Annotated in this window: 96 protein-coding genes, 5 tRNA genes and 4 pseudogenes (2 of these 105 cut by a window edge); 45 read left to right on the top strand and 60 right to left on the bottom strand. The window is 43.5% G+C overall.

Translation table 11 applies throughout. The features are described from left to right. From rpoB to BUQ89_RS02995, 12 genes are all read right to left on the bottom strand, one after another. Positions 1 to 3,764: the 5' portion of a DNA-directed RNA polymerase subunit beta gene (gene rpoB, locus BUQ89_RS03050; RefSeq protein ID WP_028461885.1), read on the bottom strand. 310 nt of this gene lie to the left of the window's left edge; the window shows 3,764 of its 4,074 coding nt (coding positions 1-3,764); it begins with the start codon at positions 3,762 to 3,764; the stop codon falls past the left edge of the window. A 173-nt stretch (positions 3,765 to 3,937) separates the two neighbouring features. Beyond that, positions 3,938 to 4,309 (bottom strand): 50S ribosomal protein L7/L12, encoded by a 372-nt coding sequence (gene rplL / locus BUQ89_RS03045; protein ID WP_028461886.1) that lies wholly within the window; start codon positions 4,307 to 4,309, stop codon positions 3,938 to 3,940. Between the two features lie 63 nt (positions 4,310 to 4,372). Further along, positions 4,373 to 4,888 carry a 50S ribosomal protein L10 gene (gene rplJ / locus BUQ89_RS03040; protein WP_028461887.1) on the bottom strand — a complete coding sequence of 172 codons (516 nt, stop codon included), beginning with the start codon at positions 4,886 to 4,888 and terminating at the stop codon, positions 4,373 to 4,375. 345 nt (positions 4,889 to 5,233) lie between these two features. Further along, on the bottom strand, positions 5,234 to 5,932 hold the full coding sequence (gene rplA / locus BUQ89_RS03035; protein ID WP_028461888.1) for a 50S ribosomal protein L1: 699 nt from the start codon (positions 5,930 to 5,932) through the stop codon (positions 5,234 to 5,236). A gap of 1 nt (position 5,933) precedes the next feature. After that, positions 5,934 to 6,365, bottom strand: coding sequence for a 50S ribosomal protein L11 (gene rplK / locus BUQ89_RS03030; protein ID WP_028461889.1), 432 nt, complete (start codon positions 6,363 to 6,365; stop codon positions 5,934 to 5,936). Positions 6,366 to 6,478: 113 nt separating this feature from the next. Beyond that, a complete protein-coding gene (gene nusG / locus BUQ89_RS03025; protein WP_028461890.1) occupies positions 6,479 to 7,012 on the bottom strand; it encodes a transcription termination/antitermination protein NusG in 534 nt (177 codons plus the stop codon). A gap of 21 nt (positions 7,013 to 7,033) precedes the next feature. Further along, positions 7,034 to 7,378, bottom strand: a complete 345-nt coding sequence (gene secE, locus BUQ89_RS03020; protein WP_028461891.1) for a preprotein translocase subunit SecE — start codon at positions 7,376 to 7,378, stop codon at positions 7,034 to 7,036. A gap of 370 nt (positions 7,379 to 7,748) precedes the next feature. Further along, positions 7,749 to 7,824, bottom strand: a tRNA-Trp gene (locus BUQ89_RS03015). Positions 7,825 to 7,908: 84 nt separating this feature from the next. Beyond that, the gene (gene tuf, locus BUQ89_RS03010) at positions 7,909 to 9,099 is read right to left on the bottom strand and encodes an elongation factor Tu (RefSeq protein WP_028461892.1); all 1,191 of its coding nucleotides are present in this window, start codon (positions 9,097 to 9,099) and stop codon (positions 7,909 to 7,911) included. A gap of 47 nt (positions 9,100 to 9,146) precedes the next feature. After that, positions 9,147 to 9,221: transfer RNA gene (locus BUQ89_RS03005), tRNA-Thr, on the bottom strand. A 45-nt stretch (positions 9,222 to 9,266) separates the two neighbouring features. Further along, positions 9,267 to 9,340 (bottom strand) — tRNA-Gly (locus BUQ89_RS03000). A 160-nt stretch (positions 9,341 to 9,500) separates the two neighbouring features. Beyond that, positions 9,501 to 9,585 (bottom strand) — tRNA-Tyr (locus tag BUQ89_RS02995). Between the two features lie 1,122 nt (positions 9,586 to 10,707). On the opposite strand from BUQ89_RS02995, the gene carA reads away from it, so the two are divergent. The 3 genes from carA (at position 10,708) to greA (ending at position 15,650) form a co-directional block, all read left to right on the top strand. Continuing rightward, a complete protein-coding gene (carA, locus tag BUQ89_RS02990) occupies positions 10,708 to 11,850 on the top strand; it encodes a glutamine-hydrolyzing carbamoyl-phosphate synthase small subunit (protein ID WP_028461893.1) in 1,143 nt (380 codons plus the stop codon). A gap of 62 nt (positions 11,851 to 11,912) precedes the next feature. Continuing rightward, entirely contained in the window at positions 11,913 to 15,110 is a 3,198-nt protein-coding gene (gene carB / locus BUQ89_RS02985) for a carbamoyl-phosphate synthase large subunit (protein WP_028461894.1), read from the top strand. A 63-nt stretch (positions 15,111 to 15,173) separates the two neighbouring features. Further along, on the top strand, positions 15,174 to 15,650 hold the full coding sequence (gene greA, locus BUQ89_RS02980) for a transcription elongation factor GreA (protein WP_028461895.1): 477 nt from the start codon (positions 15,174 to 15,176) through the stop codon (positions 15,648 to 15,650). Between the two features lie 26 nt (positions 15,651 to 15,676). Here greA and BUQ89_RS02975 read toward each other — a convergent pair whose 3' ends face one another. Continuing rightward, the gene (locus BUQ89_RS02975; protein WP_036573372.1) at positions 15,677 to 16,030 is read right to left on the bottom strand and encodes a YhbY family RNA-binding protein; all 354 of its coding nucleotides are present in this window, start codon (positions 16,028 to 16,030) and stop codon (positions 15,677 to 15,679) included. 30 nt (positions 16,031 to 16,060) lie between these two features. On the opposite strand from BUQ89_RS02975, the gene BUQ89_RS02970 reads away from it, so the two are divergent. The 9 genes from BUQ89_RS02970 to BUQ89_RS02930 all read left to right on the top strand — a co-directional run bounded on the left by BUQ89_RS02970 (position 16,061) and on the right by BUQ89_RS02930 (position 26,282). Then, positions 16,061 to 16,696, top strand: a complete 636-nt coding sequence (locus BUQ89_RS02970; protein ID WP_028461896.1) for an RlmE family RNA methyltransferase — start codon at positions 16,061 to 16,063, stop codon at positions 16,694 to 16,696. A gap of 148 nt (positions 16,697 to 16,844) precedes the next feature. Then, positions 16,845 to 18,752: an ATP-dependent zinc metalloprotease FtsH gene (ftsH, locus tag BUQ89_RS02965; RefSeq protein ID WP_028461897.1), complete on the top strand. Its 1,908-nt coding sequence runs from the start codon at positions 16,845 to 16,847 to the stop codon at positions 18,750 to 18,752. A gap of 142 nt (positions 18,753 to 18,894) precedes the next feature. Next, a complete protein-coding gene (gene folP / locus BUQ89_RS02960; RefSeq protein ID WP_051537631.1) occupies positions 18,895 to 19,665 on the top strand; it encodes a dihydropteroate synthase in 771 nt (256 codons plus the stop codon). A gap of 75 nt (positions 19,666 to 19,740) precedes the next feature. After that, positions 19,741 to 21,105, top strand: a complete 1,365-nt coding sequence (gene glmM / locus BUQ89_RS02955; RefSeq protein ID WP_028461899.1) for a phosphoglucosamine mutase — start codon at positions 19,741 to 19,743, stop codon at positions 21,103 to 21,105. A 250-nt stretch (positions 21,106 to 21,355) separates the two neighbouring features. Further along, the gene (locus BUQ89_RS02950) at positions 21,356 to 22,360 is read left to right on the top strand and encodes a PstS family phosphate ABC transporter substrate-binding protein (protein ID WP_028461900.1); all 1,005 of its coding nucleotides are present in this window, start codon (positions 21,356 to 21,358) and stop codon (positions 22,358 to 22,360) included. Between the two features lie 137 nt (positions 22,361 to 22,497). After that, positions 22,498 to 23,919: a siroheme synthase CysG gene (gene cysG, locus BUQ89_RS02945; protein WP_028461901.1), complete on the top strand. Its 1,422-nt coding sequence runs from the start codon at positions 22,498 to 22,500 to the stop codon at positions 23,917 to 23,919. 447 nt (positions 23,920 to 24,366) lie between these two features. After that, on the top strand, positions 24,367 to 25,014 hold the full coding sequence (locus BUQ89_RS02940) for a MotA/TolQ/ExbB proton channel family protein (protein WP_036573378.1): 648 nt from the start codon (positions 24,367 to 24,369) through the stop codon (positions 25,012 to 25,014). After that, entirely contained in the window at positions 25,001 to 25,402 is a 402-nt protein-coding gene (locus BUQ89_RS02935; protein ID WP_028461903.1) for an ExbD/TolR family protein, read from the top strand. Before BUQ89_RS02940 ends, BUQ89_RS02935 begins: the two co-directional genes overlap by 14 nt. A gap of 10 nt (positions 25,403 to 25,412) precedes the next feature. Continuing rightward, positions 25,413 to 26,282 carry a hypothetical protein gene (locus tag BUQ89_RS02930; protein WP_028461904.1) on the top strand — a complete coding sequence of 290 codons (870 nt, stop codon included), beginning with the start codon at positions 25,413 to 25,415 and terminating at the stop codon, positions 26,280 to 26,282. A gap of 206 nt (positions 26,283 to 26,488) precedes the next feature. Here BUQ89_RS02930 and BUQ89_RS02925 read toward each other — a convergent pair whose 3' ends face one another. The 3 genes from BUQ89_RS02925 to BUQ89_RS02915 form a co-directional block, all read right to left on the bottom strand. Further along, positions 26,489 to 26,872 (bottom strand): surface-adhesin E family protein, encoded by a 384-nt coding sequence (locus BUQ89_RS02925; protein ID WP_028461905.1) that lies wholly within the window; start codon positions 26,870 to 26,872, stop codon positions 26,489 to 26,491. 147 nt (positions 26,873 to 27,019) lie between these two features. Beyond that, positions 27,020 to 27,673, bottom strand: a complete 654-nt coding sequence (locus BUQ89_RS02920) for a hypothetical protein (RefSeq protein ID WP_245812878.1) — start codon at positions 27,671 to 27,673, stop codon at positions 27,020 to 27,022. Positions 27,674 to 27,909: 236 nt separating this feature from the next. Beyond that, positions 27,910 to 29,154 (bottom strand): D-alanyl-D-alanine carboxypeptidase, encoded by a 1,245-nt coding sequence (locus tag BUQ89_RS02915; RefSeq protein ID WP_028461907.1) that lies wholly within the window; start codon positions 29,152 to 29,154, stop codon positions 27,910 to 27,912. A gap of 436 nt (positions 29,155 to 29,590) precedes the next feature. Here BUQ89_RS02915 and BUQ89_RS13430 point away from each other — a divergent pair. From BUQ89_RS13430 to BUQ89_RS14530, 4 genes and pseudogenes are all read left to right on the top strand, one after another. Continuing rightward, positions 29,591 to 29,743 (top strand): annotated as a pseudogene (locus BUQ89_RS13430) (IS5/IS1182 family transposase); the annotation flags it as partial. 65 nt (positions 29,744 to 29,808) lie between these two features. After that, on the top strand, positions 29,809 to 30,882 hold the full coding sequence (locus BUQ89_RS02910; RefSeq protein WP_083605146.1) for an IS5 family transposase: 1,074 nt from the start codon (positions 29,809 to 29,811) through the stop codon (positions 30,880 to 30,882). Between the two features lie 125 nt (positions 30,883 to 31,007). Beyond that, positions 31,008 to 31,123, top strand: a pseudogene (locus tag BUQ89_RS14535) (transposase); the annotation flags it as partial. Between the two features lie 102 nt (positions 31,124 to 31,225). After that, positions 31,226 to 31,374: pseudogene (locus tag BUQ89_RS14530) on the top strand (IS5/IS1182 family transposase); the annotation flags it as partial. A gap of 275 nt (positions 31,375 to 31,649) precedes the next feature. Here BUQ89_RS14530 and katG read toward each other — a convergent pair. The 5 genes from katG to BUQ89_RS13870 all read right to left on the bottom strand — a co-directional run bounded on the left by katG (position 31,650) and on the right by BUQ89_RS13870 (position 35,497). Then, on the bottom strand, positions 31,650 to 33,875 hold the full coding sequence (katG, locus tag BUQ89_RS02905; RefSeq protein WP_028462302.1) for a catalase/peroxidase HPI: 2,226 nt from the start codon (positions 33,873 to 33,875) through the stop codon (positions 31,650 to 31,652). A 176-nt stretch (positions 33,876 to 34,051) separates the two neighbouring features. Then, positions 34,052 to 34,300 carry a hypothetical protein gene (locus BUQ89_RS02900; protein WP_028462301.1) on the bottom strand — a complete coding sequence of 83 codons (249 nt, stop codon included), beginning with the start codon at positions 34,298 to 34,300 and terminating at the stop codon, positions 34,052 to 34,054. Between the two features lie 151 nt (positions 34,301 to 34,451). Next, on the bottom strand, positions 34,452 to 34,754 hold the full coding sequence (locus BUQ89_RS02895) for a sll1863 family stress response protein (RefSeq protein ID WP_028462300.1): 303 nt from the start codon (positions 34,752 to 34,754) through the stop codon (positions 34,452 to 34,454). 30 nt (positions 34,755 to 34,784) lie between these two features. Next, positions 34,785 to 35,027 (bottom strand): GlsB/YeaQ/YmgE family stress response membrane protein, encoded by a 243-nt coding sequence (locus BUQ89_RS02890; RefSeq protein ID WP_028462299.1) that lies wholly within the window; start codon positions 35,025 to 35,027, stop codon positions 34,785 to 34,787. Between the two features lie 212 nt (positions 35,028 to 35,239). Continuing rightward, complete coding sequence (locus BUQ89_RS13870; RefSeq protein ID WP_036573845.1) at positions 35,240 to 35,497, bottom strand: YtxH domain-containing protein; 258 nt, start codon at positions 35,495 to 35,497, stop codon at positions 35,240 to 35,242. A gap of 76 nt (positions 35,498 to 35,573) precedes the next feature. Here BUQ89_RS13870 and BUQ89_RS13670 point away from each other — a divergent pair, with 76 nt between their 5' ends. Next, positions 35,574 to 35,747, top strand: coding sequence for a hypothetical protein (locus BUQ89_RS13670; RefSeq protein WP_177183620.1), 174 nt, complete (start codon positions 35,574 to 35,576; stop codon positions 35,745 to 35,747). A 14-nt stretch (positions 35,748 to 35,761) separates the two neighbouring features. Here the strand turns inward: BUQ89_RS13670 and BUQ89_RS02880 are convergent, their stop codons facing one another. Together BUQ89_RS02880 and BUQ89_RS02875 are read right to left on the bottom strand one after the other, a co-directional pair. After that, positions 35,762 to 35,920, bottom strand: a complete 159-nt coding sequence (locus BUQ89_RS02880; RefSeq protein ID WP_036573842.1) for a DUF3309 family protein — start codon at positions 35,918 to 35,920, stop codon at positions 35,762 to 35,764. A gap of 21 nt (positions 35,921 to 35,941) precedes the next feature. After that, complete coding sequence (locus tag BUQ89_RS02875) at positions 35,942 to 37,132, bottom strand: DesA family fatty acid desaturase (protein WP_028462298.1); 1,191 nt, start codon at positions 37,130 to 37,132, stop codon at positions 35,942 to 35,944. A 337-nt stretch (positions 37,133 to 37,469) separates the two neighbouring features. Between BUQ89_RS02875 and BUQ89_RS02870 the strand changes: the two genes are divergently transcribed. The 4 genes from BUQ89_RS02870 (at position 37,470) to BUQ89_RS02850 (ending at position 39,261) form a co-directional block, all read left to right on the top strand. Then, the gene (locus BUQ89_RS02870; RefSeq protein ID WP_051537716.1) at positions 37,470 to 38,258 is read left to right on the top strand and encodes a Crp/Fnr family transcriptional regulator; all 789 of its coding nucleotides are present in this window, start codon (positions 37,470 to 37,472) and stop codon (positions 38,256 to 38,258) included. A 233-nt stretch (positions 38,259 to 38,491) separates the two neighbouring features. After that, positions 38,492 to 38,773: a hypothetical protein gene (locus tag BUQ89_RS02860; protein WP_028462296.1), complete on the top strand. Its 282-nt coding sequence runs from the start codon at positions 38,492 to 38,494 to the stop codon at positions 38,771 to 38,773. A gap of 124 nt (positions 38,774 to 38,897) precedes the next feature. Then, positions 38,898 to 39,053 carry a DUF1328 domain-containing protein gene (locus tag BUQ89_RS02855; RefSeq protein WP_028462295.1) on the top strand — a complete coding sequence of 52 codons (156 nt, stop codon included), beginning with the start codon at positions 38,898 to 38,900 and terminating at the stop codon, positions 39,051 to 39,053. A 100-nt stretch (positions 39,054 to 39,153) separates the two neighbouring features. After that, on the top strand, positions 39,154 to 39,261 hold the full coding sequence (locus tag BUQ89_RS02850) for an entericidin A/B family lipoprotein (RefSeq protein ID WP_425434876.1): 108 nt from the start codon (positions 39,154 to 39,156) through the stop codon (positions 39,259 to 39,261). 109 nt (positions 39,262 to 39,370) lie between these two features. On the opposite strand, the gene BUQ89_RS02845 is transcribed toward BUQ89_RS02850, so the two are convergent. Then, positions 39,371 to 39,559 (bottom strand): hypothetical protein, encoded by a 189-nt coding sequence (locus BUQ89_RS02845; RefSeq protein ID WP_143071285.1) that lies wholly within the window; start codon positions 39,557 to 39,559, stop codon positions 39,371 to 39,373. A 447-nt stretch (positions 39,560 to 40,006) separates the two neighbouring features. On the opposite strand from BUQ89_RS02845, the gene trhA reads away from it, so the two are divergent. From trhA to BUQ89_RS02820, 4 genes are all read left to right on the top strand, one after another. Beyond that, positions 40,007 to 40,663, top strand: a complete 657-nt coding sequence (trhA, locus tag BUQ89_RS02840; RefSeq protein WP_028462292.1) for a PAQR family membrane homeostasis protein TrhA — start codon at positions 40,007 to 40,009, stop codon at positions 40,661 to 40,663. 249 nt (positions 40,664 to 40,912) lie between these two features. Further along, positions 40,913 to 42,139 carry an endonuclease domain-containing protein gene (locus tag BUQ89_RS02830; RefSeq protein WP_028462291.1) on the top strand — a complete coding sequence of 409 codons (1,227 nt, stop codon included), beginning with the start codon at positions 40,913 to 40,915 and terminating at the stop codon, positions 42,137 to 42,139. A 90-nt stretch (positions 42,140 to 42,229) separates the two neighbouring features. Beyond that, a complete protein-coding gene (locus BUQ89_RS02825; protein WP_143071284.1) occupies positions 42,230 to 43,234 on the top strand; it encodes a hypothetical protein in 1,005 nt (334 codons plus the stop codon). After that, on the top strand, positions 43,224 to 46,409 hold the full coding sequence (locus tag BUQ89_RS02820) for an ATP-binding protein (protein ID WP_051537714.1): 3,186 nt from the start codon (positions 43,224 to 43,226) through the stop codon (positions 46,407 to 46,409). Before BUQ89_RS02825 ends, BUQ89_RS02820 begins: the two co-directional genes overlap by 11 nt. Positions 46,410 to 46,601: 192 nt before the next feature. Here the strand turns inward: BUQ89_RS02820 and ahr are convergent, their stop codons facing one another. Beyond that, positions 46,602 to 47,609, bottom strand: a complete 1,008-nt coding sequence (gene ahr / locus BUQ89_RS02815) for an NADPH-dependent aldehyde reductase Ahr (protein WP_028462289.1) — start codon at positions 47,607 to 47,609, stop codon at positions 46,602 to 46,604. Between the two features lie 68 nt (positions 47,610 to 47,677). Between ahr and BUQ89_RS13665 the strand changes: the two genes are divergently transcribed. Continuing rightward, positions 47,678 to 47,887: a hypothetical protein gene (locus tag BUQ89_RS13665; protein ID WP_074202486.1), complete on the top strand. Its 210-nt coding sequence runs from the start codon at positions 47,678 to 47,680 to the stop codon at positions 47,885 to 47,887. 99 nt (positions 47,888 to 47,986) lie between these two features. On the opposite strand, the gene BUQ89_RS02805 is transcribed toward BUQ89_RS13665, so the two are convergent. After that, entirely contained in the window at positions 47,987 to 49,219 is a 1,233-nt protein-coding gene (locus tag BUQ89_RS02805; RefSeq protein WP_074202485.1) for an RNA-guided endonuclease InsQ/TnpB family protein, read from the bottom strand. A 30-nt stretch (positions 49,220 to 49,249) separates the two neighbouring features. Here BUQ89_RS02805 and tnpA point away from each other — a divergent pair, with 30 nt between their 5' ends. Further along, a complete protein-coding gene (tnpA, locus tag BUQ89_RS02800) occupies positions 49,250 to 49,666 on the top strand; it encodes an IS200/IS605 family transposase (RefSeq protein WP_074202473.1) in 417 nt (138 codons plus the stop codon). A gap of 75 nt (positions 49,667 to 49,741) precedes the next feature. Here the strand turns inward: tnpA and BUQ89_RS02795 are convergent, their stop codons facing one another. From BUQ89_RS02795 to BUQ89_RS02780, 4 genes are all read right to left on the bottom strand, one after another. Then, the gene (locus tag BUQ89_RS02795) at positions 49,742 to 50,962 is read right to left on the bottom strand and encodes a hypothetical protein (protein WP_036573939.1); all 1,221 of its coding nucleotides are present in this window, start codon (positions 50,960 to 50,962) and stop codon (positions 49,742 to 49,744) included. A gap of 52 nt (positions 50,963 to 51,014) precedes the next feature. Beyond that, a complete protein-coding gene (locus tag BUQ89_RS02790; protein WP_083399566.1) occupies positions 51,015 to 51,842 on the bottom strand; it encodes an outer membrane lipoprotein-sorting protein in 828 nt (275 codons plus the stop codon). Next, entirely contained in the window at positions 51,811 to 54,195 is a 2,385-nt protein-coding gene (locus BUQ89_RS02785; protein ID WP_051537736.1) for an efflux RND transporter permease subunit, read from the bottom strand. The genes BUQ89_RS02790 and BUQ89_RS02785 overlap by 32 nt, the downstream gene beginning before the upstream one ends. A gap of 381 nt (positions 54,196 to 54,576) precedes the next feature. Beyond that, entirely contained in the window at positions 54,577 to 55,158 is a 582-nt protein-coding gene (locus tag BUQ89_RS02780; protein WP_051537734.1) for a TetR/AcrR family transcriptional regulator, read from the bottom strand. 642 nt (positions 55,159 to 55,800) lie between these two features. Between BUQ89_RS02780 and BUQ89_RS02775 the strand changes: the two genes are divergently transcribed. Further along, positions 55,801 to 56,451, top strand: a complete 651-nt coding sequence (locus tag BUQ89_RS02775) for a CopG family ribbon-helix-helix protein (RefSeq protein ID WP_051537732.1) — start codon at positions 55,801 to 55,803, stop codon at positions 56,449 to 56,451. 134 nt (positions 56,452 to 56,585) lie between these two features. Here the strand turns inward: BUQ89_RS02775 and BUQ89_RS02770 are convergent, their stop codons facing one another. From BUQ89_RS02770 to BUQ89_RS02760, 3 genes are read right to left on the bottom strand one after another with little or no spacing between them, the layout of a single operon-like run. After that, positions 56,586 to 59,555, bottom strand: a complete 2,970-nt coding sequence (locus BUQ89_RS02770; RefSeq protein ID WP_028462354.1) for a type I restriction endonuclease subunit R — start codon at positions 59,553 to 59,555, stop codon at positions 56,586 to 56,588. Between the two features lie 2 nt (positions 59,556 to 59,557). Further along, positions 59,558 to 60,700, bottom strand: a complete 1,143-nt coding sequence (locus BUQ89_RS02765) for a restriction endonuclease subunit S (RefSeq protein WP_051537730.1) — start codon at positions 60,698 to 60,700, stop codon at positions 59,558 to 59,560. Position 60,701: 1 nt separating this feature from the next. Continuing rightward, positions 60,702 to 62,174: a type I restriction-modification system subunit M gene (locus tag BUQ89_RS02760; protein ID WP_028462353.1), complete on the bottom strand. Its 1,473-nt coding sequence runs from the start codon at positions 62,172 to 62,174 to the stop codon at positions 60,702 to 60,704. Positions 62,175 to 62,780: 606 nt separating this feature from the next. On the opposite strand from BUQ89_RS02760, the gene BUQ89_RS02755 reads away from it, so the two are divergent. Beyond that, on the top strand, positions 62,781 to 63,176 hold the full coding sequence (locus tag BUQ89_RS02755) for a hypothetical protein (RefSeq protein WP_028462352.1): 396 nt from the start codon (positions 62,781 to 62,783) through the stop codon (positions 63,174 to 63,176). Between the two features lie 412 nt (positions 63,177 to 63,588). Here the strand turns inward: BUQ89_RS02755 and BUQ89_RS02750 are convergent, their stop codons facing one another. The 3 genes from BUQ89_RS02750 to tnpB all read right to left on the bottom strand — a co-directional run bounded on the left by BUQ89_RS02750 (position 63,589) and on the right by tnpB (position 66,067). Continuing rightward, positions 63,589 to 64,101, bottom strand: coding sequence for a DUF1993 domain-containing protein (locus tag BUQ89_RS02750; RefSeq protein WP_028462351.1), 513 nt, complete (start codon positions 64,099 to 64,101; stop codon positions 63,589 to 63,591). Positions 64,102 to 64,244: 143 nt separating this feature from the next. Next, on the bottom strand, positions 64,245 to 64,598 hold the full coding sequence (locus BUQ89_RS02745) for a DsrE family protein (protein ID WP_036573936.1): 354 nt from the start codon (positions 64,596 to 64,598) through the stop codon (positions 64,245 to 64,247). Positions 64,599 to 64,933: 335 nt separating this feature from the next. After that, a complete protein-coding gene (gene tnpB, locus BUQ89_RS02740) occupies positions 64,934 to 66,067 on the bottom strand; it encodes an IS200/IS605 family element RNA-guided endonuclease TnpB (protein WP_074202484.1) in 1,134 nt (377 codons plus the stop codon). Between the two features lie 188 nt (positions 66,068 to 66,255). Here tnpB and BUQ89_RS02735 point away from each other — a divergent pair, with 188 nt between their 5' ends. The 4 genes from BUQ89_RS02735 (at position 66,256) to BUQ89_RS02720 (ending at position 70,906) form a co-directional block, all read left to right on the top strand. Further along, entirely contained in the window at positions 66,256 to 66,465 is a 210-nt protein-coding gene (locus BUQ89_RS02735) for a TA system antitoxin ParD family protein (RefSeq protein ID WP_028462502.1), read from the top strand. Then, positions 66,465 to 66,743, top strand: a complete 279-nt coding sequence (locus tag BUQ89_RS02730) for a type II toxin-antitoxin system RelE/ParE family toxin (RefSeq protein WP_028462501.1) — start codon at positions 66,465 to 66,467, stop codon at positions 66,741 to 66,743. The genes BUQ89_RS02735 and BUQ89_RS02730 overlap by 1 nt, the downstream gene beginning before the upstream one ends. 181 nt (positions 66,744 to 66,924) lie before the next feature. Continuing rightward, positions 66,925 to 70,062 carry a DEAD/DEAH box helicase gene (locus tag BUQ89_RS02725; protein ID WP_028462500.1) on the top strand — a complete coding sequence of 1,046 codons (3,138 nt, stop codon included), beginning with the start codon at positions 66,925 to 66,927 and terminating at the stop codon, positions 70,060 to 70,062. A 1-nt stretch (position 70,063) separates the two neighbouring features. After that, the gene (locus tag BUQ89_RS02720) at positions 70,064 to 70,906 is read left to right on the top strand and encodes an SWIM zinc finger family protein (protein WP_036574149.1); all 843 of its coding nucleotides are present in this window, start codon (positions 70,064 to 70,066) and stop codon (positions 70,904 to 70,906) included. A gap of 87 nt (positions 70,907 to 70,993) precedes the next feature. Here BUQ89_RS02720 and BUQ89_RS02715 read toward each other — a convergent pair whose 3' ends face one another. Both BUQ89_RS02715 and BUQ89_RS02710 read right to left on the bottom strand, forming a co-directional pair. Continuing rightward, a complete protein-coding gene (locus BUQ89_RS02715) occupies positions 70,994 to 71,887 on the bottom strand; it encodes an IS3 family transposase (protein ID WP_281250618.1) in 894 nt (297 codons plus the stop codon). A 7-nt stretch (positions 71,888 to 71,894) separates the two neighbouring features. After that, entirely contained in the window at positions 71,895 to 72,122 is a 228-nt protein-coding gene (locus BUQ89_RS02710; protein ID WP_143772740.1) for a helix-turn-helix domain-containing protein, read from the bottom strand. 374 nt (positions 72,123 to 72,496) lie between these two features. Here BUQ89_RS02710 and BUQ89_RS02700 point away from each other — a divergent pair, with 374 nt between their 5' ends. After that, positions 72,497 to 73,486: a restriction endonuclease gene (locus BUQ89_RS02700; protein ID WP_028460948.1), complete on the top strand. Its 990-nt coding sequence runs from the start codon at positions 72,497 to 72,499 to the stop codon at positions 73,484 to 73,486. Between the two features lie 202 nt (positions 73,487 to 73,688). Here the strand turns inward: BUQ89_RS02700 and BUQ89_RS02695 are convergent, their stop codons facing one another. The 6 genes from BUQ89_RS02695 to BUQ89_RS02670 all read right to left on the bottom strand — a co-directional run bounded on the left by BUQ89_RS02695 (position 73,689) and on the right by BUQ89_RS02670 (position 88,205). Beyond that, positions 73,689 to 77,918 carry a hypothetical protein gene (locus tag BUQ89_RS02695; protein WP_028460947.1) on the bottom strand — a complete coding sequence of 1,410 codons (4,230 nt, stop codon included), beginning with the start codon at positions 77,916 to 77,918 and terminating at the stop codon, positions 73,689 to 73,691. A 160-nt stretch (positions 77,919 to 78,078) separates the two neighbouring features. Continuing rightward, complete coding sequence (locus BUQ89_RS02690) at positions 78,079 to 79,959, bottom strand: di-heme-cytochrome C peroxidase (protein ID WP_051537519.1); 1,881 nt, start codon at positions 79,957 to 79,959, stop codon at positions 78,079 to 78,081. 147 nt (positions 79,960 to 80,106) lie between these two features. Further along, the gene (locus BUQ89_RS02685) at positions 80,107 to 81,006 is read right to left on the bottom strand and encodes a lipase family protein (protein WP_051537518.1); all 900 of its coding nucleotides are present in this window, start codon (positions 81,004 to 81,006) and stop codon (positions 80,107 to 80,109) included. A gap of 145 nt (positions 81,007 to 81,151) precedes the next feature. Beyond that, complete coding sequence (locus BUQ89_RS02680) at positions 81,152 to 83,536, bottom strand: patatin-like phospholipase family protein (protein ID WP_036572664.1); 2,385 nt, start codon at positions 83,534 to 83,536, stop codon at positions 81,152 to 81,154. Positions 83,537 to 83,807: 271 nt separating this feature from the next. Then, positions 83,808 to 85,679, bottom strand: a complete 1,872-nt coding sequence (locus BUQ89_RS02675) for a GMC family oxidoreductase (protein ID WP_028460944.1) — start codon at positions 85,677 to 85,679, stop codon at positions 83,808 to 83,810. 18 nt (positions 85,680 to 85,697) lie between these two features. After that, positions 85,698 to 88,205 (bottom strand): hypothetical protein, encoded by a 2,508-nt coding sequence (locus BUQ89_RS02670; RefSeq protein ID WP_028460943.1) that lies wholly within the window; start codon positions 88,203 to 88,205, stop codon positions 85,698 to 85,700. Positions 88,206 to 89,293: 1,088 nt separating this feature from the next. Here BUQ89_RS02670 and BUQ89_RS14095 point away from each other — a divergent pair. Beyond that, the gene (locus BUQ89_RS14095) at positions 89,294 to 89,482 is read left to right on the top strand and encodes a hypothetical protein (protein WP_036572662.1); all 189 of its coding nucleotides are present in this window, start codon (positions 89,294 to 89,296) and stop codon (positions 89,480 to 89,482) included. 401 nt (positions 89,483 to 89,883) lie between these two features. Here the strand turns inward: BUQ89_RS14095 and BUQ89_RS02660 are convergent, their stop codons facing one another. Together BUQ89_RS02660 and BUQ89_RS02655 are read right to left on the bottom strand one after the other, a co-directional pair. Further along, positions 89,884 to 90,153: a hypothetical protein gene (locus tag BUQ89_RS02660; RefSeq protein ID WP_036572660.1), complete on the bottom strand. Its 270-nt coding sequence runs from the start codon at positions 90,151 to 90,153 to the stop codon at positions 89,884 to 89,886. Positions 90,154 to 90,411: 258 nt separating this feature from the next. Beyond that, positions 90,412 to 91,620, bottom strand: a complete 1,209-nt coding sequence (locus BUQ89_RS02655; RefSeq protein ID WP_028460941.1) for a hypothetical protein — start codon at positions 91,618 to 91,620, stop codon at positions 90,412 to 90,414. Between the two features lie 404 nt (positions 91,621 to 92,024). Here BUQ89_RS02655 and BUQ89_RS02650 point away from each other — a divergent pair. Then, a pseudogene (locus BUQ89_RS02650) lies at positions 92,025 to 92,372 on the top strand (IS5 family transposase); the annotation flags it as partial. 329 nt (positions 92,373 to 92,701) lie between these two features. Here BUQ89_RS02650 and BUQ89_RS02645 read toward each other — a convergent pair. The 5 genes from BUQ89_RS02645 to rpsU all read right to left on the bottom strand — a co-directional run bounded on the left by BUQ89_RS02645 (position 92,702) and on the right by rpsU (position 98,151). Further along, positions 92,702 to 92,778 (bottom strand) — tRNA-Ile (locus tag BUQ89_RS02645). 32 nt (positions 92,779 to 92,810) lie between these two features. Further along, on the bottom strand, positions 92,811 to 94,787 hold the full coding sequence (gene rpoD / locus BUQ89_RS02640) for an RNA polymerase sigma factor RpoD (protein WP_074202642.1): 1,977 nt from the start codon (positions 94,785 to 94,787) through the stop codon (positions 92,811 to 92,813). Between the two features lie 346 nt (positions 94,788 to 95,133). Then, positions 95,134 to 96,939 (bottom strand): DNA primase, encoded by a 1,806-nt coding sequence (gene dnaG, locus BUQ89_RS02635; protein WP_028460939.1) that lies wholly within the window; start codon positions 96,937 to 96,939, stop codon positions 95,134 to 95,136. A 304-nt stretch (positions 96,940 to 97,243) separates the two neighbouring features. Continuing rightward, the gene (locus tag BUQ89_RS02630; RefSeq protein ID WP_028460938.1) at positions 97,244 to 97,690 is read right to left on the bottom strand and encodes a GatB/YqeY domain-containing protein; all 447 of its coding nucleotides are present in this window, start codon (positions 97,688 to 97,690) and stop codon (positions 97,244 to 97,246) included. A gap of 248 nt (positions 97,691 to 97,938) precedes the next feature. Next, on the bottom strand, positions 97,939 to 98,151 hold the full coding sequence (gene rpsU / locus BUQ89_RS02625) for a 30S ribosomal protein S21 (RefSeq protein ID WP_028460937.1): 213 nt from the start codon (positions 98,149 to 98,151) through the stop codon (positions 97,939 to 97,941). A 147-nt stretch (positions 98,152 to 98,298) separates the two neighbouring features. Between rpsU and tsaD the strand changes: the two genes are divergently transcribed. Next, complete coding sequence (tsaD, locus tag BUQ89_RS02620; RefSeq protein ID WP_028460936.1) at positions 98,299 to 99,339, top strand: tRNA (adenosine(37)-N6)-threonylcarbamoyltransferase complex transferase subunit TsaD; 1,041 nt, start codon at positions 98,299 to 98,301, stop codon at positions 99,337 to 99,339. 2 nt (positions 99,340 to 99,341) lie between these two features. Here the strand turns inward: tsaD and plsY are convergent, their stop codons facing one another. Continuing rightward, on the bottom strand, positions 99,342 to 99,956 hold the full coding sequence (gene plsY, locus BUQ89_RS02615) for a glycerol-3-phosphate 1-O-acyltransferase PlsY (RefSeq protein WP_028460935.1): 615 nt from the start codon (positions 99,954 to 99,956) through the stop codon (positions 99,342 to 99,344). A 111-nt stretch (positions 99,957 to 100,067) separates the two neighbouring features. Between plsY and BUQ89_RS02610 the strand changes: the two genes are divergently transcribed. Next, positions 100,068 to 100,430 carry a dihydroneopterin aldolase gene (locus BUQ89_RS02610; protein WP_028460934.1) on the top strand — a complete coding sequence of 121 codons (363 nt, stop codon included), beginning with the start codon at positions 100,068 to 100,070 and terminating at the stop codon, positions 100,428 to 100,430. Between the two features lie 181 nt (positions 100,431 to 100,611). On the opposite strand, the gene BUQ89_RS02605 is transcribed toward BUQ89_RS02610, so the two are convergent. From BUQ89_RS02605 to BUQ89_RS02570, 8 genes are all read right to left on the bottom strand, one after another. After that, positions 100,612 to 102,792 carry an HAD-IIB family hydrolase gene (locus tag BUQ89_RS02605; protein WP_028460933.1) on the bottom strand — a complete coding sequence of 727 codons (2,181 nt, stop codon included), beginning with the start codon at positions 102,790 to 102,792 and terminating at the stop codon, positions 100,612 to 100,614. Between the two features lie 2 nt (positions 102,793 to 102,794). Beyond that, on the bottom strand, positions 102,795 to 103,745 hold the full coding sequence (locus BUQ89_RS02600; protein ID WP_083399500.1) for a carbohydrate kinase family protein: 951 nt from the start codon (positions 103,743 to 103,745) through the stop codon (positions 102,795 to 102,797). Between the two features lie 336 nt (positions 103,746 to 104,081). Then, positions 104,082 to 105,341, bottom strand: coding sequence for a glycosyltransferase (locus tag BUQ89_RS02595; protein WP_028460931.1), 1,260 nt, complete (start codon positions 105,339 to 105,341; stop codon positions 104,082 to 104,084). After that, positions 105,335 to 106,210 carry a hydrolase 1, exosortase A system-associated gene (locus BUQ89_RS02590; RefSeq protein WP_028460930.1) on the bottom strand — a complete coding sequence of 292 codons (876 nt, stop codon included), beginning with the start codon at positions 106,208 to 106,210 and terminating at the stop codon, positions 105,335 to 105,337. Before BUQ89_RS02590 ends, BUQ89_RS02595 begins: the two co-directional genes overlap by 7 nt. Next, complete coding sequence (locus BUQ89_RS02585) at positions 106,207 to 107,058, bottom strand: hydrolase 2, exosortase A system-associated (protein ID WP_028460929.1); 852 nt, start codon at positions 107,056 to 107,058, stop codon at positions 106,207 to 106,209. The genes BUQ89_RS02590 and BUQ89_RS02585 overlap by 4 nt, the downstream gene beginning before the upstream one ends. Beyond that, on the bottom strand, positions 107,055 to 107,306 hold the full coding sequence (locus BUQ89_RS02580; RefSeq protein ID WP_028460928.1) for an acyl carrier protein: 252 nt from the start codon (positions 107,304 to 107,306) through the stop codon (positions 107,055 to 107,057). Before BUQ89_RS02580 ends, BUQ89_RS02585 begins: the two co-directional genes overlap by 4 nt. Before the next feature lie 249 nt (positions 107,307 to 107,555). Next, positions 107,556 to 108,593, bottom strand: coding sequence for a GNAT family N-acetyltransferase (locus tag BUQ89_RS02575; protein WP_051537522.1), 1,038 nt, complete (start codon positions 108,591 to 108,593; stop codon positions 107,556 to 107,558). Positions 108,594 to 108,613: 20 nt separating this feature from the next. Further along, a complete protein-coding gene (locus BUQ89_RS02570; RefSeq protein ID WP_028460927.1) occupies positions 108,614 to 109,795 on the bottom strand; it encodes a DegT/DnrJ/EryC1/StrS family aminotransferase in 1,182 nt (393 codons plus the stop codon). Positions 109,796 to 110,551: 756 nt separating this feature from the next. On the opposite strand from BUQ89_RS02570, the gene ybgC reads away from it, so the two are divergent. The 7 genes in view from ybgC to ybgF are tightly spaced (at most 46 nt apart) and all read left to right on the top strand, a layout consistent with a single transcriptional unit that may run on beyond the window. Then, entirely contained in the window at positions 110,552 to 111,004 is a 453-nt protein-coding gene (ybgC, locus tag BUQ89_RS02565; RefSeq protein ID WP_051537516.1) for a tol-pal system-associated acyl-CoA thioesterase, read from the top strand. Then, entirely contained in the window at positions 111,001 to 111,684 is a 684-nt protein-coding gene (gene tolQ, locus BUQ89_RS02560) for a protein TolQ (RefSeq protein WP_028460925.1), read from the top strand. The genes ybgC and tolQ overlap by 4 nt, the downstream gene beginning before the upstream one ends. A 20-nt stretch (positions 111,685 to 111,704) precedes the next feature. Beyond that, a complete protein-coding gene (gene tolR / locus BUQ89_RS02555; protein WP_028460924.1) occupies positions 111,705 to 112,121 on the top strand; it encodes a protein TolR in 417 nt (138 codons plus the stop codon). A gap of 25 nt (positions 112,122 to 112,146) precedes the next feature. Further along, positions 112,147 to 113,271, top strand: coding sequence for a cell envelope integrity protein TolA (tolA, locus tag BUQ89_RS02550; RefSeq protein ID WP_036572652.1), 1,125 nt, complete (start codon positions 112,147 to 112,149; stop codon positions 113,269 to 113,271). Between the two features lie 46 nt (positions 113,272 to 113,317). Next, positions 113,318 to 114,616, top strand: coding sequence for a Tol-Pal system beta propeller repeat protein TolB (tolB, locus tag BUQ89_RS02545; protein WP_028460922.1), 1,299 nt, complete (start codon positions 113,318 to 113,320; stop codon positions 114,614 to 114,616). Positions 114,617 to 114,657: 41 nt separating this feature from the next. Next, entirely contained in the window at positions 114,658 to 115,179 is a 522-nt protein-coding gene (gene pal, locus BUQ89_RS02540) for a peptidoglycan-associated lipoprotein Pal (RefSeq protein ID WP_028460921.1), read from the top strand. Between the two features lie 46 nt (positions 115,180 to 115,225). Continuing rightward, positions 115,226 to 115,343 carry the 5' end (the start) of a tol-pal system protein YbgF gene (ybgF, locus tag BUQ89_RS02535; RefSeq protein WP_245812877.1) on the top strand. It continues 686 nt past the right edge of the window, so the window shows 118 of its 804 coding nt (coding positions 1-118); its start codon is at positions 115,226 to 115,228; its stop codon lies beyond the right edge, outside the window.

Raw genomic sequence — 115,343 nt, 5'->3', positions numbered from 1 at the left:
TCTACCAAATGATGTAATTTCAGCACATGCATATATCCAACCGTTACCGATCGATCGAATGCCTCCCCAGTTCTGCCATCATATAGTGTTATTTGACCAGATCTGGGTAATCCAGCCAGTTCCAGCATATCTTTGATTTCGTCCTCGGTAGCGCCATCAAATACGGGTGTCGCAAAAGGAACGCCTTCTGTTAAATTCTCAGCCAATATCATGACTTCATCATCGGAAAACGAAGAGATGGTCTCCTTCTTCCCACTACTATTATATATATTATCTAAATATCCCCTGAGCTCAGAAATATCGCGCTGAGCACGTAACATTTTATCAATCTGTTTACCCAGTCCTTTTGCCGCCCATCCCAAGTGAGCTTCTAGTATCTGTCCTACATTCATACGTGAAGGCACACCCAATGGATTCAGTACGACATCAACAGGTGTACCGTCATCCATATAGGGCATATCTTCTAATGGGACAATTTTTGAAATCACGCCTTTGTTACCGTGGCGACCCGCCATTTTATCGCCGGGCTGCAAACGCCGCTTAACCGCGATATAAACCTTCACCATTTTCTGTACGCCAGGTGCCAACTCATCGCCCTGCGTAAGCTTTTTCTTCTTCTCATCAAAAGCAACATCAAATGCTTTACGCTTCTGCGCCATACCCTCTCTGACTTTCTCTAGCTGCAAACTTGCCTCTTCATCGGATAAGCGAATATCAAACCAGTAATGAGGGTCAATACTCTTTAGATATTCCTTAGTGATAATGCTTCCTTTGGCTAATTTTTTAGGGCCACCCGTCACAATTTTATCCAACAATAGACGCTCAATACGCTCAAACGCATCAGCCTCCATAATTCTCATTTGATCAGCCAGATCCTTCTTATAACGATCTAACTCATCATCAATGATTTGCTGCGCTCGACTATCGCGCTCAATACCTTCACGAGTAAATACCTGTACATCTATTACTGTACCGGAGATACCTGACGGTACACGCAATGATGTATCCTTCACATCAGAAGCTTTCTCACCAAAAATTGCGCGTAACAATTTCTCTTCGGGCGTTAATTGTGTTTCGCCTTTTGGAGTGACTTTGCCAACCAGTACATCACCCGCTTCAACCTCTGCTCCGATGTAAACAATACCTGACTCATCTAATCGTCCAAGCTGTTGTTCTGATAAATTAGGAATATCAGCGGTAATCTCCTCTGTTCCAAGCTTAGTATCACGACTAACAACCGACAATTCCTCAATATGTATGGATGTAAAACGATCCTCAGCAACAACACGCTCCGAAATCAGGATTGAATCTTCAAAGTTATAGCCATTCCATGGCATAAATGCCACCAGCATATTCTGTCCCAGTGCAAGCTCGCCCATATCAGTAGAAGCACCATCTGCGATAACATCATCACGGTTAATTACATCTCCAATTTTTACCAGCGGCCGCTGATTAATATTTGTATTCTGATTAGAGCGTGTGTATTTAATGAGATTATATATATCCACACCTACTTCACCTGCCTGCGTTTCAGCATCATGCACACGAACTACAATACGGCCTGCATCGACATAATCGACTAAACCACCACGCACCGCCCGCACTGTCGTACCAGAGTGCAGTGCGACCACACGCTCAATCCCGGTTCCCACAAGTGGTTTCTCTGCCCGTAGACAAGGAACCGCTTGACGCTGCATATTTGATCCCATTAAGGCACGGTTAGCATCATCATGTTCCAAAAATGGAATCAAAGAAGCTGCCACTGAAACAATTTGTGCAGGCGCCACATCCACATACTCAATTCGATCTGGCGATGCTAATGTAAATTCATTTTTCTGGCGACAAGATACAATCTCACTTACAAATTTACCCTCGTGATCCAATTCTGCATTTGCCTGAGCAATCATATACTGACCTTCCTCAATAGCAGACAGGTAATCTATTTCATCAGCAACTTTGCAGTCTTTTACCCTGCTATATGGCGTTTCAATAAATCCATATTCATTTGTGCGGGCATATAAAGCGAGTGAATTAATGAGACCAATATTCGGACCTTCAGGTGTTTCGATTGGACAGACACGTCCATAATGCGTTGGATGCACATCTCGCACTTCAAAACCAGCGCGCTCCCGTGTTAGACCACCCGGCCCTAAAGCTGAGATGCGGCGTTTATGGGTAATTTCAGAAAGCGGATTTGTTTGATCCATAAATTGTGACAGCTGACTAGAGCCAAAAAATTCGCGCGCGGCAGCTGATACAGGTTTAGCATTAATCAAATCATGTGGCATCAGATTCTCTGATTCCGCCTGGCTTAAACGTTCTTTAACCGCACGTTCAACACGCACTAACCCAGACCGAAATTGATTCTCCGCAAGCTCACCTACAGAACGTACACGTCGATTCCCCAAATGATCAATATCATCAATCTCTCCGCGACCATTACGCAGTTCTACCAGAATCTTGATAACGGCAATAATATCTTCATTTGATAAAGTAGCAGAACCCGTCAATTCCGTTCTACCGACGCGACGATTAAATTTCATCCGTCCCACTACGGACAGATCGTAACGTTCGGGAGAATAGAATAATCCGCCAAACAACGCCTTTACCGCTTCTTCAGTAGGTGGCTCCCCAGGGCGCATCATGCGATAAATTGCAACCTGTGCAGTCATTTCATCAATCGTCTCATCGATTCTTAAAGTCTGAGAAATAAATGCGCCATGATTCAGGTCATTCACGTACAGTGTATTAATTTTCTTTATGCCCGCTTCGCGTAACTTGGCAAGTGTCAAATCAGTGATTTCATCATTAACTTGAGCAAGAATCTCACCGGTTTCTTTATCTATTACATTATGCGCAAGTATTCGACCCAATAAAAAGTCTTCCGGCACAATAAGCCGTTCAATCGCGGCTTGTTGTAATTCTCGAGTATGCTTAGCTGTAATACGCTTATCTTTCTGGACAATAATTTTTCCGCTTTTATTCGTGATATCAAAGCTCGCTACTTCCCCACGTAAGCGCTCTGGGATCAATTCAAACTGAATACCTTTATCCGAAAAATAAAAACAATCAAAAATAAAAAATTCGGAGAGAATTTGCTCTGAAGTAATGCCTATGGCTTTTAACAAGGTAGTCACCGGCATCTTTCTACGTCGATCAATTCGGAAAAAGAGACAGTCCTTCGCATCAAATTCAAAATCAAGCCATGAACCACGATAAGGTATAATCCTGGCTGAAAATAGCAATTTACCAGAGGAATGGGTTTTACCACGATCATGTTCAAAAAACACACCAGGAGAGCGATGTAACTGCGATACGATCACTCGCTCGGTGCCATTTATCACAAATGATCCAGCATCCGTCATGAGAGGAATTTCTCCCATATAGACTTCCTGTTCCTTCACTTCCTTCACCGCTGGCTTGGAAGTTTCTTTTTCCATAATGGTAAGTCTTACTTTGGCGCGCAACGGAGAAGCATAAGTCAGTCCCCGCTGTTGACATTCTTTAACATCAAATGCGGGTGTACCAAGCTCATAACTGATAAAATCCAGACGTGCGTTCTTAGAATGACTCTCAATTGGGAAGATTGAACTAAAAGCAGCTTGCAGGCCCTGATTTTTGCGCTTACTAGGTACTGTTTTTTCTTGTAAAAAAGCAGCATATGACTCGAGCTGAGTAGCGAGAAGAAAGGGAATTGGCAAAACGCTCGCGCGCTTTGCAAAACTTTTACGAATACGTTTTTTCTCGGTGAACGAATAGCTCATGAAATTTCTCCGGGAGAAGAAGACAGAGGATAGATGGATTGATGCAAAATATAATTGTTAAAACTGTGTGTCTGGTATCTTTAATAATTCAATAAACAACAGAAATACCATAGGACATCGAAGGCTGGTAGCTTTAAGTACGCTCACCAGCCTTCGATTCTATCAATAGCAGATTATTTAACTTCGCAAGTAGCGCCTGCTTCTGTTAATTGTTTTTGAATCGCTTCAGCATCCTCTTTCGCGATGCCTTCCTTCACGGCTTTAGGGGCACCGTCAACTAAATCTTTGGCTTCTTTTAACCCTAACCCTGTCACGGCTCTAACTACTTTAATGACATTAACCTTGCTTGCGCCTGCTGCAGTCAATACTACAGTAAACTCAGTCTGTTCAGCTGCTGCCGCTGCTGCTGGTGCAGCCACGGCAACTGCAGCAGTTGCTGCTGCTGACACACCAAACTTATCTTCCATTTCTTTAATTAACTGCGAAAGCTCTAATACAGTCATGTTTGCTATTGAATCTAGTATTTCATCTTTAGATACAGCCATTATTTTCTCCTGGTAAATTTCTTTTGGTTTTAGATACGAGCAATCAAATGTAAGCTATAGGAATTATTTCTTATCGCGCACAATGGCCAAACCTCGTACAAATCTGGTTGGCACCTCATTAAGAGTCTGAACGAATTTAGTAATCGGCGCTTGCATTGTACCCAACAATTTAGATAACAATTCATCTCGACTGGGTAATGCTGCTAACGTGGCCACGTCTTCACTAGACATAACCTTTCCACCCATCGCGCCTACCTTTATTACAAGTTTTTCGTTTGTTTTAGCAAACTCATGAAGTATTTTTGCTGCCGCCACGGGATCACTTCCGATACTATAAACAAGCGGCCCCACCATATGTTTTGTGAGCCCTGCAAATGGTGTATCCGTGACTGCGCGACGTACTAATGAGTTTTTCAGTACGCGAAAGTATATTCCTGACTGACGTGTTCTAGCTCTAAGTTGTGTCATCTGACCAACTTCTAACCCCCGATACTCAGCAATAATCATAGCTTCAGCTTTAGCCACCTGCGCGCCAACTTCTGCTACTATTGCTTTTTTCTCTTCAAGATTAAGACTCAAGGTTCATTCTCCATCAGTTAATATAGTACTTAACTACGAAACCAACAATTATTATCGTAACTCAGATACTACGAACCGGCGACCTTAAACCAGGAAATAAATCTATTCCCGTTCTGGGTACACCATCTACGCTGGGCGCTAACTGAAATTCATAGATAGTACTAATAAATTTCCTCGCTATTTTGCATCACAGTTCAGCGATTAAGTATTAATACCTAAACAATAGGCCAGCAAATAATTTTTGAATTCCCTCATCAATCATTTTGCAATGTTTATTTTTAATACCCCAGCGATCTTTGATAATCTGCCGAATTGTTTGTAAAGAATTCGGCAGCCCAAAGTCTTTTATTGCTGTATGAGACTAGCTTGATCTACCCGTACCCCTATCCCCATGGTGCTCGAAATAGATATTCGCCTAAGATAAACTCCTTTCGACGCGGCTGGCTTAGATTTATTAAGTGCATCTATCAGCGCTAGTATGTTTTGTTTTAATGCATCGACACTAAATGAAGCACGTCCAATAGTGCAATGAATGATACCCGCCTTATCCGCGCGATATTGCACTTGGCCCGCTTTTGCGTTTCTTACCGCGCCTGCAACATCGACAGTCACTGTACCTACTTTTGGATTTGGCATTAGACTACGTGGTCCTAATATTTGACCCAGCTGACCTACAACCCGCATTGCATCAGGACTTGCAATCGCTATATCGAAATTTATATTTCCAGCTTTAATTTGCTCTGCCAAATCCTCAAATCCAACAATATCCGCACCTGCCTCAAGCGCTTCTTTAGCTTTTTCGCCCTGTGCAAATACAGCAACGCGAACTGATTTCCCTGTACCTGCGGGCAATACAACTGAACCACGCACAGCTTGATCCGATTTTTTCGCATCAATACCTAGATTAACAGCGACATCAACTGACTCGTCAAATTTAGCTGTAGCTGTTTCCTTAATTCTTGCAAGCGCATCAGTTAGTAAATATACTTTATTACGATCGATATCTTTTGCGATTGTTTTGTATCGAGTTGATGAACGTGCCATGTTATATACCCTCTACTTCAATACCCATACTTCTCGCACTTCCGGCAATTGTACGTATCGCCGCATCCATATCTGCCGCTGTTAAATCCGGCATTTTCATTTTAGCAATCTCTTCCGCTTGACTTTTTGTCAATTTTCCAACCTTATCGACATGTGGCTTAGCACTACCTCGAGTCACTCCTACCGCTTTTTTGATCAGCACTGAGGCAGGTGTTGTTTTCATGACAAAAGTAAAACTTTTGTCTGCATAGGCAGTAATCACTACCGGTACCGGCAATCCAGCTTCCATTTTTTGAGTTGCCGCATTAAATGCCTTGCAAAACTCCATGATATTAAGCTGGCGCTGCCCTAACGCAGGACCTATCGGCGGACTCGGATTTGCCTTACCTGCCGGCACTTGCAATTTGATGTAACCAATTATTTTTTTTGCCACAACCAATCTCCTCTTGTTGGGTGCAAACGAAAACGTTAACGTTCTCTCCCCTATTAATAACTTAATAAATTTATTGAGTCAGATTTGTTAAATTAGATTGTTACTTCTTCTATTTATGATTTTTCTACCTGATTAAAGTCTAGCTCTACAGGAGTGGGACGACCAAAGATAGAAACAGATACCCTGATTTTACTTTTATCATAATTCACATCTTCAACATTGCCATGAAAGTCTGTGAATGGGCCTTCCTTAACTCGCACTGCCTCACCTGCTTCAAAAAGGACCTTAGGCTTCGGTTTTTCTACACCTTCTTGAATCTGACGCAATATATTTTCTACTTCTTTCTGGCTTATCGGCGTTGGTTTCATTACCGTGCCCCCGACAAACCCAGTCACCTTGTTAGTATTTTTTACTAAATGCCAAGTCTCATCCGACATTTCCATCTCAACCAACATATAACCAGGGTAAAATTTTCTTTCGCTAATACTTTTCTGACCACTCTTCATTTCAATTACTTCTTCTACCGGCACAAGTAATTGACCGAATTTTTCCTGCATTTCTGCTCGATTAATACGTTCTTGCAATGCACGTTGTACGCTTTTTTCAAAACCTGAATAAACGTGAACCACGAACCATTTCTTGCTCATGCTTTCCTCTGGGCCATCTGATCAGTACTCCTGATCCATCATTAACTTAACCGCTGATAATAGACCCGCATCTATTAACCACAAAAATAAGGCCATTGCCACAACAAAAGCAAATACAACACCAGAAGTTTGAATTGTCTCCTTACGACTAGGCCACACTACTTTCTTAGTTTCTTCAGATGATTCTTTACAAAACGCATAAAATTGCCTTCCCTGAGTAGTAAACAAAGCTATTGCTGCCGCCAATAAAAACCCCATTAACACAGAAATCACACGAATTACCATGGCACTATCGGCCAAGTAATAGAATCCGGCAACACCCGTTATCATTAATATAAATGCAAGCCCAAGCTTAAAATTGTTCACGTTACTACTCCACCTCAATACTTTCTAGTAAATTAGAAATTGTAAAACCTGATTTACACTCACATTCAATACTAAATCAATGCAATATGCGTATCCACAGATGACATACACACCTATTTTGCTCTACAAAACTCTTCTGCCTGTCAAATTAAATTCTCTGCATGTCGCATGCATTTTAAATCCGCAACACCGATTCAATGTGCCATTTATTGAATATAAAATTTCATATCACTGCATTCGCTCATACCGCTGTCCAAGGCACGAGTTATTTTCCTAATGTTAATGCTTGAAGCATTACACGTATTTTACAACCGCTAGCTGGTTTTATTTAATTCGTATAGTATGAGACAGCTCTAGTCTTGTAAATAAATGGCAGGCCAGGAGGGCATCGAACCCCCAACCTTCGGTTTTGGAGACCGACGCTCTGCCAATTGAGCTACTGGCCTTTATTACTAGAAAATTAGAACTCGGGGAAGCCTTTCGCTTATCACCCAAGAAACACATATCTCCAAGCTCTTTCATATAAAAAACTATTCAATAACTTTAGCAACTACGCCTGCGCCAACTGTTCTACCGCCTTCACGAATAGCAAAACGCAACCCATCTTCCATTGCAATTGGCGCTATCAGATTCACTGTTACCGAGACATTATCGCCCGGCATGACCATTTCAGTTCCAGACGGCAATTCTATCGCACCAGTTACATCCGTGGTACGAAAATAAAATTGAGGGCGATACCCTGGAAAAAATGGAGTATGCCGCCCCCCTTCTTCCTTACTAAGCACATAGATCTCAGCAGTAAATTTAGTATGTGGCGCAATACTTCCTGGTTTAGCCAGAACTTGCCCCCGCTCAACATCTTCACGCTTGGTTCCGCGCAATAATACTCCGACATTATCGCCCGCTTGGCCCTGATCCAATAACTTCCGGAACATTTCTACACCCGTACACACCGTCTTTAGTGTAGGTTTTAATCCAACAATCTCTATTTCCTCACCGACCTTAATAATACCACGCTCGACACGTCCTGTTACAACCGTTCCACGTCCAGAGATTGAGAAAACATCTTCCACTGGCATAATAAACGCGCCATCGATTGCACGCTCTGGATTTGGTATATAACTATCCAATGCCTCTGCCAGCTTCAATATAGACGGCTCGCCAATCTCACTTTGATCACCTTCAATGGCCTTTAATGCCGACCCTATAATAATCGGCGTATCGTCACCAGGAAAATCATATTTGGATAGCAGCTCACGTACCTCCATTTCCACCAGCTCTAATAGCTCGGCGTCATCGACCATGTCTGCCTTATTCATATAAACAATAATATAAGGCACCCCCACCTGGCGGGCTAACAATATATGTTCACGCGTTTGCGGCATCGGGCCATCAGCAGCCGACACCACTAATATCGCCCCATCCATCTGTGCCGCACCTGTAATCATATTCTTAACGTAATCAGCATGACCTGGGCAATCTACATGCGCATAATGACGATTATCTGTTTCATATTCCACATGCGAGGTATTGATAGTAATCCCGCGCGAACGCTCTTCAGGGGCCGAATCAATCTGCGCATAGCTTTTCGCTTCACCACCAAACTTCTTCGTCAATATTGTTGTAATCGCTGCTGTCAGCGTAGTTTTACCATGATCCACGTGACCTATCGTGCCCACGTTAACGTGCGGCTTTGATCGCTCAAACTTGCTTTTTGCCATGATCTACTCCCTTCTTAGAGTGCTTTTATCATTTTAGTTTTACCGATTGGAGCCCATGGCCAGAATTGAACTGGCGACCTCTCCCTTACCAAGGGAGTGCTCTACCACTGAGCTACATGGGCAAGTATCACTGCCACTCAAATCTTCAATTACCTATACAACTTACCTGGAGCGGGTGAAGGGAATCGAACCCTCATCGTAAGCTTGGAAGGCTTCTGCTCTACCATTGAGCTACACCCGCGTTTCTATGTGGCTTACAGAGCAGAGAAAAGCACCCGCATCTCAAGCGACTTCATCCCTAATCCAACGCGCCTTATTGCTTTATTATTTATCTTACCTTGTTGTTTTCTGTCGCTGCTATATTCTTTTTTTATTTACTGTTACTAACTCGCAAATTAGTTTGGTGGAGGGAGAAGGATTCGAACCTTCGAAGGCTAAGCCGTCAGATTTACAGTCTGATCCCTTTGACCGCTCGGGAACCCCTCCAAACGAGAAACCATCGATTATGAATATAATATATTCACAAGTCAATATAGATTTAAAATATGTTTATATATACTCATGACCTGAGCCTCAAATCTGGCAGCCTGCCACATATATATAATTAAACGCAACCAGCAGAAACAAAAAGCACCAAAATAAACATCGGACCACTTAAGTAGCCAGCATATGTTAGAAATTACCAACAATCACAGCTAACCACTTACTAAAACCTTATGACAGATTCAGCCTACCAGAAAGGAAGATGATCAGCTAAATAGGCATCAGCTTCTTATTTTACTGGAGATCTTTGCAAAACCCCAATGACTGAAAAATTAATTTTTTATAATCAATAATCGAAATTTCTGGCGAGGGTTTTTGCAAAAGCCTCTACTGGTATTCTATAACAACACACAAAGATCGCCACGCCACCATACCAGATATTTCCGGCTTTTAGATACGAAATGACTATTTAAAAACCCGTGCACTTTCGGATAAAGGTACTATTAGATTACAGCAAAAATAAAATATTTTCATTCACTTGGTAACAGAGCGCCCACCACACAGCCGCATAGTACACCTGTTCTGATTACATAATCCACAAAACAAATTCATTCCAGGCCATACGATTAATTCACTGACCAATATAAATATTCACTTCAAATAATAACCATAAGCACACAAGAATAAATCTCTAGCTGCCCTGTCTCTTATGGTTCACAGAAAAAGAAAGTAGCAGTCAGCTAAAATATCACTCAGAATCATGATTTAACCCAAATTTTCCATTAGGAGAATTTCCTAATGGAAGCCATTAGAAAAACCTATTGAATACATTTGGAATTCTCTAAATTATGGTTGCTTTAATTTGCAAGTTTTTCTTCCTGATTGTTTTGATGTAGGCTATTCATTCCATTAGTTTTTCGTTATTGGGAAATTCCTAATGGAAAATCTGGGTTTAATACCCCTTACCTTTTTTACCAAGCCTCACAAATAAATAAACTCCAGATCAAAACCACCCATAGAAATTTAATATTTTTTCAAGTATAATCTATAGCTGTTTCCACGTACGGGCACGATAAATTTCTTGCCCAATTAATCCGAATCTGCCCAGCATCCAAGGAGTCTCCTGTGCCACAACGCCCGAATGCCATCCTTGCACTTGCTGATGGCACCGTTTTTCGCGGCATATCCATCGGTATAGAAGGCACCAGTAAAGGGGAGATTGCGTTTAATACCGCAATGACTGGTTATCAAGAAATATTGACTGACCCCTCTTATTGCCAGCAAATTATTACTCTTACTTATCCTCATATTGGAAATACCGGTATTAATCTCGATGATTACGAATCTGGTAATATCAAAAAAGTATTTGCGGCGGGGTTAGTTATTCGCGACATACCTTTAGCTTCAAGTAATTGGCGCCAAACTCAAACATTACCCGAGTTCCTTAGAGAACAAAATGTCGTAGCAATAGCTGACATTGACACTCGCAAGCTCACCCGGATTCTACGAGAGAAAGGTGTTCAATCGGGCTGTATTATGGCAGGACAAATTGACGAAGCCGCAGCACTGCAACACGCCATGGAATTTCCAGGCCTCAATGGTATGGATCTTGCTCAGAACGTTAGTTGCGATCATTTTTATGAATGGAATAAAGGAGAATGGACGCTTGATCACGGCCATCAAATTCAGAAAAATTCGCGCTACCGAGTAGCGGCATTTGATTTCGGTATTAAACGTAATATTTTGCACAAGCTAGCACAACGGGGGTGTCAGGTAACCATATATCCCGCAAAAACTTCTGCTGATGACATCCTTGCTTCGCAGCCTGATGGAATATTTCTTTCCAATGGGCCTGGAGATCCCGAAGCATGTAATTATGCGATTTCCACGACCAGAAGACTGCTTGAAAAGGAGATACCTGTTTTTGGTATTTGCCTGGGACATCAGCTATTAGGATTAGCAGTCGGTGCGCGCACCCGTAAAATGAAATTTGGTCACCATGGCGCAAATCATCCGGTACAGGATGTGCGTAATGGACGCGTGATTATTACCAGCCAAAATCATGGTTTTTCCGTAGATGCGGATACACTACCAGATAATGCACGTATTACACATATATCGTTATTCGATGGCAGTCTGCAGGGATTTGAGTTACTTGACAAGCCGGCATTTTGTTTCCAAGGCCATCCTGAGGCTAGCCCGGGACCGCATGAAGCTGATTATTTATTTGATCGATTCATTGAAATGATGAATCAATCAAAAAGTTAAGCCATAAAAAATATACTCAAAAATTTCCAATACTCTCCTAAATCTCGTCCGGTTAGAAAATTATGCCTAAACGTACCGACATAAACTCCATTCTGATCATCGGTGCTGGACCGATTGTTATCGGTCAGGCGTGTGAATTTGATTATTCCGGCGTGCAGGCCTGCAAGGCATTGCGTGAGGAAGGCTATCGCATTATTCTAGTTAATTCCAATCCTGCCACTATCATGACTGACCCAGAAATGGCTGATGCAACCTATATCGAGCCAATCACCTGGAACATGGTAGAAAAGATTATTGCTATCGAACGCCCTGAAGCACTACTACCAACAATGGGTGGACAAACAGCACTTAACTGTGCCCTGGATCTTGCCAAACATGGCGTATTAAAAAAATATGGGGTTGAGCTGATTGGTGCATCACGTGAGGCGATAGATAAAGCTGAGGATCGTGAGAAATTTAAGCAAGCGATGTCTCGAATCGGACTTAATTCAGCCCGTTCCACGGTTGCACATAGCCTGGAAGAAGCTTTACAGGTTCAAGCCATGGTGGGCTATCCGGTGGTCATCCGTCCTTCGTTCACTATGGGTGGCAGCGGAGGAGGAATTGCCTACAATCGTGAGGAATTTCTAGACATATGTGAGCGTGGACTGGATGCATCGCCTACTAAAGAATTATTAATTGAAGAATCGGTTATCGGCTGGAAAGAATTTGAGATGGAGGTTGTCCGTGACAAGCAGGATAACTGCATCATTGTCTGCACCATCGAAAATCTTGATGCTATGGGGGTTCATACTGGTGACTCCATTACTGTTGCGCCAGCACAGACATTAACTGACAAAGAATTTCAACTGATGCGTAATGCCTCAATTGCAGTATTGCGCGAGATTGGCGTAGAAACCGGGGGAGCAAACGTCCAATTTGCCATCAATCCTGCGGATGGACGCATGCTGGTAATTGAGATGAATCCGCGTGTATCACGTTCTTCCGCATTGGCCTCTAAAGCAACCGGTTTTCCGATTGCCAAAATAGCCGCCAAGCTGGCCATTGGCTACACACTCAATGAGCTGGGGAACGATATTACTGGAGGCATCACACCCGCATCATTTGAACCAACCATAGATTATGTTGTTACAAAAATACCTCGCTTTGCTTTTGAGAAATTTCCACAAGCGAATGATCGCCTGACCACACAAATGAAATCAGTAGGTGAGGTTATGGCTATTGGACGAACTTTCCAAGAGTCATTTCAAAAAGCCTTAAGGGGATTAGAAACAGGCGTCGATGGCCTGGATGAAAAATCAGATAATATCGAGGTGATTAAGGCCGAATTAAGCAATCCTGGACCAGAACGTATCTGGTATGTAGCGGATGCTTTTCGTTGCAACATAGCAATAGATGAAGTTTATAGCCTCACCCGTATTGATCACTGGTTTCTTGCGCAAATTGAAGATCTCGTAAAGCAAGAGGCAGCATTAATTGGCCAAACCCTCCAGACACTTGGTCAACATACATTACGTAAATTAAAGCGCAGCGGTTTTTCTGACCGGCGATTAGCTACGCTATTAAACACAGGACAAACGGAGATTCGCACTAAGCGCCATCAGTTGAACCTACATCCCGTATACAAACGCGTCGATACCTGTGCAGCTGAATTTGCTACTCATACTGCCTACATGTATTCGACTTATGAAGACGAATGCGAAGCACTCCCTACTAACAAAAAGAAAATTATGGTGTTAGGTGGTGGCCCTAACCGTATTGGTCAAGGTATTGAGTTTGATTACTGCTGTGTTCATGCCGCACTCGCCTTGCGTGAAGACGGTTTCGAAACCATCATGGTTAATTGCAATCCAGAAACCGTTTCGACCGACTATGATACCTCTGACCGTTTATACTTTGAGCCATTGACTTTAGAGGATGTACTAGAAATCGTTACAGTAGAAAAACCATTTGGTGTTATCGTGCAATATGGGGGTCAGACTCCATTGAAACTTGCTCGCGACCTTGAGGCAAATGGTGTGCCTATTATTGGTACCAGTCCCGATATGATTGATTGCGCTGAAGACCGTGAGCGCTTTCAGAAAATGCTGCAGCGGCTCAAACTGAAGCAACCGCCTAATCGCACCGCACGTAATCCGGAAGCTGCCCTTGCCGCAGCCAATGAAATTGGCTACCCACTAGTAGTACGGCCTAGCTATGTACTCGGTGGTCGCGCCATGGAAATTGTGCATGAACAAAGTGATCTGGAGCGCTATATGCGCGAAGCTGTTAAAGTATCCAATGACTCGCCTGTACTCCTTGATCATTTTCTCAATAATGCCACAGAAGTTGATATTGATGCGATTTATGATGGCGAGACCGTGCTAATCGGCGGCATAATGGAACATATTGAACAAGCTGGCGTACACTCGGGTGACTCAGCCTGCTCGCTTCCCCCCTTTAATCTGTTACCTGCTATGCGAGATGAATTGCGCCGACAAACCAGGGAATTGGCGCGCGCATTAAAAGTAGTCGGATTAATGAACATACAATTTGCTATCCAGGATAATACCGTATACGTACTTGAGGTAAATCCCAGAGCATCACGTACGGTGCCCTTTGTATCTAAAGCCACGGGGCTACAATTAGCAAAGATTTCAGCACGCTGTATGGCTGGCATGACACTGGCAGATCAGGGTATAACGCAAGAGGTTTCCCCTTCTTATTATTCAGTAAAAGAGGCCGTGTTCCCCTTTATTAAACTAACGGGTGTTGATACGATACTAGGTCCCGAAATGAAATCCACTGGTGAAGTCATGGGGGTAGGACGCACTTTTGCTGAAGCATTTGTTAAATCACAATTAGCTACGGGTATTCGTTTACCTACTTCTGGAAAGATTTTCATTAGCGTTCGTGATACTGATAAATTGGAGGCCATAGAAATTGCCCGCAATCTTGCAGAGCTTGGTTTCACCCTTTATGCTACACGAGGCACGGCTGCATCTATGACACATGCGGGACTGGATGTAATTGCTATCAATAAGGTAGCAGAAGGACGTCCGCATATCGTGGACATGATTAAAAATGGTGAAATCAGCCTAATTATCAATACAGTAAACAATAAACGCAGCGCAATACGTGATTCTTATTCAATTCGCCATGCCGCATTGCAAGCAAGAGTAACTTACTATACAACATTGGCCGGTGCACGAGCCGCTTGTGTTGGTATGACTAATATGCAGGAATTGCAGGCTTATAATCTGCAAAAACTACATTCCTAGAAAACAGCAAAACTTTCTCCAAATATTACGAAATAAAATAAAGATGAAGAGTAAAAATATGCCATGAGTACAATTCCATTAACCGTAGCTGGCGCGGAAGATCTGCGCAATGAATTACACGAAATGAAAACGGTACATCGTCCTGCAGTAATTGCAGCGATAGCTGAAGCACGTGCACACGGGGATCTTTCTGAGAATGCCGAATATGATGCAGCTAAGGAAAAACAAGGGTTTATTGAAGGACGCATTGCTGAACTGGAAAGCAAGCTTTCCAGTGCGCAGATTATCAATCCTGCATTAATTAATGCGGATGGTGCTTGTGTATTTGGTGCGACCGTTGAGCTAGAAGACTTACAAAGTGGTGATACAGTCACCTACCAAATCGTAGGCGATGATGAGGCCAATATAAAGAAAGGAAAAGTTTCTATCAGCTCTCCCATTTCTCGTGCCTTGATTGGCAAGTATTCGGGTGACGTTGCAGAAGTCCATGCCCCGGGTGGCATTCGGGAGTATGAAATTCTGGATGTAAAATACATATAAGCTACTGTGTACATTAAAGGCAACAATCAGGTTTGAAAACTACGCTTTGTACGACGTAATTTGTTCTTTTTCCTATAAACAGGCACAATATCTGTTTTCTCTATTTCTTCTGGCCTGGGACGATAAATGACAAATACCTTACCTATATGCTGCACAGGTGCAGCATTAAGTTGCTGACAGATTGCTTCAAGCAATGTTTCCCTCGCACTTCGATCGCCGATCAGTGCTTTGACTTTAATTAACTCGTGACTTAATAACATTCGATCCAGCTCATCAATAACTGCGGTTGATAATCCAATCTTTCCTATCATAACAACCGGATTGATAGCATGGGCTAATGCAACAAGCTCGCGACGACGTGTAATGGTTAGCGTTAACATAAAATTTATTAAAAAATCTGATTCTACTCGATGAAGCCTGCCAAAACCAGTAAAGCATGGATGAAAGAGCATGTAAATGATTTTTTTGTTAAACAAGCAAAAAAAGAGGGCTATCGATCACGTGCCGCCTACAAACTACTTGACATTTCGGAACGTGATCATTTACTGAAATCCGGTATGACGGTAGTTGATCTCGGTGCTGCGCCCGGCAGTTGGTCTCAGGTAGTCACAAAAAAAATAGGTAATCGAGGCCAAGTGATTGCATTAGATATTTTAGATATGGTGCCGCTACCAGGTGTAGTTTTTATCCAGGGAGATTTCAGAGAAGAAAGTATTTTGATTGAATTGGAAAGAAATTTAAAAGAACGTCAACTTGATCTTGTAATTTCAGATATGTCCCCCAATTTAAGCGGTATCGTAATAAGTGATCAGGCACGTAGCATGCACTTAGCAGAGCTCGCCTTAGCATTTTCTATGCAGCATTTGAACTACGGCGGAAGTTTTCTTGTCAAAGTATTTCAAGGTCGTGGTTTTGAAGATTATTTAAGTAATATGCGAAAAGGATTCAACAAAGTACTGGTAAGAAAACCAAAGGCCTCTCGTGACCGTAGTAATGAATTATATTTATTGGGAACTGGCAAAAAAGATCTGATCACTGAATTTTAAAATATATGGCCTGTGGCATGGGAAAGTTTCAAACAGAATCATCCGTTTTAATGCAAGTATACATAACCCATTCTGTTATAAATTACAAAATGGGGTTAGAATGACGCATCAAGCAAGTTAAGGTGCAAACCAAGGACAAGGAGCTATTTTGAATAATCTAATTAAAAATATGGCCATTTGGCTAGTGATTGCACTAGTACTGATGACAGTATTTAATCAGTTCAGCGTACGTCAGCCCGCACAGGTACCAATGGAATATTCTCAATTCATTAATGAATTGAAGCAAGGTAGGATTGCGAAGGTGGTTATTGAAGGTCGTACATTACGAGGCACTAAGTCCGATGGTCGACGCTTTACTACCTACGCCCCTTCTGATCCCTGGATGGTAAGTGATTTACTTAAATCTGGCGTCGCTATTGAAGCAAAACCGGAAGAAGAGCCATCCATGCTGATGAGTATTTTCGTCTCATGGTTCCCCATGCTTCTACTGATTGGGGTATGGATTTTCTTTATGCGCCAAATGCAAGGTGGCGGACGTAGTGGTGGCGCATTTTCGTTTGGCAAAAGTAAAGCGCGTATGCTGGATAAAGCAGCCAACCCAGTCACATTTAATGACGTTGCAGGCTGCGAAGAAGCTAAGGAAGAGGTCTCGGAACTTGTAGAATTCTTGCGTGACCCAACCAAATTTCAGAAATTAGGTGGACGTATTCCGCGCGGGGTATTAATGGTTGGTAACCCTGGAACCGGAAAAACACTCTTAGCTCGTGCCATTGCTGGCGAAGCTCAAGTTCCATTTTTCAGTATTTCTGGATCTGATTTTGTCGAAATGTTTGTCGGTGTAGGTGCATCAAGAGTTCGAGACATGTTCGAACAAGCTAAAAAGCATGCACCTTGCATTATTTTTATTGATGAAATTGATGCAGTAGGTCGTCAGCGCGGTGCCGGATTAGGCGGTGGCAACGATGAGCGCGAACAAACGCTCAATCAGTTGCTGGTAGAAATGGATGGTTTTGAAGGTGCTGCCGGGGTAATTGTGATTGCAGCAACCAACCGTCCAGATGTCCTTGATCCTGCGTTGCTACGTCCTGGACGTTTTGACCGACAGGTAACAGTGCCACTTCCTGATATACGTGGGCGCGAACAGATACTCCATGTACATATGCGCAAGGTACCACTTTCACCTAATGTTAAAGCAGATATTCTGGCACGCGGAACACCTGGTATGTCGGGTGCTGATTTAGCCAACTTAGTCAACGAAGCCGCCTTATTCGCTGCACGTAGTGATAAGAGACTGGTGGATATGGACGACTTTGAACGTGCTAAGGATAAAATATTTATGGGTGCTGAACGACGTTCTGTTGTGATGCCGGAACGTGAGCGCCGTAATACTGCCTACCACGAATCAGGGCATGCCGTAGTAGCACAACTTCTACCCAGGACCGATCCGGTGCACAAAGTGACCATTATTCCACGTGGCCGGGCATTGGGTGTAACCATGCAATTGCCCACTGAAGATCGTTTCAGTATGGATCGTGAAGAAATCCTACAAAGCATTGCCGTAATGTTTGGTGGACGCATTGCTGAAGAGGTATTTATGAAGCAGATGACTACGGGAGCTTCTAACGACTTTGAACGCGCAACAGATATGGCGCGACGCATGGTTACTCAATGGGGAATGTCAGACTCTCTTGGTACCATGGTATATGGTGAAAATGAGGGCGAAGTTTTTCTGGGTCGCTCGGTGACTACTCATAAAAATGTCAGTGAAGCCACCATGCAAAAGGTTGATGCTGAGATTCGACGAATTGTCGATGAACAATATACCTTGGCGCGGAAATTAATTGAGGAAAATAAAGATAAAATAGAAGCAATGACTAAAGCTTTATTGGAATGGGAAACGATTAACAGCGATCAGATTAAAGACATCATGGAAGGTCGTCCTCCACGCCCACCTGAGCCCGTATCAACATCAACGCCACCTAAGGATGATGCTCCTCCTCCGGAGGCAGCAGCAACTGATGCGGCGCCGCAGGAAATAGCAAAAGAAACAGATTAATCAAGAAGTATAAAAACAGGATACGAGATAACTAAGTATATTCTTCGTATCCTGTTTTTTTTCCTCTTCCTCCAGCTTTCTCTTCTTTATCGTGTCTTTACTACGGCTAACTAAATTTTTCTCCTCTGGCCGCCCACTCATCATGGGAGTCATCAACATCACGCCCGACTCTTTCTCGGATGGGGGACGCTATGTTTCCACCAAACAAGCCATTATCCATGCAAAATGTTTAATTGAAGAAGGAGCAGATATACTCGACATCGGTGGCGAATCAACCCGTCCAGGTAGCCAATCCATCACCGTAGCAGAGGAACTCAGTCGTGTTATTCCTGTAATAGAGGCGCTTACTGGAACAGATATACCAATTTCGATCGATACCTCCAAACCCGAGGTAATGAAACATGCAATAGAATCCGGTGTTTCCATGATAAACGATATCAATGCGCTGCGTACACCGGGTGCAGTAGAAGCGATTGCCCAAACTAATGTATTCATTAGTCTCATGCACATGCAGGGTCAGCCTCACAGTATGCAAAAAGATCCTCAATATACACATGTTGTAACAGAAGTCATGAATTTTCTGCGACAACGCCTGAGCGTAGTACAAAACGCCGGCATCTCACGCGATCGGTTACTCATCGATCCAGGTTTTGGGTTTGGTAAATCACTACAACATAATCTTGAATTACTGCGCCATCTTGATGATTTTATGAGCATCGGAGTCCCTATTCTGGTTGGATTATCACGTAAATCTATGTTAGGCGCCATTACCGGCAATGAGGTAGGTCAGCGTATTCATGAAAGTGTTGCCGCCGCCTTGCTAGCCGTAATCAAAGGTGCCAAAATTGTGCGTGTACATGATGTCAAAGCAACTAGAGCGGCACTTGCTGTGTATACTGCATTGAATGATTGATATGTAAACAGCTGGTAGGTATGCTTCGTCTGTGTTTTTATTTATCTCCTATTCACTATTTATAGATTTCCCAAATTGGCTAAAAAATATTTTGGTACAGACGGTATACGAGGTCGCGTAGGGAAAGAACCTATAACGCCAGAATTTATCATGCATCTTGGCTATTCTGCGGGCAAAGTGTTGATCGCATCTGATTGGCATTTAATAAAAGGAGAGCGGCCCACTGTCCTGATCGGAAAAGACACCCGCGTATCCGGCTATCTGCTGGAATCAGCATTAGAGGCTGGACTATCTGCGGCTGGAGTGGATGTACTTTTGTCTGGGCCCATGCCTACTCCAGCAATCGCTTATCTTATCCGCGCACTACGGCTACAGGCAGGAATTGTAATTTCAGCTTCGCACAATCTATTCGAAGATAATGGTATCAAGTTCTTTTCTGCTGAAGGCAGCAAGCTACCTGATGCAATGGAACAAAAAATTGAAGCCGGACTAAGCGCGCCCATACAGATCGAATCCTCTGCACAGCTTGGTAAAGTACAGCGCCTTAAAGATGCGACAGGACGTTATATCGAATTCTGTAAAAGCTCTTTCCCTTACCATCTTGATCTGCGTGGCTTACGTATTGTGGTTGATTGCGCCAATGGAGCAGCATATCACATAGCAGGACATGTACTACACGAGTTAGGAGCAGACGTAATCACTATCGGAGCACAACCCGATGGTCTGAATATTAATCATGAATGTGGCGCTACATATAGCGCAACACTACAAAAAGCGGTCAAATCACATCATGCTGATCTCGGTATCGCACTTGATGGTGACGGCGATCGTGTAATCATGGTCGATAGTGAAGGTACGCCTTATGACGGTGATCAGCTAATCTATATTATTGCCAGACACCGACAGCAGAAAGATCTGCTCAAAGGTGGAATAGTCGGCACCCTAATGACTAACCTTGCCATAGAAAATAGTTTCAGAGAATTAGATATCCCCTTTCTCCGTAGCAATGTTGGCGACCGCTATGTATTAGAATTACTGCAAGAAAAAAACTGGCAATTAGGGGGTGAAAGCTCCGGGCACATTATCTGTATCGATAAGCATACCACAGGTGACGGTATTATTTCTGCTTTACAGGTCCTATATGCGCTACGTGATACCGGCAAGACATTGGCTGAATCAGTGCGTGACATTACACTTTATCCACAATGTCTCATCAATGTAAAAATTCCGGGGAAATTTAACTTTCGTATGAGTCAAGCCATCACTACCATCCAAAAAGAAGCCGAAAGTGATCTTAGTGTCAATGGGCGTGTACTGTTACGTGCATCAGGCACCGAGCCTCTGATACGCGTTATGGTAGAAGGGAAATTAAAACAGAAAGTTAACTATTGGGCAGAACAAATAGCCAATACCGTACAAAATGCCAGCGTAACAGAATAAAAACAAAGCAATTATATTCAATAAACATTAACAGGTTATATTGTTGCTATTTTCTTTATTTTATAACCTGATTAAAGCAGTAACTTAAGCGGGCTTTTTTACCACTACTCTCATCAGGCACTCTATAACTAATAATTCGATTGTCACAATTCTGTAATACTTTTGACTTACCATACCTATTTCAAAAAATGTACAAAGACACTTTTATACTAGATAGCTACTGCATCCTATAACAATTTGGAGAATAAAAATGTTAAATTTAATAAGCCCCAGAATATATGTTGTAGCAATCATCATACTTGGAATATGGTTTAGCATTAGTACTACGAATGCCAGCCCAATCATTAAAATTGATGGCTCCAGTACTGTCTATCCAATTACAGAAGCGGTCGCGGAAGACTTTCAAATAGCCAAGCGCGGCGCCATTAGGGTTACGGTTGGCATTTCTGGAACCGGTGGTGGTTTCAAGAAATTCTGCCGAGATGAAATAGATATTGTGAATGCTTCACGGGCAATTACAAAGTTAGAAATGGATACGTGCAAAGCTGCAGGCATACACTATATTGAAATGCCCATAGCATTTGATGCACTAACCATAGCAGTTAATCCTAAAAATTTGTGGAGTCAAAGCATTACTATTCAAGAATTAAAGAAAATCTGGGAGCCGGCTGCTCAGGGTAAAATTAGCCACTGGAACCAAGTAAATCAAGCGTGGCCTGATAAACGGATTAAACTCTTTGGCCCCGGTGCGGACTCTGGTACATTTGAATATTTCACTGAAGCGGTCGTCGGTAAACCTAAGTCCAGTCGTGGTGATTATACTGCCTCTGAAGATGACAACGTACTGGTGCAAGGCGTTGCAAGCGACATGTATGCTTTAGGTTTCTTTGGTTTTGCCTACTACATTGAAAACCAGAAAAAAATTCGCGCTGTCGCGGTAGACGGCGGTAAAGGTGGTGTCCTTCCTTCCGCTAAATCAGTAGAGGATGGCAGTTATCAGCCTTTATCCCGACCCATTTTTATCTATGTTAATGCCAAGTCTACAAAAAAACCGGAAATTAAAGAATTTATAAAATATTATATGGATAATGCGCCTGCACTCGTCACGGAAGTAAAATACTTTCCCCTGCCAACTGAGATATATCATCTCAATATTGAGCATCTTAACAAACAAAAAACAGGCACGGTATTTAATGGCCAATCTGAAATAGGCGTCCAGATTAATGAAGTGCTCAAACGAGAGAGTCGTTTCTAGAAAATTCTCCAGAATTAAAACTCGAACTGACTATCTTTTTACTATGAGCTAAATCTGACTAACGTGAATCAATATCTGCTTTTGGAGGACGACGTTCCTATACTGAAGCTTGTAGCAAAACTTTAATTTGGGGATAAATGGACTTCTTGCCTATTTTTATCAATATCAAGAACCAGAACTGCTTGGTCGTTGGTGGTGGAGAAGTTGCAGCTCGTAAAGTTACACTTTTGCTACAAGCAAATGCACACGTTATTGTTGTTTCACCTGAACTGGATGAAAAATTAAATGCACAATTAAACCAGGGTAATATTACGCATCGCGCAGAATATTTTCATCCAGAGCACCTTGCGAATGTTATCTTAGTCATCGCAGCCACCAATGATCGTGCGACCAATCAACTGGTTTCAGAATCTGCAAAAATACTACGTATCCCCGTAAATGTAGTCGATAATCCAGATTTGTGCTCATTTATCATGCCGTCAATTGTCGATCGTTCGCCATTGCTGATTGCTGTATCCAGTAGCGGCAAATCACCTGTACTAGCAAGATTGCTACGTGCACATCTGGAAACGATAATACCGGAAGCATATGGCCGCTTAGTCAACTATGCTGCTCAGTTTCGGGAACAGGTAAAACAACATTTTTCTCATCCACAAAAACGACGCTTATTCTGGGAGAAACATTTACAAGGGTCATTTTCTGAAATGGTACTCGCTGGAAAGGACCAAGCAGCCAAAAACTATCTCGCGAATGCATTGCAAGGCGAGATAGACGATATCCCACCAGGAGAAGTTTATCTGGTCGGTGCAGGACCTGGGAACCCGGATCTACTTACTTTTCGCGCCATGCGTTTAATGCAACAAGCAGATGTAGTCGTTTATGATCGTCTCGTTTCACCTGCGATCCTCAACATGGTACGTCGGGACGCATCCCGTATTTATGCGGGAAAAGAACGCAATAAGCATACGATACCTCAAGAATCCATTAATAACTTACTCGTACGGTTAGCCAAAGAAGGTAAGCGCGTATTAAGACTCAAAGGGGGCGATCCTTTTATTTTTGGTCGTGGTGGTGAAGAAATTGAAACTTTAACTGATCATCATATTCCATTCCAAGTCGTACCAGGCATTACAGCTGCCTCAGGTGTTGCTGCTTATGCCGGCATTCCACTCACCCACAGAGACTATGCACAATCATGCATCTTCGTAACCGGTCACCTAAAAAACGACAGTATCAATCTGGATTGGCCTACGCTGGCTCGGCCACAGCAGACGATCGTAATTTACATGGGATCACTCGGGTTGCCCGTTTTGTGTCAGCAATTGATATCCCATGGATTACCCGACACAATGCCTGCTGCTATTATTCAGCAAGGAACAACCCAAAAACAAAAGATCATCATTGGATCGCTCAAAACACTTCCCGACCTCACAGCCGCTGCTAACCTAACTCCCCCCACGCTTATAATCGTAGGTGAGGTCGTCAAATTGCACCCCAAACTTACCTGGTTCCAGCCAATAGAAAATACGTCTCAGTCAAGCACATCACCATCAAACTAATTCGTACTACACCATCAAATTGTTACCTAATATGTGATCGTTATAAAACCTGACCAGGCGATACTGACTCTCAGCACTCAGACGCTGTTACATCGCACCCGTTTAACTGATCGAGGCTTTTACAAAAGTCTCAAAGGGTTAATTTTTCAACTATTGGGGTTTTGCAAAGGCCTCTGATCGTCGAAATAGTGCTCTGAAATAGGTCACGAAATCCTAGTGAACGGAGCTAGGTTTCACAGTTAAGCACATAGGCGATATTTGCAAAAAACATTTAAGAAATACATCAATCCTGATCGAGCAAAGCAGCCTATCTTTATTAAATCTGAAACGATAGTAGAATTTGACTCGATATACCCCAGATTGAATCAAAGGTTCTAATTCTGGTATCAATAAATTTTCTAACTAGCTGAGAGCACCTGGGACAATACGTCCAATTTGGAGATCATTATGGAAGCATTCAATCAAGCCTGGCTCACACTCAAACTCGGTGGGGTAATTATTCTGCCGCTATCTTTACTGGCGATCATCGCTTTAACAATTATGCTTGAAAAAGCATTTCTTTATTGGCGCTTCGCTCGCCTGTCTCATGATTTATTGAATCTTGTTGAGACTTATGGCTTTAAATGGGAAGATCTGGAAAAAATACTGTCGGGACTGGATAAACGCCATTATTATAAGCGGTTCTTTGAGGTAGTCATCTCCAACCGACATCGACCATCATGGTGGACCGAATCTCGTGCCGCTGATGAAGCCCAGTTAATTGAAGCAGCACTCGCTCGGAGACTATGGGTACTAGAGACCATCGTCACAGCCGCACCCTTGCTCGGGCTAGTCGGGACGGTTCTTGGCATGATGCGTGCTTTCCAAATAATTGGCAGTGATGGCATTGTAAATCCTACGGTGGTAACCGGCGGCGTCGCTGAGGCACTCATTGCAACAGTAGTGGGCTTACTGATCGCATTGATTGCATTATTTGGCTTTAATTACTTTTCTCGTCTGGAATCACAAACAATGGATGAAATGGAGCGCTTGGGAACACGACTCATTGATCATATCCGTTTGGATCAGCAGGATGATAACCATGAAACTGCGTAAATCCAGAATGGCTCGCAAGGGCCGAATCGAAATTATTCCTATGATTGATGTCATGTTCTTCCTGCTGGCAACGTTTATTCTTGCTTCATTATCCATGCAGCATCTCGACTCATTACCGGTCAACCTGCCACAAGGAAAAGCTGAAAAACTCAGTACCGACACGCCGGTAACATTGACACTGACAAGCGATAGCAAAATATTTATTAACCGGACATCCGTCACATTAGAAACGCTGGCCGCCACGCTCAAGCCATTACTCCACGATTCACAACAGCAACTAATCGTATCCGCAGATAATGAAGCGCCACAAGGTATTGTAGTGCAGGCAATGTTACAAGCGCGAGCCGCCGGCGCCCAGCAATTCTTAATTGCGGTGCAACATAAATAATCTGAATAATATGCGCAGCTCTAGATCAGTAGAAATTCATTTCTGGTGGCCATTACCACTGGCTGTGCTTGTCTGGCTGACCATAATATGGGGATTTGGATTTTTTCTAACATCACCAAAGATAGAAATTGCAACTCCACCGCCAATCGAAGCGCGTTTTGTTGAATTACCGGAATCAAAGCTAGCAGAAAAGCCCGCATTACCTCCTCGCAAAAACCCTCAAATTCAACCCCAGGTTAAACCGGAAAGTATCAAAAAAATAAAACCAAAACAGCCTCTACTTAAACAAAATCAGGCAAAGATGGAAACCCCGCTCAACCCGCCACCCACCCCCAATCAGAAAAAAGCGAAAATTCAGGCCCCATCCAATCCACCATCCGAATCCAATTCGGCAACACCGCCTACAGATTTAACCGACTACATTAATCAGGCCCGGGCACGGCGCCGTACAGCCGGAATTTTTGATGATCCTGAAAAGACCAATCCTGTTGCCTCCAAGCCTTCACCTTCAGAAGATGAAATTAGAATGGCTAATATCAGGCGCAATCTCCAAACGCCTGGTACCAATGGCATATTTCATATTATTAGAATGGGGCCGCGGACTGCCGAATTTTCATTCCGCGCCTGGACGACAAGCATGAGCACCCCCCGGCTTGAGCTCATTCAAGTTGATGCGGGAGCAGGCGGCGACGTCGAACGCGCAATTATTCGCAGGATGATTCAGTTGATTCGCCAATATCACCAAGGTGATTTTAATTGGGAATCACAACGACTCAACAGCATCATTGTGCTATCTGCACGTGTAAAAGATAATTCAGGACTAGAAGACTTTCTAATGCGTGAATTTTTTGGCCGGCATACCATATCGCACGGCCGATAGATAATGAGACTGTCTCGTAATATAGGATTCACCCATTTTTTTACTATACAACTTATTGATTATTAACAATTGAAATTTTTGTAAATTCTATTGAGTCTTTTGCAAAGGTCTCCTATTACGAGACAGTCCCACAATATGCGATATCCTTTTATTTTCCTCTACGTAACGTCCGCACTTCGCGGCAGTCACTCAGCTTCATTGTTTATCTATATTGCGCACACAGTATCGGATATACGATTAAAGGTTGAGTCAGGTGGATAATAAAACCAGTCCTTGGTCTTATCATGGTGAGCGCCGATCACATCACCGGATGCTTTTATATCGGAATAAAGCAGCATGGTATATGCTCTCGCTCTCCCCTTCTTACAATCAAACTCATAAAATGTTTTTACCGAATGGTATCCGCCCACTTGCTCCTGGTCATAACTGGATAACACCCAGATTTTTCTAAAATCGCCCTTTTCCTCTGCACTCTCCGAATCAAAATAATGCGCCTCGCCAGGTCTTAATTCAGTTTCTAGCATAATCCACTCGGCCTGTGCCGACATGACAATAAACATTAGAAAAGCCAGACATAATAATCTTTTCATCAATGTGAATCCCTCTTAAACGACTTTATAATTAGAACGGGGGGAAACATATTCGGGCTTCTATGCACCCAATGAATTCTATCCCTATAATAGTCAACAAGCGTTACCAAACAAAATTCCGTTTGAATTCACTACTTTTACCTTCGGTTACTCCAGAATATATTCGATATTGGATACCGGAATGAGGACTCTCGGCTCATCTCGCGTTGAGTTATTAAAGAATGGTAATACCGTTTCAAAGAACGGAATTAATGAATTGGTTGAACCGCTCGTATGAACAAGCCCCCTATTATGTATCAATTTTTTCAATCTAAATGATGACCCCTGTGGATTATATTCCAGTATCAAAGTATTTGAGATTGGCAATATAAAACTGGTACTAAATGTTGAAAGCGCACCGCGGCCTGCACTCAGATCTGAATGAATTGAATTCACAGTAATCATGAGGTCTCGACCATCAAAATATGCGACCGCACTAATTGAACTCAATCGCCTGGGCAGACCATCCAGAGCCGGAATTCCAGAAAACCCGATTGCCGTATCACTATCAATACACACATTCTGATTATCATTAACAAATCTGGGTAAACCACCCGTCAAATTTAAGCGAAATATCCCATTGCCAACATCTTCCGTTACCTGAAATCTGCTTTGTATTGGAATCTCTGAAAAAGTAGGGTCATTGATATTGACAGCATCCCGGCATTTTAATCCATTATAAGTAATGGATGCGCCCAAGACATTATCTGAAAATAAAGCTACCAATAAAACGATGACTAGAATTTGTGTAATCCGCATCATAATACCTCGCTATAAGATTATCGGCAGCATACTTTCAGTTATATCAAGTTATCGCCTCGACGGCACCGGACACTTCCGGTTTGCTTGAAGTTCTACCATCGCACAGCAGCGAAGCGAAATATCGTTTTGCCACACCCCTCATAATGGCAGCTATACAGAGTTTTAACATTCTCGATAAAGCAACGTCCGATTACGCCGCCTTACTTGCCCTCCCGGCTCATGTCATACTAATAATATTAGCCGTGCGATCGGACTACCAGGCATTCTATCCCCTGTCGAGTCAAATTTCGACAGGCTTTGCGGGCTTGCTTTTCCTCAAAACCTACCAATCGGGCCCGGTATAATTTACGATTACTAATTTCTACCTCGGTCACCATGACTTCACCCGGCACCCAGCGAGTCGCCGCCTGAGCCCGTGCTTCGGCTCGATCCTGCACCAGGTAAGAACCTATCTGCACCGCCCAGTCGTTATTATCTTCCACGGCTCTATCCTGTGGTTCAATGCTAATCTCCGGCTGAACGATTCGCTCTATTATGACCGGCTCATCGGGTATGTTTTCCGATAAAAGGGTGGGTTTAGGTACAGGAGCCGGAGTATCGATCTTCATGGCTACGGCCGGCATCGTATTGGCACTGCCAGTATTCCTGGCCAGCTGAATCGCAGTTGATCGAGCAGTAAAGCTGCGGTCCAGCAATTCAGCCATGTGTTGATCACGAGAGGTACCGGTTTGTCCGCCCATTACCACTGCAATCACTCTTCGATTACCTCGCTTGGCGGAAGTCGCCATATTAAATCCCGAAGCTCGAATATAGCCAGTTTTCAGACCATCCACACCCGGCGTATTACGCACCATCCGATTGTGACTCTTATAGGTAGTGCCTTTGTAACTAAACGACTGGGTCGAAAAATAATGATAATGCTGAGGAAAATCTTTCATCAATCTGGCGGATAGCGTTGCCATGTCCCGAGCTGTGGTCTTTTGTTCGCCATTGGGCAGACCGGAAGCATTGCGGAAAGTGGTCGCATGCATACCTAGTTTACGGGCCTTATCAGTCATCATACGTGCGAAATTGGCTTCGGTATCACCCAGCGCCTCAGCCACCACCGCTGCAACATCGTTAGCAGAACGCACAATTAACGCCAGAATCGCCTCTCGCACGCTGATCGCATCACCTCGCCGCAGACTAATATTGGTTTGCGGCATGGATGCGGCATGAGTCGACACCTCCATCCGGCTATCCAGCGTCATTTTACCTTGCTTCATCGCCTCGAATAGCAGATAGAGCGTCATCATTTTGGTCAAAGAGGCCGGATAACGGCTCGCATCAGCCCGGAATTCGTGCAGCACTTGGTTTGTATTCTCATCGATTACGATAGAAGCATAGCGGGGATTTGCCTCTACCGGATTCACCAAAAGGAATAAAAAAAATACAGCCAGGACAAAAAAAATCTCTCTCCTTCTGCGTTCTAGAGCAAACATGGGGCATACCCTTTTTTGAGTTGTTGGTCAAAGCAGACAAAACTACATGATCAGCATACAGCTGTCCAACCCTGACTGATTCGTTTTTCGTTCTCAGGGGAACAACAAACGCCAATATGTTTTATGTTTTATGCTTTAAAAGATATCAAAGATAATACAAACTATGATGAAAACAAGTTCGGTTGACTGATGGAAACCGCCCTATTTCTTCCTTTAAGCGCTTATCCAATATTTCTCCCATCCCAAGCCAGCTACACAGCTGGCAGAAACTGCTGACTTAGCCAATGCCACACAATTAGCGCCACCTTTCCAAATTAGTAACTAAGAAAATCGCGCTAATTTCATTCATGTAAGCCATTCTCTCATTTCCAAATTAAATAGCGCAGTCACGAAAAGAAAAAATATGAGACGCTTATTAAAAGCGAAAGGATCTCATATGACACATTCACATCGCAGGCATGATATATCAGACAGGGTATCGGCGCTACTTGAGACTCATTCGTCTGGCCGTCAAGCTGTTTGGGGAGGCATAGCTAGAGATAGCCGCCAGTTCATTAATATATCGTTTTATGAATTAAAGACTACTGCACAACTCCCCCGTCAGCGCGATAACCGACTAAAATAGTGACAAGTAAAAGACATTTGGAACAAGAGATGCAGATAAGTTTTGGAACACTGGAATTGGCACAGCGATTGAGACGAGACAGTGTGCTAATGAAGATTGATGTCCTGATTGACTGGGAGGAGTTACGTTCGAAGCTTACAGGTTTATACAAGCGCGAGTTATCGCATGGTGGAGGACAGGAACCATTTGATAGGTTGATGATGTTCAAGGCGATCCTGCTGGGACAGTGGCATAGTTTGTCGGATGCTGCGTTGGAGCAAGCACTGTATGTTCGGATTGATTTTCTACAATTTTGTGGTTTGTCCTTGTCGGATGCGATACCGGACGAAACCACCTTGTGTCGGTTTCGCAACCGATTGGTGTCCGGCGATCGGTTAGATGATCTGCTAGCCTCGATCAATGAACAGCTTCAATCACACGGATTGATGATCAAGGGCGCAACGGGAGCGGTAATTGATGCCACGCTGATTGAGTCAGCGGCACGCCCCAAAAAGGCTATCCTGCTTGAAGTGGATACCGAAGGTAAGGCTGTTCAATTTGAGGATGGCAGCCGACCAGGAATCACCTGTATTGAAGAACAAAGCGCGGATCCAGATGCGGCCTGGCTAAAAAAAGGCAAGAAGTCGCAATTTGGCTATCGCAGTTACCTGATAGTGGACTCGCAAGACGGCTATGTGCGTGGAGTTCACACTGCCCCTGCCAACCAGAGCGAAATGATACATTTCGAAGCAGCTATCGAGGGTGCGCACCTTGAGGCAAATCGGGTATATGCCGACAAAGGATCAGCCAGCAACGCCAATCGGCAGTTTCTAAGAAATCACAAAATCAAGAGCGCAATCATGCATCGTGCGTACAAGAACAAGCCACTCTCGGCACGCCAGAAGCTGGCGAATAAATTGATCAGCAAAAAACGCTATATTGTTGAACAGTGTTTCGGCACGGCCAAACGCCTATTCGGGATGGGACGCGCCAGCTACTTCGGCACGGCAAAAGTCAACGCCCAAGTTATGCTGAAAAGTATCTGCATGAATCTAAAAAAAGCGGCCAACAAAATTTTCGTGGACAAGCCACCAAGGGGAGTAGTCCGTCCAAATGCTACATAAAGGGGGAAATTCCCTTTAAAAAGAGAAAAAACCTCATTTTTTTCCAAGATAACACGCATAAAAAATGTCATTTGGGCATTTTTTCCATTGTCACAGTAAATTTACGCAGTTGTGCAGAGGTCTTAATTATGCGTACGGACGTACTGTGGCGGGATTTGCCGCCGGATTATGGGGGATTGGAGCAATATGTACCGCCGTTTTATCCGCTGGCGCGACAAGGGCATCTGGGAAAAATTATTGGGAGAGACTTTTGCAAAAGCCCTCGCCAGAAGTTTTCTGCTATTGATTATAAAAGGTTAATTTTTTAATCATTGGGGCTTTGCAAGAGTCTCTGGGAGTCTTGATTGACGATCTGGATTACGAGTGGCTCATGATTAATGCCAGCCATTACAAGACTCATCCCCATGCCACCGGAGCCGGAGGCGGAAATCAAGACATGAGTCGCACAAAAGGAAGCTGAACACCAAGATACATCTGGCCGTGGATGCGCATGATTATGCCGGTCAGCGTTTTTATTACACAAAAGACCGCAACGGGTTTCACGCGGGATTCTGAACATCCTCCCGCAGCAGATTAAACACCGTTGTCTCATGCTTCCATGGGTCATGAAAAGATTTTGCTGTGTTTTTTAAATACTTAAGACCACTGCATAACCGGTTATCTCGGGCTGAGCAAGATTTTTAAGTGTTTGATTTATCAATGCTGTAAGTAATCAGAAAAGCTCAAAAACACAGTTATGCAGCAGTCTTTACTTTTTTCCATCAAGATCAATGCAGGTCAAAGCGATCGAGAGTCATCACCTTGATCCATGCAGCAACAAAATCACGCACAAACTTCTCTCGCGCGTCGTCAGCCGCATAGACTTCTGCGACAGCGCGTAGCTCGGAATTCGATCCAAAAATAAGATCAACGGGGGTGGCCGTCCATTTGAGCTCGCCCGTCACGCGATCACGCGCCTCGTAAATGCCCACAGATGTCGGTGACTTTGTCCAGTTCGTGGACATGTCGAGTAGATTCACGAAGAAGTCGTTGCTCAATGTTCCAGATCGGTTGGTGAATACACCATGTCCAGATTGCCCGGTATTTGCATTCAGGACCCGCATGCCACCGATCAGAGCGGTCATTTCGGGAACCGTCAGGGTCAACAAGTTCGCACGATCGATCAGCATTTCTGTCGGTGATCTACGGTGATCCTTACCGAAGTAGTTTCGAAATCCATCTGCGGTCGGTTCAAGCACGGCAAAAGCATTCACATCGGTATGCTCTTGCGATGCATCCGTGCGTCCCGGCGTGAAGGGAACCTGCACATTGTGTCCAGCTTTCTTTGCGGCCTGTTCAATGGCTGCAGAACCACCCAGAATAATCAGATCGGCGAGCGATATTTTCTTTCCGTCCGATTGCGCGCGATTAAAATCTTTTTGGATGCCTTCCAGGCGTTTCAACACCTTCGCCAATTCATTCGGATTATTAACAACCCAATCTTTTTGCGGCGCCAGGCGAATACGTGCCCCGTTCGCCCCACCGCGCCTGTCGGTGCCACGAAAAGTGGAAGCTGACGCCCAGGCGGTCCTGACAAGTTCGGAGGTGGTCAAGCCCGATGCAAGCACTTCTGACTTCAACCTGGCCATGTCTTCTGCGTTAATCAAGTCGTGATCGACCACGGGAACGGGATCTTGCCAAAGTAGTGCTTCAGCAGGGACTTCAGTGCCAAGATAGCGTGCACGCGGACCCATATCGCGGTGCGTCAACTTGTACCATGCTTTGGCGAAAGCCAGTTCGAATTCCCCCGGGTTCTCCTGGAAACGCTTCGCGATCTTCCGATAGCTCGGATCGAATTTTAACGAAAGGTCGGTGGTGAACATAATCGGTGCATGTCGTTTCGACGGATCGTGGGCATCCGGAACAAGATTTGATGCGCCCTCGCTATCAGGAACCCATTGAATCGCACCCACGGGACTCTTCGCCTGCACCCATTCAAAGCTGAATAAATAGGTTAGATATTGGGAGGTCCAGGCGGTTGGACTAGTAGTCCATGCGCCTTCCAGACCACTTGTGATCGTGTCGCCAGCATTGCCGTTACCGCACTTGTTTTTCCAGCCGAGACCTTGTTGTTCGATGTCTGCAGCTGCGGGCTCGGGACCCAGGCACTCAGACGGATCGACAGCGCCGTGGGCTTTGCCGAACGTATGCCCGCCGGCTATGAGTGCAACCGTCTCTTCGTCGTTCATCGCCATGCGGCTAAACGTTTCGCGAATCTCCCGCGCTGCCGCGAGCGGATCCGGGTTACCGTTCGGTCCTTCTGGATTCACGTAAATCAGGCCCATCTGAGTAGCGCCGAGTGGTCTTTCTAGCAGTCTGTCATCGCTGTGACGCTCATCCGCGAGGAACTCGGACTCAGGCCCCCAGTAGACCGGATCGGACTCCCAATCATCCTTACGTCCACCGGCAAAGCCGTAGGTCTTGAAGCCCATGGATTCCAGTGCGACATTCCCTGACAGTATCATCAAATCGGACCATGAAATACGCCGACCGTATTTCTGCTTGACAGGCCAGAGTAACCGCCGCGCCTTGTCGAGGTTAGTATTGTCAGGCCAGCTGTTAAGCGGTTCGAATCGTTGTTGACCGCCGTCGGCACCGCCGCGCCCGTCATCCATACGATATGTACCCGCATTGTGCCAGGCCATTCGAATAAAAAATGGTCCATAGTGCCCATAGTCCGCTGGCCACCAATCCTGCGACGTCTTCATCAACGTCGCTATATCTTTCTTCACGGCATTAAGATCGAGACTTTTAAACGCCTCAGCGTAGTTGAAGTCTCTACCCATGGGATCGGACTCAGCGGCGTGCTGACGAAGTGGACTGAGGTTCAGTCGTTCAGGCCACCAGGACTGGTTCAACTTCGGCTCACTCTGAGCAAAAACAGGGCTTGATAGCCCCAACGGTGATATGGTTAACGCAATAATAGCAAATAGAAATATCCTTTGTTTGAACATCGGAGCCCCTTCTTTCAGCGAAAAACAGAGTGCGGACAATAGGTGTATATATTAGCTATTCGGTGTTATTCGAGCCATTCTATTTTCAAAGAGAATGCCCCAATCAGGTGAAAAATCTGTAATGTTGATTCAAATCTTTTCTTGGCAATTTTTGTATGTTGATTAACATTTTAGATTCACCTCTCATTCTCGGGCACGATAATAATCGTTTCTTGGGCTCCAGATTCCCCTTGCGGACCTTGTGGACCGGGCTCGCTTGAACTAAACGATAAACAACCCGTCATTCCAGCCACCAGCAAGGCTACTGTAAACAGTTCTAAGTTTTTCATTGGATTTCCTTTTTCAGTTGATATAAAGACCGCCATATCCACAACATAATCTCTATGTGAGCCTACTGTGTTGTAAATAGTGGAATAAGCCCACATTAATCAACGCCCAGCTAATTCGCTTATTTTAAGCACCTTGCTGCCTCCAATTAAACTACTCACTGTTCTCTTTATAAACTACCTATCCTTGCTCATAATGAACGCGAATGATGGTAGTTACGCGGATTGACAGCTTCAGGCTAAGTTGCATTTAATCTTTAAACTTATTCTTCAACTTTTCGGAAGCCTCTCGAACAGCGCTACTTAGTTTATCCCAAGCATGTTCTGCACCTTCCTTAAGATGTTCCCACGCATCCTCGCTAGCTTCACCCAGTTCTTTCAGTTTTTCCTTCGTAGCATCAACCTTCTGCTCAAGTTCTCCAATTTGCTTATCATATTCGATACGGGTGTCAGCTGAAGCATTCTTCGCTTCCGCCTTTAATTCTGCCAGTTTGGCCTGCGCCAATTCAACCTCGGCTTCTATTTTTTGTTTGTATGCATCTTTTGTGCTCATAACGTATCTCCCTTTTTAATGAATTCAGGCTTAACTCCAAGACCTCGTGATAACCCAAGCCAAAAATAGCAATATTGCGGCTCCAGCTACAGCCGTCACTATTGAACCAATGAGTCCCAATAAACCAAACAAAAAACCGCCAGCAATGGCACCGATAATGCCAATAATTATGTTACCGGCCAGACCAAAGCCGCTTCCTTTCATCAATATTCCAGCCAAGTAACCAGCAGCGGCACCGAGCACGATAAAAATTAGCAATCCTGTATAGTCCAATTAGTTTCTCCTCTGGTTTATCGGCAATTAGGAATACCTTGTTTCAGACCTTTGCAAAGCCCCAATAATTGAATGATTAACTATTTGAGACCTTTGCAAAACCTCAATAGTCGAAAACTTCTGGCGAGGGCTTTTGCAAAAGTCTCTGTTTATATATGACGCGCCCTCTGCAATACCGAAGATCAGAGAAAAGACGGCGTGTCGTGCGCAGGCTAATTAGTGGCATCTTTAACGCTTTCTTTGATTTCCTCACCGGCATCTTTAGCGCTTTCTTTGATTTCATCACCCGCATCTTCGAGCTCATGACCAAGATCTTCGGTTGCATCCCGAGCTTTTTCGCCGGGTCGACGGTCAAGCGCGTCATCAACTTTATTCATCACCTTGTCGGTACCTGTTTGTGCTTGATCACAGGCAGGTAATACTAGAATCATTGCAACGATCATAAATATAAAAAAATAATAAGGTCTCATTTTCATTTCTCCATTTTTCGATTGGATTGTGTCCACCGAGCCATTCCCACTGAACACATGGTTTCCTAACCAATGATTGAATTCTAATGACCGCATCAAGCGCCGTCTGTACGATACCGCACTTTGTGAAAATTACCGTCCATTTTTAACATTGCACGGACTGGATAAGAATCAGTCCACGCGTGCGGCACGATCCTGGGTCTTGCCGATCTCGGCCGGTGAAGATAGCGCATCATTACGCACACACTGATCAGATCAAAGCGGCTATATTCGGCCCATCAGCATTAGAATGAGCAAAATCAGCAGCACTGCTCCGAGAATGCCGCTTGGGGTATAACCCCAACCCCTGCTATATGGCCACGTTGGAATCACACCCAGCAGCATCAGTATCAGAATGATTAGCAGTATTGTTCCTAGTGTCATTTTATTTCTCCTTTCCAACGGTTAGTCGTAACAACGTAATTTCCTTGAAAATTCTTGCAATGCATTAATTCCACTCCCCTCGGCACGCTGGCACCAGTTTTCCAGTTGATCTATCAACTCTTTCTTGGATATGGTGGAGCTGCTCCATAAAGCAGTTAGATCTTGGCGCATGGAATAGATAGTCCTCAGTACTTGGCTGGAATGAAGCGCCTGATTCAAAGCAACCCGTTCTTTTTCCCCCATATCACCTACATCATTTTGCAGACAATATTTAACAGTTTCAGGTACCTGGGCATCTTGCAAGCCTAGAGTAGTCCGGGCCCGCAAACTACGAATTTCCGTCACTATGGTTTTTTTTAGGTATTTGGCAAACTTGGCGAGCACGTCGTAACGATGGGTAATTACAGCCTGCAGAGTGGCTTCGTCACAGGGAGTTTTAGCCTGATTAAAGTGTACTTTAGGTGCCACCTTGCGAACTGTGGCTAAACCCAGCAATTCCAGAATGCGGATATACACCCACCCGATGTCGAATTCCCACCACTTGTTGGACAGCTTGGCAGAGCTCACGTAAGCATGGTGATTGTTGTGCAACTCCTCACCTCCGATCAGGATTCCCCACGGCACAATGTTGGTGGAGGTGTCATTCGGCGCAAAGTTACGATATCCATAATAGTGGCCAACACCGTTGATGACACCTGCGGCAAAGAAAGGGATCCACAACATCTGAACGCCCCACACAATGAACCCAATCGGGCCGAATAAAACAAAATCAATAACCAACATGATGCCGATACCAAGCACGACATGCTTCGAATAGAGATTACGTTCGCTCCAATCATCGGGGGTTCCGTGACCGTATTTCTCGAGCGTGGCCAGGTTATCGGCCTCATTGCAGTAGAGTTTGGCACCTTTAAACAACACTTTTCCTATGCCATGAACTCGTGGGCTGTGCGGATCATCGATGGTTTCACATTTGGCATGGTGTTTACGATGAATGGCCACCCATTCTTTGGTAACCATTCCAGTAGTAAGCCACAACCAAAAGCGGAAGCAGTGGCTCACAACAGGATGTAACTGCAACGCGTGGTGTGCCTGATGTCGATGTAAAAAAATTGTTACGGAAGCAATCGTCATGTGTGTCATGATCAATGTAACTATCACATAACCCCACCAAGGAAGATCAAGTAAACCAAATTGCAAAAACGATTGCATAATTTAAATCCTTTATTAAAATGTAATAGGCATCAGAAACACCTATTCCCCTTTATTACTTCGTAATTTCTTCCCTGTTAATCAATTGCGAAATAATTAGACAAAGAATATTGCTTCAAAGCAAAACGCTGAAAAATCACATCTCTGCATCTCCTCAACATTTTCTTATTCAAGTAATAAAAAGATAATAAAGAGATACGCCAAATCACCTATTTTCTCTGTGCGATATCGAACATAGCTATTTTTATGTATAATGAGCACCAGATTTCGCGCATTTATTCTGTCGTAACCAATTGATTAAATATAAAATAAATTTTTAAATTTAATGGGAGGATGGATGTCGACGACAATAAACACTTCTGTTCCTCATAGCCTAAGCCAGAATTACCTTTTCAAAGCGTTGCCGGTGCATGAACTGGAACAACTACGTCCCAATCTGGAATTGATGTCCTTGCCGCTTGGTACGGTTCTTTACGAGTCTGGCTGTAAGCTGAGTCACGTTTATTTTCCTACAACGGCGATTGTGTCACTGCTCTATATCACTGAGAATGGCTCCTCGACTGAAATCGCGATAGTGGGCAATGAGGGATTAATTGGGTTAGCCCTTTTTATGGGCGGAGAAACCATGCCGAATACAAGTGTGGTACAAAGCGGTGGGTTTGCTTATCGAATGAAAGGGGATTTACTGAAACGCGCATTTAATTCTTCCATAGCAATTCGACACCTGTTTCTCCGTTACACCCAGGCGCTAATCACGCAAATGACGCAGACAGCGGTATGCAATCGACATCACTCGATAGAACAGCAACTTTGCCGTTGGCTACTGCTAAGTTTTGACCGTTTATCCTCAAACGAACTGATCATGACGCAAGAATTGATCAGCAATATGCTCGGTGTGCGCCGCGAAGGCATCACCGAAGCAGCCCGTAAATTACAAAACGCGGGCCTGATCGAATACCACCGAGGCCACATCACCTTACTTGATCGGCTGGAATTAGAGCATGCCGTCTGCGAGTGCTATCAAGTGGTTAAGGAGGAATACGATCGCCTGCTTCCCGACAAGTCACCATTTAATCAGCCTCATCAAGAAATCAAAAAACCACTGACAAGAAGATCACTTATTTGATCCCTCTAAATAATTCTTCATCAAAATACGAGCTGAGGCTTAATACGCGCAGACCATTCTCCAATTGGCGATTAGCCTCATTGATACGATTTAACTGAACAGACCACTGATATTTCTCAATTACATCCGAATGTACGGCAGCGTACAGACCGGCATAAACCTTAGGAGGACTATTTCGGTTCCAGACCCAGTTTCGGGATCTGGCATTCGATTTAATCACAAGGAGTTTTATCATGATTCAAGTTAAAGGAACCGCAATGATCGCTTTTGTTATCAGCATGGTTTTTTTGGTAGCCAGTACATCCGCAATTGCTGAGTATTCTCAAACACAGAATAAAATAAATGACAGGCAAGATGCAGACAAGCAATCACAATCCAATACTGATTCTAAGAAAAAGAGCAATGAAGATAAAAGCGAAAAAAGTTTTTCTGATCAATCTGATCGTAATATAAACAAACCTGCTGGGATGGAGAGAGATACCCCGTCAGGAGCAGAAAAGAAGGGAAATTATTAATTAGTTTTTGAGGTTGCATCCAACAACTAAACAGAAGCTGGGTGTAACGTCATGGCAACAAGCATCCGTATATTTTTATTCGATTGCTTGTTAGGCTAAATATTAAAAAACAAGGAGAAAATATATGATTGGCTGGGCAGTTACATTCTTGATCATCGCACTTATTGCAGGTGTACTAGGTTTCTCTGGCATTGCTGGCACAGCAACCCAAATAGCCTGGATTGCATTTGTGATCGGCATTATTATGGCCGTCTTTTTCTTTTTAACGGGAAGACGCTAACTTTCATCCTGAAATAAGCATTCAGGTATCGTTGTTTAATTATTTTTCACTGAGTAATGCCATTAAATTTAAAAGAGGCCTTATGAAAATCTTAACCTTGATGATTGCCCTCATTGCCGTTACCCAATTGCTTGCATGCAACACTTTGAGTGGCGTAGGGAAGGACGTTCAAAAAGGAGGCGAAGCACTTGAGAGATCGGCAGACTAATTAGTCAGGAGAATTTATGCTCCTATAAGGCTATTGTATGACCTTGCGAAGTCAGCGTCTTTGCAGCATAAAATCCCCTTGATTAATGTCAGATACCAATCGGTTATCTTCAGGGTGATGCAGATTTCCCAACAAAGCTAATATCAGGCGATCGCTTACTTTGCTCGGTCAGTTTTATGGCCATCCATTCATCATGAATGTTTAATTCAGATTCTCCATTAGCCTCGATTTCTAATAGAAAGCCCATCGTTTTACTGTCCCCATCGACGGCGCGATAGAGATATTTCCAAATACCCAATACCTTTGACCCTAATATAGCTTTCGTCCATCCGTCGGCTTCCACCAACCAGGTGTTTATATTTCTTGAAAATTCTTTCCTCCAGTAGTGATAGAAACCGGATCGTCCAACGGCTCACTGTACATGATCCACAGATACCACAAACCTGGCATGGATCATTTTTGACTTCATGATCCAGCGCCATCGATTTACGCCATCACCAGTGCGCACGACCACATGCCGCTATTGCAATCAGCCAGCCCCACGGCGCGCAAAAAACTCCAATAATCCTTGCTTGCAACGCTTTCGATCAATCAGGCGCATTGACCGCATGATCATTTAAATCTTTTTTAGTAGTATGATATCAAACGAGTTAATGCATCCGAGAACTTCAAACCGGGTTGGCGCAATGCAAAAGCTTTTTTAAACTTTCGGCTATCGAGGTGCCAGGCCATAAAAAGAGGCTATATGCAGATATTCCCTAAAAATACCCACCGTTTGCAATCGCAACCGGAGGAAATTGCGAATAGCATTAGTCACGGGTTAGGGCTAGTCGCCGCACTCATAGGAATGCCTTTTCTCATCATTAACGCAACACGGCAAGGGGATGCCGGATTTATTGCTGGCGTGAGTATCTTCTGTGGCACCCTGATTTTTTTATACTTTGCTTCCACACTTTATCATGCCTTGCCAAGGGGCAAATCCAAGCGCGTTTTTAAGGTCATTGAACATTCGGCCATCTTCCTTCTTATCGCGGGCACGTATACGCCTTTCACGCTCGGCGTACTGCGGGGCGCGTGGGGTTGGACGCTTTTCGGCATTATTTGGGGCCTTGCTGTAGCGGGAGTAGCGCTAACCGTTTTAGAGAAAAAGGCCCATTCCATTCTTTCTGTCATTCTTTATCTGCTGATGGGATGGCTGATCGTGATTGCGGCCGACCCATTGCTTGCCAAAGTACCAACAGAAGGCTTGTTTTGGTTGGTCTTAGGCGGATTGTCTTACACCGTCGGAGTATGCTTTTTTGCAACTGATTCACGGCTGCTGTATGGCCACTTGATTTGGTATTTATTTGTTTTAATCGGCACCACATGTCATTACATCGCCGTATTCTGCTGTGCCGCCTGACAAAAAACGGGAGAGCATTGCTTTAGCCCATGATACGTTAATCAATTTCTTTATCATTGCGATCACATCGGCAAAAAACACTTTCCAGTCTAATCCTATCCAGAATCATCACCTCCCCACGTTGATAGCGGATAATATTTCGGCTGGATATTGTGAATCGGCCGCTTTGGTGGAAAGTATTCAAATTAGCTACAATTTGAATCTCAGCCAGAAAACATAAGTGAATATAAATGATAGAGGAAGGCACTATTGGAAAAAAACAATAATATTGACCACGATAAATTCCAAGGCTCTCCACGATCTTATCTTGACATTCATTCACACTGGCGCAATCAAGGCATTCCAACCCTGACAACCCTAAGCGGCACACCTGATGCTAATCAGGCACTTTGGTGCCAATGGATAAAAGAAGCCGGTAGAACGACAGCAATCTGGTCTCCAACCCAGTCCGCGTCATTATCCATTAGCTGGCTGGAAAGTTTACTGGCCGAACCCGATCTGACTCATCAATTCCTACAGTATCTCGCAGAGATTCAGCAGTGTCCTACAGATCGAATCTACTCTGGAGTCATGAATAAATCGAGCTATGAGTTGGAAATTTTTCAACAACAATTAACGGCGAGCATTTCCTCTCATGGCCGGTTGCTTTTACATTGGTTTCTGGCGCAGATTGCTTTATCCCGAAAATCAGTAGTCGGCTCGGCTGCGGATTTATTGCAGAATATAAAATTAGAGGATGAACAATTCTTACCTCATGGCATTTTAGTGTTCAAGGAAATATTGCCAGAAAATATTTTGCCGGGCCTATTAATAGAAGTCATTGACGTCGATTTAGCGAATTCAGCTTTAGCTGCCAAATTAATGAAAACAGCAGAACACCTGCCAGGCCTTCCAATCGCATTATCGATTCAGCCCGCAACGTTGAAAGCTTATTTCACAAATGCGCCGGAGTCACGATTTAAATCCATGCTGAAAAATGGATTAATAGCTGTACATCCAGATAAAAACACCCGCAACAGTTTGTCTGCTGAAATAAACCATGTTTTGTGTAAATATGATGCACCTGCCCTATTAATTGACGAAGCTCACTCTCTGGCACATCTTGCTGCTGAAAAGCAATATGATGATTCAATTTTCCGTAGCCAGGCTGAGTTGTTTCTATTCCATATTTTAGAGCTCGTCCCGGATACGCGGGGTGTTTTTAAATTAAATGTCAAAATGCCTTTTTCATTCGGCCATCAACCGATGGAAATTGATTTATTTGCAGTTACTGATCAAATTGCGGTTGAAATAGATGGTTATTATCATTTTCAAGCATCAGAGAATTGGCGCCGGGATCGTCGTAAGGATTTGATATTACAGATGCATAACGTGTTGATCTTACGTTTTCTGGCAGAAGAAGTTGTATCTGGATTAGAAGAGATTATTGAAACAATTCGCCATGTATTACAGTTTCGTCGTGAAAAAATAAAATAAGAGAATGCTCATATGAATAAAATGAAAAACCTAATACTCCGGGACCTTATTCTGGCTCGATTTCTATCTTCACCTCGCAATGGGTTGATCTTGAGTGAATTAAAAAAATCACTGAACCCTTTTTTCTTCAACCCACCGGCTAATAATGAATGGTCAGATGAAATTCAGCGATTAATCAATGAAAGCGCATTACAAATGATTGGCAGGGCTCGTTATCAACTAACACCTCAGGGAAGAGCCCCTGTGTTGCAGTTATTGGGTTTATCTTCGCCACCTTCCAATATACGGTGGCAAACATTGAAAAATGCCTACCTGATTGCATACGCGATGGGACTGCCTCCACTTGTAAATGATCGTGATCGCCAATACATTGCCAGCGCTGATGGGCTTAGAGCCAGCATTTTGGTCAACACCTACCCATTATCAGCAGGGGCTTACCCTACATTAACAAGAGCACGGGATAATTTACTCTGGCAGCAATTGACTAACACATCCGTAACGGCACGCTTGCAGAAAAAACTGTCCGCTCCCAATATTCAGCATTTCAAACCGTTTACGCAAGGTTCCGTGATGACTTTGCTGCTGAACGATCTGCTAGGTGCAGAACGTGCATTGCCTTGGGAATCCGCCCTGAAACAACTGGTAGCAAAAGCGGTCAATGCACGGCGCACAAGTCTGGAAGAGCTGCGGGTGGCTATTCTGAAAATCGCCACACAAAAGTCTGAGCCTGAATCTGAGTCTGAGCCTGTGTCTGTGTCTGAGACTGAGCCTGAGTCTGAGTCTGAACTCACATTGGAAACTTTTGCTGCGCAGGTAATAAAATCCGCGAATCGCTGCCAGACCGGCAGATTTGGTGATAACAAAATATTCATCTCACATGTCTGGCGACAGATGGGGCTTGATGGCAAACAGTTTGGACTGAACATTGACCAATTCAAACATCGTCTTTGCCTTGCCAATAATAAAGGGCTGGTCAGTCTGATCCATGCTGATCTAACTTACGCCATGAATTCGCAGGACGTTTCCGCATCAGAAACAGCCTGTCTGAATGCAGTATTCCATTTTATACGTTTGGAGTCATTCGATGTCAGATAAAGCAACAGACCCGCATTTAAAGATTTTTTGCACGCGGGTAAAGGAAGATGTATTTCATGCCATCACCCATCACAATCAGGTCTGGCAACCGGACCCTTATGATATAGAAAGCATACATCAAGACAGTCGTGATTGCTTTCAGCGCTTATTAAATCGTATCAACATGCCCGAATCTTCTAATGCAGGTCGGATCATGTTACTACTGGGTGAATCGGGCGCAGGCAAAACGCATCTTATGCGCGCATTTCGTAATTTTACGCATGAAAAAGCGTTAGGTTATTTCGCCTATATGCAAATGACCTCGTCTTTCTCAAATTATGCCCGTTATGCACTTCATTACACGATAGATTCGCTCGATAAGCCCTATTATGAATCGAACGGAAGCATGACAGGGTTAATGCGTTTGTCTAATGCATTAATCGAAAGCGGCAATACTGTTTCACAAGAAACCCGCAATTCACTCCGAAGTAATGCATTAAATCGAGATGAATTAACCAATTTAATCTACAAAATTGCTGATGATATCCTGTACAAAACAAAAGAAAAATTTCAAGGAATCGATCTGGATCTGGTTCGTGCGTTACTTTATTTACAAAATGATCACCCCGCTATTCACTCTAAGGTAAGCAAATATCTTCGCTGCGAAGATTTGCCTGAATATGATTGTGAAATACTGGGCGGTATCAAGCCCAGAATACAAGAAGAAGACCCACAACGCTTGTTGCAAGCACTGGCGCATTTGATCAGGGCAATCGATTCAGGTGCTCTGATTATTTGTCTCGATCAACTGGAAGATATCCATCCCGCACCTGAGGCAGGAATAAAATTCCGACGTGCCATGGAAACCGTGATCAAATTGGCACAAATACCCAACGTCATCGTTGTGATTGCCTGTCTGGACGACATATATCAAATGCTTAGGAAGGACTTACCGAAGCCTCAGGTTGACCGTATTGAACTGGATCCCGATAAGATCTATTTAAATGCAAAACGTGATGAAGCAGCAATACAAGATCTCATCACGATTCGTTTACAGGACCTTTATGAAAGCGAACGCATGGGTTTAAAAGATGGCCAGCCCATCTATCCTTTTCAAGACGGAACGTCTTCAGAATTAGCAAACATGAGCACCCGCCATGTACTTGATTGGTGTCGACAAGAACGCGAGCAATCAATACAAACCGGCCTACCGCCAAGGTTGCCTGGTTCGACGGACCTGGAACCAGACCCGGAACCAGACCCGAAACCAGACCCGGAACCAGACCCGCTGCTTAGTCAATTTTGGAATGACTTTCTTGCCGGTTCACATCTCGTACCCGAAACTGAAAGTGAGATGCTGCAATTGCTCGACCGTTCCATGACACATTGTATTATTGAATTAAACAGCACAGTTCAATTTCGATGCGTTCAACAGGGTCATTATCTGAATATCCACATTCAAAATGCGATCGATCATGCTGAAGAACGGCAATTCATCGCCGGATTATGCCAAAAAACGTCGCAAGGTGGCGCACTCGCTAATCAGATCGATCAGCTGCAAACAATTGCAGGGACGCACACAGCGATTGCTGTACGATCTACTGATTTTCCTTCTAATCCCAAAACTAAAATTGCCGTACGACTAGGTGAATTTATAGCAGCGGGGGGCAAACGCGTCGTCGCCTCGGATTCCGATTGGCGCGCTATGGTGGCAATGGACTCTTTTCGTAGGGAACATGAAGCAAATCCCGAGTTTCTGAACTGGTTACATATTGAGCAACCCTTACTCGGTTTACCTGCGTTTCAACAGATACTGGACATTATCAACGAACCTCGTCCGCCTAAACCACCGCCACCGCCGCCACCGCCACTTTCAAGAATTAAAATCGGTATCAACCAAGGTCATCAACAAGATCCATACAAGATCGCGACGGACAAATTGGTGTGCCACGCTGCTTTCCTCGGTGGCTCTGGCAGTGGAAAAACGACTCTGGCACTGAATATTATCGAACAACTACTGCTTCAGGGTATTCCGGCCATTTTATTGGATCGTAAAGGAGATCTCTGTAGTTATGCGCTAGAGGAAGCATGGCGAACCCCAATAACTGATCCAGAGCGCAAACAAATGCGTGACAAATTACGTGACAAAATAGAAACGGTTATTTACACGCCGGGCGCTATTGCAGGCCAAGGGCGGACATTAGGTATTCCTGTCGTGCCCAATGGATTAGGCAATTTGTCATCAGAAGCGCGTTCGCAACTGGCGAATCATGCTGCATTTTCACTGGGAAAGATCATGGGGTACAAAGATCAGAGCCGTCAAGACAAACAAAATGTCGCCGTTTTAGGACAGGCAATCTCGATCTTCAGTGAATTGCATCCAGATAAATCGCTAACACTCGGTGATTTGATGGATTTCATTGATAAAAAGGATCCATCATTACTGAATGCAATCGGGAAATTAGATGCTAAATTATTTAATCGATTAGTTGAGGATTTACAAACATTGAGCCTGGCAAATGGTAATCTTTTTGCTCAATCGGGTGAGTTATTAAATACAGAAAGTCTATTCGGGCGATCGTCTTCGTCTGATAACAAGACGGGCACACATAAAACCCGTTTGAGTATTATTAGCACGGAATTTCTGGGCAATAATGACAATATTCTGTTTTGGGTTTCGCAGCTTTTGCTGGACATAGGGCGTTTTGCTACAAAATCACCCAGTGACAAGTTGCAGGGAGTCATTTTATTTGACGAGGCTGACCTTTATTTACCCGCTCAATCCAAACCAGCCACAAAAGAACTGCTGGAAGGCTTGCTCAAACGTGCCCGCTCTGCCGGTATTGGATTGATGTTAGCGACACAGAGCCCCGGTGACATGGATTACAAATCCCGCGATCAGATTTCTTCCTGGTTCCTTGGACGCATTAAAGAAAAAACCGCACTGGATAAATTACGTCCGATGTTTAATGATTCGCAAGAAGACGCGGCGAATAAGTTACCTACTCAATCAACAGGCGAATTTCATGCCATACAAGATGGCAAAGTGAATCATATTAAAGCAGACGCTTCCCTGATACAGGCAAAACAGGTGCCGAGAGAAAAAATTCTGATATTGGCCAGCAAGAAACCAGGGGGGACAATTTCAGCCTTTGTTTCCAAAACCAAGGCTAAAGCTAAAGCTATTTTCAGCTAAGCAATTAAAAAGTAGCGCTTTTCACGGCTTCAAGAGAAGCGCTACTCCTCTAAATAGCATTTTGACGGTGTCAAGCCAGATGATGTACTCAACAACCTCCCAGCGCTCGTGAAACTGCTGCGGGAAGCGGGAAGCCGATTCAATTGAAAAAAATAATTGTGGCTCTATCAACCGCATTGAACATTGAATTGACTACCGATCCAGGATGATTCGATATCTCGCCTTACCAGAGCGAAGGTGCTCCATCGCATCGTTGACTTTATCCATTGGAAAATGCTCAGTCACGGGCGTTACATCATGACGCGCAGCAAATTCCAGCATTTTACGCATGGTTGCGGGACTGCCGACCGGTGATGAACTCACTGACAACTGGCTAAACATCATGGGGATAAGGTTTAAATCCAGAGGCGTTGTGACTGCACCCAACAGGTGTAATCGACCCCGCGGTTTGAGCAAACCAATATAGCTATTCCAATCAAGCTTGACGTTGACGGTCGAGAGCAACAAATCAAAGCGACCGGTGGCACCCTTGATGGCGTTCGGTGCACGCGAATTAATCACCTCGTGCGCTCCAAAGTCCAGCGCTGCTTGTTCTTTCCCCTCCCCAGACGTAAAGGCAGTGACATGGCAACCCCAAGCCCGCGCGAACTTTAAAGCCAGGTGTCCTAAGCCGCCAATCCCGATGACCCCAATCCTGCCTGTAGGCGAAATGCCAAACTGCACCAAAGGATCAAACACCGTCATGCCGCCACAGAACAATGGACCCGCCTTCTTGGCGTTAAGGTTATCAGGCAATTTGACAACACTGGCACTATGAGCGCGAACAGTATCAGCAAACCCACCGTGACGACCCGCAATCGTGGGCTGCGCATCTGAACACAAATTGTGATGCCCACCGAAGCACTGATCGCAAGTCATACAATATCCCGCATGCCAACCCAAACCAACGCGCTCTCCGACCGAAAGGTGCGACACTTGATCGCCAGCGGCTTTGACTTTGCCAACCACTTCATGGCCGGGAACCAGTGGAAATTGCGTCATTCCCCAAGCATTCTCGAGCATGCTGAGATCGCTATGACAAATGCCACAAAACTCCACGGCGATATCGACTTCTTGTGGGCCAATCGCCCCCAACTGATATTCAAATGGTTCTAAGACACCATTGGCTTTACTCGCTGCATACGCATGAACTGTACTCATTTTTCAGCTTCTCCTGTTTTTAACGCGGGTCTATTGGGCGTTAACCTCACCAGCCGGTTTGTGTTTGGATGTATTCAGCAATATATCGCAATTCTCTAAAAAGTGAAGTGACCACTCGCAACAAAAGTTTGACAGAAAGCAAACAGGCTGTCATCGGGTTAACCACCTTACGCCCCTGGCCATCCAATGTCGATCAGGATATTCGCCTGAAATACAGCATCAACCGCCACCTGGACAATGTAAATGGAGCGAGCGGCCAAATACCATCCACTCTATGAAAACAAAAAGAGTCAGTAATACAATCAACCACCCGCTATATACCAACCATATCGTTGACATCCTCCCCTTCCTAAACGAAGGGGATTCCTAGCGACTTATTAAGCCGTTAAGAGTAGGTTTGTATTGCTACTGCCTACTGGTTCCTGCTTCTTAGACGAAACTAACGTTTCAACTCCACAGGCTAACAAGCGATGTCCTCGCTCAAGTACATTCAAGGCACCTACCAAGTCGGCATTGGCTTTAAATCCACATTCTGTACATTCAAAAGCACTTTGGCTTTTGCGATTGTCACGACTAACATGTTGACATCTAGGGCAGGTTTGAGAGGTGTATTGAGGGTTTACCTTCAATACATCCCCGCCTGAACAAGCCTGTTTATACTCCAAGAACGAAACGAACATTCCCCATCCTTGGTCAAGAATGGATTTGTTTAGACCCGATTTCGCTTTGACGTTTTTACCATGCTTTTCAACACTGCCCTTGGCACTCTTAGACATGTTTCCTATCTTTAAATTCTCAACTACGACCATTGCGTGATTTTTGCTGATTTCGGTTGAGGTTTTGTGTAAGAAGTCTAAACGAGCATTGGCAATACGCTCATGCAGTCGGGTAATGATTTGTTTCTGCTTTTTCCAGTTAGCAGAGAAACGGACTTTTTTAGACAGCTTACGCTGTTCAAAAGCCAGTTTCTTTGATAACTTTCTGAAACTGTTTAAAGGTTCTACGTATGAGCCGTCTGACAAGGTTGCAAAGCGGGTAACGCCCATATCAACACCAATCATACTGGTTGAGCTATGACGCTTTAGCTCGGTCTCGTACTCAGTCTGAATCGACACGTACCAATAACCGCCTTTACGGGAAATCGTCATATTTTTAACGTCACCAATGACTTGGCGTGAATTACGATATTTCACCCAACCGATTTTAGGCAAGAACACTTTGCTAGACTCTTGCTCCAGCTTAAATCCTTGTGGATAACGAAAGCTGTCACTCAAACCTTTTTTCTTGAATTTTGGAATCCGTTTTAAAGGCTGTTTCTTATCAAAACCGTCTTTGAACGCTTTTTCTAAGTTTTTTAAGGCTTGTTGCAACGGTTGAGAATGAACGGTTTTTAGAAATCCATAATCTTCTGAGGATTTCCATAGCTTTAACCAAAATGACAACTCGTTGTACCAAAGCAATGGCTGTTTCTGCTCTAATCTGAACAGATTCATTGCTAAGGCTTTATTCCAAACAAACCGATTAGCACCCGCAAACTCAACCATCTTCTGTACTTGGTCAGAATTTGGATTGAGTCGAGATTTAAAGGCTTTGCGTATAATCTGCTTCATGGTTATAATTATACAAAAATGAATTGGTCTATGCAAGTTAATAACGATGTAAGAACAGGAAGACATTGCGTTTTTAATCTTCATGTTCATTTGGTCTTTGTAACAAAATACCGTAGAGATGTTTTCTCCGGAAGGGTATTAATTGATTTGGAAGAAATATTTAAAAACGTGTGTTTGGATTTTGAAGCAGAATTGGTGGAATTTAACGGTGAGCATGATCATATTCACCTTTTAGTTAACTATCCACCAAAAATTGCTATTTCTAACTTGGTAAATAGTTTGAAAGGCGTTTCAAGCCGACTTATTCGCAAAAAGAATTATCCCGAAATTAAAAATAAGCTTTGGGGTAATATGCTTTGGAGTCCAAGCTATTTTGCGGGTAGTTGTGGTGGAGCACCACTCTCGATTATTAAGCAATATATTGAACAACAGCAAAGACCGCATTAAACAGGCTTCGCTTGTGCGCTTATATCTCCGCCCTGAAGGACGAAGTTTTACGCGCTATTTGATAAATTGATTAAACTAAAAGAATTTAGACAACCTCAAGGTAACAAAATTATCCTGCCTGAAGAAAGACACCGGATTCTTAGGCGCTTCTTCAAAAAATGCCTGCCCAATAAGCTCGATTTTCAAGTCCTCACCGAGACGGCGTTCAGCTTCAACACGCAAGGTTGCTGGCCCATCTTCAATATCAGTTACAAAACCGACGAGAACAGATGAATCCTGAACGTCATTAAAGGCGAGGCGCGTACCCAGAAAAATATCCTTGTCATAAATTGTAGGAAAAATCTGTTTGTCCCGAATGTCATTAAAACTCAGTTTATCCCGGCCGTCATACAATCCCTCCACAATGAGACCAAGATCAATGTCACTTGCGGCAACCTGGAAGAAGGTATATTCCAATCCGGCTACCACCGCGGCAAAAGTATCACCTTGCCCTTCACGGACGATACCTTCAAACTTCCAAAGCCAGGCATCGTGAGTCAATTGAAGATCAATACCTGCTTGGGTAATTAAGGCGTAATGGGGTGTAAAACTTTGGTTATCAGCCGATAAAACAAGGGAAGGTTCACGATTGATGCCGCGAAAGACATGCAACCCCAGATCAAAATCACCAAAAAAATGGGAATAACGCAAGGCGACATCAGGGTGCCACTGTTCAGCGCTGTTACCATAAACAGCATCTCCTGTTTTAACCGGAAAGGGCGTCCTAAGTCGGCCATCGCGCCCGGGAAAGGTTCGTTCACGAAATCCGGTCATTAAGAAGACATCAAATCGGCCGAAATCTGACTGATGGCCCATCTGCACCATGGGTTGGCCAAGAAAATCTTCTTCATCGATGTCTTCAACCGCATCAATCTGATTGATAATATTAACCAGATGACGGGATTCTGTCACTCCCCAGAATATACGCGTGGCACCCACCAGAAATTCCCATTTGCCCGCAATTTTTCGCCAATTTGCCTCCCGGATATCAAAATGGGTGCGTTTATCATCTGCGGCATCTACGCGAATGAAGGGTGTAAATTTTAACAATGAATCGCGGTCTGCATTGCGCCAGCGAAATTCTGGTTCGAGCAAACTTGAGAACTGCACCCCTTCAACCTGACCAGGCCATAATGATGCTTCAGGAAACCCACGCAGCTCTAAAGCGGCCTGACCGCTAAAGTCGAATGATTGTGCCGAAACCACGGATAACTTGAAAAGAAACAAAACAGCAAGTGCCTTGATTAAAATAAGCATCGATACAATAACCTTTCGCAATTTTTCATGACACTTGCTAATCTAACGTTCTCTAACGCTGACGCGACAGCGCACCTCTGACAAAATCTCCGTCGCCGAGGCCTACATTAAATTCATATGCCTTGAAAAAAAGATCCGTACTTTTACCCGTTTGATGATTTTCCATGCGCCACACATGCGCCCGCCAGTATTTATCATCATAAAGTTGATAATCTTCAAACAGCTGGGTTTTCAGCAGGCTGCCTTTGCGATCGTAATATTCAATCTTGCGCGCTTGATAATCAGCCTGATCAACCCATCCAATTTGCCGTGTATAACCAGAATCTTTATAAAGTGGACGCCGTTCGACAACATCACAGGTCAGCTCTCCACAAGCTTCTTCGCGCAACCAGGTATATTCATATTTCTCAAGCTCCTGACCGGTAATATCTTCAAAAGCAAATTCTGAACCGACAAACGGGCCGGATTTGTTTTTTGATGAAATACGCTTCACGCGCTTTAGCGCTGGCAGATAAAGCCACTGATCGTCCGGGTCCAATATTTTGGCGTAAGAAAGTAACGCCGTACCTTCAATATCTGCGGGTGAGAAAAAAACAATCAGATTTTTATCGCCGACAGACTCGTCCGGAAGTTCCAGGGTTGATTGCTCAAGTACACGCCGGGATTCTGCACCTGAGGCATTTTTCAGCACCATTTCAAGCTCTACGCGGCTGTTATTAAAGCCTCGATCTGAACGGTCGGAACGCGCAGCAATATCAAACCCCTTTTGATCGAGATCTTCTGCAGAAACCGGCAGCGCAAAGCTTAGCAACATGAAAGCGCCCGTTAAAAGCCTATGGTTAAATAGATTAAATTGTTTGTGTTTTTTCAGTATTAGCATATGAAGCTCCTTTTGTTTTAGGTTGAGCGCGTAGCATAAGCAGCGCTGGTAACAACAACAGATCTACAATCAAGGCGATAAGAATGGCGAGTGCAGTCAGCGTTCCCATATCACCGGTAATCTTGAATGATGAAAACATGAGCACACTAAAGCCAAACGCCAGAATCAGCGCATTCGCCACAACGGCAGCCCCGACGGTATCAAAGGTGTAACGAATCGCGTCCTCAATGGAGAGTGCCAATTCTTCACGAGCACGCTGGTATTTCGTCAGGATATGGACCGTGTTGTCGACGATAATACCGAGAGAAGTAGCGGATACTGTCGCTGCAGCCATACCCACTTCTCCCACTAACAATGCCCATACGCCGAACGTCATAATGAGTGGTGCAATATTTGGAATCAAACTGAGAAGTCCAAAACTGAAGCTTCTCAACGCGATCATCATGACAATGGAAATCAAAATAACAGCGACGATGTTGCCGCCAATCATGTCCTGTATATTGCGCTCAGAGATAAAGGAAAACAGATAGGTTGCGCCAGTGCCATATACTTCATTCCCCGGTGAACGGGAATCCCACCAGGCATCAATATCTTTTAGGAATTGTCGCGTCTCTCCTGTCGTAATCTCATCCAGCGTAACTGAAACCCGGGTTGATGATTTATCAATGTCTATGCGGTCATTTAAGTCCAATCCGTATGGCAATGACAACTCATAGAGCAGCAGATATTGTGCAGCCAGCTCGCGTTCGCCGGGAATATGATAATAGGCCGGGTCATCGGCATTCATATTTTTGCTCAGCCGCTTGATGATGTCCGTATATGAATAAACATGGCGTACTTTTGAATATTCCCGTAGCCAGATCGCAAAGTCATCCAGGTCTTGCAGATATTTAGGCTCGCTGATGGCACCAGGTGCCCCAGCAGGTACTGAGTATTCCAGAATATAAAGCCCTGTCAGATGATTGATAGCAAACTTCGCATCACCACGAAATTCCACCCTATCATCAAAGTATTCAACCCATTGATCATTCAGGTTAATTGTCGGTATAGCGGCAGCCAAACCAATGAAAATAAGACCGACAACTACGAGCGTAGCACGTGCTCTAGCAATAACGAACTCGGCAAGTTTATTAATTGCTTCCTGAAGTGGTCCTCGAGATTTATCTGCATAGGTTTGTACATTAAATGGCAAAATCGTTAATAATGCCGGCAGAAATGTAAGCGAATAAAACCAGGCGGCTGTAATCCCGACGGCCGCAATATTTCCCAGCGCATTGAATGGTGGCGCATCGGAAAAATTAAGCGCTAAAAAGCCGATAACCGTCGTTAAACTGGTAATTGAAACAGCCAGAAAATTAACGCGCATACTTTCCTTAATGGCCGTAATTTTGTCATCGCCTACACGCATGCGCTGTGCCATCGTGATCAATATATGAATAGAGTCCACAATCGCCAGTGTTAGGATCACAACCGGCGCGCTGCCCGAGAATGGCGAAATGGTGATGCCTGCCCAGCCCGCAAAACCCATCGCAGCTATTGTTGCAAATGTAATAACGAGTACAGTTGAAATGACACCAGAAAAATTCCGTACGATTAACCATGTGATAAGAACCAGCACCAAAAACATGGGCCCATAGAGCGTCTCTGCATCATTGATTGTGGCCTCAAAAAAAGCAGCATTGAGCGCCGATATCCCCGTGAGTGCGATCTTCAGATCGGGGTAATCCTGCTCGAATTCGGTTACAAGTGCGCGGGCAAAATGAATGGCTTCTGGCAGCTCACCCTCACTGAGCCCCGGGTATTGCAACGTTACATTGATACCTGATGCGCCACGATCAAGCGCGACAAGACTGCCGGCAAGTAAGGGTTCTTTAAGCGCGATGTCAACCCGCTTGGCTATTTCTGCCTGTGAAAGATTGGCTGCATCTTCAATCAAGTCTTCTACAATTAAATCGTCATCTATTGCATAGGTGTGTTGAAAATTCGTGATTGAATCGACCCGTATCGCGAATGGAACCGTCCAGGCGCGTGCGGTAAATGCTTCAATGGCCTGGGCAACAAACGGTTGATCAATCGTGCCTGATTTCGGTTTAACAACAAAAAGAAAATTGTCGTTTTTTGTATAAGTCTCTTCAAACTTCTCAAATGTAAGCAGATCGGGATTTTTATCGCTAAAAAAGACGCGATAATTATGCGAAGTCTGAATGTGCATCAAGCCAGCGGCAAGAACCAAAAAGACGATAATTGCGAAAAAAATGGTCTTCAGACGATTTTTAATGACGAATTCTGCCCATTGAAGTGCAAAACGATCAGTTTTGTTTAATTGCTTGGTTTCGCTTCTAACTGCACTCACTATGCCTCCATTTAAGATCAATAGATCTTTTATTGTTAAATTTTTTTAAAATCTGCGTGCCAAACACAACCAAACACAACAAATAGCTACTTGAAACCAAAAGATTTTGATTAAACCCCGGTTTCCAACAAACGCATTCTTTAATGGAAACCGATAGATAAACTTATTGAATATATTATGATTTTTATAGATCATAATGACTAGACCTTGCCAGCTTTTCTTCCAAACAATATTGTTAGAAGTGGCTTATTTGATTGGTTTCTCGTCATTAGTAAATTGCTAATGGAAAGTCTGGATTAAAATTCCGGACCTATTTTTATCAATATCTGCACGGACTATATCACAAATTAAAGATCGTTCAATCTTGAATAGATAAATTTTTTAATCCAATTGTTCAAGCGCAGCCTGTACGGCTTCTTCTATTATAGAGAATGATATTCCGGCTCGAGACAGCGCGGCGAGGCCGTGGATAGTTGTTGCCATCGAAATGGCGATCCTTTTGACAGGGAGATCGGCTCGGACTTCTCCGGCTGCCACAGCATGCGTTAATGCCCTACTCAACCCCTCCTCCAGTCTGTTAAAGTTGCCCAATACCAGATCTTTAAGCTCTTCATCTGTTCCAGGAAACTCAACAGCCGTATTGAGCAACATACAACCGTTACGTAAGCGCCCATCTTTATTCATTTGCCGGATGAGCTCAAAAACATGCTCAACTTCAGCACGCCCGGCATGACTGCGATCAAGAGCACCGAACGTCTCATTGGCTATTTTGAGACAATATTTTCTAACGGCAGCCTTAAAGAGCCCCTCTTTATCCCCGAACGCAGAATACAGACCCGCATGGGCAACACCTGTACACTTAACCAGATCGCGCACTGAAGTCTCGACATAGCCCTTTTCCCAGAACAAATACATCGCTCTGTCCAGAATATCATTAACGTCAAACTCACGCGTTCTCGCCAAAGCGAACTCCTATCAAATATATCTAATTGGCTGTTAATTGAGGTATAAAAGATACAAACACCCTCTTTTGCCATGCTCTAAAATATATGTTAGGCCACACATTTAGTCAAGCTTGCTCTTGAGTGTGCTGGCTTAAGCCTGATCTAGCAATTGCCTATTCTTTAAATGCTCACCAGTTTAGATTTGAGCTCAAATCTTTTTCACCCAGACCGATTGTCCATCAAGGAGTGTTTCTCTCTCCGATTTTTCGGAGATTTTTTGTGTTGATTTGTGCTGGATCAAGCTGCACTGGCAGGCTTTGGCATGGATCGAAAAATAGAAAGATTAAGATGTATTGCAAAAAAAATATCCCTCACCCCTCATTTTCTATCAGTTTGAAATTTAGTTTGATATCCTTCCGATTACGAAGCACGTGATTAAATACATTTAAACTTAACAATCCGATAGTTAAAATATTCATCAGAGCTAAAAATAGTTCTAACATGCTCTAATCACTGTTATTTACGTCTTAATTTGGCACATTGGATTTGAGTATCGGCTCTGCAAAATATTATAATTATGATGTGTGTTTTGTCATACAATTGACGCATACAATAATATAGATTATATTTTGTATACACAAAACAACATACGGAGAAGAATATGTCATATGAAACTCAAATCAAAAACCTATTAAACAATCAATCAATGCCAGAAAGCCAATTACTATCAATACGCATGCCCCCTTCAACTGTAAATCAAATTGACGAGCTTGCGTCTGAACTCGACAGAACGCGTTCTGAACTAATTACTGTCTTTATCAATGGCGGCATAAGTGAATTAGTGAGGCAATTAGAAGAGAAAGATAACAACAATAAAGAAGAAGATATTATTGAAGCTAGGGATAATGAAGAATCTCCCAGATATTTCCTTTTAAATACAAATTACAACAACTCTGAATCTGACCACTTTACGATGTTAGAAAATGGCGAAGCCTCTGCATTTTATGGGAACTGGAAAAAAAATATCAAAAACCTAAAAGAAAATGACGTTGTTTTCCTATATCACAGCGGCCATGGTATTTGTGGATATGGGTATGCCGATAAAGAACTAATTATTAGGGATCACAACGGCAACAAAGAGCAGTGGTATGCGCGGAAGTTACATAATTTCGTTTCAGATTTTAAGGTAATAACAGCTAAAGTCTGCAAAGATATTACAAAATCCAATTTAATCTTTCGCAAAACGATGGTTCCTTTAACTAAAGAACAAGGCAAAGCGATTATCACAAAAATAAATGAATCAATTAAATAATTGATGGCTTCAAAGTTGCTCTATTGAGGGACGATTATGTCCCTCAATTTTTTCAATATCGACATCTGCTTTGGATTGTAAGTAAAGCCTTTAGCTAAACAAAAACTCCATAATATTAAAGCAATATATTTTCCTCAATAATATTCCTTAATATACGCATAGGCCCGATCAAACAGTATCTGATCCGTATGCAACTTATACTTCAACAACGCCTTACGCAGCGATTTTTGTACTTCACGCTCGCCACTGGTGGTATTTTGCCAGCCAAGGAAGCGAACCACACGAACAATAGCATCTATGTCGGTGACTATACGCTCTACCACTGCTGGTGTTTCGTCAGTTTTTAATTCTAAGAACAATTCGGTGAGTGCCGCTTGCGGTGTTTTTTCTTGAAATTCCGGCTCTAAATCTTTTTCAGCCTGAACCGTTTCTTTGGCAATTTTGCATAGTTCTTTGACGAATTCGATAGAACTTATTAATCCCTGTTCGGCTTTATCTCTCAACGCCTCCAAACGCTCACTTAGGGATTTAAACACAGACAAATCCCCATGTTTTTTAAAGCGAGCTATCATTACCTTTTCCAGCTGTTTAACTTTTTTTGGGTCTGGGTTATTGAAGATACCTTCAATCACATCCGCATCCAGCACAAACTCTTCCAAGGTATGTACAGCACCTACATGAATATTATCGTGAATCAGTTGCGTAGTTTGCGCGCCAAGGGTTAACCACAATAGCTTGCCGATATTGTCCGACGCAGGTTTTACTGATTCATACACCTGCGCCAACCACTTGTAATCCGGGTTATATAAATTCAGCATATTATCTGGAGAAAGCGATTCCCATAACTTGGCAAGGTATTTAAAATCACGGGCAAAGGCATCTTTCTTTTCGTTAGTATTTATTGCATTTTGTGCTGCTTCCAGGCCTTCGAAACCTTCTAGCGCTCTATCTACGCCAGAAAAGTGTGCCAATGCATCTTGCATGGCTTGTGGAAATATTTTGCGTAGTTCACTTAGATTGGTTATGACTTCTTTCACGCTCTCTTCATCAAACTCCAGTGCTTTAGCGGCATCGTCAAATACGCCAAAGTAATCCACTATGCGACCAAAGGTCTTGTGTGGGTACAAACGATTGGTGCGGCAAATCGCTTGTAGCAACGTGTGATCTTTTATAGATTTATCCAGATACATGGTTTGCAATATCGGCGCATCAAAACCGGTGAGCAGCTTGGCGGTTACGATCAGAAATTTAAGCTCTGATTGCGTATCGTTAAATTCATCAATGATTTTCTCTTGTTGGCCTTTATCAATCCCCCACTTCTTCTTAAAATTAAAACCGTCATTAGCGGTGGTGGATATCACCACCTTACTCGCTTCCTCGGGGAAGTGTTTATCCAGCTCTTCCTTATATTGCGCACAGGCCTGGCGATCAGGGGTCACGATCATTGCTTTAAAGCCTTGCGGAGCAATTTTCTCTTTAAAATGTGTGGCAATGTCCTGGACGATTTTCTCTACCCGCTCGGGCGCTTTTAAAAACGCGGCCATTTTGGCGGATCGTTGATTGAGCGCATCCGCTTCTTCATCACTTAATGCAGTGCTTTCTTTAAATTCGGCAAAGGCTTTATCAAGCGACTCTTTGTCGACATGAACATCCACCAAACGCGGCTCGAAGTGCAGTGGCAATGTCGCTTCATCACGAATGGAATCGTGGAAAGTGTAGCGGCTCATATAGCCGCCTGAGTCTTCTTCTGCGCCAAAAGCCCAAAAAGTATTTTTATCGGCTTTGTTAACGGGTGTGCCGGTTAAACCAAACAAGAAGGCATTGGGCAATGCCGCACGCATTTGGCGGCCTAAGTCACCTTCCTGGGTGCGGTGGGCCTCGTCGACCAGCACAATAATATTGTCGCGGGCATTCATATCGGGCTTGGCATCGCGAAACTTATGGATCATCGAGATAATGATCTTGCGGGTATCCCGCTCTAATAAAGTTTGCAATTCTTTGATGCTATCGGTGCTTTCCACATTGGGCACATCGGCGGCATTAAAAGTGCCGCTGATTTGAGTATCCAAATCGGTGCGGTCTACCAATACAATTATCGTAGGACTTTTCAGTTTCGGCTCACGGCGTAGCTTTTGAGCGGCAAATACCATCAATAGTGATTTACCCGAACCTTGAAAGTGCCAAATCAAACCTTTTTTAATCCTGCCTTCAATGACTCGTTCAACAATTTTATTGGCCCCTTCGTATTGTTGAAAACGGGGAATTACCTTCATGCGTTGTTTTTTATTATTAGTGGTAAACAAAGAAAAGTTGCGCATAATGTCGAGCAAGCGAGCAGGTTTGAGCAAATCGGTTAACTCTTTACCCACTTCACCTAAGCCGAGGCTTTTTGCTATGACATTCTCATCATCCTCAATACGCCAAGGCGCCCAAAACTCTAATGGGCATCGAATAGCCCCATAGAATAACTCTTTACCTTCGGTAGCAAAGGATAAAATATTCGGCACAAACAATTGCGGTACAACATTCTCGTAAATGTTGTGGACTTCATGTGCACCATCTAACCAGCTTACCGATGGGCGTATCGGCGTTTTGGCTTCACCCACCACCACAGGTATGCCGTTTATCATCAATACGACATCAGGTATTTTGGTTTCACGATGATGAATGCGGAACTGGTTGGTGATGATGTAATGGTTGTTGGTTAAATTATAAAAGTCGATTAAGCGCACCGGCACATGACGATTGTTCTCACCAAAAGGCATGGTTTTTTCGCCGGTAAGCCATTTAAAGAACTCTTCATTGGCTTTCACCAATCCAATTTGATTCACCGAAATTAAAATCGAGCGGAGCTTGTAGATCACTTCATCAGCCAATTCAGGTTTTTGGCTGATCTCAGGATTGAGGCGTAGCAAAGCGGCTTTAACTTCCGCTTCCACCATTACCTCATTCACACCACGGCCAAGCTGCTCTGATGATTGGTATTGCCACCCTGCGCCATAGGGTTTTTTAGGCGGCTCAGAAATTAGATTTTGGTTGAGGTTCACACCACTCACCTGATGAATGATGTAGTGCTCTACACTATTTAATTCGGTGAATGGCATATTTAAAATACCTGGTTTATTAAGCTAGTAATCAATATTTTTGTAGATTTAATCTTCTCTGAGAATGCTTTTTCTATATTTTCGTATTCAGTCATCTCATCAAGCAATGATTTTTCATCATCTAACACCTTCACTACATACTCACCAATAATTTTATGGCTAACCCTTGGCATTTTTGTACCAAATCCTTGCCCAGTCACAAAATTAATAAATGGTTTACTATGTAAGTGATAAAGAATGTACTTTTTTGAAGCTAACGTAGTTCCATAAACGAGTAACTCTGTTGTGGATACTGCATCAAAATCAGCAATAAATGCTTTATCTAAATAGGGCCGTAACTTGCTATAACAAAGATCCCCACTATCAACCAAGTTACACTGAGCTAATGCGTCTTTTGATTCGCCATATTCTGTACAACTAAAGGAACCCGACTCTATATGTTCTAAACCAATGTACTTTGACCTAGAATGAGGAGCCAAACTTTTACTCTTTTTGGGCATCAATATTTTGGACAAGACATACTCCTTACCACTAGAACTTGCAACTCCACTGTCGAAACAGACTTGTTTTGTTATTATCGCTTTCCGAAAAGCATTAATATTTTTTTGTAAAACATTGTCTACTGACCAAAACAATTTAGCCAATTGAGCTTGTTGATCTTTCGGCGGAAGAAGAAACTCATATCCAGATAAATCTTTCCAGTTTACATATGGGTTTACAGAGCCCTTAGAGTTACGAATCGAATGCTGAGCAAAGCCTTCAGACATCATCACAAACGGCAACAGACGTTTATCAATTTTCTTTTCATTGGCTTTGATCACAAAAGTGGTGTTGGATGTAATGCCATCAAATGGTGCAATGACTACTTTCCGCAGATAGGTACGGCGCGATCCATACAAAATATCGTCTTCCTCGAATTTCCTTATGAAGGCAGGCCCCAAGTATTCATCAGCAAGCTCACCCCATTCCCGAAGATGAAGATCTTCTGAATACATGTGCTCGCCTTTTACATAGCGAGTTAGTTCTGAATTTTCGCGGTCTACTGAGTCTTTTTGCTGTATTGCAACATCACCGAATTTAACCAGCTTCCACTCGCTGCGATCCAGCTTCAGCCCATCTATGATCTTTTCAATTAAGGCATTCATGTCAGCTCAACTCTCCCAATAAGTTTTGCATTGAAAGTTTCAGCTTATCGCCTGCCTCCTCCCAATTTTTTAGGGTCTCAGAGAAACTAGCCCCACTGTTCGAGTTATCTGGTTTAACATAAAAATTGATGTTCATATTGCCGTCAAAGGCCATGATCTCTTCAAGTGCAGCGACTTTGGCAAAGTGCGGTATATCGACGAAATCTTTGTAGGCTCGATATAGTTTTTCTATATGAGCTGGTGTCAAATAAGCCTGCCCTTTGTTTTCAATCACATCATCTTTGCCATTCACAAACAAAACCTTGCCCTTTCGCTTGGCGTGTTTGTTGGTGTTGCCAACCAGAATCATAGCTTCCATAGGTGAGTTGTAAAACAGGTTCGGCCCCAATCCTATTACAGCCTCTATTTCATCTGTTTCAACCATTTTTCTTCTCATGGCCGCTTCCATGTCACGGAATAAAATCCCGTGAGGCCACAGAATTGCGTAACGACCATTATCAGGATCTAGGCTTTTGTGAATATGCTGCTGAAAGGCATAATCAGCACATCCTTGCGGTGGTACGCCCCAGAGATTGCGGCCATACGGATCGCTTTCAAAGGCTTTTCTATCCCATGATTTAATTGAGTACGGCGGATTAGCGAGGATGATGTTGAATTTTTTCAGTTCGTCATTTTCGAGTAAACCGGGGTTGGCCAAGGTATTGCCACGCACGATGTCGAACTCTTCGATGCCGTGCATAAACATATTCATGCGGGCAATAGCGGAGGTGAGTAGATTTATTTCTTGGCCATAAAGTTTGAGTGTGCGGTATTCCTTACCTTCCTCTTTTAAGTGCAAGGCACAATTCAGTAGCAATCCTCCTGAACCGCAAGTGGGGTCGTATACAGATTCACCCGGTTGTGGGTCCATAATCATGGTCATGAGCTTAACCACGGTGCGGTTGGTGTAAAACTCCGCTGCGGTATGGCCGCTGTCGTCGGCAAATTCTTTTATTAAATATTCGTAGGCATTACCAAGTTTGTCGTCGGGCACGTTGCTTAAATTAAGCTTGTGCTGTGAGAAATGCTCGATAAGATTGGTGAGCATCTCATCAGAGAGCCGCTCTTTATTGGTCCAGCTAGCATCACCAAAGATGCCGTATAAGGTATCTGGGTTCGCTTGCTCTATAGCTCGCATCGCATTTTGTAATGCTTGGCCTATATTTACCGTGGTTTCGCGCACGTCATTCCAATGCGCTCTCTCAGGTATTTGAAAATGGTGGTTCTCGGCAAAGGTCGCATATTCAGTGTCGCCATCACTTTCTTTTAGTGCGCTTGCATATTCTTCGTCGTAAACATCAGATATACGCTTGAAGAACAATAGCGGAAAAATGTAGACCTTAAAGTCGGATGCGTCGACAGGACCTTTCAGTATCCATGCTGCTTTAGATAAATATTGTTCAAGCGCTGAGATTGTTAACTTACTATCCGTCATACGTTCTTTTTTTCACTTTTTATTATTATTTTCGTCAATCTAAAATCAGGATTCACTGTTTTTTTATTGGATACTTTCTACTCTTCCATAAAACATTCAATCGCATAGGCAGCACCAAGATCACTGCAATAAAAAAGCGGCCTTTAAGCAATGATACTTGCAAAAATATGTTCAAGGCCGGATTCATTATTGTCTCACCATTACACCTGTGGTCGTAAGCTGTTTAGTATCTGACGACAGTCATCTTATCCACTTTAAATAGTCTCAATAATTTTGCGCCTGAGAAAGGCCAAATAAAATCTTCTCCACGTGTTGTTTGAGGGAATAGAAACTTGTTATCGCTATTCGACAGGCTTTTTTCCTCCATTCCATCTCTTGATTTTATGAAGCTTTTTACGCCCTGAAAATCAGCATGCCTCACTAGCTCAAATTCAAACTAGCAGATACCTAAAAAAGCCAGCAACTATCCAATCAACTCTGGGTTAGTGCATCTATAAAAGAGACCGGACAACTTGCGACTATTCCAGAGTTGGTTGCAAGACGATATCTTTTATGCTTGCAAACTATCGATCGGAAAACATCTATTACCAATAAGAAGGAAAAACGATGAAGAGAATTACCTGTGTCGCATTAACCGCAATCACTTTATTGTCCGGTTGTGCTGCAATGATTAATGGAACTACGCAACAAGTATCCGTGAGGTCGAATGTGCAAGACGCAAAAATATATGCCAATGAAGAGTTTATCGGTACAGGAAATGGCGTAGCAGTCTTCAGGAAGAAGGATGATTATGTAATTACAGCGCGAAAAGACGGTTGTAATGATACCAGTATAGCCGCATCAAAATCATTTGATGCCACTACGCTATTGGGACTATTAATTGATTTTGGTCTAATATCGATTCTACTTGTTGATGGTGCCGTTACTGGTGCATGGAATCGATTTGATAGAACAAACTACATGATAGATATGCAATGCAATACGGCGAAACTGCAACTATGAAAATAACAGCCCACCGCCACCAGGACAACTAATCAGTAGAAAAAAGCGCTTAAACATTACTGTCTAAGCGCTTGATTTACTGGTGGGTCTGGCTGGACTCGAACCAGCGACCAAGGGATTATGAGTCCACTCTATAACATATTAATATCAATCAGTTACATCATTTTTCATTCCGCAAAAAGGGCAAAATTACCGTCTTAAGACCCAATGTTCATGCAGAATAGCTTTTATTTGCGGAACAGATTTATATGCATTTTGTGAGGTGTGAGGTATTAACAAAAAATGGATTCAGATAATTTTTCATGCAAAAAACACTTGATCCGCATTATAGCCTGTTAACGAAAACTAAAAACTTATCACCTCTGCAAGTTTGAAATTGACCAAGATAGTATACGTACTAGTGCGACAGGATCTAATAGGCACCCATAAAATCGCCTTTGCCGACTTCCAGACCATTGTGCCGCAAAATCGCATAGGCGGTGGTGACATGGAAGAAAAATTGCGGCAAACCGTAGTTGAACAGGTAGGTGTGACCAACCATTTTTTTCTCTTTCGGTGTGTCCGGGCGTAACACGATTTCACGCGTTTCGCTGCCTTCGAATTGCGCGGGCGTTAGGCTTTCGATAAACGACAATGTCTTGCCAATTCGTGCCTTCAAATCAGCAAAGGTTTGCTCGTTGTCGTCATACACCGGCACCTCAACACCTGCCAGCCGCGCTGACACGCTCTTGGCGAAATCGGTGGCGATTTGCACTTGGCGGATTAAGGGAAACATATCAGGGAAAAGCCGAGAGTCCAGCAGCACTGTTGGTTCAAATTTTTTCTCAGCGGCGAGTGCTTCAGCCTTGGTCAAAATGGCGCTTAGGCTGCTCAATAACTGTTTGAAAACGGGCACGGACGTTTTGTGCATATAAGTAGTAGTCATAAATTTTTCTTGGTTAATTGATACTTTTTACTCCGGAATTAACATCTGCGCTCTGAGATTCGCAGCCAATTTGGCTACTCGTTAGTAAAGATTCTAATACAAATTTCCCGGCAATATCAGCGTTACCATCGAAAGCCCCCTGGTTAGAAACTGATGAATTTCGCATCTGGCCGGGATGTATGCTGATGCAGGTCGTTCATGCCACCAAATGAGGCATTCTTCACCAGCATTTCTTCGCTGATGGAACGGATTTCAGCGCAAGGTTTGCACACGAGAACCTTGGCGTTGAGGTTTGAAAATATTTCTGCAAATTTTGAAGGTGGCCCGAAAGGAATCATTTTCTGATGGGTGCCGTCGAGTGCGACAGTTACCGCATCATGAAACAACATAATCATTACAGTATCGCCTGCTTGTAGGGCAGAGGCGGCAAAAACGAATGGTAGCGCAGCCCGAGTAACATCCGTTGGACCCCAAGTCGTGGAAATAACGCAATGCATCTAACCTCCTAATTTTATCGTGAGAAAAAGAATTGTTGGTGCAGTATATTATATAACCCCTTGAGCACCCGAAATCGGGGACAAGCTGCATGTTCTGGCTAGATCGATTACAGGGCAAAAAAACTAACACTCAAATAAAACAATAATTGCTGTTTTTACCTGAAATACTTGCAAATGTCACAATACCGCTTTGACTTAAACAGATTCAGGATCCCATAATAGCATTAACCTAGGTCATGTTCCTTCCAACAACGCCTGTCACATTGGTGAGTCTTGACTGCTCCCCTCCGTAAACGAAGGGGATTCCCAATTCAACGAATCCAACCCGGACGCACCTAAATGCAAACAGGACTTATAGATTCTCCAAGGGCTGACACCGCCAGTCCAGCGGTCAAAACATTACGCGCTGCGTTGATGTCTCGATCATGGATTGATCCGCATTCCGGACAAGTCCATTCACGCACATTCAAAGGCATCTTGTTTACGGTATGCCCACATCCCGAGCAGCGTTTGCTGCTTGGATACCATCGGTCAATACCTACAAGCTCTCGCCCGTACCACAGCGACTTGTATTCTAATTGCCGCACAAATTCACCCCATCCTGCATCGGAAATTGATTTTGCGAGGCAACGATTTTTCTTCATATTGCTAACAGCTAAAGACTCTACAGCTATCACTTGGTTTTCGTTCACTAGCCGTGTTGAGAGTTTATGTAGAAAGTCTTTACGAGCATCAGCAATTCCTGCATGTAGTCGCGCTACTTTCAGTCTGGCTTTTTGTCTATTGGCCGACCCTTTGCGCTTTTTAGATAGCTTGCGTTGCAGCTTAGCAAGCCTGGTTTCATTCTTTCGTAGCGTGTTAGGAGACGCAATCTTCTCGCCCGTAGAAAGAATAGCGAAGTGCGTTAATCCTAAGTCAATGCCGACTTTGCCGCTAACCCTTGGCTTTCGCGCAACAGAGTCGTCGCAAAGCATAGAAACATGGTATCGACCCGCTGAGTCTTTAGAGACTGTTGCAATCGTTAGTTTTGTTGCCTTAGGAAGGGTGCGCGACCATCTGATATTCAGTGGATCTTTCATCTTCGCCAGTTTCAGAGACTTACCGTCCCACTTGAAGGCGCTGGACGTGTATTCAGCCGATTGCTTCTCATGCTTGCTTTTGAATGACGGGTATTTGGCTCGTTTGGCAAAGAAATTACCAAATGCCGTTTGCAGGTGGCGGAGAGATTGCTGCACAGGAACACTGGAAACTTTGTTCAGCCATTCAAATTCAGGCTCTTTTTTTAACTCGGTCAACAAAGAGGAGGTAGCATGATACCCGATTCTTTTTTTCTCGGTATACCAAGCATCAGAACGAACGCGCAACATGCGATTATAGACAAACCGAGCACACCCGAATGTTTGAGCCAGAATAGTTTCTTGCTCAAAAGTTGGGTAAAACCTGAATTTGTATGCGCGCTTAATTTCCATTAACACACTGTAACAGAAATAGGTGAAAAAACAGGCTTTAGTATCAGCGAAGCTGACTCCCTATCCATCCCCGGCCTTAAGACCGGGGTTTTCCGGAAGTTGAGATGATAAAATTAATGATCAAATCCTCGCCAGGTTCCTTTAAGGAACTAATTGAGCTAAAATAAACCTTTGACTAGGAGATTGCCATGTCTGTAAACGTAAAACTATCAGAGAGCCTGGTGGCCGAGGCCAAGCGCTACGCGCAAACACAGCATCGCTCGCTACCCAAGCAGATCGAATACTGGTCGCAGATTGGCAAGATTGCAGAGGAGAATCCTGATTTGCCGTTTACCATGATCCGCGACATACTGATTGCCGATCAGGAAGAGTCAACGGGTGAGTACCAGTTCGGCTGATGCGGTTATATGTCACGCCCACATTTGAGCGCGCTGTAAAGAAGCTGCATCCACAGCAAAAACCTGATCTTGATGAAGCAGTGCGTGCCATTGCATCAAATCCTCAATGTGGTGAAGCAAAAGTAGGCGACCTGCTTGGCATCCGTGTCTATAAATTCCGTTTATCAAACCAATTGTGCATGCTGGCATATCGTATTCTCGATAAGGATAGCTTGAAACTACTGGTCTTCGGGCCCCACGAGAATTTTTATCGCGATCTCAAGCGGCATGAGAAGTAATTTTTTTTATTCAGCATTGAAATAGCTGAACTTTAAATTAGTTTTTGGGGTATTGCCAAGTTAAGTCAAATTGGACTGATTTTCCACCTCGAGTCAGTATTATGAATATTTAACAATCAATGAGTTAAAAATTCGTGCATTGACTAGTTTTTATGCAAATTTACTTAACTTGGCAATACCTATGTACATCTTTCATACTAGCTGGGTTCCCGATAACCCGGGATATTTCGATAATTCAGGCCGCTTTATATTTTGGGCTGAAACGGAATCTAAATCTAAAGACAAAACGCCTGCCAATACCCATGCTGGCACTGTTTTTCAAAAAAAACAGTTACAACAGTTCTTTATTGATGAATTCCCGCTAAAAACAGCACTTGTCAGTGTATTAAATCCACAGCCATCCCATTTCTACATAGCGCTTCCCAGTCAGGACGATATCCCACTGCCAAGCCCTGAAATGGCATTAATTACCGGTGAAATGATACCCGAAGAATTTGACTGGCAGAGCTGGAAGATCTTTGGCTTATCCTTGGAGAAGCCTTTATTATTCTTAAGGGAAATCCGTTTCTTAGCATTACATAAAACGGACCAATTTCGCCTGGGAAGTGATATGCAATTCTGGATAGATTATGCACGCAGTTTTGGGGAAATTGTGCGCAGACACCAATATATCCCATCATTACGATGCTACCTGGAAGCACCCGCTAAAAAAACAACGCAACCGAATCTTAAAATCTCGACTGGCTGGGAACCCGTGGCAACAACCTATGAGCAATTGATTGCTGATTTCTCCAGCATTATGCCCTTGGCTTGTGTCGCCGTTCAGGAACAAATGGGCGATAAGGAGAAAACTGACTCTCCGAGCTTACTGGATCGCGAGCAATTACTACGGCATTTCTCTGAACAAATGCTGGAAATGTTGATACAGAACGTCGACTTTACCAAGAAACTTCAAAATCAATTTGATGATAATTTTTTTGGTCGCCTGATAAACGCTTCTCAGAAATGGCCATTCATTACATCAGAGCAATGGCGTCAATGGCGAAGTTGGAAACAGGGATTATTGGGGCAGGAAAAGCAAAACGGTTTCAATCTGGGAATTCGATTGCAACAGGCGGAGCCCAGCTCACCCGATGCTTGGTTATTAAGATTCTTTGTTGAATCGCGACAAGATCCATCACTCAAACTGTCACTGACAGATTATTGGCATCCAGACTGTGATAAGAGTGCCTATAAACATTTTCTCGACCATGATTTTGAAAAGAACCTGCTGCTGGGACTCGGACAGGCTGCTCGCATTTGCCCTCTACTTTGGGACGGGCTGGAATCAAACCGACCCGTTGGGCTGACGCTCAATATGGAAGCAGCGTTTGCATTTCTTAAGAATGATGCGGGTGTATTGGAGGATGCAGGATTCAAGATTAGCCTGCCATCCTGGTGGACACCAAAAGGACGACGACGTGCACAAATTCGTACTAAAGCATCCGTACATTCCACACCAGGCCAGGAAAAGAGTGATGGGCAATTTAACCTAACTTCAATCTTGCAATATGACTATCAACTCTCGATTGGTGAGCAAGTCGTCACTGAAGATGAATGGGAGTTACTGGTAAATGCTAAATCGCCATTGATTCACTTTCGTGGGGAGTGGATGGAAATTGATAAAGAGCAGATGGAGAGCTTATTAGCTTTATGGAAGAAACAACAAAGTGCTGATGAGACAGTGACATTGACTGACATGCTCAGGCAAGCAGCTGAAGCAGATGAACAAACTCAAATCTATAGTTTTGACGACACACTCTCCGAGATTCTGTCACGTTTGCGTGATAACCAGCGACTACAGTTATTGGATACGCCACAAGCATTAAATGGAGACTTACGTGAGTATCAAAAGCGCGGATTGTCGTGGCTTGTTTATCTGGAGTCATTAGGCCTGCATCCTTGCTTAGCCGATGACATGGGGCTGGGAAAAACAATTCAGGTCATCGCCAGACTTGTTCAGGAACGAGCACAATCAACAGAATCACTTGCCCCCACATTATTAATTGCACCAACCTCTGTATTGGGAAATTGGCAGAAAGAAATTGAACGTTTTGCCGGACAACTGGCGACTGTACTCCATCATGGCGCAACCCGCACCCAAACACCTGCACAATTTAAACAGGACATTGCCGACAAAGATGTTGTGATCACATCTTTTTCACTGGTACGCAGGGATGCCAGTTTGTTTAATCCGATTGATTGGCATCGAGTTGTTATTGATGAGGCACAAAATATAAAGAACCCCCAGTCGGCACAGGCCAAAGCCATTTTCCGGCTCAACGCAAAACATCGATTAGCCATGACCGGAACCCCGATAGAAAATCGCTTAATGGATATGTGGTCCATCTTCCATTTTCTAAATCCAGGCTACCTGGGCACCTCAACCCAATTCAAAAAAACATATGAAACCCCGATTCAGCGCGATAGTGACACACTGCGTTCAACACAACTCAAGAAATTAATTACACCATTTATTCTACGTCGCTTGAAAACGGACAAATCAATTATCAAAGACCTGCCTGATAAAATCGAACAAAAAGTTTACTGCAATCTGACACAAGAACAAGCTTCCCTATATCAAGCAGTGGTTGATGATATCCAGGTGGAATTGGCGCAAGCTGAAGGCATTCAGCGCAAAGGCTTGATGCTTTCCACATTGATGAAGCTGAAGCAAATCTGCAACCACCCTGCACAGTTTTTACAGGATGACAGTGACTTTAGTACCCTTCGTTCACACAAACTGGCGCGTGTCAGTGAAATGGTTGAAGAAGCCATTACTGAGGGTGACAGCATGCTTATATTTACGCAATTCACTGAAATTGGTGCCGCAATGGAAAAACACTTGCGTGAAAACTATCACTACCCGGTTTATTATCTACATGGCGGCACAGCGCGTAAACGCCGCGCACAGATGATTGAACAATTCCAGGATGAAGATGCGCCCGCGTCGATTTTTGTTCTTTCATTGAAAGCCGGTGGCGTGGGCATTACCTTAACCCGTGCCAATCATGTCTTCCATTTTGACCGATGGTGGAATCCAGCGGTGGAAAATCAAGCAACAGATCGCGCATTTCGTATCGGGCAAACCAAGACCGTATTCGCACATAAAATGGTCGCGTTAGGCACACTGGAAGAACGTATTGATCAAATGCTGGAAGAGAAACAGAAGCTCTCAGAAAGCATTATCGGCAATGATGAATCCTGGCTCACCGAACTGGACAATGATGCATTCCGCGCATTAATACAACTGAATAAAAATACAATTTTGGAGGCCTAAAATGGCACGTAAAATTACACGTACCTGGTGGGGCGAACGATTTCTGGATGCTTTGCAACAACGTATTGACCCTGGCCGCCTCAGCCGAGGCCGCGCATATGCTGGCCCAAACAGAATGTTGGATTTTTGTATTGAAGGTAAGGAAATCAAAGCCAAGATACGTGGCAATATTAACGCTTATTTTGGCGTTCATAAAGAACCTAAATATAAGATATCTATAAAACTAAAAACGATTAGCCAGGAAAAATGGAAAGCAATTATTAAAGAAATTGCTGGCAACGCTGCTTGGTTATCACGCCTGATGATGAACGAAATGCCCGATAATATTCAGCAGGCATTTGCAAAACATGGCGTTGACTTGCTGCCCGGAAATCATGCTGGCGACCTTATAACGGATTGCTCTTGTCCCGATTGGTCAAATCCATGCAAACATATTGCCGGCACTTACTATAAAGTTGCCTCTATGCTTGATCGTGACCCATTTCTGATATTCGAACTTCGCGGAATGGACAAAGCAACACTGCACCAAGTGCTTGCTGATTCCCCTCTGGGCAAAGCACTGCTGGCGCAAATTACTCAGCCTGATGCAATCCCAATGGAATACGCACAACATCGTTACACCCAACCCTGTTATCAAAATTACCAGGACATTACCCTCAAACAATTCTGGCACATGTCCGCACCGCCATTACCGGAAACAAGTGCATCCAGTCCGCTCGTTTCAGCTGCATTAATTAGGAAACAAGGTGACTACCCGCCTTTCTGGGACCTGGATCATTCCTTTGTTGAAGTGATGGAAGAAGTTTATGAAAGAATTTCGGTAAAGAATAAAGCGATTTTATAAGGATTGCTATCGCTTATCCTGAAGTGGCCCCCATTAACTAGACAACCTGAAGATAAATTAAGCTCTAACATGGCTGGTTAATCAAGCTCAGGCAGCTTGAGGAATTGCATACTTCTGATAGTAAACTTCATCTGGTGTTAGATCATCAAGACTTTGATGAAAACGTTCCTGATTGTACCAATTGAACCAAATATTTAAACTTTTCCTTACCTCCTTTAGATTGTTGAATTCCCGAGTATATAGGTGTTCGTATTTGACTGTACGCCATAATCGTTCAACAAAAATATTGTCATAGTAGCAGCCCTTGCCATCCATGCTGATCTGTATACCATTGGTTTTTAGCATTGATGTAAATGCCTCGCTGGTAAACTGCACACCCTGATCACTATTCATGATTTTCGGACAGCCATGATCCTGAATGGCAGCTTCCAAAGCCTGGACACAGAAATCAGCGTCCAGTGTGTTGGATATGCGCCAGCTCAATACTTTACGCGAATGCCAGTCCATAATAGCAACAAGATAGCCAAAACCTTTTTCCATCGGCACGTAAGTGATATCGGTCGCCCAAACTTGGTTGGGACGACTAATGGTCCTACCTTTGAGCAGATAAGGATACTTCTTGTGCTGCTTGGCCGGAATACTGGTTTTGGGCTTTGGTGCTGTGCTAATAATGCCCAGTATCTTCATCATTGAAGTTGCTTTCTTGCGGCCTATCATCCTCCTCTGGCGCCTGAACCACGTGGCATAACTGCGTGAACCATACTGTGGTGTTTTCAAATACTGCTCATCCATTTGACGCAACAAGATTAACTCACTTCCATCTGTGGGTTGTGGCTGATAATAATACGACGAGCGTGCAACACCCAGTAAATGGCATTGACGCGATTGACTTAGTTTCTCGTGGTGCTCGATCATTGTTTTGCGCTCAGCAACACTTAATGATCGAGCTTTCTGGCTAAAAAATCGCGTTCCACCGTCAATTGCCCAATCACGCGATGTAAATCGTCGGCACTATGACCATTCTTATTATTGGCGTCACTATTCTTGCCAAACAAATCACTGGCTTTTCAATCAAATGACGTTTCCAGCTATTAATCTGCGTAGGATGGATATGATAACGAGCGGCTAGTTGTGGTACCGTTTCTTCTCCACGTATTGCTGCCAAGGCTATTTTGGCTTTGAATTCTGTTGAGTATTGCATGCGTTTCTTGCTCATGATTATGTCTCTCTATTTATCTCATATCAGAGCTTAACAACTTGTCCAGTTTTGCGGTACCACTTCACAATACACACCACCGTTTTATCCATTGGCACGACAAAGGTATCTGGTCTAAGGTGCTTTTCTTCATCTCAAGAGATGGCGCGGCATTGCCACAAAATATGCCAGAAATACGGCCTCATTCCTCGCCACTGTGAAAATCAGGTGTATCGCTCTCTGGGCAAGCAAGCGCCTCATGACTATACTACCTAGGCCAGGAGCTTTTTTAAGAACAAAGTCATGAAAATTTATGAGCTCCTCAATGTAGATCAAAATACTATAATTTTGAAAAAGATGCATATTATAAAACGCAATAAAGCTGGGGAAAAACAATGCAAGTGATAATGGTTAGAAGTCCTATGTCCGTTCTCAATAAGGATTACATAGGATATGGCTGGGCTAAGGTTAACTTTTCAGAATATGAAACTGCCCCCGAGGTCATTCAAAAAATTAATCAGGAATATCCTCAAGGTATTCGCAGACATACCAATAAAGTTAAAAGATTCTTTAATTTGGAATCTGGGGATATTGTTATTGTTCCATTATCAAAAGCTATAACTATTGGTGTAGTTAATGGAAAAAAATGTTTTGATATTAGTTTAGCTAAGGATCAAGCTTGTAATCTTATTTCTGTGAATTTGTTCAGAACGCATGATGGTCATATTCTTAGAATAGCAAGAAAAACATTAACTCAAGGTTTAGAGAGTCGACTAAAAATAAGAGCAGCTAATGCTAATTTAACAGAATTTAAAGATGAAATTGAAAGAATTATTCAGTCAATCGAGTCAAATGGTGCTTATAAGCAAGAAACTTATTTGTTAGAAAAAATCTCTGAAGCTGAGACCGTTTTTAAGGAAAATTTACTGAAGTCTATAATTTCTGGAACAACATGGCTATCTGCGGGTGGCAATGGTTTAGAGCAATTAGTTAAAGAGCTTCTAAAAATTGAAGGATATACGGCAAGCATTCAAGCAAAAAATCAATCCTCAGATATTGCAGATATCGATATTAAAGCGAGCAAAGTAGATAGATTTTCTGAGTCACATTTAGTAATACAGGTTAAACATCATTCAAATATATCAGGGGAACATGGGCTTAAGCAGCTAATTGCCTATGATGATATTGAAGAAAGGAACTATCAGAAATGGCTCATTACAACAGCCGATTTATCTGAATCATCAATTGAATTGGCTGAAGAACATAACATTAAAACGATGGTTGGAACTGAATTTGTAGATTGGATCTATGACAACATTACCGAGTTATCTTTCAAAACCAAACAATTATTAGGAATAATAGAAATCCCTATGTTGGCAACATAATTCTTTCAAATATACATTTGAATTAGATGATTTCTAAAAATACTCCTCATTTCTGAAGGTTCTAAAAGCTTATTGGCAAACAGATAACGTTCGGAGCCTCTTTTCTTTATTCCGAGGTATGATCGCAAAAGCTTATTCATGGCTTGCTTCCTTTTAGAATGATGTGTGTTGTCAATTATGGGGTCTTTCCCGCGATTCCTATCTATTCCTTAAACTGCCCTCTAAGCATGCTAGCACTGGTGGCGATACTGGCAATGGTACCTATGACACCGGCTACTGAGGCGGCAATAATATAAATAGATTCGCCAGAGGTCAGTGCGATGCCGCCGATAATTAAAATCACCAACAAGCCGAGTGGCAATTGGTAATCTTTCCAAAAACCGGCTTCACTTTGACTCACCAAACGGTTTACCGTGTCTATGGTTTCTGCATTGCGAATAAAGTACGCAAAGCTGTTATTAGCGATCTCCAAATGTCCTTGCTTAACCTTAATTAACCCATTCACAGCCAAATGTTCGATCATCTGAGTATTGGATGGATTGATCCTATGTTGCCTGTCGAGGCTAAGCAACGCTAGTTTTTCGGCATTTGAGCAGGACTCCCATTTAAAACGATAAAGAGCCTCAGCGCGCAATAATATATAGTTGATGGTCGTCCATTGAGCACCAATTCTCGAGTCTTCACCTTGATCCCATAGGCTTTTTTCTGTAGTTTCAGAGGATTCCAAGGCATCGGATGATAAGAAAAATAATTCTGGAAAATCAGAAATTTCCTGTTCCAGCAACCGCTTGTCTACTCCTCGCTCAAGGATATCCGTCACTTTCACATTAAAATCCATCAGACACTCTGCCCATGACAAATATTCCGCATGCTCAAGGATTGAACTCTCTTCTACTAATAGAGGATCTTTCATTTTGACTCTTTGCAAACTGTGATATCCGGTAAAAATGGTAAATGAATTTAGCTGATTCGCCAGGGTGAGTGATTTTATTTCCATAATCAAATCGAGCAGATGTTGCCTAAATTGAGCCTGTTCAAGGCAAGTTTCGATATCCCAGATTTGCACATCCAATTTTTTGCTATCGGCATCCTCTATGACGTTAAGCTTGAGATTGGGCAGGAAGCTATTGCTAGCACCAAGTCTTTGCAGACATGGGCTGAGCTGGTAGAGCGTGTCGAAGCCCACTAATAAATTATTAAGCTTAGGTTCTGTAGATTTACTTTCGTGCATCACGGTGGTTCTAAGTAGCAAGGCCAGGCCGATGCCATTGAGTTTTACCCGATCGCATTCGATGATTAGCTTTGTATGATGCGAGCCCTGTTTCAGGGTGGATTTTGATTTGGTTAATCTTTCAATATGCTGCAAAAAGCCATCTGAATAATACAAACGTGTCCATAACATGCGGCGGTTAAATCCTAACCAAATCCAAATAATGATCCCTATTAAAATGCTATAGCCTGCTACTGGCCATAAGATTTTTAAATCCTCTTGTATTGTGGGTGGCGCAGCAGTGGGAAAACCAGTGGTGAAATAAGCATTTATCCATTGCCATAAATAAGTGGCGCCCACCAGAGAACTGAGGTTAAGGTAGTCGTCGGGCTCGACTTGGGATGAGTGCATTTGACAAGTAATTTTATCCTTCAAATTATTTTCTAATTGGGAAGTCAAGGGTAATAGTGTGATCGGATCTATGCGTTGCTGGGTAATAGAATTCGGATAGCGGCTAAGCGCCATTTTGATCATTTCTTGACGCTCGTAATTGAGCCAATTGCAATGAACCTGTTGATAATGAAAGCCCAGTGCTTTTAGCGGCATCTGCGCTGCAGCATGCAAATAATAAAGGTGCGTCATTGACAACAGGATAGCCACTGCAAACAGTGCTTTGAGACTTTTATTTGTTGACATATGGCTGCTTGAACCTGCAGCGGAAAGACGTTTATTGCAGATACGGAATAGGTAGAATAATAATATCAATACCCCGGCACTGGGCAGTATCCAGGAAAACATACGTACTGACTGTTGCCAAAATTCGGCCAAATCAAATAATAGCCCAATATAATAGAGGCTATAAATAGCGCTGAACATTATTGAACCGGCCATGATGATTATCCGACCATTGATTCCTGCACGTATAAATAATTCGTTTTTTAGAATGTTGGTGTATGAAAATTTGCGACAAACAGTGAGCAAACCGACCAATACCAGTAGTGCAAAAGCAAAGCTCACGCTGATTAACAAAAACTGGTTAGCCATTAAAGCGTCGAGACTATCGTTTGGATAAAAAATCACAATTGCCCAGGCATCAATAGGGGCAGGAATTAACACAAACCGGCCAGACTGCCCATGGTAATGTCCCTCAATTATCTCCTCGCTCAATTCCGGGTAATAATCTAACCTGGCTTTGATCCATTGGCTTAAATTGGATTTATTGTTACCTGAATAGAACAAGTTCTCAACTAAGGCCCGGCTTTCGTTACTATGGAACAGCACGCCACCACTATCACGGTCAATCACCATGTAGGTGAAATCATAGGGGGCGGGTGCCGCCAGGCTTAATGAAGGCAAAATTACATCGGCACCTAATATATAGGCGGTTAACCCGCTTCCTGGCAAGACAGAGTCTTTTGGATCATACATCGGCATCGAAATGGTAGTGCCACGGGTGCCATCACTTATGTTTAACAAGCGTTGGAGATAAACGTTATTGAACTCAACACATTGATCACTATTGTTTTTCTCAGCGGCGAGGCACAGCTGCCAACCTTGGTAATCCCTGATTTTCTTGTAATAGTCTCGTTCAATTAGATTTACGACCTGTGGTGGAGCATTACTTTCTTGATAATATATTGGTGGTAGTGTGGTATTACCTTCATCATTGATGGCAAATACAGTAAGTATATTAGCGGGCAGGTAGCCTTGCTTCCCTTGGCCAATATGGGATTCAACCATTCCGTTAGATTCCACCTTGAGATCCAGGTTGCTTGCCATAAAACTCAAAACGGCTTCACCGCTGACGTTTTTTTGTTGCGCCTGAAGCAATATCTGTTCTGCAGATTGATCCAGCTTTGCGGTTACTTGCCAATTCTCTTCTCCATTGGTATCAACTAAGCAATTAGAAGTAATTAGATAGGCTTTACGAGGCGTAAATGCATAGCCTGGTAACTTTTTTTCGGATAGAGGCTTACAGGATGGCGAAGTTAACGAGACTAGAGAATTTTCGATCATCTGTGAAAAACGGTCAGTTGCTGACACATTGTTATTGGATTCAGTTCCATTTGGTGCATTAAGGGTTGCGAAGTCATCTAGCTCAGCTAACAAATTGTGATAGAAAGGCCGATAGTTGTCTAAACCTTGAAACACCTTAATGAGATCACCATTTAGCTGTGTATATAGTTTCTTGGCATACGCGACTGCTTCTCTATCTTTACTCATCTGCAAGGTAGTTTTTTGCATGAACGCCAGCACGAGAGCGATAAGCACAATGAAAAAACCATAGCTCGAGAGCATGGTAAAGTTCCGATACAATGGCGTAATAGATTGGCTTTTAGGCAACAGGTATAGACGCAGTAGGGTCCAAATAAACAATAAACTGACTAGCGTTACCAACAATAATGATAAGCTCCAGTAACCTGAATCCTCAATGTGTAGTTTGTGTTTTGGTAACAGACCGACTAAGTAGAGGGTATTTATCGTGCCGGTTGGGGAAGCGTTATTTGAACTCTCTTGTTTTTGATTATTAGGCTTTGTACTTAACGCGGTATCCAGAGAAAAAGGGAAGATAAAAATACGAAATTCCCCATAAGATAATTTCATATCTACATGGCTACTATAGCTCGGCAAATGTTGCCTACCATCGTCGCCATCACTACTTTCTGGCTCTTTCAAATTAAATTGATAACGATGTTTACTCTTCTCTATTTCTTTGTTGATACTTGTTAAATTGTCAATTGATATGGTCTTCTCACCACCGATGGTGGCTAATACTTTGCCTTCACTGTTCGCAAAAAGATATTGACTAAAACCTTGCTTTGGAGAGGGTAAAATATCAGCAACTCGAACTTCAGCATCAAAATTCCCGTTCTTAATTAAAATATTATGCCCGGAGAGAGAATAGTTAAAGCTCTTATTAATATTTTGGGCATCGTTTGTTTGTTTTCGCTGATAGCTGGGTAACTGGGCGCGGATAGAGTTAATACTCTCTTCATTCACATGCATTTTGTCCAATTGACTCAAGTTTTCATTAAACTTGTTCGAGGCTTCGTATAAGACTCGATAAAAGTCACTATTGGCAAAATTGCCTCGACTATTAATAAAGCTTAAATAGCCAAAAGAAATGAGCGCCAGCACCACAATAAATGCACAAATCCATATCCGACGGCGTGGCACTGAGGCCTTGGATGATGTCGTCTTAGCGCTTGTATCGGTTGACATCAGCATTCCCCTGTAAGCAAACAGCTAAGTAAACAAGTGTCAAAAATACACTCAGGTGCCAAACGCGCTTATTTATTCATGCTTCGATCCCTCAATGCGTTAGAAAATGTGTATTTTCTCTCATTCACATCAAATCAGTTTTTTCACGCCGCTTACTACATTACAGGGTCTTTAAAAACTCAATCAGCGCCTCACGTTCTGCCACATTCAACAACGGCCCAATCACACCTTTATTTTGTGTATTGTTAAATTCATGGCCGTGATTGGAATTTCCATTTTTTGTCGTATCAAACAAGAATAATCCGCTACGTTTCCCTGTTTCATATCCAACTAATATAGGATCAAACTCCAAATTGCCCACATAAAATTGCTTTGGCCTTTCGCTCACAGGCGATAACAGTGTAAATAAGTTTGGTACACTGCCATTATGTAGAAATGGCGCAGTTGCCCAAACTCCATTAAGTGGCCGTGCTTTATAACCTCTGGTTGCACGTAAACAATTAGGCAGATATCCGTTCATTTCCTGCTGCTGTTCACTGGGTATTCCATTTTTACTATACCAAAGATCAACTGTTTCCTGCACAACGGCTCCTAACGATAATGCAAAGTTGGCTTTTGCATCATCAGTAACATTCAATGCAGCACATTCTGCATCTGCAAAAACACCTGTCGCCAGGCCCATACCAATGGTATTGATTGTACGATCAGCCAACACTGCTGCTTGATTAGGGTCGGTGCCAATGAGCTCGGTTGAGAATAACTTTAAGTCCAATAATCGTGTACCAATTGCATTTTTTACGGACCAATATTGTTCATTCCAGAACTCTGAGCTGCCTACCGGTGGCAAATGACATTCCTGACAATATTGTTTATATAGATGCTCACCTACCGCCGCTTTTTGTTGATCGATATCTCCCAAAATATTTTGTGGCCATTGTGGGGAACGCAATCCACTAAATTGCCGATGCTCAAACGGTGCAGCTTCGCCTGCCAATGATTTTTCAATCGCATACAAATTCATAACATGCACAGAAGAAGCAAAATTATTCGACTTGTCTTTATTTAAATTTAACAAAGCGCCAACGCCTAATGCCTCCCCCGCATTACGAATCATCGGTTGCATAATCGATGCATCATATTGCACCCAAGCAAACCAGGAACTCGTCCAGATAAATGGAAAACTCACAGGAGCATTGGGAATTACAAAATTTTCTGGCCGCTCAGCATCCAGTGCAAACACTTGGTTACCAATTCTATTTAACGCATCTGTGCGCCCATAGCCCTCGGTCTGCGCGAGATTGGCCTTCACATTTTTTACAATATCTACCAGTACTTTACTTTCACGGCCTTGCTCAATGTCTTTATTGATAATTCCTTGATTTTGTATGCTAATAGATTGAAATAACTGATTAACTAAAAACATAAATGCTTTCGTATATTCTTTACGTAACTCCTTGAAGCCTTCATCTGAGTATTGATCGGCTAATACACGCTCAGCAAAACGTTTAAATTGACGCTGACCAATATAAGTTTCAAGCATAGAAACCAGGATAGTGCTCATTAGCTTATTTGCACTTATCATCGAGGGGCCACCATCGTAACGCACTCCTGTGCCTTTATAATTCAACTGTCCCGTATGACATGCCGCACATGTTAAGCCAATAGCACGATAAGGTTTACCTTCCAGATCAGTTGCTGCATGATCGACTGCGAAACCCACAGGTAGATTCGCGCTATTATATAAACCCAATGAACCGGCAATAAATCCCAAACGCTCTAAAAAATCACCATCAACGATTAATTTTTTGCTAAACAAACTTAACCCTGGTTGTTCTAGCGCAATAAACCACTCATACGGAACAAAAAAGCTGGATGTGCCTTGTGACACATAATGGAACCATTGCCGTTGATCATCATCCCAATTTTGATCCAGCCAAACTACTTTTTGCACAGCTTGCAACTCTGGCAATTCTTTATCTGCGCATGAGGAAAGTCCAACAAGGCTCAACAACAATAACAATCCAAAGTGATTAAATTTCATCAGACAAACCCTCTTTAAAAGTACGCTAAGAATCGAGAAAATCAAAAGAGAGAAGAAAAAATAAACATTCTTTCTGATCACAACCCTTAAATATCATGAGCCAATAAATTCCTAGCGTAGGTTTTATACTGGTAATCCTTTTAAAACTCACGAAAGAGCAGTTTTCTGCTTAACCTCCAAGCCTTCCACATATTTCCTCATGGCTTGCATATAGTTATTCATAGCGTGATCTTTTAAGGCATCGAGGCCAAATTTACCGAAATCACTACGTAGGCCATTTATCCCATCGAGAATTCGTCTGTAAGTAGCAATACCCGGATGCAGCTTCCCGTCCGCATCGATATACATCAATTGATCAATATGCCAATATTTCAACAAAAGGCCCATCGGTGGTACTTCGGCCACAATATCGTTATTATTTGCAACCCTAAAAGATCGTCCTTCAAACCGCTGATCGAAGGCTGTCACAAAGCTTCTGTCCCCGGTACGTGGTTGTCCGAATGTGTAAAGGCCTCGGACATCAAACTGTTGATTCCTTATTCCATCTCCGAGACTCAGACGTGCTGCGGTCAGTGTGGCTAAAGCTGCACCTAGGCTGTGACCAGTTACCCAGATAGCCTGATCATGGGTTCGTAGATCTGTGATCGCGGTTTCTAATTGCGGCCATGCCAAATCCAGTGCTTCGTAAAAACCACGATGAACCTTATTCTCTACATTTTTTATCGGTCCATCGACAAACCTGAACCGCACATTGGTCAGCCAGTCCATTAGATCTCTCTGCTGAGTGCCTCGAAACACGATCATTAGAACATTGAGATCGGCGCAAACAAATGCCTGAGTACCGACGAACGGCTTCTTATTGATATTAATAGTTTTAAACTTGCTGAACCCCCATTTTTTTACCTCTTGTGCTCGTAGCGAGTCGGATTCCTCATAGGCTAAATTCGAGGCTGCAGCGAGGCACAATGCATTATTCGGCATAAATCCGGTCGCCAAAGGCTCAAATGGATTCTTTAAACGATCATAGCGATAATCTCTTTGGCTCATTTATTGCTCTCCTTCAGTTGCTAGTCGAACAATTCTTTAAATGAAGTATCCGAGGAGTATTTCAAATGAAATATCCAATTTTCGCTGACGGATACAACCCTATATCTTCCAGACTCCATTTTTGATAGCACATCTCACTTTTAACTCAGGGTAATTTTTTCATAGCCTGTTCATTTTTGAAAAGCTGACTGGTTAATTGATAGCCCAATTCCCGATAAGATTCAAACTGCCGTTCGTCAAAAAATTGATCTGCAGTCGGCTCATTCGGATAACTGGGGTGGCTGGCTCTATAAGCATATAAATCACCAGGCAAATTACGAGTGAGTGTTGCCTTGATATATATGAACAAGCCAACAAAGGCTTTTTCTGTTACATCTTCTGTTGAAATATCGGGATAAATAATGTCACCAATAGCGTATCCCCGTTCCGACAAGTTATATTTTTCATCGTAAATCTCAGCGCCTCTCGTACTGGCAGAAGCCTGGCTACCGGGCAATAGCCCAGAGAGATCAAAAGCTTCATCAAGAAAACGAATCGATACGCCAAAATCTACCCGTATGCGTTCAATAGCACTGCCAAGATCATCAAAAGTAAAATTAGAATCTGTTGAACCGTCCGCTAGTATAATCACGGGCGTTCTACGACGTACCAATTCATAAATGCCCGTATTATCAAAGTGCCCACCATCAGACAGTTCAATAAACATGCTTTTTTCAGAGTGACCAAAATTAAGCAAGCTACCAAGCCCGGGAACAATATAATTGGGGCGTATAATTGAATTTAATATTCTTAAAGAAATGGCGGGACTAAAAGTCCAATATCCTAAGCGCAAGCCTAGAAAAGTCATTAAAAACGCTACAAACGGATTAATGGATTCACCTTCACCAGAAACTCCCGAATGAGGATTTGCAGCCCCTCCGGAAATAGACATCGCTGTTGCCAAAGTCATTTGGCCACCAGAAAAACGATCAGTGGCAATATAATTCGTAGCAGCGCTGCCACAAAATAACGGCGAAAGCAAAAAACTGTCTCCCACCCGACCACGGTAATGGGGCGTTATCGCATTGTTGAGAATGACATTACAATTAATCAATTGATAAGGCGACCAATTGCCATGGGCTGCCATGTCGGACAATAGCGTTTTGTCAGCTTCATTTCCTCGCTCACAGATTGGCGCAGTCGGTGACGTTTGAGGAGCTTTTAAAAATGTTTCCATCAATCGGTCCCGATACATTTTATGGGGAGACATTTGGTTAATGTTAACAATGATAGAAATGATGAAGGCAGCAATCAATATGGGCCAGAATGAATCTTGGCTTGTATATATCATCTCGCCAATCAGATAAGAAAATAATAAAATAAAAAATATAAAAACTAAAATACTTAGCGCTGTTATCAACTTACCGATGACCCTCTCTTTACCGTCACTTCTCTCGGCTTCCTGTCGAAAATTCCTTATAGCCAAAGTTATACTAACAAGGCCTGATATCATGGAACCCCAGACACCCGGTTGATTAATAGACAGCTCTTCACGAAAAACAAGCAAAACAGCTAATGGCAGCGCAGCAAAAAATAATGAAGCAATGATTAGTTTCAACAGCACACCCAGTATTTCCTGAATCTTTACTCGATAACAATATGATATTGAAAAATAATATCCTATAAAACTCCTGAATCCATAAAAAAATACAATGGCAGAAAATGCTATCGTCAGAATGAAACTGATTGACAGGAAAAAAATTACAAAATCAATTCTCCCCCCATTGATAACAGTACCATCTATGGCAGATGGCGCCATTCCCAAAAGAGATTGGCGGAAGTTAGCTGCGTCAACAATATTGTTAGCATTAAGAATGCTGGTGATAATCTCTGAAGATGCAATAACCTGCAGCAGAAACATTACCAGGCTAAATAACAATGTATAAGCGACAATTGAGTACAAAACACTCATCAGAATTACGCCAATAAGAGAAGTGAATCCTAACGGTTTGGGAATTAAATATTTTCCATGCTGACGAATATAGCTCAGCACCTGGTCTTCTGGTTCGCGACTATTCTGACTACCGGAAAATGTGTTGATATCGCCAAAAGGGAATGTCTTATGAACCTTCTGATACCAACTTAGAGCTGAACCAGCGTAACCCCCGCCAGACACGGTTGACAGGTAAGTAACTTTGTCCATGGTTGTTGGTTTTTTATCAGAAAGTCGCTTATTTAATCCCTGGATAACGCCGATGGAAAATGATGCTGAACGAATTCCTCCTCCAGATAGAGCTAGACCATACCAGGGTCTCTTGGGGTGGGGGTAAGCTCCATGATCTATTTCAGGGTGATGCTTACGTACGTATTCTGAGTAGGTTTTTTTAACAAAAGTCTTGTAATCGTTATTAAGATAATCTTTGAAATTGCTGTCAAACTGATCGGCAAATTCTTCCTCGATATGCCGCCTTTCTTTAACTATAACTTCATCTGCTTTGGCTGTTCCATCAAAACCAATCTTTTTTATGAGTGCTTTCACTTTTTGGAACATGTGATCCGCCTTTCAATAAGATTTATCATAAAGTATCGTTAAAAAGCACAACAATTTGACTAAATTTTGCGTTGTATTATTCCTTAATCGACCAAAGACCTATATTGACAGCAAGTAAAAACCGGCACATTCATATACGGTAATTCAAAAACGTTTCGTACGACTTGCGCCTATAAATGAGGCTAACTTCAGTCTGCACACCTATCTATCGAAGAACTGTAAGAGGAAGTTGCTAAAACCTCATGTTAGAGAAAAACATACTGTTAACTATTTAGCCTTCCTTCAAAATAACATCTGCTGCTTTTTCGGCGATGATATAGATGGCACTGACAATAAAGAAACCAGGAATCTTGGGAAAAACAGAGGCATCAACCACCCGTAAATTTTTCGTGCCTCGAACGCGAAATTTACTATCTAACACTGCCATCTTATCGCTCTCGGCTCCTATTGAGCAGGTGCAGGAGGCATGATGACCCCAAGCCTGATTCTTAACAAACTCACTTAAATCCTCATCCGATTGAATCGATTCTCCAGGTAATTCCTCTTCAGCGATTAAGCCCTGTGCTTTTAATGGCTTCGTAATCTCTCGAATGAATTTTATTCCCTCCACTACCGATTTCAGATCCTCACCAGCGTTATCATTTCCTTCTTCAAAGTAGCGAAAATTGATGTAAGGCGTATCTTGAGGATCTATCGATTTCAAACTAACAAAGCCAGCGGTGTTGTTAGTGTGCGCTTTAAGAATTGCCCAAGTGAGATAATTAAGGTGTTCAGCGGTCAAGCGAGAATACGTAGGAAAGTAACCGCGGAATAGCGCTAGTAATGCAAAGCAAAATAGATCAGGTGACTGTCTTTCCTTCATAGAATGTTTGATCACAGCAAGTACTGCACCATTTGAGGTGTAAACACCTTCGCGCTTCTCCGCCCATTGTTTATACTGAGGGTCGCCTTTAGCATATTTCGCCCCTTCCAGTACCTCCCAGCTTTCGAAATTCATACGATTAACGACACCTACTTCATAGCGGTCCTGTAAATTGCGCCCAACTCCAGGCAACTCAACTCTAACCTCTATTCCGTGTTTCTCTAGCTCCTCTCTCGGTCCAATACCTGACAGCATGAGCAATTGTGGCGTATTGAAAGCGCCTCCTGATAAAATAACTTCCTTACTGGCTTTTACAACACACCGCTCACCAGCTTCATTCCTGGGCTGACTGCAAGCACGGTAAAGACGCGAGCCTTTTATATATTCCACGCCAATAGCGCGATTCTCTTCATCAAAAAGAATCCTGGTCACCAACGCATTTAATTCAATGGTAAGGTTTTTTGGATACGCCTTTTGAGCTTCCAGTAATCTTTCACGAGTTCCCATGCGCTGATGATTTCTAGTAGCAAGTGGTGGATAACGCAACCCAGTGGAACTATCCTCCACTAACCGCCAATCATTGGGATCCCCGACTCCTTCCAGTTGCCACCCTATGCGTTTGAGTGGTTCGCTGAGTTCTTTAAAAGCTTCTTTTACTGATAACGCAAGACTTGCTACCAATGACTTGTCACCTAAAGCGGTTTTGGGGATCGCCTTTTCCGTATGCAACCATCCATCCCAACCGTGTTTAGAAGGGTTAATGCCTAATTTGGAGAGAAGCCGAAGAAAAGGACGATGATTGCAATTCTCCAATTTCTGGAAATAGCTTCTCATTTTCCGAGCACTCCAGGAAGAATCCCCTGTCAAGTTTGCAATATAATTCCAGTCATCATTATGCGGATAAACTGTAATCATTGCATTGTGAGCGGTACAGCCTCCCAGGCAACCAGCCCTGGGATATAACACGCCATCCACTCGCTCGCCTTGATAAGTAGAGGTATATTTAGGATCTTTTTTTTGCTGCTCATCATTCTCATAATGACGCACAAAATAATCCCACCTCATTGCCTCATTTTCGGTAGAAATCGCGTGAAAAACAGGTACTTCATAATCCTCCGGTAGGCGATTGTCTGAAGATACGGCATCGCCACCTTGCAGCACAACTGGATCACCACCGGATTCAAGCACCAGTACCTTCTGACCATTCTCTGCCAAACGGGCAGCTACTGTACCGCCACCCGCACCAGATCCGACAACAATATATTCAAATTCAGATTGCATGTTACTGACTCCTTACAATCAGAAGGTTTTCAGAAATTCAATCAATGCGAACTTATCTTCATCGTTCAATCCTGGTTCTACTCCCAAGTAGTCTGTACCGAAATAGTGACCCTTATTCACCACATAATCAGGACACTTGCTAACTTTAATTAGCGGATCTAACAAATTAGCAAATACTTGCCTAGCTTGCTCATCAGTCGCATTTTCCGGGAGAGCTTTTAGATCTTTTTTCAATTTCAACAACACTTTAAATACTTTGTCTCGTTGCTCCATATCTATATTAGAAATCAAGCTTACAGGGGTCCCCTTTGGAATAGGACCAATCTGTATTCCATCATCACTAAATATCCAAGGAAGCCAACGGCTGAGTATTCCTGTCAAAGGTTGTAGAAAATCAGGTAAGTAGCCTGAGTCTATTTTTACGAAACTTGTGACCGTAGTCCCATCAATCTCACCTGGATGAGTCTTACCAGATTTGGTAATCACCGTAAAATTGCCATTACGTTTTTCAGGCCATAAAAGCTGTTCGATAGAATTATTGAAAGAGGCCATCCGATCATCCACCGAGCCTGACCACTTGAACTCGCCCAATGTGTTGTTGAGTAGAAACGGGGCTGAAGACCACACACTGATCAATGACGCAGGTCGAGTGTATCCCACACCGCCGGCAGGTAGCGTGTATTGCGATGCTTCCCCTGTATAGGGATTCTGCACAATCATGGCACCGACAGAAGGTAGATTTTTATAGGAAGCCGAGGAAAAGTTGTCCCAGATGTTTCCTTTCACAGCATTGGTTGCCAATGGACTGCAAGCATTTGTTTCCAAATGGGTTACGGGAATTCGAATTTCTGTCGAAAGAAAATTATTTTCTAAGAAATTATCAGCTTTAACAATTTCTTGCATTTTCTCCTTGAATTCATCGGATTTAGTCCAATCCCAGTAATTACTCCAGCATTTTAGATAATTACCATTTATGCAACCATTATCAGGGAAAAAATCAAATGCTTTATCGGGTAACTTACTTGAATGACAACGCGCACAAGTCTCAGCGAATACTTGCTTGCCTCGATCCAACACAGCAACATCATCAGTCAGGTGGACAGAACCCCCAGCTGCATCTTTTAAATAATCCGGACGCGCCGAGGCAAGTAAGAATAATGCAAGATCAGGTGTTTGCATTTCATTCGCATTCCAATAACTGGAGTTTTCTCTCGCCACTTCAATTTCAAAGGGAGTAATTTTCTTACCTCCCACCAAAGGTCGGAAGTGCTGTAGCCATTCTTGGCTAAATAAACCAATATTGATATAGACTCGATTAAGAGCACCCAATGCGCCTACAGAGTCAGCGCCATCTTTCAAAACTCTTGGTGTAAAAACAGTTTCTGGTTCTTTATAGAATTGATTAAGGGCACTATTTTCAGGTATACCATCCAATTGATTGAATTGCTTGTTATTCAGACTACCATCCCTTAGTATTTCTTTACCCAGTTTTGTCGCAATTTCAAGTCGCGCTCCTAGATTATATATTGCGTTCATAGTTCGAGGATTATTAATATAATCTGAGGAAATGAAAGAAGTATCCAAGGCACCTGGTCGCGAGGTATGGAATAGTTGAAATGCGAAATTACTCACTTCCGCATTCCACATAAAGATACGATCAATCCAGAAATATTGGGCACCAGGATTGGAGTTTAAGTTAGCCCACGTAGGATTTTCTGGATCCTTTGGCGGGTTGGTAGGATTGGGGCCCACATGACAAAAACCACAGGACATACCCACACGATATGGCTTTACCAAATCCTTTCTATTATAGTAACTCGGATCGTTGTAGTATTTCTCAGCATCCCATTCGGCTTCAGCCTTTTCATCAAAATCTGGATTGGGAAACAATCGTAAACCGACAATACCTGTGCCATAACCGTAGTAGGAGCCTACGGCTATATTTTTTCCCCTGGCTCCAATTTCGATTCCAGGATATTTTTCAGCATTTTCAAATGGATCCAACTCACAACTTGAATCACGTTGATCCAAATATAAACCGTAACGATCTTCTCGCGGCTTATCACCTTTGGTATAACATGGCTCATTAACCAGGCCTAAATATTGCCACCGGTTATCGCGACTGAACTTTAAGTTAGGATGATTTGAAAGGGTTTTCAGAAAATCGAGGTTTCCAAAGCTAGCCCTGGAAAGCTCATCCCAAAGCGCGTCATTACCAGCAGTCCAAACTATCCAATTATTGCGACCTCGAATAATTGCATTAGCGGCATCTTCTTCTGAGACGCCAGGAATAAATGGAGTAAGGCGTTTTACAATTTCTGCTGGATCTTTACTAATTCCATAATCCATATCCACAAAATAGTCTTCAGTAGCACTCTGTAAAGTATCAGCAGTTCTCCCTACACAAAGCGCTTCATCGAGAATTTCTCCTGATTTATCTCCACATATACTTGAATTTGTGCAAGCTTGCAGCATTAGTGCAAGCAAAGAAAGCAAAGTCAATAACCACAAACGTGTACTTTTCATCGTCAGCCCCCTGTTATCCCTATCCCGTATGAAGAGCAATTACATCTACTTATATTTATTTACTTACACCTATTTATGCTCACTTTTCGTATAGCATTCATAATAGGGTGCCTCTAAAAATTAATTATCGTTGCGCAATCCCTTTACCCCAACTCGATCAAACTTCCTATGAACTTTATTGGGGAAAACAAACGACAGAAACAAAATAAGTGTCAGAGTCCTATATATATTTCTGAGGTAATACAATAATATGCCCCTAGGAGAAAAATAATATAAGCAAAATACCTATTTTAGTCTAAAGGGCATTTCTAAAAATCCAAGTAACAAAATTAGACAACTCGGTGAGGCATGCTGTTATTTTTAGCCAAAGCACGATAACGCATTGTATTAAATATATAATACATGGGATATGTTTTCCGATATGAGACTTAATCATGCAAGCCAGTCTTTTTGACCTTGAGAATCGATACGATCAGTTAAACAAGCTAAAAGACTCGTTTGCGAAACTAAATCATGTAATGGGGCTGTCTCGTAATAACATTTTCCAAAATTTCAGGTGTTAATAATCAATAAGTTGTATAGTAAAAAACGGGTAAACCCTACATTACGAGACAGTCCCGTAATCGATTGGAGCCTATTCGCAGATCTTCTCGCCGAAGCAACCAAGAAGCACGGCCGGGCACAAACCCTTTGATGATCGAGTGATGCTATTTAAGATTCTGGTATGCAAAGAATGAACAATCTGTCGGGCGATCGTTTGAAGTATCCAGTTTGGAATCACTTGAGTTTCATGTGGTTTTTGGAATTTGATTTGACAGAGATAGGGCCCGATACAAAGACTATGTGGGTGTGGGAATTTCGAGAAGAGCTGAAAAAAAACCATCTGCTTGAGCGCCTGTTTGTAAGATTTGATGCGTGTTTACGGGCGTTAGATGTAGAATTGAAGTCAGATCAGATCATTGGCGCGGCCTTTGTTGCCGTACTCAGACAGCGCAATACGTGCGATAAAAACAAGATTATCAGAGAAGGGCCGTTCCGATTAAATGGGGGCATAACCTCCACAAACGTGTGCAGAAAGATACCGAAACATGTTGAACAAGGAAGAGCAGAGTCCTTATGGCTACAAAGATCACGCCAATGTCGATCAAGACACCAAGCTGATAACCGCGTGGAAAATTACTTCAGCAAAAAAACCAGTGCGTGCGCGGGGCGAACATGTGTTTGGGTCGATTACGAATGAACTGGGCGGGATTACTATTCGCACCAAGGTGATATGAGAACAGAAGTGCAAGTAGCGTTGCTCGATCTAGTTTATAACATCAAACGAGACCTTTGCAAAAATCCCCAAACGTGGACGGCGCTGATTCGTAGAGGATAATTTCAGCTTCGATAGAGTCATTGCGCCTGAAATAGCCTAAAAATGACAGAACCGAAAGAGTAACAGCTAAATATTATCTTGATTTAAAGAAAGCCTCTAATTAGCCGACAAAAGAAATCGATTGAAATCGCTTCCCGGGCTGGGTTGATTTGCTCTTTTTAGGTGTCTTTAGAGGCGCCCTTAAGCGCCTGCGTCCGAGAGAGTTTCGATCGATAGCTTACAGTTAGAGCGTCGAATCGTATCTTTAAAGATCGGGAGAACGACAACGCCCGATTCACAGCTTCGACCATTGGCCTCCGCTCAGAGGGCCCGTATCTCGCCTGTAATCTCACCAACCACGGGGAAGCCGCCGACTGTTGCCGGTAGCTGGGAAAGCACACGCTGGTCCACAACGTAGACCACGATTCCATCCTTCCCATCCGCTGTTTTCATCATTCCCACGCCCTTTACACCATCGCGATGCATCAACTGACGCTCAGCTTCGACGAAGGCGTTTTGGATTCCATCGGACCCAGCCTGCCTGTGCTCGCCTGGGTTGTAAGATAACGCTGCATTCTCATCTTGGTTCATGCAAAACTCCATTTGTGTTTTTTCGCGCGCTTCCTAAGAAATAGTGTCTTGCACAGATCAAACGATTGGTTGCGTTAAGCGAATCTCAGAGAAAATCGGGTAACTGCACATTTACATTTCGATGAATAATACTGCGAAACCTACAAAAAATCAATTTACCGAGCACGTTGTGCGCATGTCACCGCTAAGCACATCGAATCTACATGCAAGGTTACACGAGTACTGTTGGATTGCAGCACGTGATCGTCAGTGCAAATCTCAGCTTTCCTCAAGCAACGTAATGTCAAGCGCCGCGACCACACGAGACATTCGGTTGCAGAACGTGGTACCGCCACCGCCGGCAAAAAGCAAACCAACGGGTGACAAGCGGGCGTTCCATTCCCAGACAAATGAACCGGAGTCGCCGCCCGCGGAAAAGTCTTCAGAGGTCACCGACCGAACCGAGAACTGATCGCGGAAGTGCGCTATCTTCGGTACACTAGGTGTGCCGTAATTAACGTTGACCGCCACGCCTGTACCCCGAATAGTGCCTTTTCTTAGATCGGTTGTGCGGCCCGTCTTACCTACTACCATATCGGCGCGCGGGTCGATAACGGTGTTTCCGATCTTAAAAAATCGCGGAGTCGAACCTCCCCCGTGGTAAACGTGATCGCGCCTAACGAGGTGAGGCCAGCACCAGCCGGTGGCACAGTCGATAAAGTTCGCCGCGTTGGCGCTAAAATCAATAGTTACAAATCGCTCAAGAATTGCGATACGATCAGCCGAGTTCACGCCACCGTCAACCCGGCCGGACTGGATGATCGAGTCACCGAAACGGGCGTTGTTTGAGTTGGCGAGTACGTGATTGTTTGAGATCATCAGCAGGCGCCGAACGCGATCGCCGCGACCGCGGGCCCAACCACCAATTGTGCCGGCCGTAATACTGAAATGTCCGACCGAGACGCCGGCCGGCGCCGACCGAAATTTCGATCGATTTGTCGTATACGCCTCGATTGGCCCCGTGACCTCAACCTCGACCGGCAGGTCATCGTTGGACGCCGCCCAGACACCCATCGTGTCGACGATCTCACGTCGCACCTGCTCTTCATTTGCTTCGTTCTCAACATAAACAATCAGGCTCGCTTGCCCGGGGATACCACTGGAAAGACCAACGCCAAGCACGCCGGCACTGTCAATGTGCCGGGCACCCGCCAGCGACATCGCATTGGACGAAGCAGCCTCGGCCAGCCTCTGCTCGATCATTTCCTTGACACTGTTCATCCTTTGAACGGCAGCACTCGATTCAATGTCGCCGCCGTTACCGCCACGGTCACCTCCGCCGAGGGTGGGCGGATCAAATACCGAATATGATCCGCTTGCCTGATCTTTCGGCATCGGAGGCGTATCAAACTGGCCGCCGCCCTGTTGTGGAGAAGAAGACGATCCGATTTCTGCGTTTTCACCATTGTTGCTCTCATTGCTGTTCATGATTTCCTCCTAAGTGATGGATTAGTTACTGAAACCGGCCTGGCGACCCAAGTTCGTCCCTATAAAGTGGGCCGCCACAAGCTTTTTAGCCTTAAGGGTGCCTCTAAAAATTAATATCCGCCGCGCAATCTCTTCACCCAACCCAATCAAACCTCCTATGAACTTTATTGGACAAAACAAACGACAGAAACAAAATAAGTGTCGGAAGTCTTACATATTATATTTTTGAGGCAATACAATAATATGCTTCCAGAAGAAAAATAATATAAGCAAAGCGCCTATTTCAGTGTAAATAATGTAATCACGAAATAAAAAAATTTCATATGGCAGGCATAATGAAACTTTTATAAAAGCCCTCGTTAGTAGTTTTAGACTATTGATTATAAATAGTGAATTTTTCAACTATTGGGGTTTTTCAAAAGCCTCATAATGTATTGGATGAAGTATGGGCACTGCTTAAGACTCATTTGCCTGTTTGCCAAGGCGTTGGGGGAGGAGCAGCTAAAGATAACTACCGGTTTATTAATGCTATTTTCTGGATCATACGCACGGGCACACCGTGGCGGGGTCTGCCGCCAGGTTATGGGGGTTGGAGCGACACGCACCGCCGTTTTATCCGTTGGTGCGACAAAGGCATCTGGGAAAAATTACTAGAAATCTTGATTGACGATCCGGATTACGAATGGCTTATGATTGATGCCAATCACTGCAAGGTTCATCCCCATGCCGCCGGGGCCAGGGGCGAAAATCAGATGTATCGCTCCCTCCGAACAAATATCTTGAGACTTTTCCAAAAATCCCCACCAGAAGTTTAAGACCGCTGCATAACTGGTTATCTCGGGCTGGGCAAGGTTTTAAGTGTTTGATTTATCAATGCTGCAAGTAATCAGAACAGCTTAAAAACACAGTTATGCAGCGGTCTTAGTTTTATGCTATTGATTATAAATGGTTAATTTTTCAACTATTGGGGTTTTTCGAAGGCTTCGACTGGATTATTTGGTTTCTAACGTCTTTGATGGCGCAATTTTGTCACATCAATTAAAAAAAGAGGCTAGAGAAACTCTCTAACCTCTTGTTTATTTGGTGGGTCTGGCTGGACTCGAACCAGCGACCAAGGGATTATGAGTCCCCTGCTCTAACCAACTGAGCTACAGACCCTATTTGGCTTTAATCTTTAGAACCGGATTATATCAGCTTCCGGTGTCCAGGAAACTACGTAATCGTTCGGAACGTGCCGGATGACGTAATTTACGCAATGCTTTTGCTTCAATCTGACGAATACGTTCACGCGTAACATCAAATTGTTTACCGACTTCCTCCAGTGTATGGTCTGTATTCATCTCAATGCCAAAACGCATACGCAGTACTTTTGCTTCACGCGGAGTAAGTGAATCCAGTATATCTTTAGTTACGCCTCTTAAGCTCGCATATACTGCCGCATCTGCCGGAGCCATAGTTGCAGCATCTTCAATGAAATCACCAAGATGTGAATCTTCATCATCACCAATCGGAGTTTCCATAGAAATAGGTTCTTTAGAAATCTTGAGAATTTTACGGATTTTCTCCTCTGGCATTTCCATTTTCTCCGCCAATACTGCTGGTTCCGGTTCCTGCCCCGTTTCTTGCAGAATTTGACGAGAAATACGGTTCATCTTATTAATGGTTTCGATCATGTGTACCGGAATACGGATAGTACGCGCCTGATCTGCAATCGAGCGCGTAATAGCCTGACGTATCCACCAAGTTGCATACGTCGAGAATTTATAACCACGGCGATATTCAAATTTATCCACCGCTTTCATCAAACCAATATTTCCTTCCTGAATCAAATCCAAGAATTGCAATCCGCGGTTAGTATACTTCTTAGCAATAGAGATCACCAGTCGTAAATTAGCTTCTGTCATCTCGCGCTTAGCTCTGCGTGCTTTTGCCTCACCCGTTGACATCTTGCGGTTAATTTCTCTCAAATCTTTGATTGAAATACCAATTTGTTCTTTTAATGCCAATAAATTCTGCTGTTGCTCCATAATCGCAGGTCGATAATGCTCCAGTGCCTGACTATATGACTTAGCCGATGCAATCTCTTGCGTGATCCAATCCAGATTGGTTTCATTACCAGGGAACGTTTTAATAAAATAATTGCGCGGCATTTTTGCCTTAGATACACAAAGCTCCATTATTTTACGTTCATAATCCCGCACATCACTGACTAATGCACGCTGTGTATTACACAGTTTCTCGACCATTTTCGCAGAAAAGCGAATGGCCATTAACTCAGACGAAAGCTTCTCCTGCAGTTCTTTATAGGCCTCATTATAAGGACCTTCTTTTTCCAGAATCGCTTGCATGGCATGATAGACTTCACGAATGGCCACAAAACGTTCCAGAACATCACTCTTCAATTTCAGTAAATTCGCATTGGCTACGGCGGCGCCATCCTCATCTTCCATATCACCGGAGTCTAATTCCTGCTCCAATGACTCATCAAAAACTTCATCATTAATAATATCTTGCGCATTCGCATCAAGCAATCCATCTACTAACTCATCAACACGTAAGGTATCTTCCTCAACTTCTGTTGCCAGATCAAGAATGCCAGAGATAATAGTGGGGCATGCCGAAATAGCTTGAATCATATGCCTCAGGCCGCCTTCAATCCGTTTGGCAATTTCAATCTCGCTCTCACGAGTCAGCAAGCCGACTGAGCCCATCTCCCGCATGTACATACGTACCGGATCAGTTGTTCGACCAAACTCAGAATCCACGGTGGAAAGCGCTGCTTCCGCTTCTTCAGCCACATCCTCGTCCGCGACCGTCGTTGCCGCATCAGACATTAATAATGTTTCTGCATCGGGCGCTTCATCATGTACAGAAATGCCCATGTCATTAATCATACTGATGATGCCTTCAATCTGCTCGGCATCCAACATATCATCCGGAAGATGATCATTAATTTCAGCATAAGTTAAATAGCCACGCTCCTTTCCCTGCACAATCAATCTCTTCAGGCGCATACGCCGTTCTTCAATATCCTGTGGTTTCGCATCCGCACCTGGTGGCGTATTTGAAACAGACTCCAGATTATCCACTTGCTCTTTAGTAACCGAAGATTTCGCCTTTTTTGGTAACTTGGCTTTTGTCTTTTTTATTAGGGTATCAGGTTCCATATCCTTGACTGTAATCACTGCTTTAGCAATTTCTGTGACACTGACGCGACTCGATGTTTTGCGCGTTGTTCCACTCGTAGCCGTAGAAACTTTAGTCACTGTTTTCTTTGCAATAGCCTTGATTGTCGTTTCCTCGACTTTAGCTGTTGATTTCTTATTTCCTTTCTTTGCCACTAATCTACCAGCATTTTTTATTTTTTCTTCAGTTGCCGCCTTACCTTCTGTTTGCCCTGCATCGACCACTTTAATCTTTGACATTTTGAGTTCCAAGTAGTATGGATAAATGAATACCTGAAAATTTCCGGATTATATCAAAATTTGATATAACTGACATCTCGTTATTAATTCAGGACACCGCCAATCTCTGAAGTTCTTTCCGTTCCTCGACGGTCAGCATATTCAGAGGCTTACTGTGTAATTCTGTCATACGTTGTTTACGCTGCACCTCTCGCAGCTTCATCTGCGCACCAAAAAATTCGGCTTCCAAATCAATCGTCTCTTTCCATCCCAGCATCTCACTCTCCATTTTCTCTAGTAAGGCTCTGTGAGGGCTGTCACAGAAATAGGTTGCGATTGAAAATGCGGGCAGGTCTCCCACATTCTTGAAATGGACATCAAGAAACGCAATAAGTGCCCGCAATGCATTTATTTCCTCATTATCCTCTTCAAATTTCACAAACAGGTTTCTGTCCAGTTTTTGAATATAAGCTGGACTGTACAACAGTATTAAAATCAGCCAATAATAAGGTGTGACCGGCTGCTGACGTAACACACTGGGTCGAACACGAGCAGACGACTCAGATCCACGTTTTATTTGCAATAATATTTCTAACTCATTCTGACTGGCACCCGTCAACTCGGCCAGGCGCTTTATCAGCATTAATGCCAGCGTAGGTGCCGCAATCTTCTCAATTAATGGTTTGGCATCCCGCACTAACTTTGCACGACCCTCGCTCGTTTTTAGATCATTCCCTTTCAGTAAAGTTTGAAATAAAAATTCAGATAAGGGCAGTGCACTCCTGATTAATGCTTCAAAAGCTTCTTTCCCGGATTTATGAATATAGCTATCCGGATCTTCGCCTTCTGGCAGAAATAGAAAACGAATCACCTTGCCATCTACCAGCTGCAATAAACTATTTTCCAATGCCCGCCATGCCGCTTTTTTACCAGCTTTGTCACCATCAAAACAAAAAATCACGTTATCAGTCTGACGCAAAAGCTTTTGTACATGATAATCTGTAATCGCCGTACCCAGCGCAGCTACTACATAATTAACACCATGCTGGGAAAGCGCTATTACATCCATATATCCTTCTACAACGACAATGCGTCCTGCTTCACGAATGGCTTTACCTGCAGAGAAGAGATTGTAAAGCTCGCGGCCTTTCTCAAATAATGAGGTCTCAGGCGTATTGAGATATTTAGGCTCACCCTGTTCTAATATGCGCCCGCCAAAACCGATGATCCGAGCTTTCTGGTTAAGAATCGGAAACATAATACGATTACGAAAACGATCATAATCCTTGCCATTATCACCTTTGACCATTAATCCCGCCTGAACGAGCAATTTTTTTGTGGCTTCTGACTGGTAATCAGGGAATGCTGCCGACAGGTTTTGCCAGCCAGCAGGCGCATAACCGATCGCAAAGCGAGCAGCTATTTCACCTGTCAGGCCGCGTTTCTTTAGATAAGCAATCGCTTCGTTAGAAGTCTTGAGTTGTTCTCGATAAAACCGGGTTGCAACAATGATCGTTTCATACAAGCGTTGTGAAAACGCTTCCGGACTATTTTCCTCATCCGTCATCCCTGGCGAGAGAAAACCAGATTCAAGCACCCTCCTTTCCGAATATGAATCAGCCTGCTCCGCCGGCACTTCCATACCAGCCTGTGCAGCCAAATCGCCCACCGCTTCAACAAAAGCCCGGCCATTATATTCCATCAAAAAACTGATCACATTTCCATGCGCGCCACAGCCGAAACAATGGTAAAACTGTTTAGCCGGACTCACTGTAAATGAAGGCGTTTTTTCGCTATGAAAAGGGCAGCAAGCAATATAATTGGCACCAGCTTTCTTGAGCGGAATCACTCGATCAATGACATCAATAATATCCGAGCGACCCAGTAAATCATGAATAAAAGACTGAGGAATCATTTATCGAAAATCAACCAATAATGTTCGATCAGGACTAAATTGATATATTCCCTCTGCCTAAAGTCAGGTGTTTTCTATCGCGCTCAAGCCATGAACCCGATTTACCTCGGTGGATTCTCGCTTCATCAGGCAAGCCTGGCTTAGACCATTCCATCACAGGCTTTAATTTTCGCATACTTTACGGTACTGCATGCTGCCATTGCGCTGCTCTGATAAACTGAATTCTACGATACAGCGAGTGAATAAGCTTAAACTATATATCTAGGTAAGCGCTCAAAACGAAAGAAAGACTCAGGAATTAAATTCAGATAGCAATCCTTGTTTTGACAAGTGCAGATACTCTAGCCATATCCGCTCGCCCTGCCAGTTTTGGCTTTAATATTGCCATCACCTGCCCCATATCCTTCATTGTCTTAACACCCGTAACAGCAATAGCCTCATCAACCATACACTCAATCTCTACATCGCTTAATGGTTGCGGCATATACGCCTGCAGTATGGAAACTTCATCGCGCTCTATTGTAGCCAGATCCATACGTTCTGCAGCTTCATACTGAGTAATAGAATCTTTCCTTTGCTTAAGCATTTTTTCAAGCACAGCCACAATGGCACCATCATCTAGTTCAATACGCTCATCGACCTCACGCTGCTTAATAGCAGCCTGCAATAACCGGATAGTATCACGCCGCTTAGTATCCCCAGCGCGCATGGCAATTTTCAAGTCTTCAGTAATTCTTTGCCTTAGATTCATAATAAAAGTTATTGATTCAGACTACCAAAATGCTACCGTTTAATTACCCCATCTATTTTCATTGAGCATCAACTCCAGTGCCGTTGGCATGAATGTCGACAACAAATTCAAGCTAATATCTGATCATCAAGAATATTAAGGATAAAAAAGACTGCTATCTAATCCAGGAGTAGTTTACCTAAACCCAAGATACCATAATCTGTTGCAAAAACAGAGCGGCTACATCTTGTTGCGAGTACCTATTCGGATTAATAAAGCTTAGGTGGTAGCAACTGACTGCGCAGACGTTTATAATTGCGCTTCACTGCGGCGGCAAGCTTGCGCTTACGTTCGGCAGTTGGTTTTTCATAGAATTCACGAGCACGCAACTCTGTCAGCAATCCCGTTTTTTCTATGGAACGCTTAAAACGGCGCATGGCAACTTCAAACGGTTCGTTTTCCTTGACTTTAATAGTAGTCATAAATGTATCAATTCCTCCGGTTCTAGATATTTAGATAAGATATCGTGAAAATTCACTCGTTACACCAAATTAACGGACGCAACAAAAAGCCTGCTATTATAGCATTATGGACTTCGTTATAAAAGAGTCACTACTCTACTATTTCCAATGATCGTACTGGGCATCGAAACATCCTGCGATGAAACAGGTATCGCTCTCTACCACACAGAATACGGCCTGCTAGGTCATACGCTTTATTCGCAAATTGAGATGCACAATGAATATGGTGGTGTCGTACCAGAGCTTGCATCGCGCGATCATATTCGACGAGTGTTGCCGCTCATAAAGCAAACTCTGCTCAAAGCAGAACGGCATTTACACGACATTAATGCCATTGCCTACACTCAAGGTCCCGGCCTGGCCGGTGCGCTGTTAGTTGGAGCAAGTATTGGTACTGCACTCGGCTTCGCATTAAATATTCCGGTACTGGGCATACATCATCTTGAAGGCCACCTTTTGTCGCCCCTGCTATCCAAACCTTCTCCTTCATTTCCATTCGTAGCACTACTGGTTTCTGGAGGTCACACTCAATTAATGCAGGTAAATGGTATTGGGTTATATAAATTATTGGGCGAAACCGTGGATGATGCAGCAGGCGAAGCTTTTGACAAGACAGCAAAACTATTGGGGCTAGGTTATCCGGGCGGTCCTGCATTATCAAAACTTGCGATGCAAGGCCAATCAGGACGCTTTAAACTTCCCCGCCCAATGCTCAATAGCGGCAATTTAAATTTTAGTTTCAGCGGCCTAAAAACAGCCGTACTCACGCTCGTCAGCAAACATGACTGCTTGACACAACAAATGCGGGCCGATATTGCATTGGCTTTTCAAGAAGCAGCCGTAGCGGTATTAACAGAGAAAGCACTGGCAGCGTTATCACAAACTGGCTTAACACAACTGGTCGTAGCCGGAGGAGTCGGCGCCAACAGCCAATTGCGCCGCAGTCTCACAAATCGGGCAGCGGCGATAGGTGCAACCGTTTTCTATCCGGAACTTGAATTCTGTACAGATAACGGCGCTATGATTGCATTTGCTGGCGCAATGCGATTACAAACAGCCGATAATGGGAGCCAGCAGCCCAGCAGCAGTTTTACCGTGAAACCTCGATGGGATTTAGAAATGCTGACAGCACCAACCCCTAAACAATAAAGCTACGCGAGCTTATTCTCGCCAATTCTACCTTCTTTACCTGCAATCAGATTAGCAATATTCGATTTATGGCGCCAAATAAGCAGCAGTGACATCACCAAGACTGCCACCGTACTTACCTCAAAGCCAAGTATCATCAGTGCGTAAAAAGGAACAAGCATTCCTGCAACCAATGCCGATAAAGAAGAAATACGCCAGATTACCGCAACTAAAGCCCAGGTCACAATTGCCAACAAGCCCACCCATAGATTTAATCCCAACAAGACGCCTACTGCCGTTGCGACGCCTTTACCCCCCTGGAAACGTAGAAATATGGGAAAAACATGACCCAGAAAAACGGCCAACGCCACTATGGCAGTCACTTCGTGACCCAGCCCCCACAAAGGTCCAAAATGTTGTGCCAGACCTACTGCCAGCCAGCCTTTTCCCGCATCACCCAATAGCGTTAATACCGCCGCCGCTTTCTTCCCACTACGCAACACATTAGTTGCGCCTGGGTTTCCTGAACCATAAGTTCGGGGGTCCGGCAATTTAAAAACCCAGCTCGATATTACCGCAAAGGAAATAGATCCCAGCAAATATGCCAATAACATGGAAATCAGAATTAATACGATCATTAGGGTTAGCACCACTTTTACAAATAGAATAGAATCTCGGTTGATTTACACACAAAACTTCTTTCAACATACATTAAAAATAATTTACCTACATTAAATTCATCCCAAATAATGGACATCATTTTTCTTCACGACTTTAAAGCTAAAACCTTAATTGGGATTTATCCCTGGGAAAAAAAGGTTGCGCAAACCATTCAGCTCGATCTGGAAATCGCGCTTCCTGAGAACCATGCCTGCCAAACAGATAACTTTGACGATGCACTGGATTATGCAGTCATTGTCGAACGGATCCATCATATCCTGGCAGAGAAACACTTTTCTCTACTAGAAGCATTAGCCGAGCACATTGCACAAACCATTTTGACAGAATTCAAATCGCCATGGGTTAAAGTCAGTGTAGCAAAACTCGGTATTATACGTGGCGTAAAGAAACTGGGCGTCTGTATTGAACGAAAGTCGACACTGACCATCTAGGTTTATCTAACCAGGTTCATCCACTTGTCTTGCCTATTATAGAAGGCTACTACACACACGAAAATTTCCAAAGTTACTCAAAGCTACTTATGGCCAGCCCTCGAATCTCCAGGTAAAACATCGATTCGTTCATCAACCCGTCTTTAGAATAAGCCAGTTATTCACAAAACAGTGCATTATGCTACGTAGAGGGGACTGCCTGTTTTGCCGGGATTTCATCGAAACCATAATGATTGAGACCTTCCATGATTCCACTGGCATAATTATTACGAGCGAAATAAACATGCTCCATATCTCGTAATGACTCAAGCTCGGTACTGTAATTACCCACCACAATCGCCTTCGTATCACCTATTAGCATTTCCTTATCATTGCCAGAATCACCCGCTACGAGAAAATTACATAGCGGAAGCCCCCATTTATAAGCTAGATAACGAATAGCCAACCCTTTTGAAGCGCGTATCGGGAGCACATCAATAAACTGCTGGTGTGAATAGACAAACTTAGCATGCAATTTTCGTTCGCGCAGATGACGATAAAGACTTTCTAAAGACGGCACCCGGTCTGATTTTACGTTATAGCTTAATTTAAATTCGCGTTGATTATCCAATGTTTGCAACTCAAGCTCCGGAATCTCATGCAACGCCTCTGCCAAAGCTGCTCGTCGCCACAGGTGGCATATGTGACGAGCCCAGCCTTGATCCGCGCGAAGTTGTGATCCGTAATGAATCTCGCTACCAACCGAAGTTATTAGTACATTCGGTATTGGAATATCCGCTTTTTTAAGTAATGCTATTGTGCTTTCCAGAGAACGACCCGTCGCAACACCAAAAGCAACTGAGCCAGTACGTTGATACAACCAGGAAATGAGTGCCTCCAAACCAGCTTTACAGCCGATCAAAGTATTATCAATATCGCTGATCAGCACGCGTTGCACAAGCGGCAGAGGAGATTTTCCATCATTCAGAGAAAATGCATGCTGCCGACGCAATCGTTTACGCTCACGATGCAAAAGATGAGAAGCCAGCTTGATATACTTGGCCACATGCGCTTCCCAGCTATAGTGGTACTTTAACCCCGCTATACCATTCCTGGCCCACTGACGCCACTGTGTTTTATCTTCTAATGCCCTGTTTAATGCCGATGCAATTGCACTAGAATCCAGCGTATTCACCAATAATCCATTACGGCAATTGCCCAGAATATCCTGGGGGCCACCATCATCTGGCGCAATCACCGGCAGGCCACTTGCCGCAGCTTCTATCAATGTCAGCCCAAAAGGTTCAGTCAGTGCTGGATTTACAAATAGGCCATAACGGCTGGCTGCTAATCGATATAAATCCGACACGTCATCTGAAGACAAATGCTTTGGAATGGCTATTTTTCCCCATAAATCATAACGATCGATATCCAGCAAAAGATCACAGAGAATTTTCCGTTGCGCTTCTTCCAGATCACGAATATCATCGCGATTCCCTGCTACAATAACAAGATTCGCACTTGCTTGAAGTCGCTTATCTTCACCATAGGCTTTTAACAACCCTTTCAGATTTTTACGTGCATCAGGACGACATATGGTTAGAATCAAAGGCTTTCCGGGGTTCGACAAAAAGCGATCTATTTCTCCTTCGAGCCTGGCATCCGGCTTCCTGCGGCTCACCATTGAGAAACGGGAGGTATCGATTCCTGGTGGTATAACGGCATAATGTCGCGATCGATCATTATCATACATACCATATTGATCCGTCACTTCCTGTTGCGTACTGGTTACTATCAGTGAAGCATGGGACAATATCGCTTCCTCTGTGGCGATACGCCGGGACAGATGAAATTGCCTCTCTATGGCCGCTTCTTTACGACCACTGGCTAACAATCGCTCACGCTTCGAACGTCCTAACGAATGGCCCGTATGAATCAGGGGAATGCCCAGTAAAAGTGAAAGTTGCTGTCCTACGTAACCTGCATCAGCATAATGTGTGTGAATCAGATCAGGCAAAAGACCTTGATGACGCAAAAAATGCAGACAGCGATCAACCATTTGATCCAGATGTGGCCATAACAGCTCTTTGCGCAGATAACGTTTGGGTCCACAAGGTAACCGTAAAATACGCGCGCCATAGCCAAGATCTTCCTCCGATTGCGCATAATCAACAGATACCTGTGGATCCTGAATTTGGCGCGTCAACAAATCTACTTTAGCCACGCCACGATGGCGAGATAGTGCGCGAACCAACTCAACCACATAGGTTGTTTGCCCGCCCGTATCGGCATCTCGTCCCAACTCCAGGTCATGACCACGAATCAAACCATGCACACTCAGCATTAAAATATACAATGACTTTTGACTTCTGGGTAATTCCATACTTATTCTCCCCACTCATCAAGAAATGAATGATAGAACGCCTGATTCGCCGGAACTGCACCACGTATTCCGCACAAAGCCGCAGCAAACGCATTGGCTCTCGACAAGGTCAGTGTCTTTGACCAACCACGTAACGTGCCTGTAATAAAAACAGCTGTAAAACCATCACCGGCTCCTACGCTATCAACGACCTTAGTATTTGCAGCACCTTGCTGATGGCATTTCTCACCCACAGCATCAAGTTGCCAGGCACCTTCTGCGCCACAAGTAACAAGCAATCGCTCTAATGAGAACAGCTGGATTATCGATGTGGCCTGCTCGTGCGCACTATTCCCCGATACGTGCAGTAATCTCGCTATCGTTTCCAGCTCACCTTCACTCATTTTAACGATATCTGCATGATGCAGAGAATCCTCGATTATTTGCTTGGTATACCACGGTTCACGTAAATTAATATCTAACACGCGGGGTGTCCTGGTATTCCGCAGCATCTCGTTTAACGCCTGGCGCGAAACCCGATGACGTTGCGCCAAGGTACCAAAATAAATTAATCCTGGATTGGCTGACAGAACAAGCTGACAGGCTTCCTCCGATTGAATAAAATCGTAAGCCTGGTCTGAAGGAATATGGAAAGTATGCTCCCCTGCTTCGATTTGCACCATCACTTGCCCGGTTTGATGCACCGAGTCCTGTTGCACACCTGAAGTTGCCATGCCCATACGTACCATGCAGGCAAGCAATTCCTCTCCCAGTTTATCGTTACCAACTCTCGTAATCAGCAACGGAAATAAGCCAAATGCCTGCAAATGTCTCGCAACATTAAACGGAGCACCCCCTAAAACTGTTCGATCAGGAAAAACATCTGCCAATATCTCTCCTACCAGAACGACAACATCTCTCTGGGGTAATCCAGAAAATGAGTCCGATATCGTTAAGTCTTTATTTTTAACCATAGGTTATAAAAATCCTACTCTTGTTGCATCAGTAAAGCAACAATCTGAACGCGTGTATCCAAGATCCAAGGAGTACCGCGCGAAACAGAGGAACTTTAGATATCTGCGATCATCAGAAAAGGGGACACGATTCTGATCGGATGGCTGATTTATCAGATAAAACAATAAATTCAGAATCAGTCAGCTATCATTTTATTTACAAAATTCAGGAATGCGCCTGATCAAATAATGATACAGCGTTATCAGCCATAACAACTTGATTATTTCCAACCCATAAACCAGAGCATAATTTTTATGGCTGATTAAATTGCACTAAAAGATAGCTTGCATGAACGATTAACCCATTCTTTTTTCTGTCATCACTTCATCAAGAAGCTTCGCAAGCGCCTGAGTTCTCGCTTTCCTGGAATTGGAGTGGACTTTTTCTGCTAATGCAACCGGAGCTTGATTGCTTTTCACTAAGGCGATAAAACGGGGCAGGATTCGTTTAATAAGTACCACTGAATCCAGCGGTGCAATTGTATCAATGCCGATACTGGTCAATGCCGCTGCAGTATCTCCATCGGGATCAGTCAAAGCTAGAATCGGACGGTTCGCACGCAGATACTCATACAGTTTTGCGGGAATTTGGTTGTTACAGTTTGACGCCTGAAGAATTAATAATCCGTCAGCAGTCAACATTTCAGATAGGGCCTCCTGGTAAGCAACAGGAGGTTCAAGTGAGACAATAGCATCAATATGATATTGAGCAATCAACTGAATCAGGTATGCATCATTACATGTAGCACGTAAGGTTAGCCTGAAGTTATCCGCAGCAATAATGCCTTCTTGCAGCAGTTCCGACAGGGCTGTAAATAACGGAATAGGATCTCGTTCAGAAGAATAAACAATACCACTATGCAATAGCCGAAATGGCTCGTTTTTCGATACTTCCTTAGCAACAATTCGATCAACCTGAGTAAAATCTTCCTCATCATAGCCATTTTCAATAAGACGAAATCGTGATGAGGGCACTTTCGGGAACCTGGTTTGATAATCCTGACGAGTGCCAGGCGTTGTAAAGACAGCTCGGGCACAGTGAGCGATTGCTTTTTGTTCAACCCACTGGTAAGTTTTATAAGTGAGTGGGTCAGACGGATATCCAATTTGAACCATCGGGTCTCTGAAATCTGAAATCCATGGAATACCCGTCAAACGATGGAGGCTCAGACCAATCAAATGAGCAGTCGCAATGGGATAGGTAGACCAAATTACCTCGGGTCGATATTTTCGTATCAGATACAATCCCAATGGAACGGCCCCAAGCCACCATGTAATCCATCGATCAGGTTGGGCCAGGATGCCAGGGTAACGCCTCATAAAAGATAAATGCCTGGCCGTATCTAAAGCAAAAGCACGATGTACAATCGTTTGTTTCGAGATTTTTTCGAGCAAATCACTACTGGTATCTGAATAGGCCTGTGTTTGAGCCGTCAGCACAATAGGCTCCCAGTTAAAATCGGACAGGTATTGAGAAAATTTTAATGTACGCTGAATACCGCTACTGCCGCGCAAAGGAGGATAATGGTAAGCGATCATTAAAACACGCTTCACCATGACTTAATCCAGTCTCGCGTCCAGCTAGCTACCTGATCACGCCATTCGCGACGAGAAAAAGTATGGTTCGCCTCCGCCAGGTTAAACTGTTTAACATGAGAACTACTTAAATATTTTTGCCAGCTTGAGGACCCTTTAACCAGATCCAGAAACTCTTGTGCTGTCAGGTCGTTGCCACTGGTAATAACCAGTATTCTTCCCTTGAATCGACTCAAACCATGAAGCATGCGATCAGGTAATGGCATCCGCATATCGGATGCATTACCCACACCATTTTCTGTTGTCATTGCCAATTCTTTATTTTTTGACAAACTATTCCTGGTTAATTTAAGAAAAGATCGGATGGTGGCAATATAGTTGAATCGACCACGCCCTATTTTCTTCCAGAATTCGAGAGTAAACAGACGAGTGAGATAGTAGTGTTTCAAATAAGCCCGGGCCATTCCCTGCTCTGTTCTTACCCAAGGATTCAGCAACACTAATCCCGTAATACGTTGATCCTGATGCGCGTAAAAGAGCGCCGCTGAAGCAGCATCGCACAATCCCCATATAACCACTTCCTTTAGGGAGGCCACCTCCTTAAAAAACTGTTCGACCGCATAATGGATGTCTTCTTCTACAGCCTCAAAGGTTCTCATTTCACCCTCGCTATCTCCCATTCCGCGGAAGTCAAAACGCATAACCGGTATGCCTTGAGCAGCGAGGTAACGAGCAAGTAAGGTGAACTGACGATGGCTGCCCACTCGATACTGCGGCCCCCCTACTACCAGCAGCACACCTTTGGAAGCAGCCTGTTCAGGCAAGCTCAGAATGCCATACAGCCAAGAATCATGATGACTGAAACGGAGTGCACGCTCTTTGAAACTCATACAGCTACAACAGCACAGTGTGTGAGCGTGGCAGATATCAATTCAGGACATTCTGTAATCTCCTGCGCAGCCCAGAAGGGCAAACAAACCACATGATGTACCTGTAAATTATTACCTGTATTTTTCCAGGCACTCGCTATTCTGGCACTAGCCGGTGCCATCGGGCGCCCTGCCTCCGCCGCTATTTCAAACCAATAAACAACCCCATTTGTTATCATTAGCTCAGTCAACGATAAATTATCAATGGCCACAACCAAGTCTGACGCAAGCTCATACCCCGCCACTTCAAGTAAATGACCTGCCGAAGCAGACTCACGCATAGTCTGCACGCTTATCTTCTTTTCAGTATCACCGCTCAATATTTTACTGGCCAGCTGTAATCGCAAGAATTGTGTTAAAAACAATTTACCATTGATTACTGGCTGCCATAAAACAATCTTATCTATTGCTTTCTCTGAATCTTTAGCAAAATCCAGCGCAAGGAGCGCACCTAAACGGAGCCCCCATAAGCTAATGGGCCCAGCCGTACGCTGTTCAATCCACTCCCTTGCTGCTGCCAGGTTCTGTTTCCATATAGCCCAGCGCGCATCCTTGAACTCACCACTGCTATCCCCGCAACCAAACAGGTCTATTTGCAGGACACCATAGCCCATCGCAGCGAATTTTCTAGCCTGCAATGCAGCCATCCGCCTTGATTTATTCATTTCATCCGCAAAAGGATGAATATAAATAAAGACGCCATAACAGGGCCTGTCGAAATGAGGCGCATGGTAAAGACAAAAACATTCTCCAGACTCTGTTTTTAAAAAAAACGGTTCAGCGGGGGGGCTTTCTGACAAATCATTCATTCAGCCAATTTTTGCTCGATAAAGCGGGTGAGACTACCCAAGGTTTCAAAAATCCTAGCGCTAATTTCATCATCATCAATAGCAATCCCATAATATTCTTCCAAAGTAGTGATGACATTAACAACCGCCATCGAATCCAGCTCCGGGATATTACCCAGCAATATCGAATCTTCTTCCAGGTCATTTCTTCGTTCACCAAGACAAAGCACATCAGCCAGGATATTTTTCACTTCTTCAAGATGCTGCATGATTACTCCAGAGTTAATTTGTTTGGCGGAGTGGGAGAAATATTTTTACATTCCTGCATATTATAACGGGCTCCTTTAAATAATCCTGTTTGTAAGATTATCCGGCAGAAAGACTCGGTTACGCTAATCCTCACAGCGCATTACACTTGATCTCAACATAAAAAACGCAGAATGATACTTATGTTATACAAAATAATAAATCATTCTCTTGCGCCTATGGCAATCTTTTTTTACACAAAAGATACGCTGTTACTTGATTTTCCTGAATACAGTTGTAACTGTACGTATGAAGTGACGCAGAAATAATAAAATTGTCCAGCGAAAATAATTAACATGATACATCGTACGGATTTCTTTACTCCATTTAGTATGCCAATCCATGAGTTTGCCGTAGAACTCAATTTTCTCTAATTTTTTCTCATCAAACAACTGCCTGAATTCTTCTTCGCGCATTAACAAGGCCGGCGAAGTGGTATCGCCAAGCTTTTCGTCATACGTGGTTTTCAATATGATGATGCTTGCGTTGTCCTCAATACACAAATCCATCGCAACAATTTGGTCGTTATACCAGTAACGATAAATACGCCCCTTGCCTTGACTGCAAAAAGCTTCCAGCATAGCCTGATAAAACTTTCCTTGATCATTAGCTGGATGAATCGCAGTTCCATATTTGGCTTTCCAGCCGGCACTTTCAATTTTTCCGTAGTCTATAATCACCCGCGAAACCTCATCCGGGTTGATGCTTACCTGAAGAAATGTATCTAAATGATTCTTCTCCAGTTTATTTCTCTGTTTCTTGATATTCTGTCGTAAATTCTTGCCACGCGCACGCCAGTAATCTTCAAAGTTCCCCTCAATCGTAATACTGGCTGTCTGTATATAATCAAGTGTTCTTAACTTTCCATCATCCAATGGCCGGGATATCAAATCAGGATCCTGCTGGGTTACACCCAGCACTAAGGGGAACCCGGGCAGCACTTTCATTAGCTCAGAGAGACACTGCAACCAGTCGTTGCCCGCCTTGCTAATCCACATACCGAGCGGCGCTTGGGAAGGCTGAAAAGTAGTCCATACCCAACGACTTTTCTGAATCAGAATCGCCATCGCCTGTACTTCACCTTCAATTTCACAACAAGCCAGAACTTCCTTACCGCTACTAAATGTTTCAATTAGCGGCATAACAAAACCAAGACTCAATAGTGGTGAAGCGGTCGTATTCTGATTCAGGCGCTCCCACTCATGTTGATGGTCCCTAAATTCACTAATAGGATATAGTTTCCACTTCATATTTAATGAGGTAATGAGATTTAAATTGATAAAAACACTTTTCTGATCTGGGCGATCATCCACGCCTGTTCTTCTGCCCGCAACTCTTGGTGGCAAGGAAACTGTAGCAAGTGCCGCGATAAATCTACGCTGGCTGAACACACTGTTGCATCAACCCCATCCCATAAAAACTCTCCAAAGCGAATAATAGGCACACCTGCATTCTTCAAAATCGGAAAGATCTTTTCTGGTTCATTTACGATCAGTGGAAATACTTGCGGAATAACGTCTTCAGGCAATCCTGAAAATAAAGGCCTACATCCCGGTAACCCGCTCAACGCCTCCTGCAAAATGATATAATTTTTACGTCGCTCTGAAACAATACGTGCTCTCGAAACATGCTTAATCAGATAACGAGAGAAAAAAGCGGATTGTTTACCAAGCCATTTAGCCTCGAACCCGAAGCCTCCATCAGACGCGCCTGGTCCGATCGACACTTTACCCAATGATGCTTTGCGTTTCACCGACTTCCATATAAAATCTTTAAGCCACATTGGCGCGAACAGGATTTTCTGCAACCATTTCATTCTTCCATATTCAAAACTTTTTTCCAGTGTGTTTAAAGTCGCTTTTACTTCAAACCCCAGTCCAGCTGAATTAAGCGGTGACAGGTTAATATGATGACGATCAGAAACCAGGCACCCCCCCTCATAAACAGGAAAAAACTTCATGGTGCTTGCGATGGCATAATCACCATAAGTCCCCAGTGGTTTATTCTTATATTTCCCAAAAAAACAGTGCGCGCAATCTTCCAGCAAGTAAAGTGCATGTTGATTACAAAAGTCACTTATTTTCAACAAATCCTGCGGAAAACCAAAATAATGCGCCACTATCAGCAATTTTACTGATGCATCCAGTTTACCTTGAACATCATTCAGATCTACTGACGTATCGGGATGTATTTTGTAAAAGATGGGGGTTGCGCCCGACCAAATGACTGGTTCAACCATAGCCGGACAATGGTAGGCCGGTAACATGACTGTGTCACCTTTCCCAATTCCCATCTGTTGCAGCGCCATCGCAATGGCTATCCTACCACTCGTGACAAATTTAGCATGACGTGCATGCAAGACAGATGGTACATCACCATCATCGCGATTTAGGTTAAAAGATTCCAGCGACAAGACTGGTTGTATCGGAATTTTCGGTTTAGGGTAAGCCATCTAAGATTAAGAGTACAGCCTAAGAATATGGAAATAGAAATTTTAACAGCAACTATAGTTCACAAAGCTTGTAAAAAACACATTTATTATGGCGCTTATTATTTTCTTAATGGTATTCGTTGTTTTTTGAATCCATGCAATCACTGACCCCTCAATATTTCAAGACCAATCCCGACATTTCTGAATTAATCCTGCGCAAACCGATTCTTTAAAAAAACAGGACCCAGCCTATCCCGACTTGCGCATAGATTACGCTCATTGCGATACACTGCATGATTCTAAATCGCATGACGGCTGAGTAAATCTCTTACCTTCCCAGTTTGAAGATCGAATCCCCGGGGATCTGGGTGAAACGACCACACATATGTTACCCATCATCTTTCCACGCACATACAATAACATGGCTATCATTCAAGGAGCGTTCAGAAAGTTTATACGGCACACGCGGACTTCATGAAATACACCCGCAGTATCGGCAAATAAATAGATGACGCAACAGCCTTCATCACTTTATCATTGCGCTTCACAACTTCGGTTTTCAAAAATATAAAGTACTTTCAGAAACAGCAATCAAACCCCACGAAAACACATATAGCACAGTTCAAATTTATGTCAGAATACACGCTTTTGCTAATACTGAGTCTTATATAAATTTTCAAACGAGGATGCATTTGGTCATGCTTGAAATTAGCATCGTATCGTAGCGAAAATATACTTTTTAAAATGCAGCCTTTATACATAAAAAATCTGAGTTAAATGAGCATTAAGATTAATAAACAAATAGATAGAAATCAGAAAATATCACAAGATATTTTTACGCTACCCATTCGCGTCTATTATCAGGATACTGACGCAGCGGGTGTCGTTTATCACGCAACACATCTAAATTTCATGGAGCGCGCGCGCTATGAATGGCTAAGAGAACTGGGATTCGACGTGCATTCACTAAGCCAAACTCACAAGATGTTTTTTATGCTTCGTTCGCTTGAAATTGAATATTTCAAACCCGCGGTCTTGGATAATTTATTACAAGTTACGGTACAGCCAGTGGAGATGGGTAGGAGTCGCATTACAATATCGCAACAGATATTCTGTCATGATGTCATGCTAGTTAGCGCTATGATTCATGCAGTCTGTGTGGGCACTGAAAGTCTTAAACCAGTAAGCGTGCCTGCACCATTGCGTCACAAATTTGGAAATCTATCATGAGCGCTATAACAGTTAATCAGGATTTATCACTTCTTAACCTTATTAGTAGTGCGAGTTTACCGGTACAGCTGATCATGGTAGTTTTATTGCTCACTTCTTTCCTGTCCTGGTGGTTTATCTTTCGCAAAATGTTTGTTATCCGATATACGATAAAACAAAGTGATGAATTTGAAGATATTTTCTGGCGAGGCGCTGACTTGCATACCCTTTATCAGCGTGCCGCTAATGCGCGCTATTCTTCAGGGAGCATGGAACGTATCTTTGAAGCAGGCTATCGCGAATTTGCCAAGCATGCACCAGGCACCGATGTCAGCACTGTCATGGACGGTACTCGTAGAGCCATGCGGGCTACCTATCAGCGAGAAATGGATAAACTCGAATTACACCTATCTTTCCTGGCAACAGCAGGATCAGTAAGCCCTTATATCGGCTTGTTGGGCACTGTATGGGGAATTATGAATTCTTTCCGGAGTCTATCCAATATGACCCAGGCAACTATTGCGCATGTGGCACCAGGGATTGCTGAAGCTTTGATAGCAACGGCAATGGGGTTGTTCGCAGCAATTCCCGCAGTGATTGCTTATAATCGCTATGCCAGTGATATCGACCAGTTGGCAACGCGTTATGAAAGCTTTATGGAAGAACTGTCCAATGTGTTACAACGGCGGGTAGCAGAATAAATAGATCGAATGAGGATTGCATGACCGAACGCCGTAGTAAGCGCCGTTTAAAGCATGACATTAATGTTGTACCCTACATTGATGTCATGCTGGTTCTGTTAATTATTTTTATGATTACAGCACCACTGATTAGTCCGGGTCAGATTGAATTACCACAGATTGGTCAATCTCTGACCCCACCGGTTGCACCACTTGAAGTCAATATCAAAGCAGACGGCAGCCTCACCTTGCGTGATCGCGCCAAAACGGGTATTGAACAAAAAGTAGATCATAAGCAATTGATTGAAGCAATCAAACAAAAACAGGCACAGAATATCGATCAACCCGTCGTCATTGCTGCTGATAAAAATATACGCTATGAAGCCATAATTAATGTAATGGATATTCTGCAGCAACACCAGGTGCAAAAAGTGGGCCTCTTGGCCAGGCAAAAATGAAAAACTCAGGGATACAATAAGTGCAATGGCATTACGGGATTCATCACGCTCTGAACCGGGCTTGTTATTAGCGAGTATCCTAACGCTACTGATACATATCATTTTTGCAATTGTTATGGTTTTTGGCTTGCAATGGAATGATCCGCCACTTGAAGGGATGGTCGTCGATTTGTGGCATGAACTGCCTCAACCAGTGCAATCATCTCAAAAGGAAGCCTCTTTAAAACCGAGAGTGACTCAACCACCGGTTAAGATAGCCCCTTCACCGCCCAAACCTATGCAGCCATCGGCTAAAGCAGAACCACTACAATCCAAACAACCGGTTCAGCAACCGGTTAAGGTCGCATCTTTGCCGCCCAAACCCATACAACAACCGGCTAAAGCAGAGCCATCACCAGCCAAGCCGGTTCAACAAGCCATTCAGGCGGAACCACTGCCATCAAAGACAGCGGCACCAGCACCGATAAAAAAACCGGATATAGCGCTCAAGGATAAAACTAAAGACTTGAAGCCAATAGAAGAAAAAAAGCCGACACCAGAAGATCAAGACAAAAAAAATCTGGAAAAGCAAAAAAACGCAATGCAAGCACAACTACAGCATAAGCAGGAACAGGAGCGGTTGCGTGAACAGGAACGGCTGCGTGATGAACAAAAACGACAGGCGGCACAAAAAGCTGAGGCACAACGACTCGAACGTGAACAGGAACGACTACGTGATGAACAAAAACGACAGGCGGCACAAAGAGCTGAGGCACAACGACTCGAACAAGAGACACAACGAAAAATACAGCTAGCCGCAGAACAGGCTGAGGCGCAACGACTTCAGCGCGAACAGGCGCAGCAAGCAGCTGCACGCGCCCGCTTAATGGGCGAAGTAGACAAATACAAAGCCATGATTGTCGCTAAAATCAGAAGCCGGGTTATCACGCCACCCAATCTACCGGGCAATCCCGTAGCCGAGTTTAGCGTTACACTCCTTCCGGGTGGCGATATTCTGGCCGTAAAATTACGCAAAAGCAGTGGCCATCCTGCTTTTGACAACGCCGTTGAGCGGGCTATTTTCATATCCGCACCATTACCCTTACCACCCGATCCAACACTGTTTACCGAGTTTCGAAACTTAAATATCAAGGTGTATTATCATGAATGATTTATATAATCAGAAACATCATTCTACCTTTCTAACAGTCTCTGCCATGTTAACGCGTTTTTATCAATACGCGAGCGGGCTGTTTATTTTATTGTTCTGCCTGATTAGTCAGCCAGTACATGCGGAACTGGATATTGAAATTTTTGGCGGTGGCACAATGCGCATTCCAATTGCGATTATTCCCTTTTCCGCCGAAGAAAGACTACAACAAAGCATTACGGCAGTGGTGGCAGCTGATTTACAGCGCAGCGGCCTATTCAAATTAATTGACCCGGCAGGCCTCAGACCACATGAACCGTCAGAAATTGCTTATGCTGAATGGGCCAATCGAGGTACCAGTGCACTGGTCATCGGTCATACGACCTTGTTGCCGGAAGGGCAAGTAGATATACGATTCCGTTTGATGGATGTAGCTAAACAAACTCAACTGGCCGGTTTAGCTACCACTGTTCCTGTAACACAGTTACGTGCAGCCGCGCACCGTATCGCTGACATAATTTATGAGGCACTTACCGGCGATGCCGGTGTATTCAGTACCCGCATTGCCTACGTAATGAAACAGGGGCAAAAATACGCATTACAGGTAGCAGATGCTGATGGACATAATGCCCAATCTGTCATCGAATACACTGAACCGATTATTTCACCAGCCTGGTCACCCGATGGCAACCAGCTTGCATATGTGTCATTTGAAAACAAAAAGCCTGTTATTTATATACAAACACTGACAAGCCGGCAACGGAGGGTACTCGCCAACTTTGAAGGTAGTAACAGTGCTCCGAGCTGGTCACCGGACGGGAAAAAACTGGCGATCGTCTTAACGGCACAAGGAGGCTCCCAAATATTTCTAATCAATGCTGACGGCAGCGGCCTGCGAAGATTGAGTAAGAGTACCGGTATTGATACCGAGCCAAGCTTTTCTCCCGATGGCCGCTCGATCATTTTTACTTCCGATCGGGGAGGTAGCCCACAGATATACCGTATGTCAATCACCGATACTGCAAACAGCACCGCCGAACGCCTGACTTTTGAAGGAAACTATAATGTTAGCGCGCACTTTAGCCAGGATGGAAGAAGCTTTACTTTCATCCATCGCAACAATAACAAATACAATGTAGCCGTGCAGGATATGACGACACGTCAGATGCAACTACTAACAAATTCTCAATTAGACGAATCCCCTAGTTTTGCTCCTAACGATAAGATGATCTTGTATGCCACAGAAATCAGGGGGCGTGGTATATTATCGGCCGTCTCAAGGGACGGTCAGACTAGGCAACAGCTTTCGATGCAAGCAGGTGATATCAGAGAGCCTGCATGGGGACCTTTACCGAGATTAAAGTAAACCTAGATTCACCATTCTACTAGATTTAACAGGAGCAACAAATGAGAAGGGCGTTGAGTATTTTAATGTTGGGTTTGTTATCCGCATGTGCCAGTCAGACCACCACCCCTGTTTCTGAGGTCGAAGATCGATCCTTCGGAACAAGCGATAGTAGCGGTATAGGAGAAAGAAACGGAATAGGTTCCGACAGAATGGATTTCCATCCGCTACAAGATCCCAATAGCATCTTGTCAAAACGTAGCGTGTATTATGATTATGATAGCTATACAGTTAAAAATGAATATCGGGAACTGGTATTGGCTCACGCCAGGTATCTACGGGATAATACAAATGCCAGATTATTGTTACAAGGCAATACTGATGAACGCGGCAGCCGAGAATATAATCTTGCACTAGGCCAACGTCGTGCCGATAGCGTAAAAAACATGATGACATTATCGGGTGCGCGAAATACGCAAATCGAATCGGTCAGCCTGGGAGAAGAAAAACCACGTTCCACTGGCCATGACGAAGCATCACAGAGAGAGAATCGCCGTACGGATATTATTTATCGGGGTGAGTAACATGTTTTTGCGCGCTTCCTTATTATTTTTTTTGATTAGCAGTAGTATGAGTTACGCAGGCCTATTTGGCGATGACCAGGCACGCGAACAAATTAGTATGTTGCGCAGCCAAATGGAAGAAATGGAAGCGCGTATTACTAAAATAGAAGAAATACTTAAAAACC

This window comes from Nitrosomonas cryotolerans ATCC 49181, assembly GCF_900143275.1.
GTDB classification, from domain to species: domain Bacteria; phylum Pseudomonadota; class Gammaproteobacteria; order Burkholderiales; family Nitrosomonadaceae; genus Nitrosomonas; species Nitrosomonas cryotolerans.
Note: the sequence above shows the minus strand (reverse complement) of the source record. Positions and strands in the feature narration are given on the sequence as shown.

Excerpts from the sequence above, each read along its gene's own strand:
- rplL (WP_028461886.1), bottom strand. The coding sequence starts at position 4,309 with ATGGCTGTATCTAAAGATGAAATACTAGATTCAATAGCAAACATGACT.
- rplA (WP_028461888.1), bottom strand. The coding sequence starts at position 5,932 with ATGGCACGTTCATCAACTCGATACAAAACAATCGCAAAAGATATCGAT.
- nusG (WP_028461890.1), bottom strand. The coding sequence starts at position 7,012 with ATGAGCAAGAAATGGTTCGTGGTTCACGTTTATTCAGGTTTTGAAAAA.
- tuf (WP_028461892.1), bottom strand. The coding sequence starts at position 9,099 with ATGGCAAAAAGCAAGTTTGAGCGATCAAAGCCGCACGTTAACGTGGGC.
- carB (WP_028461894.1), top strand. The coding sequence starts at position 11,913 with ATGCCTAAACGTACCGACATAAACTCCATTCTGATCATCGGTGCTGGA.
- greA (WP_028461895.1), top strand. The coding sequence starts at position 15,174 with ATGAGTACAATTCCATTAACCGTAGCTGGCGCGGAAGATCTGCGCAAT.
- BUQ89_RS02975 (WP_036573372.1), bottom strand. The coding sequence starts at position 16,030 with ATGTTAACGCTAACCATTACACGTCGTCGCGAGCTTGTTGCATTAGCC.
- BUQ89_RS02970 (WP_028461896.1), top strand. The coding sequence starts at position 16,061 with ATGAAGCCTGCCAAAACCAGTAAAGCATGGATGAAAGAGCATGTAAAT.
- folP (WP_051537631.1), top strand. The coding sequence starts at position 18,895 with ATGGGAGTCATCAACATCACGCCCGACTCTTTCTCGGATGGGGGACGC.
- BUQ89_RS02950 (WP_028461900.1), top strand. The coding sequence starts at position 21,356 with ATGTTAAATTTAATAAGCCCCAGAATATATGTTGTAGCAATCATCATA.
- cysG (WP_028461901.1), top strand. The coding sequence starts at position 22,498 with ATGGACTTCTTGCCTATTTTTATCAATATCAAGAACCAGAACTGCTTG.
- BUQ89_RS02940 (WP_036573378.1), top strand. The coding sequence starts at position 24,367 with ATGGAAGCATTCAATCAAGCCTGGCTCACACTCAAACTCGGTGGGGTA.
- BUQ89_RS02935 (WP_028461903.1), top strand. The coding sequence starts at position 25,001 with ATGAAACTGCGTAAATCCAGAATGGCTCGCAAGGGCCGAATCGAAATT.
- BUQ89_RS02930 (WP_028461904.1), top strand. The coding sequence starts at position 25,413 with ATGCGCAGCTCTAGATCAGTAGAAATTCATTTCTGGTGGCCATTACCA.
- BUQ89_RS02925 (WP_028461905.1), bottom strand. The coding sequence starts at position 26,872 with ATGAAAAGATTATTATGTCTGGCTTTTCTAATGTTTATTGTCATGTCG.
- BUQ89_RS02920 (WP_245812878.1), bottom strand. The coding sequence starts at position 27,673 with ATGATGCGGATTACACAAATTCTAGTCATCGTTTTATTGGTAGCTTTA.
- BUQ89_RS02915 (WP_028461907.1), bottom strand. The coding sequence starts at position 29,154 with ATGTTTGCTCTAGAACGCAGAAGGAGAGAGATTTTTTTTGTCCTGGCT.
- BUQ89_RS02910 (WP_083605146.1), top strand. The coding sequence starts at position 29,809 with ATGCAGATAAGTTTTGGAACACTGGAATTGGCACAGCGATTGAGACGA.
- katG (WP_028462302.1), bottom strand. The coding sequence starts at position 33,875 with ATGTTCAAACAAAGGATATTTCTATTTGCTATTATTGCGTTAACCATA.
- BUQ89_RS02900 (WP_028462301.1), bottom strand. The coding sequence starts at position 34,300 with ATGTGGGCTTATTCCACTATTTACAACACAGTAGGCTCACATAGAGAT.
- BUQ89_RS02895 (WP_028462300.1), bottom strand. The coding sequence starts at position 34,754 with ATGAGCACAAAAGATGCATACAAACAAAAAATAGAAGCCGAGGTTGAA.
- BUQ89_RS13870 (WP_036573845.1), bottom strand. The coding sequence starts at position 35,497 with ATGAGACCTTATTATTTTTTTATATTTATGATCGTTGCAATGATTCTA.
- BUQ89_RS02880 (WP_036573842.1), bottom strand. The coding sequence starts at position 35,920 with ATGACACTAGGAACAATACTGCTAATCATTCTGATACTGATGCTGCTG.
- BUQ89_RS02875 (WP_028462298.1), bottom strand. The coding sequence starts at position 37,132 with ATGCAATCGTTTTTGCAATTTGGTTTACTTGATCTTCCTTGGTGGGGT.
- BUQ89_RS02870 (WP_051537716.1), top strand. The coding sequence starts at position 37,470 with ATGTCGACGACAATAAACACTTCTGTTCCTCATAGCCTAAGCCAGAAT.
- BUQ89_RS02860 (WP_028462296.1), top strand. The coding sequence starts at position 38,492 with ATGATTCAAGTTAAAGGAACCGCAATGATCGCTTTTGTTATCAGCATG.
- BUQ89_RS02855 (WP_028462295.1), top strand. The coding sequence starts at position 38,898 with ATGATTGGCTGGGCAGTTACATTCTTGATCATCGCACTTATTGCAGGT.
- BUQ89_RS02850 (WP_425434876.1), top strand. The coding sequence starts at position 39,154 with ATGATTGCCCTCATTGCCGTTACCCAATTGCTTGCATGCAACACTTTG.
- trhA (WP_028462292.1), top strand. The coding sequence starts at position 40,007 with ATGCAGATATTCCCTAAAAATACCCACCGTTTGCAATCGCAACCGGAG.
- BUQ89_RS02820 (WP_051537714.1), top strand. The coding sequence starts at position 43,224 with ATGTCAGATAAAGCAACAGACCCGCATTTAAAGATTTTTTGCACGCGG.
- ahr (WP_028462289.1), bottom strand. The coding sequence starts at position 47,609 with ATGAGTACAGTTCATGCGTATGCAGCGAGTAAAGCCAATGGTGTCTTA.
- BUQ89_RS13665 (WP_074202486.1), top strand. The coding sequence starts at position 47,678 with ATGTATTCAGCAATATATCGCAATTCTCTAAAAAGTGAAGTGACCACT.
- BUQ89_RS02805 (WP_074202485.1), bottom strand. The coding sequence starts at position 49,219 with ATGAAGCAGATTATACGCAAAGCCTTTAAATCTCGACTCAATCCAAAT.
- tnpA (WP_074202473.1), top strand. The coding sequence starts at position 49,250 with ATGCAAGTTAATAACGATGTAAGAACAGGAAGACATTGCGTTTTTAAT.
- BUQ89_RS02795 (WP_036573939.1), bottom strand. The coding sequence starts at position 50,962 with ATGCTTATTTTAATCAAGGCACTTGCTGTTTTGTTTCTTTTCAAGTTA.
- BUQ89_RS02790 (WP_083399566.1), bottom strand. The coding sequence starts at position 51,842 with ATGCTAATACTGAAAAAACACAAACAATTTAATCTATTTAACCATAGG.
- BUQ89_RS02775 (WP_051537732.1), top strand. The coding sequence starts at position 55,801 with ATGTCATATGAAACTCAAATCAAAAACCTATTAAACAATCAATCAATG.
- BUQ89_RS02770 (WP_028462354.1), bottom strand. The coding sequence starts at position 59,555 with ATGCCATTCACCGAATTAAATAGTGTAGAGCACTACATCATTCATCAG.
- BUQ89_RS02765 (WP_051537730.1), bottom strand. The coding sequence starts at position 60,700 with ATGAATGCCTTAATTGAAAAGATCATAGATGGGCTGAAGCTGGATCGC.
- BUQ89_RS02760 (WP_028462353.1), bottom strand. The coding sequence starts at position 62,174 with ATGACGGATAGTAAGTTAACAATCTCAGCGCTTGAACAATATTTATCT.
- BUQ89_RS02755 (WP_028462352.1), top strand. The coding sequence starts at position 62,781 with ATGAAGAGAATTACCTGTGTCGCATTAACCGCAATCACTTTATTGTCC.
- BUQ89_RS02750 (WP_028462351.1), bottom strand. The coding sequence starts at position 64,101 with ATGACTACTACTTATATGCACAAAACGTCCGTGCCCGTTTTCAAACAG.
- BUQ89_RS02745 (WP_036573936.1), bottom strand. The coding sequence starts at position 64,598 with ATGCATTGCGTTATTTCCACGACTTGGGGTCCAACGGATGTTACTCGG.
- tnpB (WP_074202484.1), bottom strand. The coding sequence starts at position 66,067 with ATGGAAATTAAGCGCGCATACAAATTCAGGTTTTACCCAACTTTTGAG.
- BUQ89_RS02735 (WP_028462502.1), top strand. The coding sequence starts at position 66,256 with ATGTCTGTAAACGTAAAACTATCAGAGAGCCTGGTGGCCGAGGCCAAG.
- BUQ89_RS02730 (WP_028462501.1), top strand. The coding sequence starts at position 66,465 with ATGCGGTTATATGTCACGCCCACATTTGAGCGCGCTGTAAAGAAGCTG.
- BUQ89_RS02725 (WP_028462500.1), top strand. The coding sequence starts at position 66,925 with ATGTACATCTTTCATACTAGCTGGGTTCCCGATAACCCGGGATATTTC.
- BUQ89_RS02720 (WP_036574149.1), top strand. The coding sequence starts at position 70,064 with ATGGCACGTAAAATTACACGTACCTGGTGGGGCGAACGATTTCTGGAT.
- BUQ89_RS02710 (WP_143772740.1), bottom strand. The coding sequence starts at position 72,122 with ATGAGCAAGAAACGCATGCAATACTCAACAGAATTCAAAGCCAAAATA.
- BUQ89_RS02700 (WP_028460948.1), top strand. The coding sequence starts at position 72,497 with ATGCAAGTGATAATGGTTAGAAGTCCTATGTCCGTTCTCAATAAGGAT.
- BUQ89_RS02695 (WP_028460947.1), bottom strand. The coding sequence starts at position 77,918 with ATGTCAACCGATACAAGCGCTAAGACGACATCATCCAAGGCCTCAGTG.
- BUQ89_RS02690 (WP_051537519.1), bottom strand. The coding sequence starts at position 79,959 with ATGAAATTTAATCACTTTGGATTGTTATTGTTGTTGAGCCTTGTTGGA.
- BUQ89_RS02685 (WP_051537518.1), bottom strand. The coding sequence starts at position 81,006 with ATGAGCCAAAGAGATTATCGCTATGATCGTTTAAAGAATCCATTTGAG.
- BUQ89_RS02680 (WP_036572664.1), bottom strand. The coding sequence starts at position 83,536 with ATGTTCCAAAAAGTGAAAGCACTCATAAAAAAGATTGGTTTTGATGGA.
- BUQ89_RS02675 (WP_028460944.1), bottom strand. The coding sequence starts at position 85,679 with ATGCAATCTGAATTTGAATATATTGTTGTCGGATCTGGTGCGGGTGGC.
- BUQ89_RS02670 (WP_028460943.1), bottom strand. The coding sequence starts at position 88,205 with ATGAAAAGTACACGTTTGTGGTTATTGACTTTGCTTTCTTTGCTTGCA.
- BUQ89_RS14095 (WP_036572662.1), top strand. The coding sequence starts at position 89,294 with ATGTTGAACAAGGAAGAGCAGAGTCCTTATGGCTACAAAGATCACGCC.
- BUQ89_RS02660 (WP_036572660.1), bottom strand. The coding sequence starts at position 90,153 with ATGAACCAAGATGAGAATGCAGCGTTATCTTACAACCCAGGCGAGCAC.
- BUQ89_RS02655 (WP_028460941.1), bottom strand. The coding sequence starts at position 91,620 with ATGAACAGCAATGAGAGCAACAATGGTGAAAACGCAGAAATCGGATCG.
- rpoD (WP_074202642.1), bottom strand. The coding sequence starts at position 94,787 with ATGGAACCTGATACCCTAATAAAAAAGACAAAAGCCAAGTTACCAAAA.
- dnaG (WP_028460939.1), bottom strand. The coding sequence starts at position 96,939 with ATGATTCCTCAGTCTTTTATTCATGATTTACTGGGTCGCTCGGATATT.
- BUQ89_RS02630 (WP_028460938.1), bottom strand. The coding sequence starts at position 97,690 with ATGAATCTAAGGCAAAGAATTACTGAAGACTTGAAAATTGCCATGCGC.
- rpsU (WP_028460937.1), bottom strand. The coding sequence starts at position 98,151 with ATGACTACTATTAAAGTCAAGGAAAACGAACCGTTTGAAGTTGCCATG.
- tsaD (WP_028460936.1), top strand. The coding sequence starts at position 98,299 with ATGATCGTACTGGGCATCGAAACATCCTGCGATGAAACAGGTATCGCT.
- plsY (WP_028460935.1), bottom strand. The coding sequence starts at position 99,956 with ATGATCGTATTAATTCTGATTTCCATGTTATTGGCATATTTGCTGGGA.
- BUQ89_RS02610 (WP_028460934.1), top strand. The coding sequence starts at position 100,068 with ATGGACATCATTTTTCTTCACGACTTTAAAGCTAAAACCTTAATTGGG.
- BUQ89_RS02605 (WP_028460933.1), bottom strand. The coding sequence starts at position 102,792 with ATGGAATTACCCAGAAGTCAAAAGTCATTGTATATTTTAATGCTGAGT.
- BUQ89_RS02600 (WP_083399500.1), bottom strand. The coding sequence starts at position 103,745 with ATGGTTAAAAATAAAGACTTAACGATATCGGACTCATTTTCTGGATTA.
- BUQ89_RS02595 (WP_028460931.1), bottom strand. The coding sequence starts at position 105,341 with ATGGTGAAGCGTGTTTTAATGATCGCTTACCATTATCCTCCTTTGCGC.
- BUQ89_RS02590 (WP_028460930.1), bottom strand. The coding sequence starts at position 106,210 with ATGAGTTTCAAAGAGCGTGCACTCCGTTTCAGTCATCATGATTCTTGG.
- BUQ89_RS02585 (WP_028460929.1), bottom strand. The coding sequence starts at position 107,058 with ATGAATGATTTGTCAGAAAGCCCCCCCGCTGAACCGTTTTTTTTAAAA.
- BUQ89_RS02580 (WP_028460928.1), bottom strand. The coding sequence starts at position 107,306 with ATGCAGCATCTTGAAGAAGTGAAAAATATCCTGGCTGATGTGCTTTGT.
- BUQ89_RS02575 (WP_051537522.1), bottom strand. The coding sequence starts at position 108,593 with ATGAAGTGGAAACTATATCCTATTAGTGAATTTAGGGACCATCAACAT.
- BUQ89_RS02570 (WP_028460927.1), bottom strand. The coding sequence starts at position 109,795 with ATGGCTTACCCTAAACCGAAAATTCCGATACAACCAGTCTTGTCGCTG.
- ybgC (WP_051537516.1), top strand. The coding sequence starts at position 110,552 with ATGAGCATTAAGATTAATAAACAAATAGATAGAAATCAGAAAATATCA.
- tolQ (WP_028460925.1), top strand. The coding sequence starts at position 111,001 with ATGAGCGCTATAACAGTTAATCAGGATTTATCACTTCTTAACCTTATT.
- tolR (WP_028460924.1), top strand. The coding sequence starts at position 111,705 with ATGACCGAACGCCGTAGTAAGCGCCGTTTAAAGCATGACATTAATGTT.
- tolA (WP_036572652.1), top strand. The coding sequence starts at position 112,147 with ATGGCATTACGGGATTCATCACGCTCTGAACCGGGCTTGTTATTAGCG.
- tolB (WP_028460922.1), top strand. The coding sequence starts at position 113,318 with ATGTTAACGCGTTTTTATCAATACGCGAGCGGGCTGTTTATTTTATTG.
- pal (WP_028460921.1), top strand. The coding sequence starts at position 114,658 with ATGAGAAGGGCGTTGAGTATTTTAATGTTGGGTTTGTTATCCGCATGT.